We start from the raw sequence: 113185 nt of genomic DNA on the forward strand, positions 1-113185 counted from the left end.
GCAGTTCGTAACCCTCGGCGTACGCGTGCATCAGGCCGTACTCGATGCCGTTGTGGATCATCTTGGCGTAGTGACCGGCCCCGACCGGACCAGCGTGCACGAATCCGTCGGCCCGCTCCCCATCCGGGCGCAGTGCGTCGAAGATGGGCATCGCCCGGGCGACATCGGCGTCCGCACCACCCACCATCAGGCCGTAGCCGTTCTCCAGGCCCCACACACCCCCGGACACGCCGCAGTCCAGGTAACCGATTCCCTTGGCGGACAACAGTTCCGCGTGTGGACCGTCCTCGGTGAAGCGGGAGTTCCCGCCGTCGATCACCAGGTCGCCCGCCTCGAGGACCTCGGCGAGTTCCGTGATCGTCTGACGGGTGATCGGGCCAGACGGCACCATCACCCAGACAACACGCGGAGCGCTGAGCGCCGCGGCCAGACCGGACAGCGACGCCACGTCGGTGACCTCGGGCCGCGGATCGAAACCGATCACCTCGTGGCCTGCACCGCGCAACCGTTCGCGCATGTTGAAGCCCATTTTGCCGAGGCCGACCAGTCCGAGTTGCATCGCTGTCGTTCCCTTCGATTCTTGGACTCGCGGGGGCGCAGCCGTCAGCCGGGGAGACGAACCGGCATCAGGAGGTAGGTGTAGTCGCTGTCGGGTGCCGCGAAGGTGCCGCTGTCGCCGGGGGCCGGCTCCTCCTCGGACGCCGGACGCATCACGGCCGGACGACTCGGGGTGGTGAATCCGAAGGTCACACGATCGCTGTGCAGCGAGTTCAGGCCCTCGGTGAGGTAGGTCGGGTTGAACGCGATGGTCAGTGCCTCACCCTGGAACTGCGCTTCGAGCGCTTCCTCGGCGCGGCCCGCGTCGTCACCGCCTGCGGCGAGCAGCAGTCCGTTCTCGGAGAACTGCATCCGCACCTGGGCGCCGCGCTCGGCGACCAGTGCGACGCGCTTGATCGCGTCGACGAGCGGAGCGACCTCCACCGTCGCGACGGCGGTGTGCTCGGCGGGCAGCAGCTGACGGAACTTCGGGAACTCCGCGTCGAGGAGACGGGTCGTGGTGCGACGACCCTCTCCGACGATGCCGAGCAGGCCCTCCGAGCCGACAGAGGAGCCGGCGCCGAATGCGAGTTCGACGGGCGAAGCCGAGCCTCCACCAAGGGTTTTCGCGGATTCGGAGAGCGTCTTCGCGGGGATGAGGACGGCCGCGCTCGTGTCCGGGTTCGTGGGCGTCCACTCGATCTGACGGACCGCGAGCCGGAAGCGGTCGGTCGCCGCGAGCACCACGTTCGAACCCTCGATCTCGACGCGGATGCCGGTGAGCATGGGAAGCGTGTCGTCCTTGCCTGCCGCCACCGCCACCTGGCTGATCGCCTCGGAGAACAGGTCGACGGGCAGCGAGCCCGTCTGCTGCGGGAGCTCGGGCAGCTGCGGGTAGTCCTCGACCGGCATCGTCGGCAGGGAGAACTTCGCGCTGCCGCAGGTGATGAGCACCCGCGTGCCATCCACAGTCAGATCCACAGGCTTGGCGGGCAACGAGCGCGTGATGTCCGCAAGCAACTTGCCGGAGACGAGTGCGGTGCCCGGATCGGAGACCTCTGCAGCGATCCTCACCTGTGCAGAAACCTCGTAGTCGAAGCCGGAGATCGTCAGCCCCTGGTCGTCGGCGGCGATGAGGACACCACCGAGCACCGGAACCGGCGGCCGGGACGGGAGGCTGCGAGCCACCCACGCGACAGAATCTGCAAAGTCTTCCCGGGCGACCCGAAATTTCATGCTCCCGAGCTCCATCGCTGGGCTGATCCTCTCCGTAGGCACATCGCGTAGCCGCTGCAGTGGCTTCAACAGCGGGCAGAAGCCCACCGTAAGCCCTCCGGCACGAAGTTGAAAGCCGGAGGCGGTCCATGTCGAAGCGTGGCGAGAACAGCCCCGACGGGCTGTGAACGAACACTTTCCACACACCCTGTTTTCAAATGAATATCTTCGAAGAAAACCAAGCAGTAGTAGTAGGTCCTGTGAATTCTGTGCACAACGGCCTGTCGACGCAGGTCGTCGTGTGTGAGCGCATGGGGACTTCGTGGGGATCGAACGGGGATGAATCGGGAGCGGCTGTGGACGCACTCCGAGTTGTTCACGTTCATCCACCGCGCGTCCACAGTTGATCCCCCGTTGTTCCCCGGTTGTCCACATCCGTGTGGGTGGGCCGGTCGGTTCTGTCCCGAGAAACGTCCACATCGGGTGTGGAAACGTCCGGTTTTCCTGTGGAGACGTGTGGATGGTGAATCGTGCACACCCGGTGCGCTGGGCATACGGAAAAGGCGGACCGTCATCGTGGATGACGATCCGCCTTCTGCGCTGTGGACAACCGGTCAGCGTGCGCGCTGCTTGATTCTCGCTGTGAGTTCCTGCACCTGGTCGTAGACCTTGCGTCGTTCCGTCATCTCCTTGCGGATCTTCTTGTCCGCATACATGACGGTGGTGTGATCGCGGCCGAACGTGTTGCCGATCTTCGGCAGGGACAGGTCGGTCAGCTCACGGCACAGGTACATCGCGATCTGGCGGGCCTGGGCCAGCGGACGCGTCTTACCGGGACCGCAGAGGTCCTCGATGGCCAGCCCGAAGTACTCCGAGGTGGCCGCGATGATGGTGGACGCGTCGATCTCGAGCGGACTCGCATCGGGCATCAGATCCCGCAGCACCACCTCGGCGAGGCTGAGGTCCAGTGCCTGCCGGTTCAGCGACGCGAACGCCGTCACACGGATCAGCGCGCCCTCGAGCTCGCGGATGTTGCGGTCGAGTCGGCTCGCGATCAGTTCGAGGACGTCGTGCGGGACGTCGAGGCGGTCCATTCGCGCCTTCTTGCTGAGGATCGCGATCCGCGTCTCCAGCTCGGGAGGCTGGACGTCGGTGATCAGACCCCATTCGAACCGGGTCCGCAGCCGCTCCTCCAGCGTCGCCAGCTGCTTCGGCGGCCGGTCGGACGTGATGACGATCTGCTTGTTCGCGTTGTGCAGTGCCTCGAAGGTGTAGAAGAACTCCTCCTGGATGCCTTCCTTGCCCTCGATGAACTGGATGTCGTCGACGAGGAGCACGTCGGTTTCCCGGTAACGGCGCTTGAACGCGACCTTGCGGTCGTCGCGGAGGCTGTTGATGAAGTCGTTCGTGAACTCTTCGGTCGAGACGTACCGGACCCGGATGCCGGGGAACAGGCGCTGTGAGTAGTGGCCGGCGGCGTGCAGGAGGTGGGTCTTGCCGAGTCCGGACGAGCCCCACACGAAGAGCGGGTTGTAGGCCCGCGCCGGTGCCTCGGCGCAGGCGACCGCGGCGGCGTGGGCGAACCGGTTCGACGCACCGATGACGAAGGTGTCGAAGGTGTACTTCGCATTGAGGCTGTTGCCGTCGGAGGCGGTCGCAGGCGTCGTCGGCGGCTTGGTGAAGTAGGACGGCCAGGACTCGTTGACGCTGGCGATCGCCTCGCCGTCCTCGTCGATCTCGTCGTGCTCGCTCGGATCCGGCTCGAAGAGGTCCGCCTCCCCGATGTTGGGCCTGCGCCGGCGGAACGCCTCGACGCTGACCACACCGGTGTTCGCTGCATCCGACTCGTGTCGGAAGGGGGCGGGCGGTTCCGGGGCGGGGGCGACCGGGATCGGGGCCGGTTCGGGAACGACCGGGGTGAGGGTCTCGTTCGTCGGGGGTGCGACACGCACACCGAGGCCCTCGACGCCTTCGTCGATGTGCCGGTTCAGTGTTTCCAGGATCGGCTCGCGCAGATCACGTTCGATCGCTTCCTGGACGAACGAGGACGGAACCGACAGCAGCGCGAAGCCTTGGGCGAGGGTGAGCGGTCTGACCAACGCCAGCATTGCCTTCTGTGCCTTGCTCAGCGGCTGCCCGGACTTGTCCGCGGTCAGTTCGGCGAGGACATCCACCCAGACTCGCGCCAGGGTGTTCGTTTCCTCGTTCAACGTCGGCCCTCCCGAGTCCGTGCCGCGGTCACTCCGCGCCGATCTGTGATCGGGGGTTGTCCACGCTGGGGATAACTTCCCGCACAAGGCTTCGAATATGCCACCTGATCTGTGTTTCCACACAATTATCCACAAGTGTGGATAAAGGTCCGAGTGCTGGATCCACCGGGAGTCGAGGGTCGTGGGGGTCGGGTGCGCTGCCCTCACCTGCGGCGACGGCTCCGTCGCGGTCGCGAGTGCGGGCGGAATGTGGTTCTGGGCACCACGACGGCTCCGGCGTCGATGCACAATGGTGGCGCAGTGGCAAGGACTCTTGGGAACGTGGCGTGTCGCACGCCGTCGTGGTTTGACCTGACCGCCCGCGCTGCGTAGTCTCGTACAGTCACCTGTTCGAGGTGGCGGTTTCATGCTGACCGCATCGTGCTCCTCCGAGCCTGTGTCGGGTGCATGTCCGTCGCGACCGGTGACCACCGAATTTCAGCTACACAGACTGGCGTCGAACGGCGCCGACGATTTACGAGGAGTGTCGACCGTGGCCAAGGGCAAGCGGACGTTCCAGCCGAACAATCGCCGCCGCGCGCGCGTTCACGGCTTCCGTCTCCGGATGCGGACCCGTGCGGGCCGCTCCATCATCTCTGCGCGCCGCTCCAAGGGCCGCGCGTCCCTCTCCGCCTGATCTACCTGCGCGGGACCCCGGGTGCTGCCTGAGCCGCACCGGTTGCGGCGGCGAGCGGACTTTGCGTCCACTGTCCGTCGTGGTCGACGTGCGGCCCGCCCGGACGTCGTGGTCCATGCCCTGGCGAATGCCCAGGCCGGATCGCTCGTCAGCGACCCGGGTCCGCGTTTCGGTTTGGTTGTGAGTAAGGCTGTCGGGCCGGCGGTGATTCGACATCGAGTCGCACGCCGGCTTCGTCATATCTGCGCGAGCCTCGTCGACGAGGTCTCGGAGGGATCGTTCGTCGTCATCCGCGCCCTCCCCGGTTCGGCAACCGCCACGTCCGACGAGCTCGCACGACAGATGAGGTCCGGGTTGCGCAAGCTGGATCTCATGGCCGTGGGTGAGTCAGGATGACGGACGGCGGCACGGCGATGGCCGATCGACTCGCGGGTGTTCGTCGTGCACCTGCGCGGGTATTGATCTTCTGCATCGAGCTGTACCGCACCTATGTGTCACCGACACGCATGCCGACCTGCAGGTTCACACCGACCTGCAGCGAGTACGCGGTCGACGCGCTGCGTGAGCGAGGCGCCGTCGTCGGAACGATTCTGACGGTCGTGCGACTGCTCAAATGCGGACCCTGGCATCCTGGGGGCTGGGATCCCGTATCCACACGCCGGTCCCACCGACATGGTGGCGCCACCCGGGAGCACGGTGCACGGGACACCGACCAGCAACCCCACGACCTGTTGACCGTGGGCGACAAGAGGAGTACCTAGAGCCGTGCTCGACTTCATCTACTACCCGGTGTCCTGGATCCTCTGGGTCTGGCACAAGGTGTTCGGCTCGTTCCTCGGGGCGGACAACGGTTTCGCCTGGGCGCTGTCGGTGATGTTCCTCGTGTTCACCCTGCGTGCGATCCTGTATGTGCCGTTCGTCAAGCAGGTCCGCACCACCCGCCAGATGCAGGAACTGCAGCCGCAGATCAAGGCGCTGCAGAAGAAGTACTCCAACGACCGTCAGCGGATGGCGTTGGAGATGCAGAAGCTCCAGAAGGAGCACGGCTTCAACCCACTGATGGGCTGCCTGCCGGTCCTGCTGCAGGCGCCGGTGTTCATCGGTCTGTTCCACGTGCTGCGGTCCTTCAACCGCACCGGCGAGGGCTTCGGTCAGCTCGGGATGTCCGTGGAGGAGAACGCGAACACCGCGAACTACGCGTTCTCGGCGGCCGACGTTCAGTCCTTCCTGGACGCGCGCCTGTTCGGTGCCCCGATTGCTGCCGCGATGACGACACCGCAGGCTCAGCTCGCTGCCTACGGTGAACCGATCCCGACGATCTGGACGATCGCCGTCGTCGCCATTCCGCTGATGATCATCGCGTCTGTTGCGACCCACTTCAACTCGCGTGCTTCCGTCGCCCGCCAGAGCGAGGCCGCTGCCGCGAACCCGCAGGCCGCGATCATGAACAAGCTGTCGCTGTGGGTGTTCCCGCTCGGCGTGCTCGTCGGTGGCCCGTTCCTGATGATCGCCATCCTCCTGTACTGGGTGTCGAACAACATCTGGACCTACGCTCAGCAGCACCTCGTGTTCCGTCGGATCGACGCGGAGGAAGAGGAGAAGAAGGCCAAGGCGCTCGAGCGTCGAGCCGAGAATGCTCCCAAGCCGGGTGCCAAGCCGTCCACAGGCAAGAAGGCGAAGGGCGCCGCGCAGAAGGCCGGCGATCCGGACGCCGGCGAATCCGGTGACGCGACCGAGACGTCGAGCAGTGCGCAAGCAGCTCCGGGTGCGAAGCCGAAGCCCGGTGCGAAACCCCAGGGCAATCGCGGGAAGAACACCAAACGCAAGCGGTGACGCGAGTCCGAGGACTTCCGAGCGCGGTTGCGCTCTCCCTTTACAGAGAAGAGAACGACGATGGCGAATGATCCGGATACCGGGCGGGACGGAGTGGACGAGATCGTGGCGGACGTGACAACGGCTGCGCCCGTGGAGGAGCTCGACGAGGAGGACGTGCTCGTCGAAGAGGGTGAGATCGCAGGCGACTACCTCGAGCAGCTGCTCGACGTGCTCGACTTCGACGGCGACATCGACCTCGACGTCGAGGGTGACCGCGCCGTCGTGAGCATCGACGGCGGCGACGACCTCAGCAAGCTCGTGGGCCGCAAGGGTGAGGTTCTCGACGCGCTTCAGGAGCTGACCCGCCTGGCGGTGCAGCAGGCGACGGGCGAGCGCAGCCGACTGATGCTCGACATCGCCGGCTGGCGTGCGGGCCGTCGCGCAGACCTGACCGAGATCGGTCTCGCTGCCGCGAAGCGGGTCCTGGCGTCCGGTGAGCCGGAGTCGCTCTCCCCGATGACCCCGTTCGAGCGCAAGATCGTCCACGACGCGATTGCCGGCGTGGACGGTGTCACGAGCGAGAGCGAGGGCGCTGAGCCGTCGCGCCGCGTGGTCGTGCTGAAGGGCTGATCCGCACGCATTCTCGGAAGGCTCCCGACCCCCGCGGTCGGGAGCCTTCTGCGTTCCACGGTGTCGGGCGTTCGCCTCGAATGTTTCACGTGAATCCGCATCGACCCCGAAGTCGGACCGGCACCGGGCGTACCTCGCTCGAATCGAGGGGCGAGTCGGGGTGCCACCCGCCTCGGAGTGTGGCGACGGGTGACGAGTCCTCCCGGCGGCATGCATCCGGGCGTCCGCAACGAAGGTCGTGCCGCGGTCCCGTCCTCGCACTCCCCTCCCCCACCCGCCGACATCCCGGATCGAGGAGTGTCTCGCGACGACTCCATCGGAGCGGAGGGCTGTACGGTCAGCTTCGCGGCGGCGTGCGACCGACGACCTGTCCGACCTGCCGGACGGGATGCCGGACGAGGGCGATCCGTCGCCATTGGCGTTCGATCGCCGCACGTTGCGGGTGAGGTCCACAGGACGCAATCCGGTATCGGCTTCGGCTCTGTCCAGGAGCCGATACCTCGGGTGATTCGCGAGGCTGCCGGACGGCGATCGACTCGTGGTCGGTCGACGCGACAGGTGTCGGGCGGCGCCTGCGGTCGCATCCGGCGCGGAGTTGCGCCATCGGGCGCTCTGCGTCGTTCGCCGCGTAGGTCCTCCGTGGTGCGACTCCACCCCGTTCGTCGACACCGCGGCGGGCTCGCTGTCGTCATCTGGAGACGAGTGCTCACCAGACGTGGACGACGGGTGCAGAACCACGCCGTTATCGGAGTCTCGCGTCGGACAGGGTGTGCACTCGACGAGCGAGGCCACTCGGGCGGTCGACGACACTTCTTCTTTCGGGGTGTTGCCGGCCGACTCGGCGGAATGGGCCGCCGGACCCGTCGCGGGGCGACGTCCGACCGGTGTCGTCCTGTCCTGGGTGGGAATCATGTTGTTGTACAGCCGAATTCGGTGACCAACTCTGCCGCGCTGAGGCGGGGGTAACCCGAAGGTCTCAGGGTGTGAATTCCTACATGGACACCCTGGGATATTTCGTCACTGTGACGCCGCGGACCGGTTCGAGGGAGGTCGACCGATCGGTGGAACCGACAACGTCGACAACGCACGCCCGCACATGCGTGAAGTGATCCAACGAATCGGCCTTGGGGCGGGTTCTCCACTCGCGACCGGAGTCGAACGGACAGCGACCGGGCCGCGCGGCCGCGTGTTCGTCGTCTCGGAGCGGTGCCCTCGGATCGGCAGACGCCGAGCCCCTCCCCTCCCCCACCGGGGGCCTCCGCCATGAGGGTGCCCGGACCGGATCCGGGCTGAGGGACATGCCCATTCCTCGGCCCGCATTCCGATCGAACCGGGAACGGCTCCCCGTACCGGTTCGGGTGCGTGGGCCGACCGGAGCCACGAAACCGCGGTTTCACGTGAATCCGCGACAGGTCGTTCCGCGCCTCGTGCGCCCCCTGTTGCAGTGTCGGTCGACCCCATCTCGGGGTGACCGCAGGACGGCATCCGCGGGTGACCCTCTGCCGTCGAGTCGGCGAGACGACGGCGATGACCGGACGGTGTGAGTCGCAACGGACGTTCCGTCGATGCGGCGACTGCGATCGTTGGGCTGTCCCCCGCACGGAATTCCCGCGCCCGGCCCGTACAGCACCTCGCGACGCTCGAGCTCGTCGAGACCGCGGCGGGCCGCGCCGACTACGTGCGCGCAGTCGCTGGCCGAGCGGGCGGAACCGCTGCGAGCCGAGCTCCTCACGCGCTGCCGGGAACTGCTCACGTTCCGCTCGAGGGTCCGATGGTGTGCACGGCACGAGCGCGTACCCACCAGTGCGCGCCGGATGTCCCCCGGGTCGCTTCCTCGGCTGGGCGTGCTCCGGGACGGTTGTCCCGTCCGGGTGGAGCATGCGCCCAGGTCGTACTGCCGGATGTCGACACGGGTTGCAGAGGCGGTCGGCCGTGGCTGTGAACGCGGTGAATGTTGCGATGTCGGTTCGCGCCGACCCCTCCCCTCCCCCACCGAAATGCGACTCTGGCGCTCGGCTCCAGCGACCTCTCGGTACGAGTCGGTTCGTCGGGCCGAGATCGTTCCACGTGGAACCGCGCAGTCCTGGTCGCGCAACTCATGTTCATTGCCACTGGCGAAGGAGAGATCGGCGACGTACACGATCTACGGGGTCGCTGCTCGTCGCGCCTGGTCCACCCGACGACGACGCGCGCCGCGTCGGCGGCTTCCCGTTCAGACGTGTCACGCGGCATCGCCCGTCCTCGATGGATCTGGCCTCGAGACTGCGCCGCTACATCGGAGGTCAGCCTGCGTCGGACGCCTCGGCTGCTGAAGCGGCCCGCGCATCAAGCGTCCATGCACCCACTGCGGTGATCGGTTTCGTGTGGATACGATCCGGGGGCCAGAGAGGTGTGAATGCGTTTGACGCCGCCGTCGGTGCTGACGACGGTCGCGAAAGCGCCCTCGATCGAGACCGCCCCGTGGCCGTCCGCCAACACGACTCGACACGGAACGTCCTCCAGCGTCGCCGCGAACTCGGTCATGGTCCCGCGACTGCTGGGGAGGAGGTGTCGCGGTGAGTCGCGTGATCGCGCACAGCGTCACGAGACAGTCGGGACGGTTCGCCATCGCGGACGCCGACCCGAGCGCCCGGTTCGACGCCGCGACGGGACTCGAGTGCGGCGGCCGGTCTCGCAGGCGTCGAAGAACCGGCGCTCTCGTACAGATCTCCGGCCAACCGATCGATACGGGTCGGTTGTGTTCTGTCGTGGTTGATTCACGTGAAACCATGCGGCCTCGTCACGGTGGCTCAACAGGTCTTCTCACTGCAGGCGAGACAGCGCGACCACGCTTCGGTCGCCGCGAGCACACGTCTCACGATCGCCCGTGATCGGCTCCTCAGCGTTTGATCGCCGGGCTGCTGTGTCGTCGTTGCCTCGGCTGGATCCCGGCATCCACCTTCCCGCACAGAGGCGTGGAGTGACTCCTGCGATGTGGCCGGTCGACGATCGATTCGCCAGTCGCGTCCGAGCGGGATGAGGAGATGAGCGCCACTCGCGCGTGAGCGGTCGGAAGCAGACACGCACCACGACGCCCTGCCTGGGTACACCGCGCCCAGGACGATCAGCAGCCGCGCCTGGAGCTGCGCCGCGTCGTCCTGCAGGAGTGGTGCCGGCAGGCTTCCGGCATTCGGGGTCGATAGACGTGCGCCGGCGGAGTTCTGCGCCCTGGCCGCGGCACCGTCCTGTGCGGAGAAGCTTCGGCGACTGGGAGACGCGCCACCATGCCTGGACGCGGTTGTGGGCTGACCCCCCGGCGGGACACTTCGAGAGCTGCCGTGACGCTGCGAACCACTCCCCTCCCCCACCGAGGTCCGCCACGACGAGGCGCTTCCGCGACTCGTGCGACGCGGAACTGTGCGGTGGACCCGGAGGGTGTGTGCGATTGGTACGCGACCGCGGCTGCGCGGGACGAGCTCAGCCGAGGTGATGCCGTACTGCATGCACGTCCCAACCGAAGACACGAAGCGCCGGCGGCGTGCTCGGTCGTTCCCAGTCGATCGACTCCCGACAGTGCTTCACGTGAAACAGTGCGTTGCGAACGGCGATCCCCGGCCGTGCTCGAGGTGGAGTCGGCAGGTGGGCGGCGTCGACCGATGTCCCTGCTTCGAGTCTCACAACGGTTCGAGGTCGGCCGGCCGACGGCGCGCACGTTCTCGACGGCGGATGAGGGTGAGCCCGAACCCCTCCCCTCCCCCACCGCGAGGATGCCCCCGACTTCCGGGTGCAACGTGCTGCGGGCAACCCGCCTGACGGAGCTACCCGTGGGCGGCGAAGATGGCTGCCTTCGGTCGGACCGATAGATCCCCTTGGCGCTGGGACCCGCGCCGGTTCGTCCCCACCTACGTCCCCGTTCGTTCACGTGTCGGATCGGGCGCCGCGGCGTGCCGGACCTCGTCCAGGACTGCACCACCCCGTCGGTCGTCCCGCGAACCGGACCGGCGCATTCTCGAGGATCGGCGCCTCGGGTCGGTACACGGTCGCGGTAGGCGTCCGGGCACTGCCCCAGGGTCGCCGGATGACGATTGGTGTGCCAGTCGAATCCGACTGGGACGAGTAGCAGGTTCCACGTGAAACCGACCCGACGCCGCGGACACGGTCGCGACCGGCGGGGTCCCGAGCGGTTGCCGACACTTGGGGTGTGACATGACGGTCTCGATGTGCGCGTGCCGACCGAACTTGCCGATTGACGTGATCCGGTGAGCATGGATTGCGTGACGGCAGTCGCCGACAGCCGACGCGGCGTGAGGCTGCCGATCGACACGGGCGCGGGTATCCCAACGAGGGTTGCCCACCAACCCGCGGCGCGGCTTCGCTCATGCGCGGTGGAGATCGTCGGCCGTCGATGTCGTATCGGGGTGTGGCACTGCTTCACGTGAAACATCGCGACGGCAGCAGCGCGTGTGGTCGGTCCATCACCCGCTGCCCAGGTGACCGATCCCGCCGGGCTCGTCGTGGACTCGCCAAATCTGTCGGTCCGGCGGGCGGCGAGCGAACCCGCGTGAGGGCTCCGGGCGACGCTCACTCCTGGGGTGCTCCCCGCGCCCTGCGGAAGCGGCCGAATCAGCGCCGCCCGATCCGATCCGATTCGCGCGCCCGAGCGCAGGTGCCCGCGCACCTCTTGCGCTACCACCCTGGTGCCGGCGATTCCGTGATGCTTCACGTGAAACAGGAACAGTCGGTGAATCGACGCATGGTTCGGGGTCTGGCCGTGTTGCCCGCCCAGTGGGCGACGAGGTGAGATCCGAGTCGCGCGGCGACCGAGGCACATCGAGAGCGCTGTCGTGACGCTGCGAACCACTCCCCTCCCCCACCGAGGCTCGCCACGACGAGGCGCCTCCGCGGCCCTATTGCCCGCCATTCGATGTCGGTTCGTGAAGTTCTCATGTCGGGCATCGGAATACGGCCTGTTGGTTTGTGGAATCTCGCGAGTGCGCGGGAAGATGTTTCACGTGGAACCCATCGAGTCCGAAACCCTTCCCGACGCCGCTCAACGTGTCTTCGGGGACCGGCTTCCCCTTGCCTTGAAGTACCACGACTCCCTCGCCACGGACGGTGTCGAGCGTGGACTGATCGGACCGCGGGAGGTCCCGCGACTCTGGGAGCGTCACCTCCTGAACTGCGCCGTGATCGGCGAACTCATCGGAGAGGGCGAGTCGGTCGTCGACGTGGGAAGCGGTGCCGGTCTCCCCGGCATCCCGCTCGCGATCGTGCGCCCGGACCTGCGGATCACGCTGGTCGAACCTCTGCTGCGCCGGTCCGTCTACCTGGCGGAGTTCATCGAATCCGCCGGTCTCGACGTCCGCGTCGTGCGGGGTCGCGCCGAGCAGGCCGGGGTCATCCAGGAGGCCGGGGGCGCGGACGTCGTCACGTCGCGTGCCGTCGCCCCGTTGGAGAAGCTCGCGCGGTGGTCACTGCCGCTGGTCCACACGCACGGCCGCATGTTGGCGATGAAGGGATCCAGCGCCGCCGAGGAGATCGAGCGCGATCGTGCTTCCCTAACCAGGCTGGGGGCTGGCAAGCTTGAGGTCGTCGAGTGCGGCGTCGGGATTCTCCCGACGCCGACGACTGTTGTTCGGGCGGAACGCATTCCGAAGAAATCCCACCGGCGATGACAATCGTGGTTCAGCGGTGATCGAGCCAGTCCAGTGAAGGAGCACTACATGACGGGTGGACCCGAAGCTACCGTTTCACGTGAAACGGACCACAATTCGTCGCGATCCGCCGACTACGTGTCTCCGAACCAGGACGAGCCCGCATCCGGTCCCTACGACGGCATCTCCCTCGAGGACACCCCCATCGGTGCGGCCGCCCAGCGTGCGAGCCAGGTGCTGCACCCGGGGAGTGTGACGCTGCCGAAGCCGGAGCGCCGCCGGATGTTGACGATCGCCAACCAGAAGGGCGGCGTCGGCAAGACCACGACGGCCGTCAACCTGGCGTCGGCACTGGCCGTTCAGGGTCTGACCGTTCTGGTGGTCGATCTCGACCCGCAGGGCAACGCCAGCACGGCACTCGGTGTCCCCCACCACTCCGGGATCCCGTCGAGCTACGAACTGCTGATCGGCGAGGTCACCCCGAAGGAAGCAGTGCAGCAGAGCCCGCACAGCGAGAAGCTGTACTGCATCCCGGCCACCATCGATCTCGCCGGCGCGGAGATCGAGCTCGTGTCCATGGTCGCCAGGGAGAACCGACTCAAGAACGCCCTGTCCGAGGCGTTTCTGACGGAGCTCGGTGTGGACTTCGTCCTCGTCGACTGCCCGCCGTCGCTGGGGTTGCTCACTGTGAACGCGCTGGTGGCGGCCAACGAGGTGCTGATCCCGATTCAGTGCGAGTACTACGCACTGGAGGGCGTCGGTCAGCTCCTGCGCAACATCGAGCTGGTCAAATCCCATCTCAACCCGGAACTGCACGTGTCGACGGTCCTGCTGACCATGTACGACGGGCGCACAAAGCTCGCCGACCAGGTGGCCGAGGAGGTCCGCGGCCACTTCGGAGAGGCCGTCCTGCGTGCGGTGATCCCGCGCAGCGTGAAGGTCTCCGAGGCTCCGGGTTACGGGATGACCGTTCTCGACTACGATCCCGGTTCACGTGGCGCGATGAGCTATCTGGACGCCGGCCGTGAACTCGCTGCTCGTACCGCATCGACCAAAGCGCAGGAGAACTAGTGGCACAGAGAAGCAAGGGCGGTCTCGGACGGGGCCTCGCGGCACTGATTCCGACGGGCCCCGACGCCGGACCCCGGCTCGGGACTGCCGCAGCCGACGTCATCATCGGCAACGTGGTCGCACCGGTGAAGCCGGCAACGGACACGCCGGACACCGCGACCGAACCGGTCCCCTCCCCCACCGATACGGGTGCCGCCGCGGACGCCGACACGAAGGTCGAGCCGGCCACCCCCGCCGACTCCGCACCCTCGACGGATGCCGAGCCTGCGGCCGCATCGAAGCCGAAAGATGCTAAGCCCACAGGTGGGAAGGCTGCGTCCGAGGAGCTGACGCCGGTCGGCGCGTCCTACCGGGAGATTCCGGCGGCCCAGATCCAGCCGAACCCGAAGCAGCCGAGGTCGGTGTTCGACGAGGAGGCGCTGGCGGAACTCGTGCACTCGATCCGTGAGTTCGGGCTGATGCAGCCGATCGTCGTCCGCGCCATCGGACCCGACAGCTACCAGCTGGTGATGGGCGAGCGCCGCTGGCGGGCTTCCCAAGAAGCCGGTCTCACGAGCATCCCGGCGATCGTGCGGGAGACCAACGACGGCGACATGCTGCGCGACGCGCTGCTGGAGAACATCCACCGGGTCCAGCTCAACCCGCTGGAGGAGGCCGCTGCCTACCAGCAGCTGCTGGAAGAGTTCAACGTCACGCACGAGGAGCTGGCGACGCGGATCGGCCGGTCCCGGCCGGTGGTCACGAACATGATCCGATTGCTGAAGCTGCCGATTCCGGTTCAGCGACGGGTGGCGGCCGGTGTCCTCTCCGCGGGGCACGCGCGTGCGCTGCTGTCGCTGGAGGCCGGCGCGGATGCGCAGGAGGTGCTCGCGGCGCGGATTGTGGCCGAGGGCATGTCGGTGCGGGCGACGGAGGAGGCCGTCACGCTCGCGAACAGGGACGGCGGGGACCTCCCCGCTCCCCCGGTCAAGCGCAAGCCGATCCAGATGCCCGGGCTTCAGGACGTCGCGGATCGCTTGTCGGGCGCGTTCGACACCCGAGTGACCGTCAGCCTCGGTAAGCGGAAGGGCAAGATCGTCGTCGAGTTCGGCTCGGTGGACGACCTCCAGCGGATCGTCGAGATGATGGAGTCCCCTGGCGCCTGACCGCCGAGGGAGCCGGTTGCGTCACCGTGACGTAACCGGCCGAAGGGCGAGGCTCCGGCCGTGCACGAACAGGTTCGGGCACACGAGTGATCGGGTTCTGCGCGGCCACCACGGCCGGGCAGAACCTGATCGCCTATCCTTTACCTGAAGATCGGTTGAATGCGTGGGACGCCTCTTCTCGGCGCCCGCGCGCGGTGTCGTGGAGGCGAGTGTCAGGGTGTCGATGCGCATCAGCCCACTCACCCTCGACGGCTTCGATCAACTACCTCGTCACGCCCGCCGCTGCGTCTTCTGGGAGATGGATCCCGACGCACTGCGCGATTCCCGTGTGTACGCGGACCCCGAGTTCGAAAAGGAAGCATGGCTGTCGATGGTCATGCTGGAGTGGGGTTCGTGCGGACAGATCGCCACCCTCGACGGGCGTCCCGCGGGATGCGCCCTGTACTCCCCGCCCGGGAACGTGCCCCGCGCCAAGCTCTTTCCGACGTCTCCCGTCAGCCCGGACGCGGTCCTGCTGACCAACATGCGCCTCGAACCGGTCGCCGAGTTGGACGGTGTGGGGCCGAGCCTGATCCAGGCCGTCGTGGGCGATCTGGTGCGTCGCGGCGTTCGCGCCATCGAGGCGTTCGGCATCGTCCGCGGCCCCGACGAGGACCGTACGGCGGGCAGTTCGCATGTGTGCGGCCCGTCCGAGTGCATGATCGATGCCTCGTTCCTCGAGGACATGGGCTTCGAGGTGGTCGCGGCGCATCAGCGGTTCCCCCGTCTGCGTCTCGAACTCGACCGTGACCTGGGCTGGAAGGCCGATGTCGAATCGGCGTTGGAGCGACTGCTGATGGCGGCCGCCGTCACGGTGCCCGAGAGCACCCACAAGTCGGCCGTGGGTGTGCTCTAGGACGTTTCTCTCCATCCCTTGTCGGCGCGCCCCTGGCGTTCGACGGGGGGATCAGGGGACCACGCCCCGGTCGAGACGCGTGCGCCGCGGTCGGCTCAGGCGCGGTCGGCCTTCGCGAGCTCCTCGGCGAGCAGTTCCTTGAAGGTGAACGTGCCCGTCGGCTGATCGTCCTGACCGAGCAGGTACAGCCGCTTCACCGCGACCAGGATCGCCTCCGCGATGGTGTCGCGGTTGCGCGGGTTGATGAGCGTCTTCACATCGGAATCGTTTGTGAGATAACCGATGTCGATCTGGACCGTGGGCATCGTGGTGAGCCGCAACAGATCCCACGAGCGACCGTGCGAACGGCAGTTCTGAAGTGGTGCGCGAGCGACGATTTCGCGCTGGATGAAGTTCGCGAGCACCTGTCCGATCCGGGACGTCGCGCCGTGGGAGTTGCCGAAGTGGAAGGTGGCGACACCGTTCGCCTGCGGGCTCGAGCTGCTCGCGCAGCGCAACGAGATCATCAGGTCGGCGTCGAACGAATTGGACGTCTCGGCCCGCTGGGCGGTGGACGGATTGCTGTTCGGCGGGTGCGACAGGAACGTCTCCATCCCGGTCGCCGCCATCCGGCCCTCGAGCCGGCTGGCGATGTCCCAGAGGATCTGCGCCTCGGTGATCGGGCCGTGCGGCGTCGGCACGACGGCACCGGTCGCGTCCCCACCGAGATCCGGATCGATGACGATGCGTTTGCCGCTCAGCTGCGGTCCGGAGCGGCGAACCGACTCCTCCTCCGTGATCGCGTGCGGGGACCCACCGGTGACGCGGGTGCCGAGCAGCTCGAGCGACCGCAGGGTCTGCGGACCGCAGATCCCGTCCGAGGCGATCCCGATCTCCCGCTGGAACGAGGACAGCCCCGCGTGGGTCTTGGGTCCGAAGTGACCGTCCACGCGGCTGGAGTAGAAGCCGAGATCCTGCAGCCTGGTCTGCAGCGCCGCGACGTCGTCGCCGAACTGCGGGGCCGAGACCTGGTACGCGAGGGTACGGGCGCCGAGGCGGTAGGACGCCTCCCGCAGCGCGCGATAGGTCGCCGCGCCGACGACACCGTCGACGAGGAGGCCTCGCTGCTGCTGGAAGGCCCGTACCGCGCTGTCGAGATGGTGGTCGAACACCGGGTCCGCGGCAGCCGCCTGCGCACCGCTGCCGGGCTCGCGGTGCGCGGCGGTGACGCCGTCGAGGAGGTAGCCCAGGGCGGAAAGGGTGCTCCGAATCTCGGCGACAGCGGGACCTCGGTCGCCGTGACGGAGTCGATGCATACGAAGGAGCCCTTTCTCGTGCCTGTGCCGCCAACACCCTGGGGGTGATTCTCGCAGAAGCCCCCGGGGAAACAGCAATCCCGAGGGCCGTGGCGACGGTTACAGAACGTCCGAGAGCTCCTTGAGCAGGGCCGCCTTGCCCTTCGCGCCGACGATCTGCTTGACCGGCTTTCCGCCCTGGAACAGGATCATCGTCGGAATCGACATGACCTGGAAGTCGCGCGCCGCCGACGGGTTGGCGTCGATGTCGAGCTTCGCGACGGTCAGCTTCTCGGCGTGGTCACCGGCGATCTCCTCGAGCACCGGCGCGACCATCTTGCACGGACCGCACCAGGTGGCCCAGAAGTCCACGAGCACGGGCTTCTCGGATTCCAGCACGTCCTGCTGGAAGGAGTCGTCGGTGATGTTGATGGTGTTGGCCATGAGTTCTCCTCGGGTGTCGGTTGCGCTCGGGTGTCTGGCGGACGAAGGCCGGTCAGGCCTCGACTGCGACCGGCTCACCGGCGGCGTCGAGCGTGTTGGCGGTGATGTCGCCGCGCTCGGCGAGCCAGCGCTCGGCGTCGATGGCCGCGGAGGCGCCGGTTCCGGCTGCGGTGATCGCCTGACGGTAGGTGTGGTCGACGAGGTCTCCTGCGGCGAACACGCCCTCCACGGACGTGTAGGTGCTCGGCGACTGCACGTGCACGTAGCCGGCCTCGTCGAGATCCACCTGGCCCTTGACCAGTTCGCTGCGCGGATCGTGGCCGATCGCGACGAACATGCCGGTAACGGGCAGGGTCCGCTGCTCACCGGTGACGGTGTCACGGACGACGAGACCGGTGACGCTGGTCTCACCGAGCACCTCGACGGGCTCCGCGTTGGTGACGAAGGTGATCTTCTCGTTCGCCTTCGCGCGCTCGAGCATGATCCGGGACGCGCGGAACTCCTCACGCCGGTGCACCAGGGTGACCGAACGTGCGAAGCGGGTCAGGAAGGTGGCCTCCTCCATCGCGGAGTCGCCGCCGCCGACCACGACGATGTCCTGGTCCTTGAAGAAGAAGCCGTCGCAGGTCGCACACGCGGACACGCCGCGGCCGAGGAGGGTCTCCTCGCCCGGAATGCCCAGGTAACGAGCGGCGGCGCCCATCGCGAGGATGACGGCGTGGGCGTAGTAGGTCTCGCCGTTCGCGACGACCTTCTTCACCGGGCCGGTGACGTCGATCTCGTCGACGTCCTCGGTGCGGATGTCGGCGCCGAAGCGCTTGGCCTGCTCGCGCATCTCGTCCATCAGGTCCGGACCCATGATGCCGGCGCGGAAACCGGGGAAGTTCTCGACCTCGGTGGTGGTCATCAGGGCACCACCGAACTGGGTGCCCTCGAACAGCAGCGGCTCCAGCTCGGCGCGCGAGGCATAGACGGCGGCCGTGTACCCGGCAGGTCCCGAGCCGACGATGATCAGGTCGCGAACGGAGGTCGGAGTAGTCATGGGGCCTTCCCGGTAGTGGACGTCGACTGGCTCAACACCAGACTAGGTTGTGCTGTTCCCGTACCCGGTCCGATGCGCGACCAAGGTCACGTACGGCTCGATCAGTGCGGTGGCACGGGAGCGTACCGCCGCGACGTCCGCGCCCGCTTCGATCTGCCGGGACGCGGCGTGCACGACGGCGTTCACCAGGTCGGCGGTCTCGGCGGCGTCGGGCACGCCGAGCTCGTCGAGCGCGTCCACCAGCGGCGCCTTGAGCTGGTTGTGCATCTCCGCGCTCGCCCTGTTCACCTTCTCGCTCGGCGCGACGGCCGCGATCGCCGACGCGATGGCGTGCTCGCCCTCCGCTACCAGGTCGAGGTTGGCGGTCACGTACGCGAGGATCCGCCGGTCGGGGGCGCCGGCCGCCGCCATCGCCTCGTCCACCCGCGCCGACCAGCGGGGAAACGCGTCCTCGATCAGCGCCTCGAGCAGATGCTGCCGCGACCGGAAGTACTGGTACATGCTGGATCGTGCGAGCCCCGCCCTCGCCGCGACCTCGGCGAACCCGGGGATCTCCGGCTCACCCTCGGCGAGCAGCTCGCGCGCGGCGTCGAGAAGGGCCCGTTGCTGCGCGGCGCGATGCTCGGCCACGGTCGGTGCGGTGATCCGCGGCACGCGTGGTCCCCTTCCCCGGTGCGGCCGGTCCGGGCGGGGCTCAGACGGCGGTGAGGCGACCGTCGGTCATCGTCACGACCCGGTCGCAGTGGTCGAGAACATCGTAATCGTGGGTGACCATGACCGTGGCGGTGCCCGATTGCCGGGTCTCCCGCGCCAGCAGTCGCACGATGTCCTGGCTGCGGGCGCGGTCGAGGGCCGCGGTCGGCTCGTCCACCAGGAGCACCGACGGCCGGGCCATCAGCGCCCGCGCGATCCCGACGCGCTGACGTTCGCCGCCGGACAGTTGGTCTGGGCGCCGGTCCTGCTTGTCTCCGAGCCCGACCGCGTCGAGCAGTTCGAGTGGATCCCGGAAGCGGGACCGGTCCGACCCGGGTGCCGTGCGAGCTACGAGTTCCAGCTGTTCGGCCGCGGTGAGAGCGGCGAGCAGGTTGCCCGACTGGAAGACGAAACCGATGTGGGTCTGCCGGAACCGGGCCAGCCTGCGCGCCGACAGCGCGGAGAGGTCGTGGCCGTCGACGAGAACGGTGCCGGAGTCGGCGTGGCCGAGCCCGCCCGCGACGGCGAGCAGGCTCGACTTGCCCGATCCGGACGGTCCGACGACGGCGACGAACTCGCCCGGGTCACCGTGAGGTGAATGTCGTCGAGCGCGACGACGGTGCCCACGCCGTCTCCGAGGCTCAGATTCACCCCGCGCAGCACCAGACCGGTGTCATCCCGGTCGCTGGACCCTGGTGCGGAAGCTGTTGTGGCGGAGACGTTTCGGTGGTCGGTCATCGGGCACCTCCGAGTGCGGTGAGCGGGTCGACGGACGCGATACGGGCGATGGCGGCGGCGGAGCCGAGCAGGCCCAGCACGATCAGCAGTGCCGACGCGGTCACGACGGACGTCGGGTCGAGGGCGAACGGCACTCCCCCGCCGATCAGCGAGCCGACGCCGGAGCCGACGGCCGCCCCGACCGCGGTCGCCGCCAACAGCAACAGCAGGGCCTGGGCGAGGCCGTCCCGCAGCAGGTAACGGGTGGGGGCGCCGAGCGCCCGCAGCACCGCGATCTCGTGCTTGCGCTGGATGGTCCACACCGTGAAGAACGCGCCGACGACCAGTGCCGAGATCGCGTACAGGAACACCTGGATCAGCGTCATCGTGCTGGTCTCGGCCGAGAACCCGGGCGACGAGGCGAACGACTCCTCGAGTGGCACCGACGACGTACCCGCGGCCGCGTCCCCCGCCGCGAGGTCGAGGTCCGTTCCCGGAAGTACTTGCAGCGCAACGGCAGTGGCTTCGTCGTAGGCCTGTGCGTGTGGGGTGTCGCCGGGCCGGGTTCCGGCGCGGATCTCCTGCCAGGTGCGCAGTGGCACGAACGCGACGTCGACGTGCCCGAAGGTGCGCTGGTCGGAGGTGGCGCCGACCACCCGCAGTGTGGTGCCGATCCGGTCGATGGTGACGGTGTCGCCGATGTTCAGTACATGACATCTCCCTGAGCCCTGTGGGCTTTTCACGACAGTGTGTCGGCAAAGATAGCAACAGTGTGTCGGGAAGATTGCCGAGGGTCCCGAAGTTGTGGTCTCGGACGCGTCCAGGGGCGACAATCGGGCTCGATGAACACCACTTCGGGACGACCCCGCGACCCCCGTATCGCCGCCGCCGTGCTCACCGCCACGCGAGAGCTGTTGCTCGAGGTCGGATTCGACCAGCTCAGCGTGCGGGCCGTCGCAACTCGCGCCGGGGTCAGCAGGGCGGCGATCGGCCGTCGGTGGGAGTCGAAGGCGCAGCTCGTCCTCGACGCGGTACTCGGAGTGGCGCCGGACCTCACGCCGTTCGACGGCGCGGATCGCGAGGGCTGGATTCGATGGGTGGTCACGGGCAGTTCCGAACTGTTCCGTCAGCCGGAGGTCCGGGCGGCGGTGCCGGGCCTGCTCGCGACGCTCCGGGACCACGACGACCTGCGTACCGCGCTGTGGCAGAACTTCGCCGGGCCCGCCGCCGAGCTGCTGCCCGCCGAGGGCGGCGGCCGGGACACCGACATCGACACCGCCCGCGCCCTGCTCGCGCTGGGGGCCGGCGCCGCGATGTTCCTCTCCCTGATCGCACCGTCCGAGGACACCGACGAGATGCGGGCGGCGATTCTCGCCATCCTGCTGCCCGGTGCGGGGGTGACGGACGGCTCCTAGCCGATGTCCGTCCGAGCGAGGGTGTCGGGATTCGTTGCACTGCAGGAGTTTCCGACGACGAGCGCGGTGATCGTGGGTGGGGTCGGGCCGGGGAGCAGCAGCAGCACGCCCGCGGCGCCGTGCAACGTCACCGTCGTCGAGCCGAGAACCGGCGACGCGGCGTCGATTCCGTTCGCGCGCAGGCACGCACCGCGACGGTCCGCATCCGCGTAGGCGCCCGGGTCGGAGTGGCCCACCACGCCGAGCACGGTGGCGGGCGGCAGGTCGTCGCCGAGATCGACCGCGGCCGTCGGCTGGGCGAGCACCGCGCCGTCCGGGCGGGCGTCCTCGACGGAACGCAGGGTCGCGAAACCGACCCCGCCGAGGACCGCGAGCATCGCGGCCGCCGCGGCGAACCCGATCGACAGCCGGCGACGCCGTGCGGAGAGATCCGTGACCGGTGCCGGCATGTCGTCCGCGTCGAGCGCCGCCCTGATCCGGCTCATCACCGGTTCCGGCGCGGCGGGTGCGGGGGCAGGATCGGTTCGCAGCGCCGCGAGGTCACTGCGGACGCGGTCGAACGCCGCCAGCACCGCGCATGCATCCGGATCGGTGGCGACGGCGCTCCGCAGCCGCGCGGCCTCGTCGTCGGGCAGGACGTCGCCGTGCAGATCGGCGAGCAGGTCGGTGGTGAACGGTGGGTGCGGGGCATCCCGTCCGTCGGCGACCATGACACCTCCTCTGCGCTGTTCGCGGACCGATCCGTGCGGTGCGTGGTTCACGTTCACACCCCGCGTCACAGATTTAGACGCCCTGCGCGGCGATTCCGTTCCGCTCGTGTTGTAGATATTTCAGGTGCTGCGCGAGTTTGTTACGCGCCCGCGAGCAGCGGCTCTTCACCGTGCCCTCCGGAACACCCAGCAACCCGGCCGCCTCGGCGACGGTGTACCCCTCGAGATCGACCGTCACGACGGCGGCACGCTGCTCCGGCGGCAGGATCGCGAGTGCCTCCTCCACCGTCAGTGCCGTCTCCCGTTCGGCCATCGCGTCGCGGGTGTCGGCGGGATCGGGACCGTCGTCGTCGAGGAGCGGCACCGTCGGTCGCGCCCGGTTCCGCCGGATCCGGTCGAGGCACGCATTGACCACGATCTTGTGGAGCCAGCTCCGCACCGCGGCGTCCTCACGGAAGTTCGCCGCCGTCCGATGCGCCGACAGCAGCGCCTCCTGCAGCGCGTCCTCGGCATCCTGCACGGTGTAACTCGTTCGCCGCGCCGTCTGCCACAGGTGGTCCTGGTGGCGCGACAGCAACTCGGCAAATGCACGCGGGTCCCCCGCCACGTGCGCCGCCAGGAGCTGAGCATCGGACATGTCAGCTGCGGCGACCCCCCTGTTGATTCGCACGCGCGATGTTAACCGACCACGGGGTTTCCAGTCATTACATGCATTCGCGGCCAGTCCCTGACCCGGCCGCAGCGAGCGCGCTCACGACTCTGGCCACCGCGTCGCCGACGTTCTCGTGCTCCCATACTCGAACCACGGTCCAACCCTCGTGGCGGAGGGCGGCATCGTTCGACCTGTCCCTGGCCACATTGCCCGCGAGTTTGGGGCTCCAGTAGTCGGTGTTCGTCGCGGGTCTCCTTCCGTGTCGAGGGCAGGAATGCCAGAAGCAACCGTCGACGAACACCGCGACCTTGGAACGTGTGAAGGCGATGTCGGGACGCGGGCACCCGGCGATCTCTGGTAGCCGCAGATCCTTGCGGAACCGCAGGCCCCGACGATGCAGGGCCGAGCGCAGCGCAATCTCCGGTAAAGTATCAGTCCGCCTGTTCGCCTGCATGGCCCGCCGCGTGTTCGCATCGGTCACCGACCCATCCTATTAGCCGTCTATGGCCTTTGCGATCTGCACTGCCAGCGCCGATGCCAGCACTGGGGGCACCGCCGACCCCACCATTTTCGCGACGTGAGGCTCGGACTTGGACAGGAAATCGAAGTCGTCCTCGAAGCTCTGCAGCCGGGCCGCCTCGCGCATGGTGATTCCGCGATCCTCGACCGGATGGCCGAAGCACCCGGAGCCGAGATAGTTGCAGCTCTTGGTGATCGTTTTCGCGGGCTGATCCCAGGAGAGCCGACCGTAGCTGTTGTAGTACGCGGACTTCGTCTGCAGGTGGGACGGAAGATCAGCCGAGATCATTCCGGGCCGCATGGCCCGCAAACGTGTCAACACCCGCTCCCCCGGAATCCGGCGAACATGGTTCATCGGCGTTGCCGTGTCGCTGCGCATGGACCATGCATACGCGGACTCGGTCGCCCGGTAGTGGTTCGTGCCGCGTCTCCCGAGCTCCCGCTCAGTTGCGTCGGGTAGGTCCGCGATCGCTTCGCGGACCGTGACAATCGGCATCAGCTGCTCGCCGTCTGCTGCCGGGCCGTGCGAGGCGCTCGGCCACTCGAACGGGTGGACGTCGTTTCGGGTCGCGACCACGAATGCGCGACGCCGCGCCTGTGGAACCCCGAAGTGGGACGCATTCAGGACCCTCCACGACGTGCGATATCCCGACCGCGCTAGCGTTCGTTCGATCTCGGCGACCGTCGCGCCGCCATGCGACGTGACCATCTGGGGTACGTTCTCGATCAGGATGGCCTTCGGGCGCATGACGAGGCCGAAGTCGAGGAAGTAGCGGAAGAGATCGTTACGCGGATCGGTACTGTCCAAGGGATTGCGAACGAACTGCTTGAGGCCGTCCTCGGTGACGATCTCGTGCCTGCGATTCTGGCTGAATCCCTCACACGGAGGCCCACCCGCGAGCAAGTCCAGTTCGCCCTCACGGTCGAGGCCCAGGGGTGCCAGCCTCGCCCCGAGATCCTCCGGCTCGAGTTCCCGTATGTCACCCGGGACGAGGATCGGGTTCGACCCGCTCTTCGCGTGGTTGTGGTGGAACGTCTCGAGCGCGGCGCCATCGATGTCGGTACCGAGTACGACATCGAACCTGCCGGTCCGTGCGAATCCGTGAGACAGTCCGCCGCACCCTGCGAACACATCAGCCATGCGGAACCTCATGCCGTCCCCTCCAAGCAAATCTCGTCTAGATAGTCACTGATCGTCTGCTCCATCAAGCCAGTCGCAGAGGGGAGCATCGGTATTCCACCAACACGTACCGACAACCAACTCCGGTAGAACTGATGCTGCAGGTAGCGCGAGGATTCCTTGCCCGGATACGCGATCAGCCCAGCATGGGACAGACGACGATGCGGGGGCAGCTTCGCCACGATCGCATCGCGGTACCTGTGTATCACGTTGATGTCATCCGCCAGCGGACCCTCGATCGCGTACCGACGCATGTACTCGGGGTCCCGGCCAAGCCGATACTTGGCGTCGATCAAGAGCAGCCGATCCCCGCCCCGAATCTCGATAACCGCATCGGGCCGTTGATTGGTGGTCGGCAATCCCGTGAACAGCCGATTGAACTGGCACGCGACCGTCATCCCGGATTCGTCGGTGAGGATAATCTCGGAGGCCTTCCCCGGCGTCAGCACGAGGTCGGCACCCGCACGCTGCACCGCCGGTTGCGCACGGCGGACGATGATCGGGAATCGAGCTTTGAGTATCTCGACTACTCGGAGGAAGACCCAGTACTCGTACAGGGTCGGGAGGTCCTTCAGCCCGACTGGCCGCGCTTGCTCGAGCGGCTGGAGCGCAAACCGAAGCGAATGAACGCAGCGGAAGGCGGCTTCGTACAGAGGGTCGCGCAGTCGCACCTGGAGATTGGGCAGATCCATCACGGTCGGGATGTGCCGGAGCCTTCGAAGCCATTGATCGACATCGAGGCACAGCGCGATGATCGGGTTGCGCAGATTCGGATCGAGCTTTGTGAACCATTTCGCTGCTGTGATGTTCAAGGCGGTCGCTCGCAAACGCTCGAGTTCCCACTTCAGGTGCCCGTTCACGGGACTCGACTCCGCATCGACAAGCGTCGACACCTGCACGGCCGCTGTCGGGCGCCCGGCTCCGTATGCGCGCTTGCTGACCGGTTTTGCCCTCCTCATTCGGTCCCGTGTGGTGACAGTCTGCTTCGGCTGAATCTGCCGACGGAGACCAGGTAACAGCCGATTCACAGTGGACCGGAGGTCGGTATGGGTCCGCTGGACCATCTGAAGCCATTCGACCTCGGAGGCTTGCGGACTGTCCTTTGTGGCGTCGAATCCTCCCGCGGCGGCACCTGCGGCCGACGCCGTCAACGATGGAGCAAGCGCTTCGAGCGCATTCCGAATCGCGGCGTAGTCATTGCGGTAGTCCAGTTTGGTTGGGAAGCACTCAAGAGTGACGGTCACCGAACCTACGGGGGTGTCCCACCGCCACATGACTTCGCCAACAGCGCCCCGATACCGAATCTGATAATGCTGAAAGCCACGTCTGCTGTATATCTCTCGGGCCGAGTCGGACCGGGGTTCGGTGGTTACCGTCGACGGAACAGGTCCGTCGAGGTACAGCGACACGACCGAGTTCTCACCCAGGATTGGGTGCGGCAGGTCGATGTGGGCGGCCGAGCGCTCGGAAGTGGCCTTCGAGGCACCCACGGAGAGCGAAGCCTCGGCTCCACCGACCGCAATCTCCATTCTGACGAAGGTCGCACCGTTGCTTCCGGGGGGCGGGGCGTCGCCGTGCCGAACCGCGGACAACGTGTAGTCACCCAATCCGATTTCGAGAAGCACGCCCATTCTCACCACGCGCTGAAATAGCCGAGCGAATTGAATTGATGGATCATTGCGAGTACTTTCTCGCAGCTTCGCGGGAACCTGGACAACCGGGCCTTTGCTTGCAGAGAGTCCGTGGACGCATCGTCCGGAACATCGATATCCAGCAGGACCGCCAGTGCGTGGCGAAGCGCTGCCCGGCTCGCCGGTGTCGAACCCTGCCACTTGGGGAGGACAATGCTCCGCAAGCCGATGTCGAGGATCGTGTCCGGGGATAGCACGTCTGTGAGGCCGTGCCGAGTGCCGAGTGCGAGCATCGTGACGAGTGCGTCGCGCTGCCTGTACCCGATTGGGCCGCCGAGGATTCCTCCCACTTCTCCGAGTGGTGACAGGAGCAGCGCTGCGGATTCGATCTCGTCGTTCGAGGCTCCGAGGGCCGTCAGGGAGTGCGGGCGATCGGCCAGTAGGCCGCGAATATGAGGGAGCGCTGGAGGCTCGGGGGCGTTGTTCGGCTCGAGCGGTGCCGGGCTCGCGAACAGATCGACGTGATGTAGGTCGAACACTGCACTCCGGTCGAGGACCTTCGGGCTCAACGCTCGGGTTGTCTCGTCGACGTTGACAGTGCCGATCATGAAAACGTTGTTGTGAATTCGGACCTGGGGCCGCGAAACTCCGAGTGGCGCTGGCGGCAATTGGATGACATCGGATTGGGGCCTTCCCAATTCGTCGAGCTGCCATGACTCGCCGCCGCTGAGAACTTCCGCCAGGTAGTACTCCGGCGACGCCAGGTTCATCTCATCGAGACGGACGAAATGGAGGCGGTCCGGATCGGACTGAGCGGATTGGAGCGCGTTGAGAATCACCCCGGGAACAAAGGTCTGGGAGACCTCGGAGAAGTAGCCGAGGCTGTCCTCGGACGATACCCAGTTCGGCTTGACCTGGATGTCGTGGAAGACGCCATCGAGTGCCTCGGCCACACGGCGCACCAGACTCGACTTTCCGGTGCCGGATGGCCCCGACAGGATCACCCAATTGCGGGACGCGGCAAGCAGTAGGAAGGTCGCGACCTCCTCGACACCGCACACGTAACCCGTCTTGTTCAGGTGGTCCTTGAGTGCGACGATCTCGCTGGCGAGCCCGGTCAGTGACCCCGCTGTGCCTAGGGCAGAGCCAGAAGTCGAGTCAGGATCTGAATTCGCGAGATGTGAACCGGGCCTGCGTAGGACGGGAACCAGGCTGCCCTTGCGCTCTGGAATGACGGACTTGACGCGGTCGACCTCCTCGACGATGCCGTCGCGCCTGGCCTTGCCGACCGCGGCTGGTATCGATCGGGGACCGATACCAGACGGAAGAAGGGGCCGAATGTCGTCACTGGTGAAAGATTCCCGCTCGGCTGCAAGCCTCCAGATGATGTCGACGACAACGTCGGTGCTCGTCTGCCTTGGTTCCGCCATGGTTGAAGATTACCGAGGATCTCAGCGGATCCTTTGAGCAGCACTCGTAGTCGTGTCGACTGTCACGTGCCTACTCAGCTGGTGGCGGTGAACTCGATCTCCTTCACGGCGGACTGATTTCCGCTGGTGTCGGTGCCGAGCTTGGTGATCCACACCAGGACCCGGCCGGTGCTGCCGTCCATCGTCACCGGGATCGTCGTGTCACCGCTCTTGAGCGTTCCGCGTCCGATGACCTGCGTCTGGTCGAGCGTGGGCCGGTCGCTCGGAGCGGACCGGATCTCCACCTCGGTCCCGACACTCGGGGAGGTGATGGTGACCTCGCTCAGCTGCGCCGGATCGTCGAGCGTGACGAGCAGGCCCACCCCGTTCTTGAAGCTGGGGAACTGGTCGAAGTACGCGTCAGTGGTCCATTCCGTCGCCGGGTCGCCGTCGACTGCCAGACCCGCCTGCGTCGGGTTGTCGGCCGAACCCTGCGGGGAGAAGACCGTCGCCTGCGACGCCGTCACCGCCACCGGTGCCGCGGACGCCGCGGAGGTCAGTGCCGCTGCCGCCCCCGTCGTCGGTGCGGCCACCTCGGACGTCAGACCGATGTTCTGCTCGTTGAGAGGCTCGTCGGAACTGTTGCCCGCGAACAGGTTCGCAAGCCACCAGCCGGCGAGCGCGAGGACGATGATCGTCAGCACGCCGAGCGTCACCAGCGCGATCATCATCCGGTTGCCGTTCGCCTTGCCCGGTTCCTCCTCTTCAGGGAGGGAGTGGCCGGTGGAGCCCGCCGGCCGCTGCCCGAGCCGGAGCGCGGGCATCATGTCGGTCTTCTGGTCCACCACCGAGGCCTGGTCGAGGACGTGCTGCACGGTCGCGGCGGTGCGGATGCCGCCGTCGCGCTCGAGCGCACGGACGGCGACCGCGGAGATCTCGAACGGTACCTCCGGCCGCAGCACCCGGGGCTCGACCGGGTTGCCGTCGCCGTCGCGGTCCGCCGGGCGCATCCCGCCGACCGTCGCGGGCTGGGAGTCCGGAGCAGCGACCACGCCGGAGCCGGGGGCCGGTGCGGGCTCGCCCAACGGCCAGCGGGCGGTGATGAGTGCGTAGAGCATCGCTCCCAGGCCGCGGACGTCCGACGGCGCGTCGGCGTCGGCGAGGGTGGCAGGGAAGGCGAGGACCGCGTGTCCGTCGACGGAGATGCGGACCCGGTCGGGATGGTCGATCGACAGAGCGCCGCCACCTCGATGCGCGGCTTCCGCGGCCGAGGCGAGGGCCCGGATCGCACGCGCCGCGCCGACCGGCGACGGGACGGTGTCGGCCATCTCGCGCAGCGAGCGACCCGGCGTCCACTCGGCGACGACGATGCCGCCGGAGCTACCGCGGACCACGTCGAGCACGCGGGCCAGGCCCGGAGAGTTGATGCGGCCCAGGCGCAGGGTGCGCGAGAGCACCGCCTGCGGCCCGGAGGCGTCGGAGTTGTCGAGTCCGGCGCGCTGTTCGGCGTCGACGAAGGTCAGGGCGACCTCGCGGTCGAGCTTGGTGTCGTGCGCCTGCCAGAACTTCAGGCCGCGGGCACCGCCGTGCGGTGCGAGCAGCCGGTAGCGGCCACCGGCCACCGAGGCACCGGCGATCAGCTGCGGTCCACGCGGACCGCTGCGCCGGGCGCCGCTGTCGCCGCCGACGCGCATGGGCGGAAGCTGCGGCGAACCGATCGGGATGACGCCGGTGTCGACGGTGAGATCGCGTTCGGGGCGGACGCGCTTCTCGGCGGGTCGGCCGGATGCCGTGGCACGGGCGGAATCCGCGCGTGCGGAACTGTCGGCTGCGGGGGTGCCCGACGACGCGGAGGATGTGGGTGTGGCCGCCTCCACCGTGGAACTGCCGGTCTGGCCGCCGGCAACGTCTTCGTCGCTCACCCTCGCTCCTTCGTGCAGCTCGCTGGAATTGTCCGTGTTCGGCGCCCCGGCGCGCCGGGCACCAGGGTACGGGAGTTGATCCGCACCGCCGCGTTGTCCCAGAGGACGTCCGATGACGGGAAGCAGTTCGGTGTCCGCCTCGTACATCGCAACGGTGGCGGCGGGCACCGCGGACGACTCGGCCGGAGCCCTGCCGAGCACCCGCCGAACCAGCCGCGTGACCGCGACCGTGCCCGCCACGACCTCGGGCACTCCGGCGAATCGCAGGAGCGCGAAGGTGACGCCGAGCATGATCACCGCGCAGATCCCCACCTGCACGAACGCGCCGGGTCCGCCGAAGCGCTCGCCGAGAGTGTCCACGGCGAGGAGCCGTTCCGCGGCGAGCATCGCGACCCCGCCCGCCAGCGACGCCACCAGCACCAGGGCGACCGTCTTTCCGACGTTCGCCATGCGTAGGGAACCGAGGCTGCGGCGCAGCAGCACCGCGCCGATCACGGCGCCCGCGGTGAAACCCAATCCGTTCGCGACGCCGAGCAGGCTCACGACCTGCTGGTCGTCGGACGCGACGACCGGTGCGAGAAGCGAGAGCGCGATCTTGACGGTCGTGATGCCGAGAATGATCCACGTAGGGGTCCACGCCTGTTCGCGGGCGTAGAAGACCCGCAGGTGGATCAGGACGAGCGCGTACGGGATCAGGGTGAACGCGGACCAGCTGACGGCGTGCCCGAGGCGCTCGGCGTCGGCGCTGCCGAAGTTGCCGTAGCCGAACAGCGCCTGCCCCACCTGCGGGCCGGCGAACGTGAGGAAGGCGACGACCGGGATCAGCGAGACCATCGTCAGACGGGTCGCGACGGACAGGTCGTCCACGACGGCCGGGGTGTCCTCGTCGGCGGCGTTGCGGCTCAGCCGCGGCATGATCGCCGTGAGCACCGTGACGCCGAGAATGCCGTACGGCAGCTGCAGCAGCAGCCACGCCTGCTGGTAGATGACCGGTCCCGCGGCGTCCGCATCCGCTGCGACGCGGGTGCCGATCGCGAATCCGATCTGGCTGATCGCCACGTAGAGGACGATCGCGAGACCCATCCCGGCGAACATCTTCAGCCGGTTGTCGAGGCCCCACAGCGGTCGCAGGTTGATGCCCTGGCGACGGATCGCGGGCAGCAGGGTCACGACCTGCACGACGACGCCGAGGGTGAAACCGCAGCCGAGGACGAGGAGACGGGTGGTGGTGACCTCGTCGCCACCGGGCAGCAGCCAGTAGATGCCGAGCACGACGAGCACGGTGACGTTGTTCAGGACCGGTGCCCACGCACCGGGTTTGAACACCTGCCGGGTGTTCAGCACCGCGGTGAGCAGCGCGGACAGGCCGTAGAACAGGATCGCCGGCAGCAGCAGGTACGCGAAGTTGGTGGCCAACCGGTCGTCGACGAGGCCGTCCTCGGGCAGGAACAGTCGCGTCAGCAGCGGCGCCGCGAGCACCGCGGCGACGGACACCGTGCCGAGGGTGGCGACGGACAGCGTGAACAGGCGCCGGACGAACGCCTCGCCGTGATCGTCGTCCTCCTTTTCGGCCCGGACGAGGACCGGCACGACGATCGCGGTCAGAACCGCGCCGAGCACCAGCTCGGAGATCATGTTCGGCATCGTGCTGGCGACGCTGAACGAGCTCGCCGCGGCCGCACCGAGGGCGGTGAGCAGCAGCACCTGCTTGAGGAAGCCGGTGATCCGGCTGGCCAGGGTCGCGATGGCGATGGACCCGGTCGAGGCGATGAGCCTCGAGTTGGAGTTGGCGTCGTCGTCGGAGTCGTCGTCGACGGTCGCCTGGGGAGCGGTGGACGGATTCGCGGGCTTCGGGACCGGTGGTGCGTGCCGTTGTGGTGCCGTGAGCGGCCGCTCGGCACCCGGCTGTCGGGGCGCGTGCGGCTGGGACGCGGTCGGCGGGGGTACCGGGCCCTGCCCGACCTGTCGCGCCGGGTGCTGTGCACCGGGTTGTGGAGGCCGGGGCTCGGTCGGTTGGGGTGCGGGCCGCGGTGGGTACGGACGCGGCGGCATTCCGCTCTGCGGTCCGGCGGGCCGCGGGGGGTACGGGCGTTGGGGGCGTTGCGGCGGATAGGCAGGCTGCTGCGGCGGTCCCGGTCGCGACGCAGGTCGCGCGGGCGGTTCCTGGCTCTGCCGTGCGGGCGGCTCCTGGCGCTGCCGGGGGTCGTTCGGGTTGCGTTCCCACGGCGCGACGCCCGTCCGGTCGGGCGGCGGCGGGCTGCCGCCCGGTCCTCGCGTGCTGCCCGTCATCGGTCCTCGTATCCTTCGTCCGCTGGGTCCGGCTGACCCCGGAACCGGTGCCAGAGTCGCCGACCCGCCAGCAGCAACAGTAGTGCGCCCGCGCCGCCGGTGATGATCGCCAGCAGCTTGCCGTACGAGTTCGAGCGCACCGACACCGAGGTGGGATCGCCCAGTTCACGACCGTTCGCGGTGGTCAGTGCGACATCGACGACCATCTTGCCGGTTTCGGTGACTTTCGCGGGGACCTGGAGGGCGCGGCTGCCGCGCGGCGGCAGCTGCTGATCCCCGATGTCGGTGATCGTCATGCCGGGCGGTGCCGACAGCCGCAGCTGCACGGTGATCCCGATCGGGAGGTCGTTGCGTGCCACGAACAGCAGTGGGCTCTGCTCGGAGGCGAGGGTGTAGGCGCCGCCCGGAGCGAGGACGGTCACCGAGGCGTACACGCGGTCCAGTGCGTCCCGGACCTCGGCGACACGCTGTTCGGCGGCGAAGGTGGAGTCCGCCAGGTCGGCGAGCCGACGGTCGGAGGTCGTCATCGCCCGCAGCAGGTCCTCCTCGAGCGGGGCGGTGTAGCCGTCCGGGGTGAGCAGCGACTGCGGGTCGTACACCAGTGTCTCGGTCAGGGCGTCGACCTCCGGTGCGATCGCGACCACCCCGTCCACGACTGCGGCGGGCGCGCCGTCCACGACGCCCTGGTCGGGGTAGCGCAGCTCCAGCGGTGTCGGGGACGCCGGCCGGTCCACGAGTTCCGCGAGGGGCTCGGGCGTCGCCAGGCCCGACCCGAGCATCGTCGACGCAGTCGACAGGATCGCGGCGGCCTCGTCGCCGTCGGCGGACCAGTCCTGCGGGGGAACCAGCAGCACCGATCGAGGGTCGGCGTCGGCCATGCGTGCGGCGGTGCTGCGCGTCGTCAGCGCCGTCCACGTCATCGCGCCGAGCGCGTCCTGCAGACGTGCCGCGCGGGAGTCCCCGGTCAGGTCGTAGCGCGCGCCGTCGGGAGTGAACGTCGGCGTCTGCGGGCTCGGCCCGACCGCGGCGAAGGCGGTCGCGGCGGAGCTGTCGAACAGCGTCGCATAGAGCGGCCCGCCGTTGTTGCCGCCGGCGATCGGAACCCGTACGGCGGTGCCGGCGTCCGCGACGGCGTTCTCCGCCAGCAGTGTCGTCGGACCGAGCCCGGTGAGCGTCGCCGCCGCACCGGGTTCGAGGACACCGGAGTCCGGCCAGGTCAGACCTCGCAGCGAGGTGACGCCGAGGACGGTGTCGACGATGTCGGCGGGCGCGGTGAGGGCGCGCGCCGTCAGGGTGGCGTCCCCGACCCGGTTCAGGGCCGTCAGATCTGTCTGCGCGAACGGCACGGCGGTGACGCACATGTCGGCTGCCAGTTGCCGCACCCGGTCGAGCCACTCGGTGGCGGCGGCCTGGCCGGTGCCGTCGCGGGACGGTCCGGTCGGATCGCCCGGATCGTCGACGACGAGATAGCCGCGTGTCATGTTCGCGACGGTCACGAGGAGGTCGGGGTCGACGGCCAGGCACATCGATTCGGCGAGGGTTCTGCCGCGGTCCAGGTCGTCGTCGGTGGCGAACTCGGCGGCGGCGACGAGCTGTTCGAGCCGACCTCCCGCGGCCAACGACGTGGCGAGTTCGTCGTCGACGAGCCGGACCTTGTCGTCGACGGACCCGGGGATCCCGGAGGCGAGTCGTGGGCGGTCCGCGAGCGGCCACATGAGCGTGATCGAGACCGGGTCGGACGTGGACGGCGGAACCGCGGGCGCGTTCGGGTCGGTCGGGTCGGCGGGCACCCCGAGGACCGGCAGCAGGAAGCGGGCGTCGTCCAGCCGTGCGGCGCCGCCGTACTCGGGTGTGCCGTTGACGTTCACGAGCAGCGGGTACACACCGGGCTCGTCGATGTCGAGGGACGCGCCGTCGGTGGACCGCAGGGGCAGCGCCACCGTGAAGCGTGCCGACTGTCCCATCGTGAGTTCGTCGTGGACCTGGGCGAACGGACCGACGACGTCGAACTGGTCCTGGCTGGCGTCGAGGACGGTGCGCAGCTCCTCCGACGAGTCGACGGCGGGGGCGCGTTGCAGCCGGATCTGGACGTCGGTGACGGTGCGGTCGCCGACGTTCGTGACGGTCCCGGTCACGGTGACGGTCGGCGAGCTGGACGTCGTGACGGTCGTCGGGGTGACGGTGTCGACGGACAGTTCCAGGAACTGCCGGGACTGCCCGTCGCGTTGTGCGGACAGGGTGTCACCGGCAGCCTCGCGCGGTGCGGCGACGGCGAGCGTCGGCAGAGCGAGGGGTGCGGCCAGGGTGAACACGGTGAGGGTGGTCGCGGCCAGGCGACGGAGGTTGATCATCCGTTCTCGCGGGCCCCGCTGTGCGTGTCCGGGTCGGCGCCCGCGGTCCCGATCTCCTGGCCGGACGCGATGCGGTCGAGCAGCTCACCCGCGACCTCGGCGAGGCGCCGCTCGTCGGCGTAGGCGAGACGTGAGCCGAGTTCGGTGAGCGGAACCCACGCGACCTCGGTCACCTCGACGTCCTCGTCGGAGAGTTCGCCGCCCTGGAACCGCAACAGGTAGTGGTGGACGGTCTTGTGGATACGCCGGCCCTCGGTGACGAACCAGTAGTCGATGCTGCCGAGGGAGGCGAGTACGGACCCACGGATGCCGGTCTCCTCTGCGACCTCACGGATCGCGGTCTGTTCGGCGGTTTCGCCTTGCTCGATGTGGCCCTTGGGCAGCGACCACAGGAGCCGCCCGCGCCGGTCGGTGCGCCCGATCAGCGCCGCGCACTGCAGTTCACGCGGACCGTCGAGCCCGTCGACGACGAGACCACCTGCCGACGTCTCCCGCACGGTGCGCATGCGCTGGTTCGCGCGTTCGCCGTGCCCACCACGGCGCCGCGGGTTGCGGCGGCTGCGGTTGGCGCGTTCGGCTGGAGACACCCAATCGATACTAGTTGTCTCCTTGCGGCGCCCGTCGAATCCCACTCCGGTGGCCGGTCGGCGCGCGGGAGTGCCCGCATCCAAGTCGGTAAGCTGCACAGTCGTGGTTTCCCCTACTCCCGACGAGGACCGTCGCGCGCGGCTGCTCGCGTCCGCCTCCGTGACACTGCGTGGACTCTCGGACGTCCTGACTCCGCTGGGTGAGCGGTTCGCCGCTGCCGGGCACGAGTTGTACCTGGTCGGTGGCAGTGTGCGGGACGCGGTGCTGGGTCGGCTGGGCACCGACCTCGACTTCACCACCGATGCCCGCCCGGAGCAGGTGCAGGCGCTCCTCAAGGGCTGGGCGGACAACCAGTGGGACACCGGGATCGCGTTCGGGACGATCAGCGCCGCCAAGGACGAGCAGCAGATCGAGATCACCACGTTCCGCACCGACGCCTACGACGGTGTCACCCGCAATCCCGAGGTGCAGTACGGCACGAGCCTCGACGAGGACCTGGTGCGGCGGGACTTCACCGTCAACGCGATGGCGGTGCGCATCGGCCCGGGCGGTGAGCAGGAGTTCGTCGATCCGCTCGGCGGGATGGACGCATTGCTCGCCGGTGTCCTCGACACGCCGGCTGCGCCCGAGATCTCGTTCAACGACGACCCGCTGCGGATGCTCCGCGCAGCCCGGTTCGTGTCGCAGCTCGGGTTCACGTTGGCGCCGCGGGTGCGCGAGGCGATCGTCGCGATGGCGGACCAGATCGACCGGATCACCGCGGAGCGGGTGCACACGGAGCTGGACAAGCTGATTCTCGGCGAGTACCCGAGCGAGGGCATCGACGTCATGTGCGAGACGGGTCTCGCGGACCGGGTGCTGCCGGAGATCCCGGCGATGCGGCTCGAGATCGACGAGCACCACCAGCACAAGGACGTCTACGAGCATTCGCTGACGGTGCTGAGGCAGGCGATCGACCTCGAGGAGGGCGATCCGGATCTGGTGCTGCGCTGGGCAGCGATCCTGCACGACATCGGCAAGCCGGACACCAAGCGCAACGAGCCCGGTGGCGGGGTCAGCTTCCACCATCACGAGGTGGTCGGCGCGAAGATGGTCCGCAAGCGGATGCGGGCGCTGAAGTACTCGAAGCAGATGATCGAGGACGTCTCTCGGCTCGTGTTCCTGCACCTGCGCTTCCACGGGTACGGCGACGGCGCGTGGACCGACTCGGCGGTGCGCCGCTACGTCACCGACGCCGACGAACTGCTGCCCCGGCTGCACAAGCTGGTCCGTGCCGACTGCACGACCCGCAACAAGCGGCGGGCCGCGCGGCTGCGCGCCACCTACGACGACCTGGAGTCGCGGATCGCCCGCATCGCCGAGCAGGAGGACCTGGCGCGGGTGCGTCCGGATCTCGACGGCAACGCGATCATGCAGCTCCTCGGGATCCCCGCCGGTCCGGACGTCGGACGGGCGTGGACCTTCCTGAAGGAACTGCGCCTCGACCGCGGTCCGCTGCCGCGCGAGGAGGCGGAGGCGGCGTTGCTCGAGTGGTGGAACTCGGGCGCCGGCACCGGAAACTGAGCGGCGTCAGCGCAGCGTCGTGTGCATGAGATAGACGTTGTAGCTGTCCCATTCGGACATCGTGAAGTACAGGTCGTTCTCGGTGGACCAGGGGTGGATGAAGCCGCCGTACATGGCCGGGTAGTCGCTGGACCGCACCAGCGGCGCGCCCTTCGTCCACTCGCCCTGCGGGCTCGACGCGTACCGCAGCACGATCGCACCCGCGACGATGTCGAGGTAGCTCATCTGCCACAGCCCGCTGGTCGCGTCGTAGCGGACGGACAGTTCGGCTGCGGTGTCGTACAGGATCGGGGTCGGCCACTTCTCCCCCACCGGAGTCCATTCGCCGTCCACCCAGTACTGGTACGCGGTCTTGTTGAGCACCTGGTCCTTCGGGACGCGGGCAACGGCGACGGTGCCGAGCCGTCCGTTGGGGGTGCCGAACATGTAGACGTGGTCCCCGGCGGGAACCATGCTCGCGACCTGGAAGTTGTTGAGGCCGAACAGGTTTTCCCACAACGCGTGTGGGTCCTTGGTCCAGGTCTGGCCGTCGTCGTCGGAGTATGCGATGCCGCCGTGGTTCGTGTACCAGAGGCCGGGGACGACGCTCCAGCGCCGCACGGACATGTAGCTCATGTACTGCCGGTCACCGAGTGCGAACCCGGACGTCGGGATCGTGGTCGTCTCCCAGTTCTTGATCTTGCGGCTGCTGAGGAGTTCGGCGGCGTGGCAGCGACTGTCCTGGACCATCGAGTCGATGGTGAGTCCGTCGGACAGGTCGCGATCGGCGCTGTACCCCAAGACATTCGACCGCCAGTCCTCCCCGTTGGCGCCCGGCGGCGTCCAGTCGGAGCCGAAGGTGTCGCCGAACGCGATCGCCACCTGTCCGGGTTTCGTCTCCCACGTGATGCCGAGGTCGGTGCCGTTCACCTGCCAGCGCTTGTCGGTGCGGTTGATCGACCCCGGACCGGTCAGCTGGGCCACGAGGCGTGTGGTGCCCACGTCCGGAGTGCTCGGCGCAGCCGCCTGCGGCGCGGACTCGACGGGTGGTGACACCGGCGCGGGCGCCGGGGGAACCTCTTGTGGCGGACCGGGAATCGGGATCGGGATCGGTTCGATGTCAGGGGTGATGGAGAACCGTGGCACCGAGGAGCCGTTCGAGCCGAGCGACGAGCCGAAGGACGAACCGGACGACGAGGGCCCGGACGACTCCGAGCCGGACGAGCCGTCTCCGTCCGGAGGTTCGGGAGCCGGGTCGGTGAGGTCCGGGCAGGGGTCGGCGCAGGGGTCGGAGGGCAGTGGTTCCTGCGGCACGCGGGTCTGGTCGGGTGCGGGATCGGGTAGCGGCACCGTGACGATCTGTGGCCACGGATAGCGGATGTCGATGTTCCCCGGTAGGGCGGGCCCGGCGCCGGCGGCAGAGGACGGGTCGAAGCCCGTTTCGCCACACGCGTTCACGGGGTCGCTCGGTGCGGCGGTGGCGGACGGGGCGATGGCGAACGACGTGACGGCCAGCAGGAGCGTGCACAGCGGTGCGCCGATCCTGCGGTGCATGCTGTCCCCCATCTCCGTGCGGCCGACGCCGATGCCGGTCCCCGAAATCTAGCAGTGCTGCGCCGACCTTTCTCGGAACGTCGACCGGTCGAACGACCCTCGACCGGTGGGAACCGGAACGGCCCGGCGTGCGTCCAAGCCCGTATGGACCTGGTGGAGTATGTGTTCGGAACCGGGGACGGCGACCCGTCGGTGTGGTTCACGCCTGCCGACTTCGACCTGGGCGCGCCGGGTGGCCTGGATGCGGTGGCGCTGGACTTCGATGGCGACGGCTGGCGCGACGACGCCCTGTGGGACGGTGACGGCGACGGTCGCGCCGAGATGTCGGTGCTCGACGTCGATTCCGCGGACGCCCGCTGGTTCACCGACCCGGAGGGTCGGGGCACGTGGGCGGTCGAGGTACCTGGGCCGTTCGCGGAAGCGGCGACGGCCCCCGAGGTGATCCCACCCGAACCGCGGGCCGCTCCGGCACCATCCGAGACCGTCGACTTCTCCGGTGACGGCACCGCCGACGACACCGCCGTGGATCTCGACGGTGACGGTGCACCGGACGTGGTGGTGGTCCGGCGGGGCGCCGTCGCCGAACTCCTCGTCGACAGCGACGAGAACGGAACGATGGACGTGCGACTCGTCGACACGGACGGCGACGGGCGGGTCGATTCGGTGGCGGACTCGGTTGTGGACCGGCCGTGGTGACGTGCTCGTCACCCCATGGTGTTCACCGTCGGGTGTTCGCCGCGACCGCGATCAGGCCGACGGCGTAGGCGCCGGCACCGGCGAACACGAGGCCGGGACTGTGGCCGTCGGGTGCGACCACGGTCGCGGCGGCGGCGATCGCGGCCAGGAACGCGATGTTGAAGACGGCGTCCTGGAGCGCGAACACCTGTCCGCGTCGCGCGTCGTCGATGTCGATCTGCATGGCTGCGTCGCCGGTGAGCTTGACGGTCTGGCCGGCGAGCCCGAGCAGGAAGGCACCGACGAGCAGGGAGCCCTGGGTGAGCGCCGCGATGAACGTGGCCTGGACGAGCAACGCCACACCGAGGCCGAGGAGGACGGTGCGGGTGCGGCCCAGGCGCGGGATGAGCAGTGGTGTGGCGACGGCGGCGAGCAGCATTCCCGCGGCGGTCGCGCCGACGGCGACACCGAATCCGGCGAGCCCTCCGGGCAGTCCGTCACCGGTGTGCGGGTCCCGTAGCAGCAGCACCATCACGAGGGTGTCGATGCCGAAGACGATGCGGTGCACACCGATTCCGATCATCGCCGTGGTGACGCCCGGGGCCTGCCACACCGCGACTGCGCCGGTGCGGAGGCCGGCCGCGACTGCTCGAACGGCGGCGGACCCGGTGGGTCCGCCGGTGGTGTCGCCCGGGCCGAGTCGGTGCGGGGCGAAGCCTGCGGCGGCCGCCGCCCCGACGACGGACGCAACGGACGCGACCGCGACGGTGATTCCCGAGCTGCGGTCGCCGGCGCCGAGGACGGCGATGAGGGTGACGGCAGCGCCCGCCCCTGCCGCGGAGATTCCCGACCCGACCGTGGCGAGCACGGAATTCGTTGACACCAACCATGATTCGCGTACCACGTGCGGAAGCGAGGCGGACACCCCGGCGAGGACGAACCGGCTGACGCCGACGGCGGTCAGGGCGAGGATCAGGACGGGGGCGTTGGGGGCGCCGCCGATCAGGCAGGCGGCTGCCGCGAGCAGCAGGCTGCCGCGCAACAGGTTCGCCCACATCAGGACGGCGCGGCGGTCCCAGCGGTCGAGCAGGGCGCCGGCGAAGGGGCCGATCACCGAATAGGGCAGCAGCAGGACCGCGAAGCCCGCGGCTATGGCGAGTGGGTCGGTGTGCCGTTCGGGGTTGAAGAGGATCGCACCCCCGAGCGCGGCCTGGAACATGCCGTCGCCGAACTGGCTGGCGAACCGGACGGTGACGAGCCGTCCGAGGCCGGGTGTCGCGCGGATCGCGGCGCGCAGTCGGTCGAGGACACCGCCCGGGTCGTCCGGTCCGGTGTCGCCCGGCGCGTCATCGCTGCCCACCGCCGGACCCTACCGCGGTGCGGGTGGCGTTCCGGTCGCGCCACCAGGCGACGGAAGCGGCCGCGGCCTCGGGCAGGGGTGTCGGCGTGAGGTCCAGCAGGTGCTCGCTGCGAGTGGAGTCGAGGACGAAGGGGCGCTCGAACTGGTACAGCATCTCGGCCAGCTCCCTGGTCGGGCCGTGCACGGTCGCGAGCGCGCGCAGTGACCAAACCGGTAGCGTCCCCACCTTCGGATCGGTGATGCCCGCGGCGTCGGCGTGCGCCTGCACGAGCTGCCTCTGGGTAGGTGCCGGCCCGGTCGGCGCGTGCAGCACCGAGTTCCACACCGCCGGCCGGTCGGCGGCGGCGATCATCGCCGCGGCCAGATCGGGGACGTAGGTGAACGAGTGCGGCTGGTCGAGCGAGCCCATCACCCGGATCCGGCGGCCGGCGAGCAGGGTCGCGACCAGTCGTTCCCCGCCGTGTGCGGTGATCACCTGCGGTCCGAAGAAGTCCGATGCGGCGACGCTGACGGTGGGCGTGGCGGAGCGTTCGCGGGCCCGCAGGAGGTCTGCGCGGACCCCGAGCTTGCCCGTGGTCGCGGTCCGCGGGGTCGCCTCGGTGATGGGGCCGTCCACGGGGCCGTACGAGTACAGGCTCTCGGGGAAGACGACGACCGCTCCCGCTCGGCCGGCGGCGTCCAGGACCGCGGCCTCGGTGGCGGGCAGCTCGCGTCGCCACGCGGCCGCGGAGTAGGCGGAGCCGTGGGTGCAGTGGAACACCGCCGCGGCCCCGTCGAGGTGCGGGTCGAGTGCACACGGCGTGGAGACGTCGACGCGGCGGCGTTCGATCGCGGGGTGCTCGGGTCCGGAACCGGAGCGGGTGAGCAGGCGGACGCGGTCGCCGCGGTCGGCGAGCTGGGTCGCGACGGTCCATCCGACGGGACCGGCGCCCGTGACGACGTAGTGGTTCGACATGGGGTTCTCCTTCTCCAAATAAGTTCGAGAGCAGTGCTCTCATTTCGAGAATGGACCCCGCGTCCGCGTCTGTCAAGAGCAGTGCTCTCTAAAGTTGACAGTGCTCGCGGGACGGGCGAGGCTGGGCGGGTGACCGGAACCCCGCGCCAGCGAGCGCGCGAGCAGACCATCGCCGACATCACCCGAATCGGCCGCGAGCACCTCGGGCGCGACGGCGCCGCGGCGTTGTCGCTGCGCGCGGTTGCGCGCGACCTCGGAGTCGTGTCCTCCGCGGTGTACCGGTACGTCGCCAGCCGTGACGACCTGCTCACGCTGCTGGTCGTCGAGTGCTACACCGAGCTCGGCGACGCGGTCGACGAGGCGATCGCGGCCGTCGACGGCGTGGGCACCGCGGGCGGCGCGGACCCGGTCGCCAGGTTCCGCGCCCTGGGGCATGCGGTACGTGACTGGGCGCTGCGGGAACCGGCCGGCTACACCCTGTTGTTCGGCAGCCCGGTGCCCGGCTATCACGCGCCTGCGGAGCGGACCACCGGACCCGGCACCCGCGTCGTCGTCGCGCTCGTCGGCATCGTCGAGGCGGCCCACCGAGCCGGGCGACTACGGGTGACGACGGCGTCGCTCACGGCGGGTGATCCGGAGACACCGCTCCACGCGGACGTGGCACGTATCCGGGAGGAACTGGACCTCACGCTCCCCGACGAGGCGGTGATGCGCGGAGTTCTGGTGTGGGCGTCGCTGTTCGGGGCTGTCGGATTCGAGGTCTTCGATCAGTACGGTGCCGGCACCTTCGCCGACCCGCGGGCCCTGTTCGACCACCACCTCACCGTGCTGGCGGAGACACTCGGGCTGTGACCATGCGTCCCGCCGCGCCCGTGTCGGTCCCGCGGAAAGCACGCACCGGCAACCACGGTGCAATGATTGTCCGGTGGAACCCGCTGACGAACCCGACGACCGGACGGCCTCGACGGAACGGGCAGTGCGGCCGGGCAGTCTGCTGGTCTCGGCCACCGCGATGACGGACCCGTCGTTCCGGCGCACGGTCGTCTACGTCATCGAGCACAACGACGGTGGGAGTCTCGGGGTCGTCCTGAACCGGGCCAGCGAGACCGCGGTTCACACGGTGCTACCGCAGTGGGCACCGCTGTGTGCCCGCCCGCAGGCACTGTTCATCGGCGGCCCGGTGAAGCTCGACTCGGCCCTGTGCCTCGCGACGGTCCGGACCGGTGCCCGCATCGACGGTGTCCCCGGGCTGCGTCGCGTCGACGGTCGCGTGGTGATGGTCGACCTCGACTGCGACCCTGAGCAGGTGGGTCCGCACCTCGAGGGGGTCCGGGTGTTCGCCGGGTACTCGGGGTGGACGATGGGCCAGCTCGACGGCGAGTTGCAGCGCGACGACTGGATCGTGCTCTCGGCGCTGCCGTCGGACGTGATCGGTCCGCCGCGCGCCGACCTGTGGGCGCAGGTCCTTCGCCGCCAGCCGCTGCCGCTGGCTCTGCTCGCGTCGCATCCGCTGGACGTCGAGCGCAACTGACCTGCGTTTACGGCAGATGCGTGCCGATCCGACACCGTCCCGATAACGTGGGCTGCGGGGAGGTCTCGAATGCCACAGGATCGAGCGGAACGCATGCGCGTTCTGTACGAGCAGCACGCCGCCGAGCTGTGGCGATACGCGATGCAGTTGACCGGGGACCGGGTACGGGCCGAATCGGTGGTCGAGGGGACGCTGACGAGGGCCGTCGAGCGGCCCAGGTTGCTGGAACAGAGCGAAGGCGCGGTGCGGGCGAAGCTGTTCGGTACCGCGCGGGATCTCGCCGGACGCGGAGCCGAGCACGACGCCGAGAACGGCACTGACGGCGAGATTCCGCTGTCGGTCCCATTGCGTGACGACGCCGCGGGCGATCCACCGCCGACCCTGCTGCCCCGTCTCCTCGACCGCACCGACACCCGACGTCGCCGGATCCGCACCGCGCTCGCCGTGGTCGTCGTCGCGGCTGCTGCGGCACTCGTTGCGTTCGCGATCACTCTCATTCCGGTGACGCCCGCGGGGCCGTCGCCGGACATGCCGCAGGGGCCGTCGGCACCGGTGACGGACCAGCCGATGCAGCCGGTCGTGCAGTACCCGATCACCGGTGAGGTGTCGGTGGTCGACGAGGGTGGCAGCGCCCGGATCGACGTCGTCGCCCACTACCAGCCGCCGCCTGGTGGCGGTTACGGGACCGAGCAGGCGACCTATGCGCTGGTCGTCACGGATCACACGGGCACCCCCAGCACCGTTGCCAGCTGGACGGCCGCGGCCGGTGAGACGGTCACACCGTCCGGGTCGACGGACCTCCCGATGCTCTGGGTGGAGCGGGTCGACATCCGCTCGGTGACCACCGACCAGGTGCTGCTGACCGCCACGTTCTGAGTCGCCGACTCCCAGCAGTGGGCGCACTGTCACATCGTGCGCAGTGGACGCGCACGATGTGACATTCGGACCGTCCGGCTCAGGCGCGGTGAAGCGGGCGGGACGCGTCGGCGAGGGCGTTGAGCGCACCGGCCATCTCGGTGGCGCGGTCGGTCGTGATCGTGAGGCGCTGCCCGTTCGCGGCCTCGAACACCAGCGCCGGACCGGTCTCGGTGACGACACCGTAGTTGCCGCGACCGTTGACCCGCAGACCCCAGCCGCCCCAGTCCTTGAAGGGCGCCACCTCGGTTACCGATGCGCCGGCGAGTTCGTCGACGCCGTAGCCGATCGCACACATCCCCATGTTGTAGACCCGCAGCCCGGACTCGTCGAGGACCACGCGGAACCGCAGCAGTCCGACGACGAGCACGCAGACCGGGAGGAACACCGCGAGCAGCCACCAGGACCCGGCGAGGCGGCACACCCCGACGGTGACCACCGCCGCGATCCCGAGCAGGACCGCGGTGGTGCCGGTGCCGAGACCGGCGTTCGTGACGATCGGCAGGTCGATCGGCCCCCTGGGCAGTTTCGCGGCGGGACGTTCGTCGGCGGCACGGCGTTCGCGGTGGTCGCGCAGCAGGGACGCGCCGAGCACTCCCACCGCACCGCCGACGAGGACACCCACCGCGATCGGCGTCGTCGACATGTCGGCGTCTGCGGGGGCTGCGAGGTCGAGGTGCGCGGACATCAGTCCGAACCACAGGGCCAGCATGAGCCCGGTGACGGACGAGCCGACGATCAGCATGGTGCGCCGCATCACCAGCAGGGCCTGCGCCAGCGCGGCGACGGCGCTGCATCCTCCGCCGACGAGGACGATGACCAGCACGAACGTCCATGCGGTCGACGAGGTGGAGGCGAAACCGTCGGCGATTCCACCACTGAAGTGCGTGGCGAGGGTGTCGGGCAGGCGCGACGACCAGAGCTGCCCGGTGACGAGCACGGCGACGGCAGCCAGAACCGGTACGAGCAGGCCGAACACGACGCCGGCGGGGTCGAACGTCCGCGATTCGCTCATGGCAGCCGATTCAACCAGCCGACGACGCGGGGTCGGGCGACGAGGGCACGGCGACGGACTCGGGGCGGCGGGCGTACCGCTGGGCGAGCGCCGCGCAGACCATCAGCTGGATCTGATGGAAGACCATCAGCGGCAGCACGATCAGACCGATCGGCTGGCCCGCGAACAGCACCGCCGCCATCGGAAGGCCGGTGGCGAGGCTCTTCTTCGAGCCGCAGAACACGATCACGATCCGGTCGGGAAGGGAGAAGCCGAGTGCGCGACCCGCGAAGACGGTCGTACCCATCACGAGCGCGAGGACGAGGCAGCACACCAGGACGAGCGCTGCGATGTCCCTCGCCGCCAGTCCGTCCCACGCGTGCTCCACCATGCCTGCACTGAACGCGGCGTACACGACGAGCAGGATCGAGCCCCGATCGACGAACTTCGTCGGCTCCGCGTACTTCTGCATGATCCCGGCGACCCGCGGCCGGATCAGCTGGCCGACGGCGAACGGGATCAGCAACTGGACGACGATGTCCACGATCGACGCGGCGTCGACGTGGACGTCGCCGGTGGTGTTCATCAGCAGGATCACCAGTACCGGGGTCACGAACACGCCGAGCAGGTTGGAAGCCGACGCGCTGACGATCGCGCCCGCGACATTGCCGCGGGCGATCGACGTGAACGCGATCGAGGACTGCACGGTCGACGGGACGAGGCACATGTACAGCACACCGGTGTAGAGCTCTTCGGTGAGCACGGACGGCACCAGGATGCGCAACGCCAGTCCGATCAGTGGAAACAGCACGAATGTCGCTGCGAACACCACGGAATGCAGCCGCCAGTGCTTCAGCCCCTCGAGTGCCTCTCGGGGGTGGAGGCGGGCGCCGTACAGCACGAACAGGAGGGCGATGGCGATTTTCGTGGCCCGGTCGAGCACGGTCGCGCCGGTGCCGGACGCGGGGAAGAGACTGGCTGCGACGGCCACGACGATGATCGACAGGACGAATCCGTCGATGTGGAACCTGGTCGAGAACTTCACCCGATCACGGTAGGACGACCACTAGCCATCGGCGAAGCCGATGAGATCGTTTATTTGCATCGTGAATCGTGATAAATCTTGGGGATGCTCGATCCGGTACTCCTACGCTCCTTCGTCGCCGTCGATCGTGAGGGCGGCTTCACCGCGGCGGCGGCTCGGCTCGGCCTGCGTCAGTCCACGGTCAGCGGGCACGTCGCCCGGCTGGAGAAGGCCGTCGGCCGGGAACTGCTGCGTCGGGACACCCGGAACGTCGAGGTGACCGCAGACGGCGCCGCGATGCTCGGTTTCGCGCGGACGATCCTCGACACGACGCAGCAGGCCGAGCAGTACTTCGCGGAGTCCGACCTGTCCGGACTGCTGCGGTTCGGCGTGTCCGACGACCTCGTCGCGGCTGGATTCCCGGAAATCCTGCTCGAGTTCCGGCGGAGCCATCCACGTATCGATCTGGAACTGACCGTCGGGCTCAGCGAGATCCTGGGCGCGAAGGTCGCGGCCGGCGAACTCGACCTCGCATTCGGGATGCGTCGCCCGGGTGAACGTCACGGCGAGCTCGTGTGGCGTGATCGGCTGGTGTGGGCAGGCCCCCGGGAGGGGGCGATCGCGCCGTCCGGGGCCGGACCGATCCCCTTGGTGACCTATCCCCCGCCATCCATCACGCGGCGCGCCGCGATGGAGGCGTTGGAGAGTGCGGGACTGGTGTGGCGGACCACCTGCGTCACCGACAGTCTGCTGGGTCTGCGAGCTGCGGTGCTCGGCGGTCTCGGCTACATCGTGCACGCCGAGTCGCTGCTACCGGACGGGCTCGTCCCCTTGGCCCCTCACATGCTTCCCGATCCGGGCGACGCCGATTTCGTCGTGATGCGCCGACCGCGGCCGGCGACCGGACCGGAGGCTGCGCTGACCGTGCTCCTCGTCGCGAACGAGAGCCGCCTGCGTCACGGTTGACGAGACGCTCAGTGCGGCAGGCAGGCGCCCTTGAGGGAGCAGGCCCCGCAGGACGACGTCCCGCAGTCGGCAGCGGCGGCCGCGTCCGCAGGCGACTCGGTGGCGCATGCCGAGGTGGTGGCGGCTTCGGGCTCGGCGACGTCGGGCGCGCTGCCGCAGCCGCAGGCATCCCCGCATCCGGCGGGCGCAGCTGCGGCCGCCGCGCGGGCGCCCGCGGTACCGCCGTAGCCGGCCGCCACGAGGGCGACGACCACGGCCAGTGCGGCGACCGCGAGGCCGCCGCCCGTACCGAGGGTGAGCGCACCGACACCGCCGATGACCAGCAGCAACGCGGACACGGCCACGGTCGGCCCGGCGATCCGGTTGGCGAGGCGGAAGGACTCCTCGGAGGCCAGCGTCTGCGGGGTGCGAACACCCGCCCAGCGGTTACGCGGAAGGCGTCCGGTCATTGCGGCGGCCGCGACACCTCCGACGACGACGGCGACGGCGAACAGCACACTTGCAACGATGAACACGAACACCAGGGTACGGAAGGGGCCGTCCGGGGGTGCTCCGAGGGTGAACCTCTAGGCTGGTGTCGGGTGACCCTGCCCGAAATCCGGGTACGGCGACCGTGTATCCGAAGCCCCCAGCGCAGAGAAGACAGCGAACCAGTGACCGAGTCAGTGCAGCAGCAAGGCGGCGACGCGACCCCCCAGCACCGTTACACCGCGGACCTCGCGGGCCGAATCGAGGCTCGCTGGCAGGACCTGTGGCGGGAGCGGGGCACGTTCAACGCGCCGAACCCGGTCGGCGACCTCGCCGGTGAGCTGCCCGCGGACAAGCTGTTCGTCCAGGACATGTTCCCGTACCCGTCGGGTGCGGGTCTGCACGTCGGCCACCCGCTCGGCTACATCGCGACGGACGTCTTCGCCCGGTTCCACCGGATGAACGGCCACAACGTGCTGCACACCCTCGGTTACGACGCGTTCGGTCTGCCGGCCGAGCAGTACGCGGTGCAGACGGGAACGCACCCGCGCACCACCACCGAGGCGAACATCGCGAACATGAAGCGGCAGCTCCGCCGGCTCGGCCTGGGGCATGACGAGCGCCGCAGCGTCGCCACCACGGACGTCGACTTCTACCACTGGACGCAGTGGATCTTCCTGCAGATCTACAACGCCTGGTACGACACCGATCTGAACCGCGCGCGGCCCGTCTCCGAGCTCGAGGCCGAGTTCGCCTCCGGTGCCCGCACCCCCGCCGACGGTCGCGCCTGGTCGGAGCTCTCGGTCGCCGACAAGCACGCCGAGATCGATTCGTACCGCCTTGTCTACCAGTCGGATTCGATGGTCAACTGGTGCCCGGGGCTGGGTACCGTGCTCGCCAACGAGGAGGTCACCGCCGACGGCCGGTCCGAGCGCGGCAACTTCCCCGTCTTCCGGAAGCACCTGCGTCAGTGGATGATGCGGATCACCGCGTACTCCGACCGTCTCACCGACGACCTCGAGTACCTGGACTGGCCGGAGAAGGTCAAGTCCATGCAGCGCAACTGGATCGGGCGCAGCCACGGCGCGCGCGTCAAGTTCGCCGCGCACCGCGAAGGCTCGACGAACGAGGGCGGCACCGCCGCCGCGGCGGAGCACGACATCGAGGTGTTCACGACCCGCGCGGACACCCTGTTCGGCGCCACCTACGTGGCCCTCGCCCCCGAGCACGAGCTGGTCGACCAGCTGGTCGCCGACGCCTACCCGGAGGGCGTGGACCCGCGTTGGACCGGTGGCGCCGCGTCGCCGCGCGAGGCCGTCACCGCGTACCGCGCCGCGATCGCCGCGAAGTCGGACCTGGAGCGGCAGGAGAGCAAGGAGAAGACCGGCGTCTTCCTCGGCTCCTACGCCGTGAATCCGGTCAACGGCAACAAGGTTCCGGTGTTCATCGCCGACTACGTGCTCACCGGCTACGGCACCGGCGCCGTGATGGCGGTGCCCGGCCACGACCACCGCGACTGGGAGTTCGCCACCGAGCTGGGCCTGCCGATCCTGGAGGTCATCTCGGGCGGCGACATCACCGAGGGCGCCTACGCCGGTGACGGTCCGCTGGTGAACTCCGGTTTCCTGGACGGGCTGCCCGTGGACGAGGCCAAGAAGGCCGTCATCGCGCACCTCGAGGCGGACGGACGTGGCGTCGGCACCATCCAGTACAAGCTGCGGGACTGGCTGTTCGCCCGTCAGCGCTACTGGGGTGAGCCGTTCCCCGTCGTCTACGACGAGCAGGGTCTCGCGCACGCACTCCCGGAATCGGCTCTGCCCGTGGAGCTTCCGGAGGTCGAGGACTACGCACCCGTGTCCTTCGACCCGGACGACGCGAACTCCGAGCCGTCCCCGCCGCTGGCGAAGGCGTCCGACTGGGTGAACGTCGAGCTGGACCTCGGTGACGGGCTGAAGAACTACCACCGCGACACCAACGTGATGCCGCAGTGGGCGGGCAGCTCCTGGTACCAGCTGCGCTACATCGACCCGACCAACCAGGATGCGTTCTGCGCGAAGGAGAACGAGCAGTACTGGATGGGTCCGCGTCCGGACGTCCACGGCCCGAACGATCCGGGTGGTCTGGATCTGTACGTCGGCGGCGTCGAGCACGCGGTGCTGCACCTGCTGTACTCGCGGTTCTGGCACAAGGTGCTCTTCGACCTCGGGCACGTCAGCTCGTCGGAGCCGTACCGCCGCCTGTACAACCAGGGCTACATCCAGGCGTTCGCCTACACCGACAGCCGCGGCGTGTACGTGCCCGCGGCGGACGTCGTCGAGGAGGACGGCAAGTTCTTCTACGAGGGCGCCGAGGTCAAGCGTGAGTACGGCAAGATGGGCAAGTCCCTGAAGAACGCCGTTGCGCCGGACGAGATCTGCGACGACTACGGCGCCGACACCCTGCGCGTGTACGAGATGTCGATGGGCCCGCTGGACACCTCGCGGCCGTGGGCCACGAAGGACGTCGTCGGTGCGCAGCGCTTCCTCCAGCGTGCGTGGCGCGTCGCCGTCGACGAGGAGACCGGAGCCGTCCGAGTCACCGACGCCGAGCCGACCGAGGAGACGTTGCGGGCGCTGAACAAGGCGATCGACGGCGTTACCGCGGACTACACGGCGCTGCGCGACAACACCGCGATCGCGAAGCTGATCGAGTTCACCAACCACCTCACGAAGGCGTACCCGGAGGGCGCGCCGCGCGCGGCGGTCGAGCCGCTGGTGCTGATGCTGGCACCGGTCGCGCCGCACGTCGCGGAGGAGCTGTGGTCGCGGCTCGGGCACGAGGCGTCGCTGGCACACGGCCCGTTCCCGACGGCGGACGAGAAGTGGCTGGTGGAGGATTCGGTCGAGTACCCGATCCAGGTCAACGGCAAGGTCCGCAGCCGCGTCACCGTCGCGGCGGATGCGAAGCCCGACGTCATCGAGGCCGCGGCCCTCGCGGACGAGAAGATCGTCGCCTTCCTGGAGGGAAATGCCCCCCGCAAGGTCATCGTCGTCCCTGGCAAGATGGTCAACATCGTCAAGTAGGCGCTTCGCACCTGTGCGTGCTTTCGGTAGTCAGAGCTACCAAAAGCACGCACAGGTGGCGCAGTCGCCTTGTACTCTCCGGACTGAAACGTGTTCTAGATCCGGGAGGACTGTCATGGCACCGTCACGCGAGAGCGTCCAGGCCACCATCGAGTCGTACGTGAAGTTCGTCGCGTCGGGCACAGTGGACGACGTGCTGTCCCTGTACGCAGCGGGCGCCACCGTGGAGGATCCGGTGGGCACCGACCCGCGGATCACCGAGGCCGCGATCCGCGAGTTCTACGGCATCATCGAGCCGCTGGAGCAGACCGCCGAGCTCGGCGTCGTCAAGATCGCCGCCGACCACGCCGCGTTCAACTTCACCCTCACCACCCACATGGGTGAGCAGAAGATCGACATCTCCGTCATCGACGTCATGACATTCGACGACGACGCCAAGATCACCAGCATGAAGGCGATCTGGGGTCCGGAGGACATGGTCACCCGCTGACCCCGTTCGGACGGCCGCGGTCCTGCCCATCAGGGCAGGGGTGCGGCCGTTCCTTTGCCCGGCGCGCCGTGACGCCGCCGGACCTAGCGTCGAATCATGCTGGATCCGCTCGCGACCTGCCCGCCCGGACGTTGGACACACGGTGACGTCGAGGTGATGAGAACTCTTGTACCGCAAGGGGAGATGCTCACCTCCCTGCGATCACGGAGGGGGTTGACCGTCACCCACCGTCTCCGCCCGTCCGAACTCTCGGACCGGCTGGCGACGCGAGTCGTCGACGAAGTGGATCTGCGGACCCGCGAGGACTTCGAAGCCGTGATCGTCGGTCTCGTCCGATCGACGGTGGCCGACCCGATGACGGCGTGGACGCTGTACTACCGGAACTCCTTGCGTGACCTTCTCGCCGGTGACGCCCCGTTCGCGTCGGTGCACGAGTACGGAGCGGAGCTCGTCGTGGGCGAGAACGTCCTGGACCTGGGGTCGTGCTTCGGGTTCTTCGCGCTGCGGCTCGCGCTAGCCGGTCACCGGGTGACCGCGAGTGACATCTGCGACGGGACGATGGCATTGCTGTCGTCCGTGGCCGGGGAACTCGAGGTGCCGCTCCGGACGCTCGCCTGCGACGCGGCCGACGTGCCGCTGCCCGACGATTCAGTGGACACCGTGACCGCGATCCACCTACTCGAGCACGTCGACGCCGACCTCGGGGCCCGCATCGTCGCCGAGGCCGTCCGGATCGCCCGGCGCAGGGTGGTGATCGCCGTGCCCTTCGAGGACGAACCGACCGCCTGTCACGGCCACGTCCGCACATTCGACGCCGACGACTTGCGCCGTCTCGGCGCAGCGACCGGTCACCCGTTCACGGTCTCCGACCATCACGGCGGTTGGCTCGTCGTCGACACCTCGGGTGACGCGGAGCGTGCGCGGTGAGGATTCCGGTGTGGGTCGGCGGCTCGCTCGTAGTGGTGCTGTCCGTGGCGGACGCGGTCGTCGAACTTCAGGCTCGTGCGGTGGCTGCAGCGACGCGCGCCGTGATCCGGGGGATGGACCGGTAGTTCGTCGGTGATCGGACGCGGCCGGCCCGACCTCAGAGGAGTCCCCGTTTGCTGGCCTCGTAGACGGCCTCGGCGCGGCGGGTGACGCCGAGTTTGCGCATCAGGTTGCTGACGTGGAACTTGACGGTGGTGGCGGAGATGAACAGCCTCTCGCCGATCCCGTTGTTGGACAATCCTTTCGCGAGCAGGCCGAGGACCTCGATCTCGCGGTCGGTGAGCTTCTCGGACTGTACGCCGGTCCGTCCGAGACTCTGAACGACGGTGGCGGCGGTGCGGGAGTCGAAGGCGCTCTCCCCCTGCGCGACGGCGCGGATGGCGCGCACCAGCTCGGTGGTGTCGACGTCCTTGACGACGTACCCGCGCGCGCCGTGCTGCACGGCCTCGAGAACCAGTCGTTCGTCGAGGAAGGTGGTCAGGACCAGCAGGCCCATCCCGGGGTGGGCCGCGGACAGGCTGCGGCAGAGCGCCAGCCCCTCGTAGTCCGATCCGGCTCCGAGCTTGAGGTCGATCACCACGACGTCGGGTTCGAGGCGGGCAGCGGCCGCCTCGGCGTCGGTGCGGGTGTCGGCCTCGCCCACGACCTGGAGGTCGGCCTCGCGGTCGAGCACGGAGCGCAGACCCTGCCGCAGGATTGCGTGATCGTCGACCAGCACGATCCGGACCTGCCGGGTGCTGTCGGCAGGGCGGGGTCGATGGGTGGCGGGAGCGGGCATCAGGGGGCCTCCGTTGGTGGGACCGACACATTCGGTGCCGTTGGTGGAGCCGACACGCGCGGTGCCGTCGGTAGCGTGACGGCGATGCGGACGCCGCCGATCCGGGCGCGGCGGACGGCGAAGTCGCCGCCGAGTTCTCGGGCGCGGCTGGCCATGTTCGCCAGCCCGCGGTGGTGTCCGTCCGAGTCGTTCGCGACCGCGTCACGGAGCGCGGCGCGGATGCGGACCGGGTCCCCGGTCCCGTCGTCGTCGACGGCCAGTCCCACCTCGTTCTCCCGATAGGTGAGTCGCAGGACGGCCCGTGACGCACGCGCGTGCACGGTCGTGTTGAAGAGTGCCTCGCCGGCGATGCGCAGCAGCGCGTGCCCGACGTCGCCGCTCAACTCCACGGGCGTTCCCTCGACCCGTACCTGCACGGCCAGATCCGTGGGCATCGCGACGATTCCGAGCTGCCGCAGCATCTCGGGCAGCGGCGCGGTCTCGGACCACGGAGTGTTGTTGAGGGTGAAGATCGCGGTCCGCAGTTGCTCGACGGCGCGCCGGGTCATCTCCTTCGCGAGGCCGAGCCGTTCGGCCCGTTCGTCGCCGGGGATGTCGCCCAGTGACACCTCGATCTGCATGCCCGCGGACAGGACCGCCTGGGTGACGCTGTCGTGTAGTTCGCGGGCGATGCGCCTGCGGTCGTCGTCGAGGATCTGCTGCCGGTGTGCGGCGTCCAGCTGACGTTGTGTCGCAAGGAGTTCCGCGTTGCGCACCGCCAGGTCGGAGGCGGTTCGGTGGGCCTGTGCCGACGCGTGTTCGGCCCGTTGCAGTGCGACGGTGCCGCGTTGGTAGAGCGCCGAGTTCTGCAGCGCTACGGCAGTCTGGCTGGCGAGGATGTTGAGCACGGAGGCGTCGGTGGCGTCGAGGGTGCGGTCGGGGTCGGTCCACGCGGCGATCGCGCCGACCACGCCCCCGTCGAGGATCAGTGGGACGTGCACGTGATGGTTCTCGAACTCGATCACGCTGCCGTGGTCACCGGATCCGGTGCGAATGGTCTCGAGGCACTCGAGTACGTCGTCGGGCAGTGGGGGTCCGGTGACGTCGTCGACCAGGAACGGGATGGCGTCCGGTCCGAGCACCAGACGGCGTGGCCCGGAGTCGTGGAGGGCGCCGTCGGTGAGGGCGAACACCACCCATCGTGCGTCGAGATGGGCACGGGCCGCCTCCGCGACCGCACACACCAGGGTCTCCGGACCCTCGACGGTGCGGACCAGGGCGCGGGAGATCAGGTCGAGGGCGTGCACCACCCGTTCGAGGCGTTCGGCGGCGCCCCGGTACTGCGTCCAGTAGCTGCCCTTCCCCGAGCGGAGTCCGGTCAGTACCGCGAGATCCGGCGAGACGTCCCGGCCCGCGGTCACCACGACTCCGAACGATGAATCACAGTGCCGCCCGGTACAGCTCGACCATCTGTCGGTGGCTCGCGGTGCGCGGGTTGGTGGACATGCACGCATCCCGCAACGCGAATCGGGCCAGCCGGTCCAGGTCCTGCTCGCGGACGCCGAGCGCGCCGAGACCTGGAGGTACCCCCACCTCGCGGGCGAGTTGCTCGACCCGATCCGCGACCGCGAGTGCCGCCTCTTCCGGGGTGCCGCGGTGCTCGTCGAGTCCGAGGCTTCGGGCGATGTCCACGAAGGGTCCTGCGTCGGTGGACGCGTTGAACCGGATGACGTGCGGGAGCAGGATGCCGTTGATCACCCCGTGCGGGAGGTCGAGCAGGCCGCCGACCTGGTGGCTCATCGCGTGGGCGGCGCCGAGGATCGCGTTCGTGAATGCCAGGCCCGCTTCGAGGCTGGCCTGCGCCATCGCCGTGCGCGCGTCCATCCCGTACGGGTCCTCGATCGTCCGTGCCAGGTTGTCGGTGACCATCCCGACCGCTCGCAACGCGTGGTGGTCGGTCAGCGGGTTGTGTGCGAGGGAGACGAAGGCCTCGATGCCGTGGGTGAGCGCATCGAGACCCGTTGCCGCATTGAGCCACTCGGGCATCGTGGTGAGCAGGCGCGGATCGATGACGGTGACGTCGGGGACGAGACTGCGGCCGATGATGGTGATCTTGGTGCCGCGCCGGGTGTCGGTGACGATGCAGAACTGGGAGACGTCGGCGCCGGTTCCGGAGGTGGTCGGGATCATCACCAGCGGCGGAATCGGTGCCGTCGCACGGTCCACTCCCTCGTAGTCGAGGATGTCACCGCCGTTCGAGGCGAGCACGGCGACGCCCTTGGTGGCGTCGATGACGGATCCACCGCCGAGCGCGATCAGCACGTCGCAGTCGTTCTCCCGGTAACGCTGGTAGCCGTTCGCGATCTCGTGGTCCTTCGGGTTCGGGGTCAGGTCGTGCCAGACGGTTGCGGTCAGGCCACAATCACGCAGGCAGCCGAGGAACTCGTCCACCCAACCGGCCTCGATCAGGCCGCCGTCGGTGACGAGCATCGGACGGGCTGCACCGAGCCGGGCGGCCGCGTGGGCAGCTTCCTGCAGCGAACCGAGACCGAAGACGATCTCGGGTGCATGGAACTTCACCGTCCGGGGGACCTCGCGCCGGGCGTCGGGCCGCCCGGTCACGCGCTGGTGGGTATGTGCGACAGACACCGGCGACGCTCTTTCATCCGACACTGTGACTCAGCTAACAGTTTCACAGTACCGGCCGGCGCGGCGTGCCCCCACGCACCTCCGGGCAGGTCGGTACCTACCCGATCGGGTAGGTACCCGGCTCGGATCAGGAGAGGGCGTCCGCCAGCTCCCCCGCCCTGGCGACCAGCTGCTCGGTGTCCCGCGCGGTGATCACGTCGTCGCAGACGTCCGCGTACTCGCCCATCGCGCAGGAGGCCTGGTCCCAGTACCGGCGGGCCTCCGGCGTCACCCACGCCAGCCGGTGCACCCGCCGCCGCAGGACGGCCAGCCGGTCGGCGCGCGGCGGCAGGCCGTTGCAGCGGGCGTCACCGACGACCAACACCGAGGTTCGCGAGTCCAGCAGGTGTCCATGACCTGCCAGCATCCCGTCGATCACCCGGCCGTAGTCGCTGGACGCCTCCAGGTCGATCCGTGGATCGGCGAGGACCGCGGCGAGGGCGTCGTCGCCGCCGGCGCGGAGCAGGACGTCGGTGACGTCGACGGGTTCGTCGACGAACGCGACCACCCGGCAGCGCGTCGCCTGCCGGTGCATCGCCTGTGCCAGTCGCAAGGAGAACGCCGTGACCGGGCGCACCGACAGCGACACGTCCGCGAGGATCAGCAGCCGGGTGCGGTCGGGCCGGGGCGCACGGACGACGAGGTGGAACGGCACCCCGTCGGTGCGCAGGCTCGAGCGGACCGTGCGCCGCATGTCGAGGCGGCCTGCGGCGTGCTCGCGGGGGCGGGGCCTGGCCGGGCCCCGCATACGGCGCAGGATCTCGTGGCAGGCCCGGGTGACGTCCGCGTGCGGATCGCCCCCGCGCTGATCGAGGTCGGGGGTCTCCCCGGCCACCGGGCTGTCCGCAAGGGCCGCGACGAACGCCTCCACCGCCTCGGCGAGCCGGTTCAGCTGTGCGGCGGTGAGAGATTCCACCTCCTCGCCGCCGTAGGCACGGCTCGGGTCGTACGCGTCCAGCCAGGCGAGGATCGACGCCGGGTCGTCCCACGACAGCGACCCAACGGTCACCGCGCTCGTCGAGGTCGCCAGGTCGCCCACGACGTGGGTGCCGGCCCGATCGACGTCGACGGTGTAGGTGACACCGCGCCGCCCGGAGTCCGCGCCGGTGTCGACGGACAATTCGGCGTCGGACGAGGTCATGCTCACGTCGTCGTCGTCCTTGTGCGGGTTGAAGCCCTTCTCTGCTTCGGGGGTGTCGAAGTGGTCGCCCACCTCGGCTGCGCGTTCGTTGTACTCGGCGTAGCGGGCGGTCTCGCTGTTGTCGCCCACCTCCAGCGCAGTCGGCAGGCCCTCGGCGAATTCGGTTCGCGCCGGACCGAGCTCGCGACCCGCAGCGGTCGTCGCCGCGCCGAAGAACAGGTCGAAGGCGCGGTCGAATCCGGCCTGTTCGTGGCCGTACTTGGCGCAGACCGCTCGCAGTGCGGCCCTGGTGACGCCCGCGTCGCGGGCCCCGACGAGACCCAGCACCCGCCGGACCTCGATCACCTCGGCAGGTGACGCCGCGACTCCGTTGCGCCGCAGCGCTTTCCCAAATACCGCGGACAGGACGTCGAGTACCTGCGACTCGGGGAGGCGGGCGGTGCGCGCTACCACGGTCATCCCCGTGCCGACCGGGCAGAACCCACGCCGCCGTCACGGGCAGCGCCCCCGGCTCGCCCCCCGTGGCCACGGAACACGGCGGTGGTCGTGTTCGCGGGGCGGGACGCGACGGTGACCCGCTCGGCCGGTGCCGGGGGTGCGGAGGTGGGGGTGAGTGCGTTCCCGGACAGCTGCACGCGGGCGAGATCGACGTCGCTGGTGTACTTCAGCAGCGCGGCGAGCAGGATGTCGCGGATCCCCTCGAGGCCGGAGGCGGCACCGGTGCCGCGGAGGACGACGGCGGCGCGGGCGGCGTCGATCACCTCGGCGATCGAGGGACTCTTGCGCAGCGGCAGGTCTCGCAGCGTCCGGGCCAGCTCCACCACGTCGGCGGCCACCGCGGGCTCGACCTCAGGCGCGCGGGCGGTCACGATGTCGCGTTCCCGTTCCGGGGTCGGGTAGTCGAGGTGGTAGTGCAGGCAGCGGCGCTTGAGAGCGGGCGACAGTTCCCGAGTGTCGTTGGACGTCAGGATCACCCACGGCGCGGACCGGGCGGTGAAGGTGCCGACCTCGGGGATCGTGACCTGCTTCTCGGCCAGGACCTCGAGCAGCAGCGCCTCCATCGCCTCCTCGGTCCGGTCCACCTCGTCGACGAGCAGGACGACCGGTTCCGGAGAGAGGATCGCCTCGAGCAGGGGGCGGACGGCGAGGAAGGTCTCCGAGTACAACCCGAAGTCCTGTGCCGCGAGGAACGTCGACGCCTCGGCAAGGTCGTCGAACCCGGCCATCTGCTCGCCGATCCGGTCCCGAAGCATCTGCACGTGCAGGAGCTGTTTGGCGTAGTCCCACTCGTAGAGCGCGCGGTTGTCGTCGAGACCCTCGTAGCACTGCAGCCGCACCAGTTTTCGACCTGACACCTCGGCGAGCGATTTCGCGAGCTCGGTCTTGCCGACGCCGGCCGGTCCCTCGAGGAGCAGTGGCCGGTCGAGCGCGGTCGCGAGATGGACGACGACGGAGAAGGTGTCGTCGGCGATGTAGCCCACCGCGCGGAGGGCCTCCGACAGCTCGGAGCCGTCGTCGAACCGGACCTCGGTCGGGGCGGTGGTGAGGGGTGCGGTCATGGTGCGGATTCCGTCCTCTCCGGCTGGATGAATGCTGGTGGACACGCCCGGGGCGGAGCGGGCAGGGGGTGCTTCCGCCCCGGGCGCGGGCTCGTGGGGTCAGTACGCGTTGTTGATGGCGTGGTCGACGACGGGGATCATCGACTCCACCGTCACCTCGCGCGGGTTGCCTGGGGTGCACCAGTCACCCTGGATGTGCTCCGAGATCGCGCGGACGGACTTCTCGTCGCCGCGGATCACGTCGCCGCGACCCTCGTACTTCTTGGTGTTCATCTGGTTCTTCTCGTACGAGTCGGTGCGCACCTGACCGAAGTTGTCGGGGATGCCGACGTCCTTGGCGAGTCGGATCGCCGCCTCCACCGCGGCGTCCGCGGCCTGCACCGTGGTGAGGTTGCGGGTGTCGACGCCGAGTGCGCCGGCGAGCTGCGCGTACCGCTCGTACCGGGACGGCAGGTTGTACTCCCACACGCGGGGCAGGGCGATCGCGTTGTTGAGACCGTGATGGCTGTCGAAGAACGCGCTCACCGCGTGCGAGATGGAGTGCACGATGCCGAGACCGCCGGAGTTGAACGCCTGCCCGGCGATGTACTGCGCGTTCATCATTCCCTCGCGCGCCTTCAGGTTTCGCGGTTCGAACACCGCCTCCCGCAGGTTCTTCGCGACGAGCTCCACCGAGTACAGCGCATTGCCGAGGGACGGTGCGAAGTCCAGTCGGGACACGAACGGCTCACTGCCGTGCGCGAGCACGTCGAAACCGCAGTACGCCGTGAAGTGCTGGGGGCAGGTGTAGTACAGCAGCGGGTCGTCGATCGCGAGGGTCACGATGGTCGCCTCGTCGAAACCCACCCACTTGTGCGGGTTGTTCATGTCCGAGGTGTCGGTGATGACGTACGCCCAGGAGGTCTCGGAACCCGTTCCCGCCGTGGTGGACACGGCGATGTGCGGCGGATTCTCCTTGTTGGTGGACTTGGCGAATCCCTCGAATTCGTTGATGTTGCGGCCGTCGTGGGCGATGACCACTCGGGCGCCCTTCGCGGCGTCGTGGCTTGAGCCACCGCCGATGGAGATGATGCTGTCGCACTTCTCCTTCTGGTACAGCGCCGCGGCCTCCATGACGTTGTAGTCCTTCGGGTTGGACTCCACCTTGTCGTAGAGCACCACCTCGACGCCCTGGTACTCGATCTTGCCGACGAGCTCCTCGATGATCCCCGAGCCGCGCAGACCGGTGGTCATCAGCAGGGTTCGCTTGAACCCCAGGTTCTTCGCCTCGACCCCGATGATGTCGTGGGCGCCGACACCCATCAGTGCCCGCGGGAACGGATGGAACTCCTTGATGGGGAAGTCCCAGATCTGGTTGAGCTCGATAGCCATCGCAGTCTCCTCGTGTCCGGTGCGCGTGATGTGACGCGCGTCTCACAACGAGGACTCTCGTGCCGGTGATCGTGGCCACGGAAGAGCTGCCGACGGGAACTACCCGTCCGATCACGGCGAACCGTCCGATCGGGCAGGGCGGAGGCCGAGCCGGCCGGAGGGCTCGGGCGCGTGGCTGCAGGGGGCATCGCATCCGGACCGTGTGGCCGGACGGAGGAACCGCCGGCGCCTCGGGTCAGGCGGCGCGGGCGAAGGTGGCCCAGGCGCGGGCCACGATCGATCCGCCGGGTTCGGCGGCGGTGACGACGACGTCGACCCGCGGCTCGCCGTCGGCGGTGTACTCCTGCACCACCTCGCCGGTGCAGGCGAGGTTTGCGGCAGGGACCGGCGACAGGAGGCGGGTGCGGAATCGGCGGACCGACTCGGCGCCGAGCCAGCCGGTGGCGTAGTCGGCAAGCACGCCGACGGCCTCGGTGTCGTCACCGGACCCCTGGATCCAGGCGTCCGCGATCAGCAGTCCGTCGGCGTCCCGGTACTCGGTGAGCCGGTCGTTCTCGCCGTCGCGCACGGTGACGGCCAGCAGGTCGCCCGCGCGTGGGGGCGTGCGGAAGAAGCGGCAGTCCCGTTCGGGTGTGACGCCGCCCTGGCCGGCGAGATCGTCGGTGCCGCAGAGGTAGGTCGGCGGGACTACGGGCCGCTGCTCGCGGTACGCCCGGTGCGAGCACCCGGTGGCGTCCGCGAAGGCGCGGATGCGGTCACCGTCCACGACGAATCGTTGCGCCTGCAGTGTGTCCATGACGTTCCTCCCGGTAGGTGTCCGACGGTATGCCCGGTCGTGTGGGCGGCACCCGGCGATTCCCACCCATCGGGAAACCGCAGGCTCCCGATGGGTGGGAATTCGGTGTCCGGTCGCGCGGACCGTCCGGTAGATCGGAATCGAACAGTCCCGGAGAACCGACGGGGCGTATCCTGGACGACCGAAAGGTACTGCGATGGCGAGGAATTCGGACGACGTGCGGCCCCGGAGCGAGGCTGGGATCGACCACTGGGATCACGAGGCCGACGTGGTCGTCGCGGGATTCGGTGTGGCCGGTGCCGCGGCGGCGGTGGCGGCCGCGCAAGCGGGTGCCGAGGTGCTCGTCCTCGAGCGGACCGGTGGTTGGGGCGGTGCCGCGGCGATGTCCGGTGGCTTCATCTACATGGGCGGCGGCACCCCGCTGCAGAAGGCATGCGGCTTCGACGACACCGTCGACGCGATGAAGGCGTTCATGAAGGCCGCGCTCGGTCCGGGCGTCGACGAGGCGAAGATCGACGCCTACTGCGAGGGCAGCGTCGATCACTACCACTGGCTCGTCGACGAGATCGGCGTGCCGTTCAAGGAGTCGTTCTGGGGCGAGCCGGGCTGGGAGCCGCCGGGCGACGACGGACTGCAGTACACGGGTGGCGAGAACGCGGCCCCGTTCAACGCGACCATCCCGCCCGCGCCGCGCGGGCACGTTCCGCAGATGTCGGACAAGCGAACCGGGGAGCAGGGCGGCGGCTACATGCTCATGAAGCCGCTCACCGACACGGCTGCCGCGCTCGGCGTGCGCGCCGAGTACGACATGCGGGTGCAGACGCTGGTCACCGACGAGGCTGGTCGTGTCGTCGGCCTCATCGCGAAGCACTTCGGCAAGGACGTCACGATCCGCGCTCGCCGCGGCGTCGTCCTCGCCACCGGAAGCTTCGCCTACAACGAGACGATGGTCGAGTCGTACGCGCCGCGACTGAAGGGCCGTCCGGCGGCGTCCATCGAGGAGCACGACGGCCGCGCGATCCGGATGGCGCAGGCGCTCGGTGCCGACCTCGCCCACATGGACGCCACCGAGGTCGCGTTCTTCTGCGACCCGCAACTCTTCGTCCGCGGCATCCTGGTCAACGGTCGCGGGCAGAGGTACGTCAACGAGGACACCTACCCGGGCCGGGTCGGCCAGGCGACGCTGATCGAGAACCAGAACCAGGCGTTCCTCGTCATCGACGAGGCCGCGTACGAGGAGGGATTGTCCCGCCCGACGTCGAGTCCGCAGCTGCGGCACCAGCCGAAGTGGGTCGCGGAGACGGTGGAGGAACTGGAAGCCGAGATGGGCCTGCCGGCCGGTGCCCTGCAGGCCACCGTCGACGTCTACAACCGGCACGCGGTCCACGGCGAGGACCCGATGTTCGGGAAGAAGCCCGAATGGGTCAAGCCGATCGGCTCCCCCGTCGCGGCGATGGACCTGCGCGGCATGACCGGCGGTTTCACCCTCGGCGGCCTGCGCACCAGCGTCGACTCCGAGGTGCTGCACGTCTCCGGTGAAGCGATCCCCGGCCTGTACGCGGCAGGCCGGTGCACCGCGGGCGTGTGCGCGGGTGGGTACGCGAGCGGCGCGTCGCTCGGCGACGGCAGCTTCTTCGGCCGCCGGGCGGGACGGAGTGCCGCCGCCGACTGAGGGACCTTCCCGGCCGGGGTATGACGAGGCCCCGGCCGGGGTACGGGTTCTGTCGACCACCGATCACCGGATTGAACGCTCCGGCAGGGAGGACGACTGATGGCGCACGTACCCGGAACCGAGACCCACCCCTTCGAGACCCTGGGGACGCTTCGTCCGAACTTCGTCGGCTCGCTGGCATCGGTGTGTGCGGCCGTTGTCGGCGTCCTTGCCGCCGTGACGGTCGGCTCACTTCCGATCGCGCTGCTCGTGGCGGCGGGGACGGCAGCCTGCATCGTGCTCGCGGGGCTCGCCATCTGAAGACTGCCCGTGCACGCCCGGTATATTGATTCGTTACACTAGGAGATTCGCGGAGCGGCCGTGAGCTGAGCATTGAAGTCGATGGGAGTCCGGTATGTCCCAGCGCAGTGCGGCGCAGCTCGCGTGAACAACTCCGGGCCGGGAGCGTACGACCAGGTCACCGTGCTCCTCATCGAGGATGATCCCGGGGATGCCCTCCTTGTCGAGGAAATGGCCCACGACGCGATGACGGGCATCGAACTGGTGTGGACGAAGTCGCTCGAACAGGCGCGCGGGTACCTGGGCGGCTCGACGCCCGACTGCATCCTCCTCGATCTGCACCTTCCCGATGCTCGCGGTCTCGATGCGCTCGCCGCTCTGCGTCGTTCGGCGGGTGATGCACCCATCGTCGTGATGACCGGACTCGCGGAGGATCGCACCGGCCTCGCCGCGGTCGCCGCAGGCGCACAGGACTACCTGGTCAAGGGCAGGGTCGACGCCGACCTGTTCAACCGCTCGGTGCGGTACGCGATCGAACGGACACGCGCGGAGGCCCATGCGGCGGCGTTGCGCGCGAGCGAGCGGCGATCCCAGGAGAACGCGCGCCTCGAGCGGGGCCTGCTGCCGGTACCGCTGCTGCGGAGCACGAGCGTCGACGTCGTCGCCCGTTACCGTCCCAGTCGCACGCACGGACTCCTCGGCGGTGACTTCTACGACGTCGTCGAGACCGAGGACGGTGCGGTCCACATCGTGATCGGCGATATCTGCGGCCACGGCCCGGACGAAGCCGCGCTCGGTGTCAGTCTCCGAATCGCGTGGCGTACCACGGTTCTCGGTGGCCTCGTCGGTGAGGAGGCGATGCGGACGCTCGAAGAGGTCTTGGTGGCGGAGCGACCGCAGTCGCACATTTTCGCCACGGTGACCACAGTGGTCCTCCTTCCCGACCGGGCCTCGATGCGAGTGTTGCGCGCCGGGCACCCCGGGATGCTCCTGCGCAGCCCCGACGGTGTCCGCTGGCTCGAGGTACCCGGTGGGCCGGCTCTCGGATTGCGACGAACGCGAGGAAACTGGACCGTCCACGAGCAGGCCATCGATGACCGGACCGCGATCGTGCTGTTCACCGACGGGCTGTTCGAAGCTCCGATCGGGGCGGGTGAACGACTCGGCGAGGAGCGGCTCCTGGCCTTCGCTCAGGCCTGCACATCGGCGGAAGCCGACGATTTCGTCGACGCCGCAATCGGGCACGTCGAGGACCTTGCCACCGACCACGGCGGGTTGACGGACGACATAGCGGTCGTGCACGTGCAGTGGGCGAAGAACGGAGAGCAGCGGTGACGGTGGAAGCCCAGGACAGCCGCAGGATGTCCGTTCAAGGGTGGTTCACCGCGATTCTCGCGGTACTCCTCGTACTGATCGCCATCGGCGGCGTGACCGCGGCGATCCTGCTCGTCCGAACCGAGCGGATCACCGACGAACTGGTCGAGGAGCTCCTGCCGGCGCGGGCGACGGCGTACCGGCTGCAGTCGTCGTTCCTCAATCAGGAGACCGGCCTGCGCGGGTACGCGGCGACCGGTGACGACGCGTTCCTCGCTCCGTACAACGGCGGGGTGGAACTGCAGCGAAATTCGTCCGATCAACTCCGTGCCCTGATCGGTGACCGGCCCGCACTGCTCGCCGACGTCGACGCGATCGACGAGGCTGCGGAGGAGTGGCGGACGGTCTTCGGCGGTCCGGTCCTGGGAACGTCCGGCGATGCCACCCGGCCGCTCGACCCCGCCGTGTACGACCTCGGTCGGGTGGCGTTCGACGACCTCCGAAGCATGTTCGCAACCCAGGATCGACATCTCGAGGAGGCCCGGGCGGCGGCCCAGCAGGATCTGGTCCAGGCGCGGCAGTTGCGGGTGCTGGTGCTCGGCGCGGTGTTCGCAGTGTTGTTGGTTGCGTGCGTGGGGTTCGCGGTACTGATCCGGATGGCGGTGATCAACCCCGTTCAGCGCCTTGCCCGTTCGTCACGCGAAGTGGTCGAGGGCAATTTCGACAGGACGGTCGATGCCGGCTCCGGTCCGGCCGACATCCAGGCGCTCGCCAGCGACATCGAGGCGATGCGGCGCCGGATCGTCACCGAACTGGAGGTCGTCCGGGAACGGCAGACCCAGCTCGAGGACCAGACGCGGCTGCTCGACGCGCAGACGGTCGAACTGCGGCGCTCCAACGCAGAACTCGAACAGTTCGCCTACGTGACCTCGCACGACCTCCAGGAGCCACTGCGGAAGGTGGCATCTTTCTGCCAGTTGCTGGAGAAGCGCTACGGTGACGTCCTCGACGACCGCGGGCGCCAGTACATCGACTTCGCGGTGGACGGCGCGAAGCGGATGCAGGTGCTGATCAACGACCTGCTCGCGTTCTCTCGGGTGGGCCGTGTCAACGACGGCTTCCAGCAGCTCTCCCTTGACCAGGGACTGGACCGCGCCCTGACGAATCTCGCGACGGCCGTGGAGGAAGCGGGCGCCCGGATCGTCCGGCCGGACGCCCTTCCCGAGATCGTCGGCGACCCGACACTCATCGCGATGTTGTGGCAGAACCTGATCGGCAATGCGATCAAGTTCACCCGGCCCGGGGAGACTCCCATCGTCTCCATCACGGCGCACGCCGAGGGTGAGGAGTGGTCGATCTGCGTGCAGGACAACGGGATCGGCATCAGTCAGGAGTTCGCGGAGAAGGTTTTCGTGATCTTCCAGCGACTGCACGCGCGGGACGAGTATTCCGGCACCGGGATCGGATTGTCGCTGTGCAAGAAGATCGTCGAGTACCACGGCGGACGGATCTGGCTCGACACCACCTACGTGGACGGCGCGCGATTCTGCTTCACCTTCCCGATGACGCCCCGCACCGACGACGTGTCCGCGAACACCACGAACCAGAGCGAAGGAATCGAAGTATGAATCCCATCGGCAACCCGATCGACATCCTGCTCGTCGAGGATGATCCCGGCGACGAACTGATGACCAGAGAGGCGTTCGAGTTCAACAAGGTCGGCAACACCCTCCACGTCGCGCGTGACGGCGAGGAGGCACTCGACTTCCTCTACCGGCGAGGCCCGCACGAAGGTGCCGTCCGACCCGATCTCATCCTCCTCGACCTGAATCTGCCCAAGTACGACGGGCGTCAGGTTCTCGAAACCATCAAGCAGGACGCCGATCTCGCGGACATCCCGGTGGTGATCCTCACGACCTCCGGTGCTGAGGAGGACATCGTGCGCAGCTACAAGCTGCACGCCAACGCGTACGTCACCAAGCCCGTCGACCTCGATCAGTTCATCGCGGCCGTCCGCCAGATCGACGACTTCTTCGTGCAATTCGTCCGCCTGCCGAGCCGGCCGGGCGGATTCAGCGCCTGATCGGACGGCTCGGTCAGCCGCCGAGCTCGGAACGGATGTGGGCGAAGGTCTTCGACAGCAACCGCGAGACGTGGACCTGCGATATCCCGATCGCGCGGGCGATCTCGGACTGCGACTTCTCCTCGAAGAACCGCATCACCACGATGCGCTTCTCACGCTCGGGCAGCTGGGAGAGGATCGGCTGCAGCGCCAGCCATGTCTCGCGCTTCTCGAGGTCGTCGTTGTCAGAGGCCAGCGTGTCGGCCAGAGTCGCGCCCGCGTCGCCGTCACGGGAGACGGGCGTGTCCAGTGACTGTGTGTTGTAGGTACCAGACGCAGCGACGGCCTCGATGATCTCGTCGGTGCCGACCCCGAGTTCGGCGGCGAGTTCGGGTGCGGTCGGAGACCGGCCGAGGCGCTGTGTGAGGGTCTCCGTCGCCGCGGTGATGGAGAGTGTGAGGTCCTTGAGCCTGCGAGGAACGCGCATCGCCCACGCATGGTCCCGGAAGTGACGACGCAGTTCGCCGGTGATCGTCGGGACGGCGAACGCGAGGAAGTTGCTGCCGTGGCTCGGGTCGAACCGGGTGACCGCCTGGAGCAGTCCGACGCTCGCAACCTGCTCTAGGTCGTCCGTCTCGATGCCACGTCCGGCGAAGCGGCGAGCCAGATTCCGTGCCAGCGGAAGCATCTCGGAGACGATCCGGTCGCGGAGCTCGGCTGCGCGCTCGCTCGTGGAATCGCACGACGCAAGCTCGTCGAACAGGATGTCAGTCTCGGTGACGACCCGGGGTTCGGGGGAGGTGGTACCGGCATCCACGGCTCACGCCGGCTTTCGCGTGCACACGGTGACCGTCGACTCGTTCGCTCGGCCGGATTCCGTCGGGTGCTGGGAGATGGAGACCGAATCGGCCAGTGCGCTGAGCATGCGCCATTCGATGCTGCCTCGCTCGGGTTCCCAACTGGAGACGGTCAGTGCGCTCAGGCTGGTCTCCAGGGTGTCGTTCACCTGCTCGTAGCGGCAGGTGAGCGCGCTGTTCTCGGCGGCCGCCGACATCAGCAGCGTGCCGATCTGGTCGACGGCCAGCTTGAGGTCCGCCGCCTGGTCGAGGGTGCAGTTGTTGCGCATCGCCACCGCTTCGGTGAGCAGACGCAGGATCGGCAGCTGCTCGTGGCGGGCGGGCAGGGACAACGTGACGGCCGACTCGCCGGCGGTCTCGCCGAGGGGCTGGGACGAACTGGGTGTGGGCTGCATCGGGTTCCTCGTGCTGCTGTATCGGTGGAGAGAGCGGAAGTGGTGCCGAAGGTCAGGTCGTGGATGGGATGGTCCACTCGAGGACGGCGGTCGTGCCGTCGGGGCCGGGGTCGAGTTCGAAATGATCGCTGCATGCACGCATCAGCGTGATCCCCCGACCGCGCCGAAGGGCGGGATCCGGATCGCCGCACTTCCACGCGCCGCGGTCCGTGACCGTGACCGTGAAAAGGCCATCTGCCGCAACGGCCCGCACATCGAAGGTTCCGGCGGTCCGGTCGGGATACGCGTGCTCGACGGCATTGGCCATGGCCTCGTAGGCGGCGAGAGCGACGTCGTGAACTCGATCACTCGGGAGGGTTGTGGATGCCGCGAACTCCGCGAGGCCGCGGCGGGCAGCGGCGAGCTCCGACAGTGCCGCGGGAACGGAGGTGAGCGACCATCGGCCACCGGCAGTGACCGGGGGTGTCTCTGTCCGTCCCGCGAACTGCTCGGTCACGTCGTCCCCGCCGTTCACACCGTGGCCAGTGCCGCTTCGACGGAGGGGAACACCTCGAGCGACTCCATCAGGCCGGTCAGCTCGAGCGGCCGCAGCGTTGCAGGGCCCTGGGCGACGACGAGCAAGCGGCCACTGCGGTCGGTGTCATCACTGCATCGGGCCAGGACCGCGAGTCCTGCCGACGCCAAGAACGTCACCCCTGCCATATCCACCACCAGGGCCGTGGATCGATCGCGCGCCGACGCCGACTCGATCGCCGACTGGAACGCGGGCGCAGTGAGTACGTCGATCTCGCCGCGGAAGCGGACGACGGCAATCCCGTCGGTGATCTCCACCTCGTAGGGCAGGTCGGGTGTCGTGGATGGTTCCTGATTCTCCATGGGCGGAAATATACGGTCGTCGCTCATGCCGCCAGACCCGCTGCCCTGGTGTTGCCGGGACGGACCGCCGTTGCCGTGCCGGACGTACCGATTCCGTCCGCGACCGTGCCGAAGTAGTTCACCCCGCACCACGCGTACATGCTCTTCACACATGCGAGTCGAATCACGTTTCTCGACAACATTGGCATTGCGAGGCTCTCCAATTCCCAGCTCGACGACAGCGTCATGCCTGTTGATACCCGGATCGAGCCGATCCATACCTGCCGATCGAAAATCGGGATCTGCCTGCGAAGACGAGCGCGCAGGTATGAAGCCGGGATCGGCTGGGTACGAGCTCCCCGAACGGTGCGCACACCGAGCCGCCCGACAGGACCGAGGACGACGACAATGAGTGAAACCGCCATCGGCAACAACCCGGCAGTGGACGCCGGCAGCCCGGTCACGGTGAACCCCACCGCACCGACCGCCTCCGAGACCGCCGCCGCGGACCGGGCATACGTGCACGCAGCCCGCGCCGCCCTCCTGAGCGACTGACGGAAGTCCCGCGAGCCGACCACGGGATCGGCACCGACCAGTATCGTCGTGACCACTGGCCGGGATCCGCCCTGGCGCGGAACAGGTGGGTGCATAACCTGTTGGGGTCAGCTTCTTCAGGAGGAATCACATGAGTGCGGAACCCACTCTCGCCGAACATGCCGAGTTGTCCGGCCCCGACGCCGCGACCCTGCGCCAGGTGATGGGGCACTTCTGCACCGGCGTCGCCGTCATCACGGCGCACGACGGAGAACGCCCGCACGGGTTCACGTGCCAGTCCGTGGTCTCGCTCTCCCTGGAGCCGCCGTTCGTCTCCTTCTGCCCGACCAAGAAGTCGACGAGCTGGCCGCTGCTGCGCGAGGCCCGCCACCTGTGCATCAACGTCCTCGCGCACGACCAGAAGGCGATCGCGTCCGGATTCGCCGTCAGCGGCGCCGACAAGTTCGCCGGTGTCTCCTGGTCCCCCGCCGCCAACGGCGCCCCCGCCATCGACGGCACCCTGGCCCGCATCGACGCGACCGTCGAGGTCGAGCACGACGCCGGTGACCACACCATCGTCATCGCCCGCATCACCGACCTCACCGCCGACGTCGACCGCGAACCGCTGCTCTTCTTCAAGGGCGGCTTCGGCGACTTCAACGCTCACTGACGTTCGCGAGCGACTTCAACGCTCACTGACGGTTCCCCTTCCGGACTCAGCGGGACGTCGACACGACCGACGTCCCGCTGGGCGGGAGGCGCGGAGCCCGCGGGTCTGGATGGAACTACCGTCACGCGGCATGTCATCCCAGAGCACCGACCTCCGCACCGACGCGATCCGCGACACCGTGACGCGCTACCTCGACGCGATCGCGAACGGGACGTCCGCCGACATCGTCGCCCTGTACGCCGACGACGCGACACTCGAGGATCCCGTCGGCACCGAGCCCAAGGTCGGCCGGGACCAGATCGCCGCGTTCTACGCCGCGCTGGACAACGTCCGCAACACCACGGAACTGCTGACGGTGCGTGTCGCGGGTAACGTCGCGGCGTTCCACTTCCGGGTCGTCACCGAGACCGGAGACAGGACGGTCACGATCGAGCCGATCGACGTCATGACATTCGACGACCAGGCACGCATCACCAGCATGCGCGCGATCTGGTCGCCGGCGGATGTGGCTGTGGGCCAGTAGATCCGGGCTCAACGAGGGAGGAGATCGGCGGCGATCGCGGTGAGTTCCGTCGCCGGTCCGTCCTTGGGATAGAGACCGCCGAGCACGAGCTATCGGGCCGACGAGTGCCCGCAGTCGGCGGCGGAGCTCCTCCTTGTGATCGACACAGCGCGCCCGAATCCCGTTGGTGTAGAAGAGTTCGGCCGCGACATCGACCAACTTCTCGGCCAGCGCCGGACCGCGCAACTGTCCCGATGCCTCGACCATCGCGCCCCTTCCTAGGATGCAGTGACGACAGCCGCCTTGCCGAAGCCGCGACGATCGGTCACCCACGCCTGCGCTTCCGCGGCCCGCGCGAGGGCGAACTCGGCCCCGACCACCACTCGCAGGCGTCCGGCATCGACGTGCTCGGCCACCGCGAGCAGAGCCTGCGGGTCGGGTTCGACGAGGCAGGAGATCGCGTGGACACCCCGCTCCGATGCGTGTGCCTCGTACTTCGGAATCGACCACGCGGTCGCGAGGGCGATCGAGCCGCCCGGTGTGATCAGGTCGAACAGGGTTCGTCCGAAACGGCCACCGACCAGGTCGATCGCCGCGTCCACCGGCCGGATCGCGGCGACCGCCTCCGCGTCGGCGTAGTCGACGCATGCGTCCGCACCGAGCTCGTACAGCAGTGCGTGGTCGTGTGGGCGGGCCAGTGCGACGACCGCGGCACCGCGGGCGACCGCCAACTGGACGACCAGGTGCCCGACACCGCCGGAGGATCCGCTCACCAGGACTCGATGTCCGCGCTCGACGCGCGCGGCGTCGAGCATCTGGACCGCCGTCAGCGCCGCCATGGGCAGGCAGGCCGCCTCGGTGAACGAGACGGACGACGGCATGCGCGCGACGTGATGGGTGGGAACGGTCATGAACTCCGCATATGTTCCTGCCGGGTACGGGAACCAGGCGAGGCCGAAGAGAGGCTCGCCGACGGCGTACCGGGTGACGCCGTAGCCGACCGCGTCGACCACACCGGCGACATCCCATCCCGGGATGTAGGGAAGCTGCATCGACTGTTCGTATCCGGCGTTCTGTCCGGTGTGCATGTCGATGGGATTGACGCTGGTCGCCTTGACCGCTATCCGAACCTCGCCGGCCGCCGGTTCGGGGCGAGGGACCGTCGTGATCCGTAGCGGTGATCCCCAGTCCTCGTGTCGCGCAGCGGTCATCGTGGCCGTGCTGTCACGGCGAGCTCCGACGATCATCGGACCGGAACCAGGGTGGACGCCTCGACACCGCACTGGCGCGCGACTCCGGCGACGTCGAAGCTCTCGTCGCTGACGCGTCCGTCCTCGAACCGGAACAACATGAACACAGGGACCGTCGTGTCGCTGTTCATCCGTTCCGCCCCCGATTCCGTATCAAAAGACAGATCTGTCTCTTTCTAGATCGCGTCAATCGCCTCGCCCCGCCTCGGTCTCCGCTGCGCGTGTCGCCCGGTCAGGCCTCGGACGGCCGTGGTGCGGCCGGGAACAGGGCGAAACTCCGTGCACGCGCGCGGTTCCGTGTGCGGGCCAGGAGATGCTCGCTGCCGTTCGAGGCGACCAGATCCAGGCCGTCGGGCAGGCGCCGGGCGAGCCGGTTCACCTGTCGGCTGGGTCGCTCGTCGCGCATGCCGACCAGGATCGCCGCGGCGCGGTAGCGGTCCGCCGCACGCAGCAACGACCGGACCGGATCGCCCGGTTCCTCCACCGCTGCGACCAGGTTCAGGCCGGCCTCGCGGGCCGCGGCACGGCCGAGCTCGAGTGCCAGCTGCGAGTCGGTGGCATCGTCGAGCAGGTGCGCCTCGCCCTTGAGGACGTCCACCGCGTCCGGGTGTCGCTCCCACGGCGCTCTGCCCCACGGGCTGACGGCGCAGACCAGCACCACTCCTCCGGTGATCGAACAGATCCGCGGCGCGGCCTCGATCAGTCGGAGTGACGCGTCCGAGCCGTTGCAGCCCAGCACGACGGTTCCGGCGTACGACGATGCACCGTCGGGTTTCGAAAGCCACAGGTCTCGGGTGAAAGCGCTGTCGCCGATCATCGACCGTCCTCCTGGTTGGAGATCTCGGGACTCACACCTGAGACTTACATATGTTTTTGAAGTACGCAAGAATGTTTTAGAAGTGACTGCTTCGTGAAGTGATCCGACGGGTAGGCTGACGACATGTCGAGACGTAGCTACGAGCAGTTCTGCGGTCTCTCGCGTGCGCTCGACGTGGTCGGCGAACGGTGGACGCTCCTCGTCGTCCGGGAACTCATGTCGGGCCCGAAGCGGTACTCGGACCTCGCGGAGTCACTCCGGGGAATCGGAACCAGCCTGTTGGCGACCCGCCTGAAGCAGCTCGAGGCCGACGGCGTCGTGGAACGCCGCTACCTCCGCCCGCCCGCCGCGTCCACCGTCTACGAACTGACCGAGACCGGTCAGGAGCTCGCGGATGCACTGGTGCCCCTGGCGCTGTGGGGCGCGCGGCACCACACCGCGCAGGACCGCGAGCCCACGCAGCGGTTCCAGGCGGAATGGACCCTGCAGTTCCTCGTGCGCATGCTCGACGTGGAAGCGCTGGGCGCCGGCCGCAGCACCTACGAGTTCAGGGTCGACGACAGCGTGGCGAGTCTGTCGATCGCCGACGGGGCCTCCGAGGTCCGGGCGGGACGGGCCACCGGAGACCCCGACGCCGTCGTCGTCACGGACGCTTCGACGATGGCCGCGATCGCCGGCGGTCGCATCGGCGTCGTCGAGGCACTGGAGCGCGGTCTCGTCGAGATCGAGGGAGACACAACACATCTGGGAGAGCTGTTCGTCCTGGTTCAGGCACGACTTGACAGCGCGCACCGACGGCCCGGGCCGGTCGTGGCGGCAGATCGGGCGCACTGACGCGAACCGGCCGTGGTTCGGCTCAGAGCAGCCCGGTCAGCTGGCGCGAGCCGTCGTGCAGGAACCCCAACTGCTCCGGGTCGGTGTCTGACACGCGCAGCGGCGAGCCCTGCAGGCACAGCCCGCCCACGACCTCGGCCGCGTGGTTGCGGACCGGGACCGCCAGGGCCGAGCGCCCGAGCCGGCACTCCTGGTTCTCGAACGCGTGCCCGTCCCGCTGGGTCCGAACGAGTTCGGCCCGAAGGACTTCGGGGTCGCAGACCGTGTGATCGGTGAGCCGACGCAGCTCGAGCCCGACGCCGAGGGCGGGATTGTGCGCGAGCATCAGCTTCCCGAGCGCATTGGCGTGAAGGTTCTTCGCCAGCAACCCGATCCCGACGATCTCGTGATCCGGGTCCTGGTCGACGAACCGGAGCCGGCCACCGGTGAACGACGCGACGTGCAGCCCGAATCGGGTGTGACTGCGCAGAGTCTCGACGGTCTCGTGCAACGACGCGGCCGTGTCGGTGGCGGCTGCGGCGCGGGACAGTTCCGCGGTGCGCCTGCCCAGCGCGAATCCGGACAGGTCGGGGACCCGCACCAGGAATCCCTCGGCGACGAGCAGATTGAGCATCCGGTAGGCCGTCGTGGGTGGGACACCGGCGAACCGGGCGATCTCCTTCGCCGTGGTCCCCGGCCCGAGTTGCGCGACCGCTTCGAGCATCCCGAGCGCCTTGCGGACGGCGCGGGGCTGCTGCCCGGTGAATCCCGCGGGTGAATCGACCTCCACGCGTGAGGTCATGCCCCGTACCCCGGGCCGGAGTCGGCGGTCACCAACCGGGGTCGGCCGGCGTCGTCGAGGACCAGCGCCGCGGAACCGGGAAGCAGGTCCGCGGTCTCGACGCTGTCGAACGCTCCCATGGTGGTCAGGGAATGGGGGCGGGTGCGTTTCAGTGCCGCTGCCCAGACCGTGCCGGAGGCGCCGATGAACAGTACGGCCGCGGGCAGCACCCACTGGCCCTCGGCGATGCCGTCGACGACGAGGTACCCGAGCAGTCCGGTGCCCGCGGCGGCCATCCCCGCGGCGACCGCGGTGGTGGATGGCGAGTCCTCCCCGATCCGGCGCAGGAACCGCAGGCACGATACGGCGAGCAGCGTGTACGCGATGACGAGGGCGACCTCGACGAACCCGTCGTACGCGGTCGAGTCCCCGACGAAGTACCGGATGTGGAACCACGCACCCGCCAGTGCGGCGAGCAGGAAGGTCGCGACGGCGACGTACGGGGTGCGCAGCCGGGGATGCACCCGGGACAACGGCCGCGGCGCGGTCCCCTCGACACCCATCGCCAACAGGAGGCGTGACCCGGCCTGAGCGCACCCGAGGGTGCACGCGAGCCACGAGCAGGTGACGCCGATCTTCACGGCCAGCACCATCGGCAGGCTGACGCCGGAGGCGGTGCCGTCGAAGTAGGCGGCCACGACTGCGTCCGCGCGCCCGGTCAGCGCGGCCCAGGCGGCGAACACGAACACCGCCCCGCACACGACGGGCGTGACCAGGACGGCGCGGGAGACGGTGGTGAGTGGACGGCGGGCCTCGGCACCGAAGAACGCGGCGCTCTCGAAGCCGGCCATGCTGAGGACGACGATCAGCGCGAGAACCGGCAGGGTGCTCGGCGATGCAGGCGTGGTGGGAGTCCCCGTCGTCTGTGGACCGGCGACCATCAGGATGCAGATCAGGGCGAGCGAGCAGACCTCGACGACGAGGATCGCCCGTGTCGCGAAGCGGACGCCGCGGACCGCGATCACGGCGACGACGCAGGCGACGACCGCCGCCGTCGCGGTCATGAGCCCGGCCCCCGATGCCGGAACGTCCAGTGCGGCAGCGATTCCGAGCAGGCTCACGGCGGAGTTCGCGAGTACCGAGATCGAGATCCCGAGATAGCCGAGGAGCAGGGCCGCGCCCACCGTGAGGGTGGCCCGCCGGGGAAGACCGTGGAATGCGAAGCTGTAGAGCGATCCCGCGGCGGCGAGTCGCCGCGTGAACTGGGTGACGCAGAAGGCGACGGCGACGACCACCGCGGTGGTGCCGATGATCGCGGCGAGACCGACGAGCCCGGGACGGGCCGAGATCATCCAGGCCGCGATGTAGATCATCCCGGTCGCCGGAGCGATCGTCGAGAGCGACTGCCCGATCAGGTCCACCTGGGACAGCTGGCGCCGCCCCAGTGCCCGCAGCGGGGAGAAGACCGGCTGCGCCGGGGGTGGTGCGGTGCGTGCTCGTGCGATCGCGGCGCCGAGCGCACCACCGCTCCGCGGCCGTCTGCCGCCCGATCCGTTGCCGACCACGTCGGTACCTCTTCTCGATCACGGGCCGACCATCGTGCGGCCGGTCACCCTCGCCGAACGCTAGACGCCCCGTGTTTCCATCGGGTTTCCCGCCGTGACGAGATCCCGGCGCGAGACGCATCGCTCACTGGCGCAGTCGGTTTCGGTCCTGTTACCGCCGTGTCGACTATGTAACCCCCAAGTGGAAATCGACGTCCGCCGGCCGCGACGGGGGACCGCATCGCGGCGGACCCGGATACCGGCGACCGGCGTAGGGCACCGGCTCTGACCAGCGGAGGAGCGAGGGGAACGGGGGGTCGTCCGTTTCCACTCGCGACGTACGCGGATGTTGCTCGGGCGCAGCGAAACCGCCGCATACGCCGACCACCATTTGTCTCGACGAGAGAGAGGACGTGATCGATGTTCTGGGTGGTGGTGGCGTCGATTCTCGGCGGAACGCTTCTGCTCGCGGGTGTCCCGAAGCTCGGCGACCGCGACGGACTGCTGACGGTGGTCAAGGGGTACCGGTTGCTGCCGGCGCCCGCGGAACGGACGGTGGCGGCGACGCTGCCGTTCGTCGAGGTCGTGATCGGGGTGCTGCTGATCGCCGGTCTCGGCGGACGGTGGACCGCGGCGGCGGCCACGGTGCTGTTCACCGGGTTCCTGACCGGGCTGACGGTCAATCTGGCCCGGGGACGGCGCGACCTCGACTGCGGGTGCTTCGCCTTCGGCACCGGGCACGAAGTGCCGCAGATCGGCTGGTTCCACGCGGGCCGGGCGGGACTGTTCGCGGTCGCCTCCGCCGCGCTGACCGCCGTACCTGCGCCGGACGTGACGCCGGTGGGACGGCTGGTCGGCGTCGCGGGCGGGCTGTTGCTCCTGCTGGCCGTGGTCGTGGTCGCGCAGATCCGGGCCGTGGTCCACCTGGGTCGCCGGCCGGTCGACGACTACCTGACGTCCGCGTCGATCAGGCTCCGGGCCGCCGACGCGGTGTCGAAGTACGACACCCCGGTGATCGATCTCCACAACCTTCCACGACAGACGGGACAAGTTCGATGACAACATTCTTGGTGGCAGCAGTCGTCGTGTTGACGGTGGCGGTGGCGCTGCTGTTCCTGATGACCCTGGCACTCGCACGGGAGATCGGTCGAGTCCAGGTGCGGCTGGGTCCGCTGGGTGCGCGGATGATGGACACCGGCCCGAAGGTCGCGCAGGCCGGCCCGTCGTTCGCAGGGCTCGAGGACCACCTCGGTCGTTCCGTGCGGGTCGGTGGTCACCGTGACAAGCCGCAGCTGCTGATGTTCACCGCGCCGAGCTGCAGCACCTGCAAGAGCCTGCTTCCCGGACTGCGCGCCATGGCCCGCGCCGAGTCCGATCTCGACGTCGTCATCATCTCGGACGGAACTCCGCAGGAGCATCGGGAGTTCCTGGCGGGCAGCAACATCGGAGCCGAACTCAGCTACGTCGACGCCCGCGACGTCGGCATCGCCTATCAGGTCGGCACCACACCGTACGGGGTGATCCTCGACGAGCACGGCAAGATCGCCGGCAAGGGCCTGTGCAACCACATGGCCCAGGTCGAGAGCCTGCTCAACGCCCTCGAGTCCGGCACCCCGTCCCTCCAGCACCTGCACGCGCAGGCGAAGTCGGCGTGAGCCGGAGAGAAGGAGACACGTCCATGGAAGACCATGACATGACCGAGAACAGGTATCCGGTCGACGAGGACACGGTCAAGGAACAGGCCGCGTGGATGGCGGGCAAGGGCGGCACGTTCATGAGCCGCACGGGGCGCACCCTGTCCGAACGGGTGTCGCGCCGCTCGATGCTCAGCCGCGTCGGACGCTGGACGATGGGCGTTTCCGGTGTGGCCCTGATCAGTTCGCTTCCCGTGACGCGCAGCGCGATGGCGCAGGAAGCTCCCGCGCCCGCTCCCGAAGCGCCGGAGCCGCTGGTGCCGGTGTACGACGGGAAGGATCCCGCCGAGTGCGAGTACTGGCGCTGGTGCAACATGGACGGCACCTCGTGCGCCGCCTGCAACGGTGGCGGTGTCACGACGTGCGCGCCCGGTTCCAAGCCCGGTGCCGAGTTCTGGGTGGGCTGCTGCACCAACCCGGACACCGGAAAGACCTATCTCATCGCGTATTACGACTGCTGTGGTGCACCCTCGTGCTCGAACGCGTTCTGTGGTGAACCGGACATGCAGGCGGTCATGTACAACCCGGTGTCGGGCAGCTACGACCAGGAGATCATCTGGTGCGTCTCCGACGAGTCCCAGGCCTACACGTGCACGATGGCCCCGATCATCGGTGAGGACTGCCAGACCCGTCCGGCCGAGCGCCCGAAGGTCGGTGCCGGAGCATGAACCACTCACGTACCAGTCGTCTCTCCCGTTCCGCAGCGGTCGCGGTCCCCCTCGTCGCGACCCTCGCCGTGGCCGGGTGCAGTTCCTCCGACGACAGCGCCGCCGGCGAGGTCACGTACCCGACGGTCCCGTTCACCGCACCCGGTGAGGGGATCTCCCTCGGGCACGACGACCAGGAGATCGGCGACACCATCCCGGAGCCGGTGCACGTCGGGGAGATAGACCCGATCAAGTCCACCGATCTCCTCGTCGTCGCAGGTGGTTTCGGCAAGCTCGAGCTGGGTGTCAACGCCCTCGACCCGGCGACCGGTGTCGCGGGTAGCAGATTCGTGGTGGGCCCGGGAATCTGGGATCCGGTCATCCACGGGTTCGTCGGCGAATCCTCCAGCGACCCGGCGGTTCTCGCCGCCGAGGTGTGGCGCCCCCGCGGATCCCGTGGGGCCGCCACCTTCGCCGTCAGCACCTACTCGGGCAACCTCCTCGAACCGTCGGAGGCGTTGCTTCCCGACTACGCCCGTGTGCACTCGCGGCCCGGCTCGAATGCCGTCACCTCCGACGGCAAGTACTTCGTGACCTGGGACGACGGGCTCTACGGCGTCCGGGTGGTCGATCTGGAGGCGAAGAAGGAGAGCGGCGCCGTCCAGATCATCGGGTGCGGTCCCTTCACCTGGCTCGACGGGCACGAGCTCTACAGCGTCTGCGAGGAGACCCGGGAGCTGATCCAGATCTCCATCGACGACTCAGGCGTCCCGTCGGAGACGAAACGGACGAAGGTGCTTCCCGAGGACTTCGTCAGTGCCCGCAAGGTCACGTGGGCGGCGGACGCGAAGAAGGCGCTGCTCGTCAGCGAGAACGGCGACGTCTTCGTCTTCGATTTCTCCAACGGCCTGCCCACCGAGACCGTCGCCCCGATCGGCAACGCAGGGCAGGACGGCGGACGCTTCTCGGAGAACGTCATCGACAACACGGGCACCCGCCTCGCGATCGAGTACACGGACAGCGCGATCCACCCGGACTCGGCCCGCGGCGGAAGCGTCGTGAAACTCGAACTGCACGACGCGGTCACGTTCGCGCCCGTCAGGACGCTCGATCTCGCCTACCTCGGGCTGACGGGGATCGACAGCACGGCGTTCTCGGTCGACGGGAAGACCCTGTACGTGCTCGGTGACGGGCCCGAGGTGGACGGGGAGACCGCGAAGACGATCGTCGGTGTCAACGCGGCGACCGGTGACAAGGTCAGTTCCGTCGAGGTCACCGGCACTGTCGACGACGCGGGAACGCTGCTCACCCCGCAGGTGCTGGAATGACGCGCCGTGGGCCCGTCCTCGACCGCCGCGGCTTCTTGCGGCTGGGCTCCCTCGGAGCGCTCGGAATCGGGGCCCTCGGGATGGGTACCACGGCATGTGGATTCGTCGAGGCGGCGGATTCCACGCCGCCGCACTACATCACCCCCACCGATCCCGAGATCGCCGCGGCGGAGGAGGCCCGCGGCTGGAACGGTCGCCTCGCGGCGTTCGCGCTGACGGCGGCGCCCGCCACCGTCGACCTCGGTGGCCGGTTCGTCGACACCTGGTCCTACGGCGGGAAGGCGGTGGCCCCCGAACTGCGGGTCACCGCCGGGGACCGGATGCAGGTCGCGGTCCGCAACGAACTGCCCGCCGACACGACGGTGCACTGGCACGGCATCCGCATCCGCAACGACATGGACGGTGCCGCACCCGCCACGCAGGCGCCGATCGGTCCCGGCACCGACTTCGGCTACGAGTTCGTCGTCCCGGACCCCGGCACCCACTGGTACCACTCGCACAGTGGACTGCAGGCCGACCGTGGCCTGTTCGGTGCCCTCGTCGTCGAGGACCCGAACGACGCGTCCGGAGCGGACGTCGACGCCGTCCTGGTCCTCGACGACTGGGTCGACGGACTCGGCACCACACCCGACGCCGTTCTCATGGCGCTGAATCCGGAGATCAGCGGTGGCCACGCCGGGCACGGCGGCGGCGCGGCGCCGATGGTGCACACCGCCGACTCCCTCGGTGTCGCACAGTCGTTCGTCGCCGGCGGGCACGGGTCGTCAGAGCCGCTGGGCGGGATGACCCAGCACATCGGGTACCCGTTGCACCTGATCAACGGGCGCCCGCCGAACGACCCGGAGGTGGTGACCGCGGCGCCGGGTGCCCGGGTCCGGTTGCGAATCGTCAACGCGGCGGCCGAGACTCCGTACCGTGTCGCGGTCGCGGGCCACGAGCTGACCGTGATCGCGGCCGACGGATTCGACGTCGTGCCGACCACCACCGACACCCTGATCGTCGGGATGGCGCAGCGCTACGACGTGCTCGTCACCCTGAGATCGGGTGCGTGGCCGGTGGTCGCGAAGGTCGAGGGTCGAGACGGGTACGCGTCGACGGTCCTGCGGTCGACCGACGCCGCCCCGCTCCCGAACCCGGACGTCGGGGGCGCCGTTCCGGAACTCTCCGGGCGGCTGCTGCCCGAGAGCGCGCTGCGGCCCGCCGAGGCCGTACGGCTCGACACCCGGTCGCCCGACCGGGACTACCGCGTCGAGCTGATCCAGGCCGGCGACCGGTACGTCTGGGGCATGGCCGGGCGGGACGCCGGAAAGCTGGTCATGCGTCAGGGTGAGCGGATCCGCATCACGATGGCGAACACCACCACGATGTGGCATCCGATGCACACCCACGGCCACACCTTCGCCGTCCCCGACTACGGCGGGCTCCGGCGCGACACCGTCAACGTCCTGCCCGGCACCGAACTCGCCGTCGAGTTCGACGCCGACAACCCGGGTGAGTGGATGTTCCACTGCCACAACGCCTATCACTTCGAAGCCGGGATGACCGCGAACCTGCGGTACATCCGTTGAGAGGACCCCCGATGAAGAAACTGCTCCCCCTGGTCGCGGCACTGGCCGCGGCCGCAAGCCTGACCGCGTGCGGGTCGGCCGACGCGGGCACCGAGCCCGCGGTGGTGATCGACGTGAAGAACATGTCGTACTCCCCCGCGTCCGTGACGATCGAGGCCGGGCAGACCGTGCAGTGGCGGTTCGACGACAACGGCCTCCCGCACGACGTCTCGGGTGACGGCGAACTCGACGGAGTCCTGCAGAGCGAACTGCTCACCGAGGGCACCTACGAATACACCTTCGAGGATCCCGGGACCTACACGTACCACTGCACGCCCCACCCGATGATGGTCGGCACGGTGATCGTGCAGTAGTGCGCCACAACGTGATCGGAAGGAGGTTCGCGCTTTCCGTCGTCGCAGCCGGCCTGCTCGCCGGGTGTTCGGCCGACGTCCGGCCGGACGCGGTGATCGAGATCAGCAACGTGCAGTTCGGGCCGGCGGACGTCACCGTCCCTGTCGGCGGGACCGTCGAGTGGAGATTCGACGACGGTGGCGTCCTGCACCACGTCGCATCGGAGCCCCGCCTGGGAGTGGACGGCGAATTCGACAGCGGCATAACCGGTGTCGGAACGTTCCGGCACACCTTCGACCGCGCGGGAACCTACGTCTACACGTGCTCGGTGCACAGGTACATGACGGGCACCGTCACGGTCGAGTGAGAACTCGACTTCAGCAACGACCTTGGAGGTAATCGATGACAACCGTCCTCAATCACGGGCCGATCGAGACCGATCTGCCCGACATCCGGCCCGCACTCGGCGACGCGGTCGCGGCGCCCGCCCGCCTCGGCCTGATCGCCACCGCCGGTGCCGTCGGCGCCGGTGTCGCCACCCTGGCGAACCCGGCGACCTCGACCGCACTGACCGCTGCCGTCGTCGGCGCCGGGCTGGTGACGTCGCTCGCCGCGAACTGGTCCACGTGCGGGATGTCCGTCGCGGGTGTCGTCGCCGCACCGAAGCAGCCCGGGCGCAAGGGCACCTCGACGCCGGTCCGCCGGCTGGCCTGGCACGCACTCGGTTCGGTGACGACGGGCGCCGTCACCGGCGCCGCGCTCGGCGCACTCGGATCGCTGGTGTCCGGTCACCTGTCGGTGACCTGGATGCTGTTCGGGTGGGCGCTGTTTGCGCTGGCGTACGGACTGCACGAGCTCGGTGTCCTGACGATGCCCGCGCCGATGCGGCGGCAGCAGTTGCCGCGGCACCTGCGCAGGACGATGGAACCGTGGAAGGTGTCGCTGCTGTTCGGCGCCATCATCGGTCCGGGCTTCCTCATCTTCATCCGGTCCAGCGCCTACTATCTGCTGGTTCTGGGTGTGCTGGCCGTCGGCTCCCCCGCCCTCGGTGCTGCGATGTTCACGGTGGTCTCGCTCGGCCGGTGCATGCCGAGCCTCGCCGCGATCGTCCACACCCGCCGCGGGGGCTCGATGCCGGGCTTCCTGTCGGTGATGTGTGTCGTCGACCGTCGGGTGCAGTCCGTGACCGGCGCCGCGCTCGTGGCGCTCGCCGCCTTCGCCGCCGTCGCCCTGGTCTGACCGGGGCACTCGCTGGGTGGGCGCAATGTCACATCGTGCGCATCGAACGCACACACTGTGACATTGCGCCCACAGCGCGTCAGGTCCGCGGCGGGCGCACGAGGCGAAATTTCTCCCACTCAGTGGCAATTACGGTTCCACTGGTAACGGAATTGTCCTAGGCTCGGTCCACCCCGAGACCGAAGGATCTTCACGTGACCCACCCCGACGTGCTGGCGCCCGCGAAGCTGGGCCCGATCACCCTGCGCAATCGCATCATCAAGTCGGCGACGTTCGAGGGCCGGACACCGAACGCCCTGGTCACCGACGATCTGATCGACTTCCATCGGCAGGTGGCCGTCGGCGGCGTCGGCATGACGACGGTCGCCTACTGCGCCGTCGCGCCGGAGGGTCGCACCGAGTACGGACAACTGTGGATGCGGCCCGACGTGGTGCCGGGTCTGCGTCGCCTCACGGACGCCATCCACGCCGAGGGCGCCGCGGTGTCGGCGCAGATCGGGCACGCCGGCCCCGTCGCGAACGCCAAGTCCAACGGGCACACCGCGCTGGCGCCCTCGACGTCGTTCAACCCGATGAGCATGAAGGTGACGAAGGCCGCGACCCTCGGCGACATCGAGCGGATCACCGCCGCGCACGCCGACGCCGCACGGTTCGCGATCGAGGGCGGATTCGACGCCGTCGAGATCCACTTCGGCCACAACTACTTCGCCAGCTCGTTCCTGAGCCGGAAGACCAACCACCGCAACGACTCCTATGGCGGGTCGCTGGAGAACCGGGCGCGCATCGTCCTCGAGACCGCACGTGCCGTGCGGGAAGCGGTCGGGGACCGGATCGCGGTCCTCGCCAAGCTGAACATCGACGACGGCGTCCCCGGCGGATTCTGGGTGGACGAGGCGATCCAGGTCGCGCAGTGGCTGGAGGCCGACGGCAGCCTCGACGCGCTGGAGCTGACGATGGGCAGTTCCCTGCTGAACCCGATGTACCTCTTCCGCGGTGACGCACCGGTGCACGAGTTCGCGAAGGCGATGGAGCAGCCGCTCGTCCGGATGGGCGTCAAGATGGTCGGCAAGCAGTTCATCCGGAAGTACCCGTACGAGCCGCTGTTCATGCTCGAGTCCGCTCGTCAGATCCGGGCCGCCGTCGCGATGCCGCTGGTGTTGCTCGGCGGCGTCACGGACAAGGAGGGCATGGACACGGCGATGGCGGAGGGTTTCGAGTTCGTCGCGATGGCCCGTGCGCTGCTGCGGGAGCCCGATCTGATCAACCGGATCGTGGCCGACGAGAAGACCCGGTCGCTGTGCATCCACTGCAACAAGTGCATGCCCACGATCTTCACGCGTGCACGCTGCGTCCTGGTGGAGCGTCAGTAGCCGGATCCTTGTGCCTCTGATCCGAGGCACAGTGGACCGTGAATGAAGCGAAGAAGAGCTCCGCAAAGCTATGCTTGAAAAACAAGGCATAGGAGCGGCGATGGCCCGTGCACGTAGGAGCAGCCCCACACGAACCTCACCTATGCCTGAAATTGCACGCATAGGTGAGGCATTCGCTCGCCGTCGAGTCGAGCTCCGTTTGACGCAGCAGGCGGTCGCGGACCTGGCCGGGGTTTCGCGCTCGAGCGTGCAGTCGCTCGAGTACGGGACCGGCTCGACCAAGCTGGCCTCGGTTGTCGAAATCGCCGAGGTCCTCGGACTCGCCCTCGAGCCCATGTCGGCGGCCGATGCCGAGGCCCGACGATGACCGTCGACCTCCGCGGTGTCGAGGCCGCCGACGTCTATCTCGACGGCACCGTGGTCGCGGCGCTCACCCGCACTGAAACCGACGACATCGTGTTCGAGTACCTGCCCGACCGCCCCGTTGCCGGACCACGGATCCGTGACGACTCGGTCTCGTGGTCGCTCCTCGCGGACGGGAGCTATCCGCTGCTGACGTCGGGCGGGGCGGTACCGCCGTACTTCGCCGGATTGCTGCCGGAGGGGGTGCGCCTGGGAGCGGTGCTGACGTCGACGAAGACCTCGGTCGACGACCACCTCACGCTCCTGCTTGCGGTTGGTGCGGATGCGGTGGGCAATGTGCGGGTTGTGCCTGCGGGCACCGCGCCCCCGGACCCGGTCCCCATGTTCTCCCCCGGCGACGGCACCGACCTTCGTCAGGTGTTCGAGCGACTGGCCGGCTCGGTCGATGCCGATCCGGTCGCGCTCGCCGGGGTCCAGCCGAAGGTCAGTGCCGCGATGTGGTCGGTTCCCACGCGAACGCCCGCCGGCCCGGCGATTCTCAAACTGACCCCTCCGACCGGATTTCCTCGCCTGTCGGAGAACGAGCATTTCTTCATGCGGATGGCTGCTGCGTGCGGCCTCCGGGTCCCCGAGACCCGGCTCATCCGTGACGCCGAAGGCAGGAGCGGGCTGCTAGTCGCTCGATTCGATCGCCGCGGCAGTACCCGGATCGCACAAGAGGACGCCTGCCAGGTCGCCGGTCTCTACCCCGCCTCGAAGTACCGGCTCAAGACCGAATCGGTCATCGTGTCCCTCTCCGACGCCTGCGCTCGAGGCGGCGGATCACGGGTGGCCGCGATGCTGGAGTTGCTGCGGACCGTGGTCTTCTCCTGGTTGATCGGCAACGGTGACCTGCACGGGAAGAACCTCTCGATCCATGCACCCGACGGGATGTGGGAGCCGACTCCCGCCTACGACCTGCTGTCCACGCAGCCGTACACCGCTTGGCGGGATCCGATGGCGCTGACCCTCTACGGGCGCGGAAACCGTTTGCGTCGAGAGCACTTCGTCGACGCCGGGATTCGGCTCGGGGTTCGGGAGCGGGCGTTGACCCGGATGATCGATGCTGTTGCCGACGCGGCCGAGTCCTGGGCAGATCGATGTGGGGAGATCGGGTTCCCGGACCGCGAGACAGATCGTCTCGCCGCCCTCCTGCGGGAGCGCACCGCCTCCCTGAGGTGAGCGGTCAGCGGGGGTTCGGGCGCAGCACGATCTCGGTGGGGTGCGCGTCCCGGGGGGTCTCGACGGCGTTGCGCACCGCCCACGCGACGGTTCCGGGGGTGAGGAATCCGTCCGGGTCGTAGTCGTCGCCCTCGGCTTCGACGATGGCGCGCTGCATGTCGGTGTCGATGCGCCCCGGGTGGATCGAGGTGACCCGCAGCGAGGGCTCCTCGGCGCGGAGGGCGTCGGCGAACGCCCGCAGCGCGAACTTGCTCGCCGCGTAGGCGCTCCAGCCGGGGTTCGATCGTAGCCCCGCACCCGAATTGATCAGCACCACATGGGCGTTGGTATCCCGGAGCCGCGGCAGCAGCAGACGGGTCAGTTCCACCACGGCGAGGACGTTGGCCTCGTACATGTGCCGCCACGCGGCGATCGGGGTGTCGGCGATCGTTCCGACCTCGGCGACGCCCGCGTTGTGCACCAGGACGTCGAGTCGGTCGATGTGGGCGACCGCCTCCGCCAGGGCGTCGTGGTCGGTGAGGTCGACGGGCCAGGCCCGGGCGGATCCCAGTTCCTTCGTGATCGTGCGGACGGACTCCGGTGTCCGGCCGCCGAGCAACAGGTCGTGGGTCGGGGCCAGTTCACGGGCGATGGCGGCGCCGAGACCGCGTCCGGCCCCGGTGATCAGTGCTGTGGGACGCATGGGTCGACCCTATGCCCCCGGCCTAGGCGGTGAGGCTGGCGGTGAAGGTCAACCGATCCCCGCGGTACAGGGACCGCCGCTGCTCGATGGGAACGTCGTTCTGGTCGTAGGACACGCGGTTGAGCAGGAACATCGGGGTGCGGGCGTCCACCGTGAGCAGGGCCGCCTCGCGAGCGTCGGGCAGGGTGGTCTCGATGACCTCCGTGGTGCGTGCGAATTCGATGCCGCGGGCGCGGATCTCGGCGTACAGCGACGACCGGTGATCGAAGTTCGTGGCGAGTCCGGGATACCGGTCCGCGGGCAGGCGGGTGGTCTCGAGCCCGACCCGGGTGTCGTCGGTGGTGAGGACGCGCTCGAGTTCCAGGACCGGCGACCCGACGGGGATCGCGAGCTGCTGCGCGAGTTCGTCGTCGGCGACCAGGTCGGTCCATCCGACGAGGATGCGGCCGGCGGTACGACCGCGGGCGAGTGCGTCCTCGGTGTACGAGCCGATCATGAGCGGCTGCACGACCTTGGGTCGACCGACGACGGTGGTGCGGCCACGTCGTTCGACCCGGCCGGCCACGAGAAGTTCGCGGAGTGCCTGTCGGACGGTCTCCCGGGCCACCAGGTGTCGCTCGGCGAGCTCCCGCTCGGACGGGACGGGGTCGCCGGGGGCGAGTCCGTCCAGGTTCTTCTCGATCTGTGCGCGCACGACCTGATGCTTGAGCACCCGGGGTTCGGCGGCCGCTGTCATGTGCCCGAGCCTAGCAGCCGACGGTCTATACCAAGATGCCCGCTGCTGTTCAGCTGCTGTTCAACCCGTGTCCGAATCGTGGTCTATACCAAGCCGCAAGGTGATCCGCGACGCCGGGAAGCCCGGCCTCCTGCGACAGTTTCCCGATCCGAAGGATGGCAGCAGTGACAGGCACAGCCCTGGCAGTACTCGACATGGCAGGAACCACGGTCACCGACGACGGCCTCGTCGTCCGGGCCTTCGACGAGGCCGCGACCGCCGTCGGTCTCCCCGTCGAAGGACCCGAACGGGACGAGGCCCGCACCTACGTCCTCGACACGATGGGGCAATCGAAGATCGAGGTGTTCACCGCGCTGTTCGGCACCCCCGAGCGTGCCGAACAGGCCAACATCGCCTTCGAGAAGGCCTACGAGGAGTTCGTCGACGGGGGCATCTCCCCGGTGCCCGGCGCCACCGACGCGATCGCCGAACTGCGTTCGGCGGGCGTGAAGGTCGCGCTGACCACCGGATTCAGCCGCTCGACCCAGCAGCGGATCCTCGCCACCCTCGGCTGGGAGGACATCGCCGATCTCGTCCTCTGTCCCGCCGATGCGGGCCGCGGACGCCCCTTCCCCGACATGATCCTCACCGCGCTGATGCGCACCGGCGGTGTCGACGTCGCGAACGTCGCGGTCCTCGGCGACACCTCCAGCGACATCGTCTCCGGTCTGCGAGCCGGTGCCTCCGTCGTCGCCGGCGTCCTCACCGGAGCCCACGACGAGCCCACACTCCGCGCCGCGGGCGCCACCCACGTACTCGGTTCCGTCGCCGAGTTCCCGCAGTTGATCCTCCCCGCCTGACTCGACACATCCGAAGGACCTCTCCCCCATGAAGATTCGCCACCGCCGTACCGGCACCGCGCTCGTCGCTGGGTTCGCCGGGCTCGCTCTGACGCTCTCGGCCTGCTCCGGATCCGACTCCGCCGAGGCCGCCACCACCGAGCAGGGCTTCCCCGAGACCATCACCCTCGCCGCGATTCCGGCCGAGAACTCCACCGATCTCAAGGCCAGCTACGACCCGGTCATCAAGCTGATCGAGCAGGAGACCGGATCGACCGTCGACTTCGTGCAGGCGTCCGACTACGCCGGCGTCGTCGAGGGCATGATCGCGGGCAACGTGGACCTCGCCTTCTTCGGTCCGTTCGCCTACGTCGTCGCCGGCATCAACGGTGCCGACCTCACCCCGCTCGGCGCGGTGATCAAGGCCGAGGGTGCCCAGCCCGGCTACCAGTCCTACGGACTTGCCAAGTCGGACAACGCTTCCGTGAACGGACTCGCCGACTTTGCAGGCAAGAAGGTCTGTTTCGTCGATCCCAGTTCCACCTCCGGGTTCCTCTACCCGAGCGCAGGCCTGATCGAGACCGGGGTCGTGAAGTCCGGTTCCGAGGCCGACATCTCCGCGGCGATGACGCCGATCTACGCCGGCGGCCACGACGCGTCCGCACTTGCCATCGCCGCCGGCGACTGCGACGCCGGTTTCGCGTTCGACACCATGGTCGACAAGACCATGATCGAGAAGGGCGACCTGGAGCCCGGACAGCTCAAGACCGTGTGGAAGTCCGAGATGATCGCCGGCTCCGTCTTCGCCGCGAACAACACCCTCGGTGCCGACAACGTTGCGAAGCTCAAGTCCGTCTTCGAGGAGAAGCTCAACGCCGACAGCCTCGAGGCGGCCGGGTTCTGCACCGGTGACGACTGCCGCATCACCGACGAGCGTGCCTGGGGTGTCGTCGCCGCGTCCGACTCCGACTACGACGGTGTCCGCCACGTGTGCGAGGTCACCGGCTCCGAGAAGTGCAAGGGCTGATCCCGTGAACGCGCCCGGACCCCATCCTCCCGTCGCCGGCGACGACATCGTCGCCTCCCTGCGCGGCGTCACCAAGACCTTCGGCGACGCCGTCGCGCTCGACGACGTGAGCCTCGACATCCACCGCAGTGAACTGGTCGTGCTGCTCGGCCTGTCGGGATCTGGAAAGTCGACGCTGCTGCGCTGCGTCAACGGACTGAACCCGGTGACGTCCGGCGGAATCGTCGTGAACGGGGTCCGGGTCGACGGCGCGTCCGCTCGCCAACTGCGCACCCTGCGCAGGGACGTCGGATTCGTCTTCCAGCACTTCAACCTGGTGGGCCGGCTCAGCTGCCTCGAGAACGTCCTCGTCGGCGGTCTCGGACGGTTGACGATCCCCCGCTACGGCGCACTGACCTACCCGAAGGCGATGCGCAGACAGGCGCTCGACCACCTCGACCGGGTCGGACTGGCCGACTTCGCCGAGCGGCGTGCGGACACACTGTCCGGCGGGCAACAGCAGCGGGTCGCGATCGCACGCACGCTGATGCAGCAGCCGAGCATCGTCCTCGCGGACGAGCCCGTGGCCTCGCTCGACCCCGAGAACGCCGGGATCGTCATGGACCTGCTGTTCCGGGTGTGCATCGAGGAGAAGCTCACCGTCGTGTGCACCCTGCACCAGGTCGACCTCGCGCTCGGCTGGGCGCACCGGCTGGTCGGGCTGCGCAACGGCGTCAAGGTGATGGACCGACCCGCCGTCGGGATCTCCCGCGACGAGGTCATGGACATCTACCAGCGGGTGGACCCGGAGACGTCCGACGCGTCCGCGAGGTCGTTGTGAGCCTGCTCCTCACCAGCCGTCCCGGCGGTTCCGCCGCCGGGACGGGCCGGCCCCGCGCGCCGCGGCGGGGTCTGCTGCCCGCGCTGTCCCTGGCGGCGGTGGTCGCCACGCTCGTGTCGGCGTGGTCGATCGAGTTCGCACCCGGCACCCTGCTCGAGGGACTCGACGACGTCGCCAACCTGATCGAACGGATGCTTCCGCCCGAGGTGTCCGATCCCGGCCGGATCGGCGTGCTCGCGCTCGAGACACTGCTGATGGCGGTCCTCGGGACCGTGCTCGCCGCGGCGGCCTCGATTCCGCTGGCGTTCCTCGCAGCTCGCAACACCACGCCGCATCCGGCCGTGTACGCCGTGGCGCGCGCGATCATCACCTTCTGTCGCGCGATGCCGGATCTGCTGTTCGCGGTGCTGTTCGTGCGGGCGCTCGGAATCGGCGTCCTGCCGGGCATTCTCGCCATCGCGCTGCACTCGATCGGCATGCTCGGCAAGCTGTTCGCCGACGCGATCGAGGAGTCGGACGCCGGGCCGCGCGAGGCCGTTCGGGCGGCCGGGGCCGGGTGGTTCCGGGAGATGACCAATGCGGTCGTCCCGCAGGTCGTCCCGTCCTGGATCGGCACCTTCGTGTACCGCATCGACATCAACCTGCGGATGTCCGTCGTGCTCGGATTCGTCGGTGCGGGCGGCATCGGATTCGCCCTGCAAGACGCCCTGCGCGGACTCGTCTACCCGCGCGCCCTCGGCATCGTGTGCATCATCCTCGTGATGATCGCGGTGATGGAGGTCCTCGCGATCGTGGTGCGGCGCATGCTGCTCACCCCGGGGAATTCGAACCCCCGTCGGGAACGACTGGGACGCATCGCGTTCTCGGTGCTGATCGGTGCCACGACGGTCGCCGCGTTGTGGGTGCTCGAGATCGACCCGTTGTCGCTGCTGACCTGGGTGGGCCCGTCCCTCGAGATCTTCACGCGGATGATCCCGCCCGACTTCGACGCCCTCGGCAGCGACCTGTTCACTGCCGCCGGGGAGACCGTCGCGATCGGTGTCGTGTCCACCGCGATCGGCGCCGTCCTGTCGATTCCGGTCGCGATCCTCGCCGCCCGCAACGTCACCCCCCATCCGGTCGTGTTCTGGCTCGCCCGCGGATGGATTCTCGTGGTCCGCGCCGTCCCCGAACTGATCCTCGCGGTGGTGTTCGTGGCCGCTCTCGGTCTCGGACCCGTCGCGGGCACCTGCGCCCTCGCGATCGGCTCGATCGGATTCCTCGCGAAACTTGTCGCCGACGCGATCGAGGAGATCGACCCGGGTCCGCTCGAGGCGGTGCGTGCGGTCGGCGGCGGCTGGTGGAAGACCCTGTTCGCTGCCGTCCTGCCACAGGCCATGCCCTCCGTCGTGGGGTCCACGCTCTACCTGCTCGACGTCAACATCCGTACTTCGACGGTGCTCGGCGTCGTCGGCGCGGGAGGTGTCGGCTTCCTGCTCTTCGAATCGATCCGCACCCTGAACTTCGACGTCGCGGGCGCGATCGTGATCGTCATCTTCGTCATCGTCTACGCCATTGAGAGGTTGTCCGGGTGGATTCGCTCGCAACTCGTCTGAGCCGCACCGCCGTCTGGACCGGCGACGGCGTCGAACTCCGCGACGTCGAGGTCCCCGCGCTCGCGGACGGTGATCTCCTCGTCAGGGTCCGGCTCGCCACGATCTGTGGCAGCGACCTGCACACCGTCACCGGCCGACGATCCGCCGCCTGCCCGTCCGTCCTCGGTCACGAGGCGGTCGGCGTGGTCGAGGCGGTCGGCGGCGACAGCGCCGACGTGTCGGTCGGTGACCGGATCGTCTGGTCCGTCACCGTCGCCTGCGGCCGGTGCGAGCGGTGCCGAGCCGGCCGCACTGCCAAGTGTGAGCTGGTCCGCAAGGTCGGGCACGAGCCGTTCGAGGGTGACTGGGCGCTGTCCGGTTCCTACGCCGAGCACATCGTGCTGCCCGCGGGGACGGCGGTCGTACGGGTCCCGGACACGGTCGCGGACGCGGTCGCGGCGCCTGCCGCCTGTGCGACCGCAACCGTGATGGCGACCCTCGAGGCCGCGGGACCGCTGCTGCGCAGGCGTGTGCTGATCTGCGGTGCCGGGATGCTCGGTGTGACCGCCGCCGCAGCGTGTGCGGAAGCGGGCGCCCGAGTGCGGATCGCGGATCTGTACCCCTCACGGGTGGATGTCGCGCATCGGTTCGGCGGGGTCGGTGACGCAGGCGGAACCGTCGACGTCGTCCTCGACTTCTCGGGTTCGGCGGAGGCGATCGCGCAGGGCCTGGCGCGGCTCGACATCGGTGGGGTGCTGGTGCTGGCGGGCTCCGTGGCACCGGGGCCCGCGCTGGCCGTCGACCCCGAGGCGGTCGTGCGCCGGCACCTGACGATCACCGGGGTCCACAACTACGAGCCGCGGCACCTCCAGCAGGCCGTCGACTTCCTGGCACGAACCGGCGCGGTGTTCCCCTGGGCGGACGTCGTTTCCCCGCCGGTCGAGCTCGACGAACTGCACCATGTCCTCGCCGTCCCTCCGACCGGGATGCTCCGCTCCTCCGTGGCGCCCTGATCCGGTCGCCGACTCGCCCTCGCCAATCCCGACCGACCGTTCCCGTCGGAGTACCCTGAACTGCGCAATCGTCCATTCGATCGGTTTCCGACATGCGGGCTCGGTACAACGTCAGCTACATTCTGGTTACGACACTTGATGCCGTGCGGGGCGCGGCACGCTCCGATCCGGAGTGATGCACCGGGCCCCGGGCGACAAGGAAGGAAGTCGCGACACATGGGATCTGGCAAGGACTCGGCGGAATCCGACAAGGCGTCGGCCGCAGGCAAGGGGCCCGGCAAGCAGAGCGGTGGATCCGGCAAGGCGGAAGCCACGCCGCTCGCCGTCGGCGACACGGTGGTCACCAAGGTCGACCCGGCCACCGGTGAGGGCGAGCAGACGGACGGGTCGGGCGTGATCGTCGACGACTTCGGCGACAACCTCGCCGCGGACGACGCCGACTACGGTCGCAGCTGGGCGCTCGCCAAGCGGTGGGCTATCAAGCTGGACGACGGGCGGCTCGTGTTCCGCAGTTCCGACGAGGTGTCCCGCTCCGGCTGAGCCGACGGGCTCACACGATCCCGGCGGGCGGAAGGTCCGGCCGGGTCGCACAATTGTGGGCATGTCCGACCCCGGCTTCACCCCCACCCAGCTCGCGGCACGGGCCGCCTACCTCCTTCGCGGCAACGACCTGGGAACGATGACGAGTGCGGCGCCCCGGCTGTATCCGCACATGTGGAGTTGGGATGCGGCCTTCGTCGCCGTGGGACTGGCCCCTCTGAGCGTCGAGCGCGCCGTCGTGGAACTCGACACGCTGCTGTCCGCGCAGTGGAAGAACGGGATGATCCCGCACATCGTGTTCGCGAACGGGGTCGACGGCTACTTCCCCGGTCCCGACCGATGGGCGTGCACGACGCTCGCCGCCCACTCCCCCGGAGTCCACACCTCCGGGATCACCCAGCCTCCCGTGCACGCCATCGCCGTGCAACGCATCCTCGACCACTCCCGCAGGCACGGCCGCAGCACTCGCGCCGTCGCCGAGGAGTTCCTCGACCGCCGCTGGCCCGACCTGATGCGCTGGCATCGCTGGCTCGCGCACGCCCGCGACCCGAAGGAGGTCGGCCGGGTGACGCTCTATCACGGCTGGGAGTCCGGGATGGACAACTCGCCGCGCTGGGATTCGCCGTACGCCAACGTGATTCCCGGGTCGGTGCCCGTCTATCTGCGCGCCGACACCGTCGTCGTCTCGGACCCGACGCAACGTCCCAGCGACGCGGAGTACGACCGTTACCTGTGGCTCCTGGAGGAGATGAAACGGGTCCGCTACGACGACGCGGACCTGGTGGACGCCATGAGTTTCGCGGTCGAGGACGTCTTCGTGAGCGCCATCTTCGCCCTCTCGTGCGACGTGCTCGCGACCATCGGCGAGGAGCACTCCGCCCCGAAGGCCGACGTGCGGGACCTGCACCTGTGGGCGCAGCGGTTCCGGGACGGTGTCGTGGCGACAACGCATCCGCGTTCGGGTGCCGCCCGCGACTTCGATCTGCGCACGGGGCGCTGGATCGGTACGGACACGCTCGCGATGTTCGCGCCCCTGCTGTGCGGCGGACTGCCTCGTGACGTCGAGCGGGCGCTGTTGCGGACCTTCGAGGGTCCGCGTTTCTGCGGCCACCCGGACCTGCGGTACGGGGTGCCGCCGTCGACGTCGCCGGTGTCCGGCGACTTCCGCCCCCGCGAGTACTGGCGGGGACCGGTGTGGCCCGTGATGACGTGGCTGTTCTCGTGGGTGTTCGCCCGGCGCGGGTGGGCCGAGCGGGCCCGGCACCTGCGTGCCGAGGGGTTGCGGCAGGCCGGCGACGGCAGCTTCGCCGAGTACTACGAGCCGTTCACCGGCGAGCCTCTCGGCAGCATGCAGCAGTCGTGGACTGCGGCGGCGGTGCTGGACTGGCTCGGATAGCCGAACGGTCGCCGCGCGGGGTGACGCCGGGTCGAACGATTGATAACGATCGGCGCGAACCGGTTCACGGCGGAGGGATGTCGTTTTAGTCTCGGCCGATGACGTCAGGACGCCGCGGTCGTATCCGAACTGTCATCCGCCTCGCGCCGGTGCTGCTCGCGGCGGCGCTCGCCGTTGCCGTTCCCGGCGCGGCGAACGCGCAGATCAACGGTCCGGACGTGGCGTCCTGGCAGCACCCGGGCGGTGCGCCCATCGACTGGTTTGCCGTCCGCGCGTCGGGTCACGAGTTCGCCATGGTGAAGGCCACCGAAGGTCTGAACTACGTCAACCCTTATTTCGTGCAGGACGCGATCGGGATGCGCGCGGCGGGCATCGCCCGCGGCGCCTACCACTATGCGGACCCGCGGCAGTCGCCGGAGGCGCAGGCCGCGTTCTTCGCGTCCACGGCGTTTCCGCTGGTCGCCGGTGGTCTGCCGCCGGTCCTCGACATGGAGCATTCGGCTGGGCTGCCGCCCGCGGCGCTCATCGACTGGACGCGCCGCTACCTGAATTCGGTACAGGCGCTGACCGGTCGGCAGCCGATCATCTACACCTATCCGAACTTCTGGCGCACGGCGATGGCGAACACCACCGAGTTCTCCCACTACCCGCTGTGGATCGCCGACTACAACGGCCGGAACGCCCCGGGCCCGCTGCCCGGCGGCTGGACGCGCTGGACGTTCTGGCAGTACACCGACTCCGGTCGCATCCCCGGTGTGAATGCCGCCATCGACCTGAACCACTACGGCGGCGGACTCGGCGATCTGCACATGTTCGGGAACCCCTTCGGGTCCTAGGCGGCTCCGCCACCTGTGCGCGGTTTTGGTAGTTGGAGCTACCAAAACCGCGCACAGGTGCGTGGCGTCTACGGGGTGACGATCGGGAAGGACGGATCGAACTCGTCGAGCACGGAGGCGAGCGTCGCCAGTGCCTGCGCGTCGCCTGCGAGGGTGACAGCACCGGACTCGGCCAGCTTCGTCGCGTCGCCGGGCTGCAACAGGACCCCGGTCAGCGCGGCCTTCGGCCCCGACACCGTCAGTTGCGTGTCTCGGGACGCGCCGCGGCGGGCACCCAGGGTGCCGCGCCGGATCCACGTGGTCCAGGTCTCGGCCCGGTCGACGAACTCGAAGTCGATGCGCAGGTCGACGTCGGCGGCTTTCGGGCCGTCGATGTGCACGGCCACGAAGTCGAAGAGGATGTCGATCGGCATGCCGAGAATGGTGTCCTGGCTGGCGGTGGTGAACGGCATCGGCTTGATTCCCTCGCGCAATTCCAGTGCGGCACTGAGGAAGATTCCGCGCCACTGCGGGCCCTCCGCCTGGTAGCCCATCTGTTCGTAGGCATCCGCCTGCAGCTCTCGCGCCGCCGTGTTGTCCGGCTGCGCGAAGACCAGCTTGTGCAGGATCTCCACGGCCCACCGGTAGTCGGCGTCCTCGATTGCGCGTCTGCCCTCGGCGAGAATGCTGTCGGCTCCGGCGAACTCGACGAACCGCTTCGCGGACTCGGCCGGCGGATGCGGGTGCAGCGACACCGGATCGCCGTCCCACATCCCGAGTTCCTTGGTGTAGACCGCGCGCACGTCGTGGTGCAGTGTGCCGTGGTACCCGCGATTGGCCCAGTTGCGGGCGAGTTCCTCGGGCAGTTCGACGACCTCGGCGGCCTCCAGCGGGGTGTACCCCTTGTTCGCCAGGCGCAGTGCCTGGTCGTGGATGTACTTGTAGGTGTCGCGCTGCGATTCGATGAACGCGGTGATGTTCTCGTTGCCCCACACCGGCCAGGTGTGCGGGCCGTAGTGCACCTCGGCGGCGTCGCCCCACCGCTCCAGGGTCTCGTCCAGGTAGCGGGCGAAGTTGCGGGCGTCGCGGGTGCGGGCGCCGCGCAGGGTCTGGATGTTGTGCAGCGAGTGGTTGGCGTTCTCCGCGCACGTCAACGCGGCCAGCTGTGGAATCCAGATATGCATCTCCTCCGGCGCCTCGGTGTCCGGCGCGTAGAGGAACTCGAACTCCACGCCCGCGACCTCGCGCCGGGTTCCGGTCTCGGTGATCAGGTCGGTCGGCGAGATGTAGGAGACCTCAGGACCCGAGGTGCTCGCGATGCCGATACCGCAGGTGACGAAGCCCCGCGGCCCGGACTCGAGGAGACCACCGAATGCGTAGGCGGCGCGACGGGCCATGGCGTTGCCCGCCACAACGTTCTCCCCTATCGCGTACTTGTCGAACTGGTGGCCTGGCGCGATGATCGGCACCTTGCCCGAGGCGACGTCCTCGGCGTCGACCACCCCCTTGACCCCGCCGTAGTGGTCGATGTGGGTGTGCGTGTAGATCACCGCCGCCACCGGCTTGTCGCTCACGTGCTCGCGGATCAGCGCCATGCCCTGGCGGGCGGACTCGACGCCCGCCATGCAGTCGACGACGATCAGCCCGTCGTCGCCTTCGACGACCGTCAGGTTCGCGATGTCGTTGTTGCGTACCTGGTACAGACCCTTGGTGACCTCGAACAGGCCGCCGTGCCGGATCAGCTGGGACTGCCGCCACAGGCTCGGCTCCACGGAATCGGGGGCGGGTGTGTCGTCGCCGATGTAGTCGAAGTCGTGCGGATCGAAGATCGCGTGGCCGTCCGCACCGGTGACGTTGCCGGGCAGTTCGGCGATCAGCCCCCGTCGAGAATCGGCGAAGTCCCGCCGGTCCGCCATGTCGTACCTGTCCACTGCCGCCCGGTTCGCGGCGGCAGTCGCAGCACTCGGATTCTTGGGGGAATTGCACATCGGGCGCTCCTCGCAAGGGTGTCGGGTGTGACCCCATCGTCATTCCCAGCCGCCGGCTTCGCTTCACCTCGATCGGATGAAGAGGAAACAATCACGTCGACGACGACCCGACGGCGGCGGCGCAGCGCCACGTCGGCGAGGAGCCGCGAACAGGCCGGTGCTTGAGCGTCACGGGCATGCCCTGGTAGAAGGAGTCGACTGGAGGAGCGAACCGACGAGAGTCCGATCGGCAGAACGCCGTGGAGCTCTCGCCCACGTCGACGAGGGAGGCCGTCATGCCCGACACCGTTCGATCCGAAACCGTGGACGGAATCACCACGATCACCCTGGACCGGCCCGACAGGCGCAACGCCGTGGACGGCCCGACGGCATCCGAACTGCGTTGTGCATTCGAAGATTTCGAGTCCGACGCCGACGCACGGGTCGCGGTGCTGTGGGGCGCGGGCGGCAACTTCTGTGCCGGTGCGGATCTCTCGGCGGTGGGCGACCCGGCCCGTCGCAACGAACTCGATCCCGACGGCGGTGGCTCGGGACCGATGGGACCGACCCGGATGGCGCTGAGCAAGCCACTCGTGGCGGCGGTCAGCGGCTACGCGGTGGCCGGGGGTCTGGAGCTGGCACTGCTCGCCGACCTGCGGGTGGTCGAGGAGTCCGCGACGTTCGGCGTCTTCTGCCGCCGCTGGGGTGTGCCGCTGATCGACGGCGGGACGGTCCGGCTGCCGCGGATCGTCGGACAGGGCCGCGCGTTGGACATGATCCTGACGGGACGCGCCGTCGACGCCGCCGAGGCACTGGCGATGGGCCTGGCCAACCGGGTCGTTCCCGACGGCGAGGCCCTGCCGCAGGCGCAGCGACTCGCCCGCGAGATCGCGGCGTTCCCTCAGGTGTGCATGCTCACCGATCGCGCGTCGGCGTACCGGTCGTTCGATCTGCCGCTCGCCGACGCGATCCGGGCCGAGGGCCGGGAAGGGGTGCCCGCCGTGCTCGCGGAGGGCATCGCCGGTGCCGCGCGGTTCGACGGCGGTGCGGGCAGGCACGGCCTGCCGGCCGACGGGTGACGCCGTCTGATCCGCCGAGGCGTCAGCGGCCTGGTCTCACAGCACCTCCGACAGGAACGCCTGCAGTCGCTCGGTCTGCGGGTTCTCGAACAGCGCCTCGGGTTCGCCGGTCTCGACGACCACGCCCCCGTCCATGAACACCACGGTGTCGGCGACGCTGCGGGAGAAGCCCATCTCGTGGGTCACGACGATCATCGACATGCCGGCGGAGGCGAGATCCGCCATCAGCGCGAGCACACCCTTGACGAGTTCCGGGTCGAGAGCGGAGGTGGCCTCGTCGAAGAACATGATCTCCGGCTTCATCGCCAGTGCCCGCGCGATCGCGACCCGCTGCTGCTGCCCGCCGGACAGGTTCCCGGGCCGCGAGTCCGCCTTGGCGCGCAGACCCACCTGATCGAGGTGGTCGAGGGCGAGCTCGCGGGCCTCCTCTTTGGACAGGCCCTTGAGTTTGCGGGGGCCGAGCGCGACGTTGTCGACGACGGTCCGGTGCGGGAACAGGTTGAACTGCTGGAACACCATGCCGATTCGCTGGCGCAGCTCGTCCGGGTCGTCGGAGAGCACGGAGCGGCCGTCGAGCAGGATGTCGCCGGCGTCCGGTTCGTGCAGGCGGTTCAGCACCCGCAGCAGTGTCGACTTGCCGGACCCGGACGGGCCGATGACCGAGGTGGTGGTGCCTGCGGCGACGTGGATGTCGACGCCGCGCAGGATCTTGTTGCGGCCGAACGCCTTGTGCAGTCCGGTCCCGGTGAGGGTGCCCGACTCGGTTGCGGTGGTGTCGGTCATGGCCTAGCCCCTCTCCACGACGATGGCCTGCTCGAGGTCGTCGAGCGTGCCGGAGGTGTCGGCCTTCCCGGTACGCAGCCGCCGGTCGATGTAGTTGACGAGATGCGTGAGCGGGATCGTCAGCGCCAGGTAGAACAGGCCCGCCGCGACGAGCGGGGACAGGTTGCCGGTCTGCGCGTTCAGGTCGCGGCCGACGGCGAAGAGTTCGCGCTGACTGGCGAGCAGGCCGAGGAAGTAGATCAGCGACGAGTCCTTGATGAGCGAGATGAACTGGTTCATCAACGCGGGCAGCACCCGCCGCACGCCCTGCGGGATCACCACCAGCGTCATCGCCCGGCGGTAGCCGAAGCCGATGGCGCGGGCCGCCTCCATCTGCCCCGGTTCCACGCTCTGGATGCCGGAGCGGAAGATCTCGCCGATGTACGCGGCCGCCAGCAGCGCCAGCGCCGCGGCACCGAGCCAGTACGGGTTGTTGCCGGTGACGCCGCTGACGACGGGCCCGACCCCGAGTCCGACGAGCAGGATGATCACCACGGCGGGCAGCCCGCGGAAGATGTCCGTGTAGACGCGGGCCGGCCACCGCAGCCAACGGGTGCGGGAGATGCCTGCGACGGCCAGCAGCATGCCGAGGACGGTTCCGACGATGCCCGACGTGACGGCCAGGATGATCGTGTTCGGCAGGCCGGTGGTGAACAGGTCGGGGATCGCCTGCCGGTACAGCTCCCAGTTGAAGAACGTGTCCCGCAACTGTTGGAGGGTCGACTTCGGGGCCACCTGTTCCGTCGACGTCCCCGCGCCCTGTTCGGCGGCCAGCGCGGCGAAGTCGGGCAGCTCCGGCTCCGGTGCCGCCTTCGAGCCGGGCTTCCAGCCGGGCGGCAGCTCCCGCGGCACCCATTCGGTGTACAGCTCCGACCAGGTGCCGTCCGCGATCACGGCGTCGAGGCCGGAGTTCAGCGCGTCGGTCAGCCGCTGGTTGCCGAGTGGCACGGCCCAGCCGACGAAGTTGTTGAGGCTGAAGGTGTTCTGCACGATCGACGTGTTGTCGCCCGGCTGGATCGCGCCCTCGGCCTGCTGCGACGGCGCCACCCACGCGTCGATCTGCCCGGTCTTCAGGTTCGCGTACGCGGTGTTGTAGTCCGGGAACTTCACCGGGTCGAGCTTCAGTGTGTTGACGACGTAGTCGTCCTGCACGGTTCCCTGCACCACGCCGATCCGGGTGCCGGAGTTCAGGTCCGAGAACGACTGCACCGGGCCGCCGTTCGGTGCGACGAGAGAGAAGTAGCCGAAGTCGTAGCCGTTGGTGAAGCCGACGGTCTTGCGGCGCTCGTCGGTGGTGGTGATCGACGAGGACCCGACGTCGAAGCGCCCGTTCGCGACCTGGGAGAGCAGTCCGGCGAATTCGGTTCCGGAGAACTGGATCTGCAGTCCGAGTTTCTCGGCGATCGCCTTCAGCAGTTCGTTGTCGAAGCCGGTGAAGGTTCCGGCAGAGTTCACGCAGATGCTCGGCGGCGCGTCGGACAGCGTGCCGACGCTCAGGACGCCGGGCGTGATCAGTCCGAGCGAACCGACGTCGATCTGGTCGAGGGGGACGGTCGTCGGGGTGGTGTAGCGGTCCTCACCGGCTTGCGCCGCGGCGGCGTCGAGGTTCGTGGGCGCCGCCGCGGCGGCACCGACACCCGGCGGGGAGCACAGGTCGGTGGTCGTGCTCTCGCCGTCGCTGCCGCAGGCGGTGGCGGTGACGGCCAGCAGAAGTGCCAGCACCGCGAGGATCCACACCCTGACCGATCGTGATCGGGTCATTCCGGAAGCCTAACGGCGTGGCGCGCAGAAGGGCGGATCGACGCCCGATTCGCAGGCCGAGACGATGTCGGCCGGGCTCTCGATCAGATGGTCGAGGCGCGGGCGCGGCAACTCGCGCGCTGCAGGCCGGCGCGTTCCATGAGCAGGCTGGCCGGACACCATCCGACCGCCGAGTAGAAGATCAGGTTCGCGCCGACGAAACCGGTGAGGATCAGCCACCACGGCGAGACGGCGGCGGCGAGCCCGACACTGATCAGGATCATGACGCCGGCCACGAGGGGCACGACGCGTTCGACGGTCCAGCCCTGGCGGCAGGGGGCGGTCACATGCAGGTTCTCGTCTCGGGCGGGGCGGGTGGTCATCGGCCGAGAATCCGGTCGAGCAGTCCCCGCTTGGCGGTGTCGCGAGCGCAGGTGCAGCGCTGCGATGCGGGGACGGCGCTCATCACACTGTCGACGTGCGCGCCGCAGCCGGCCCACGTGGTCTTCTTGCAGGTCGAACAGGGGACGGGGCGGCACATGGGGTTCTCCTCGGGTCGGTGCAACTGCCGCCGAATATACCCAAGGGGGTATACACTCGGGAGGTGTGAACCGTCACACGAGCACGGAGTGAGTTGCTCAGGCGAGGCCGGCGAGCGGCTGCGCGTAGTGCTCGTCCCGCCAGCGCACCGCCTCGGTGAGCGTGGACAGGTCGTAGTCCGGTCCACCGGCGCCGACGGTGAACAGTGTCACCCCTGCGTCGACGAAGGCCTGTGCCTCCGTCTCCCCCGGCCACGCCACCGACCTTTCGATGTGGTGCGGGTCGCGGCCCACGTTCTCGCAGTGGCCGGCCAGCACCGTCGACTTGTGTGCCAGGGCGTCGAGGTCGGCGAAGCTGTGCCAGACGTCCGCGTACTCGGCGACGAGCCGTAGCGTCTTCCGCTCGCCGCCGCCGCCAATGAGGATCGGGATGTGCCGGGTCGGCGCCGGATTGAGCTTGTCGAGGCGGGCGCGGATGCGGGCAAGGTTGCCGCCCAGCAGCTTCAGCCTGCTGCCCGCGGTACCGAACTCGTATCCGTACTCGTCGTAGTCCTTCTCGAACCAGCCGCCGCCGATGCCGAGGATCAGCCGGCCGCCGCTGATGTGGTCGACCGTGCGTGCCATGTCCGCCAACAGGTCCGGGTTGCGGTAGCCGCCACCGGTGACGAGGGCACCGATCTCCACCCGTTCGGTCTGCTCGGCCCACGCGCCGAGCATCGTCCAGCACTCGAAGTGGGCGCCGTCGGAATCGCCCGTCAGTGGATAGAAATGGTCCCAGTTGAACACGATGTCGACGCCGAGGTCCTCGGCGCGCAGCACCGCGTCCCGGATCAGGCCGTAGTCGGGGGCGTGCTGCGGCTGGAGTTGGACGCCCACGCGGACGGAACGGGTCATGGATGACTCCTCGGATCGGCGGGAGTGGTCTCCCTCACTGTGCCGCAGGGTCGGGACCCGGACAACCTGTCCCGATGTTCAGTCGCGTTTCCCTCCGGGTTACCCGGAGGGCGATTGTCCGTACAACTTCCGAATCGACAGTTGTCGGCATGACGCTGCAGCGATATCGCCTCATTGCAGACGAGTTGGAGGCGGAGATCGACCGGATGGCCCCGGGTGCGCGTCTCGACAGTGAGCACACGCTCATGCGCAGGTTCGAGGTCAGCCGGTCGGCCGCGCGGGCCGCCGTGCAGGAGTTGGAGCGGCGGCTGCGGGTCCGGCGGGTGCGGGGCGCGGGCACGTTCGTGGCCAACCGCATCGACTACGTGATCTCCCGCGACCGGCCGCCGTCCTGGCATCGGACGGTGCGGGACGCCGGTGCCCGGCCCAGGGCGGTCGTGCTCGACATCACCAAGGATCGGCTGCCCGCCGAGCCCGCGCTGCGGTTGGGCCTGCCGGTGGGTACGCCTGCGCATCGGATGTTGCGCATGTCGTACATCGACGACCTGGTTTCGGGCACCAACATCGAGTGGATCGATGCGGATGTGGTGCCGGAGTTCACGGATGCGATGCGCGTCGAGGAGTCGCTCGGCGAGGTGCTGCGTCAGGTCGGCCACGTGTGTGCGGTGCGGTCGTGGTGCCGGGTGGCGTCGGACGTCCCGCCGCCGGACATTCGTGAGCGGCTGGAGCTGGCGACAGGTGTGCCCGCCTGGATCGTCGAGAGCGTCAGTCGCGACAGCGTCAGCGGTCGTCCCCTTTTCCACAGCGTCGGCTGGATGCGCGGCGACGCCGTCCGGGTGGTCATGGAAATCGGGTCGACGCAATCGGATACGGCCTATTCGGCCTCACCCACACTCGGTTCGAAAACGAAAGAGGTTGCCTCGTCATGACTTCACCCCCCCTCACGCGGGATCGCGCCGCCGAGTTGCTGGCGCGTGCCGCGGCGGACGATCTGGTCGCGCTCGCAGACGAGTGCCTGACCGACGGAGCCGAGTTGACGGTCCTGTCCGGACCGGAGGTCGGCACCATCGCGGCGCAGGTGCGTGAGCCGATCGCCCACGACAGGTTTCTGCTCGGTGACGTGCTCGCGTGCCGTGCCGAGGTCAGCTTGAACGGGCAGCGCGGCTGGGCCGTGCGACTCGGAGACAACAGGATCGCGACGCTGGCCGCGGCGGTGTGCGATGCCGAACTGGCCGCCGACCGGCCCGGCTCCCAGCGAGTACTGGACCTGTGTGCCCGGGTGGCGGGCGAGCACGCGACCGCCGACCGGGACGAGTGGGCCGCGTTGGCGCCCACCGTCGTTCGATTCGAGGAGCTCACCTGATGATCACCGATACCGCTGCGGTGCGCGGCGCCGCATTGGATGCCGTTGCCGCGCAACGCGTGTACCGGTCTGCGCTGGAGGCGCTGTCGCGTCCCGGCACGGTGCACCCACTGCCGCCGTCCGGGTATCCGGCCGCGCTGCTTCCCGTGCTCGCACTCGCCGATCTCGACACCGGAACACACCTGGTGGACCTGCCCGGCGACGCCTGGGAACCGATCGTCGAGGTCGCCACCGGTGCGCCTGTCGTCGAGGTGCACGCCGCGCGGTACGTGACGGTGCTCGATCCGGCCGCCGCGGCCGACGCGGTCGCGCACGCTCACCCGGGTTCGGCGGCGAGCCCGGAGTCGGGCGCGACCGTGGTGATCGCGGTGGAGTCCGTGGTCGGCGGAGACCCGGTCCTGCTCACCGGCCCCGGGGTCGCGGGCGAACTCCTGTTCGCCCCGCGCGGTGTCGATCCGGCGATCTGGACGATCCGCGAAGGCCGGGTCGCCGACTTCCCGGCAGGCATCGACCTGCTGTTCGTCGACCCCGACGGCGGCATCGTCGGCGTCCCCCGAACCACCACTGCCACAACGACGACGAGGTAACTGAGATGGGATATTCCGGAGCGCGCGGCGGACTCGACGCGATCCTCGCCGCGGAGGACCTGGTGCGCGGTGCCCGCGACCACGTGTCCGCACCGTGGCTGACGACGAAGCAGGTCACCGGCCGGATGCGGCTGGCCGTGGACCGGGTGATGGGTGAGGGCAGCCTGTACCACGAGGACACCGCCGCGGACGCGCTGCGCCAGGCCGAAGGTGACGTCATCGAGGCGACGCACCTGGTGCGGGCGCACCAGTCGACGATGCCGCGGCTGGCGATGAGCGAACCGATCGACCCCGACGAGATGGTGGTGTTGCGCCGGATCGTGCCCGCACACCGCACGCCGGACGGGCCGCAGTTGCTCGGCCGCACCAGCGATTACACGGGCCGGATGCTCGACCGCGCTCAGCAGCCTGCCGCTCGGGTCGTCGACGACTCGGTGGCGCACACACCGGAGCGGGCCGACACCGACCGGCGGCCGCGCCGCTTCTCGGAGTGGCTGCGCGACCGCGACCTGCTGGTCGACAACCGCCCCGCCGCGGGCGCGGAGCCCGCGGCGCCGTTCGACCTGTCGCGGCACCCCGCGCGGCCCCCGGCGCCGCGATCCGCGGTCCTGGCGAGCATGGCCCGCGCGGAGACGGGTGCGCTGATCGGCACCTGGTACCGCTCCATCCGCGGCACCGAGGGCAACATCCACGAGGTCACCCTCGGCGAGGTGCGGCACGGCCGGCTCCCGCTCCGCGTCGTTCACCCGCACACCGGGAACCCCGTCGTGGTCGGCGAGATCCGGGCCTCCGAGTGCGAGGCGATCGAGGACCTCGACGGACCGGACGAGGACCGCAGCCGCTTCGACGTCGGGTACGGCCTGTGCTTCGGGCACAACGAGCGCAAGGCCATCGCGATGGCGAACCTGGACATCGCGTGCCGCCGATTCGGTGACCGGGACGGTCTCGAGCAGGTGCTGCTGCTCACCACCGACGGTCTCGACTCCTGCGGTTTCCTCGAGCACCTCAAGCTCCCGCACTACGTCACCTTCCGCTCGATGATGGACCGCAAGCGGGCGGTCCGGGGAGTGGACGGTCAGCTCGACGAGATCGCCGAGCGCACAGCCGAACCCATTGGAAGGACCTGCTGATGAGCATCGCGACCACCGCGATCCCCGATCCGACCGTCGCGGACGTGCTCCGCGCCATCGAGGCCGGCGAGGACCGCCGCGGCATCCTCGACGAGGGGTCCAAGCGTGAGATCCGGCGCGCCACCCTGTCCGCCGTGTGCGTCCCCGGCTACCAGGTGCCGTTCGGCTCCCGGGAGATGCCCGTCGCTCGCGGCTGGGGGTCGGGCGGCCTCCAGATCACCCTCGGCCTGCTCGGCGGCGAGGACGTCGTCAAGGTGATCGACCAGGGCGACGACGACGGCGTCAACGCCACCAACCTGCGGCGCCTGATCGTCGACAGCGAGCGCTGCGAGCAGACCCAGGACACCCGCGAGTCGTCGGTCGTGCAGAGCCGGCACCGGATCCCCGAGGAGCCGATGCTCGACGGCCAGACCCTCGTTCTGCAGGTTCCGGTGGCGGAACCGCTGCGCGGAGTGCAGAAGTCCGTGAGTGAATGCGCTCGCATGCACGCCGAGGCCGACTACTCGATGATGTGGGTCAGCCTGTACGAGGACCTGGTCCGCAACGGCGTCATCACCAAGACCACCGGGTACCCCGTCCTCGTCGGCGGTCGCTACGTCATGGCGACCACCCCGATTCCGCGCTGGGACGTTCCGCGGCTGGACGATTCACCGCACCTGACGTTGTTCGGCGCGGGTCGCGAGAAGCGGATCTACGCCGTCCCGCCGTACACCACGGTCACCCCACTGACCTTCGACGACGTGCCGTTCGAGGTGGAGAGTGACGCTGAAGCAGCGTGTGCCCGTTGTGGATCCACCGACACCTTTCTCGTGGAGGCGCCGGGCGGCCGCAAGGCGTGCAGCGACATCGAGTGGTGCACCCGCACCCTCGACGGCGACGTCGACGCCGAGACGCACCGCGCGGCGGCGCCGATGCAGTTCCTGCCCGATCCCACGCGGCGTGTCCGCCGCGTCACGACCCGCAGCCGGGCCGCTGCGGCCGAGCCCAGGCCGGTGCCCGCGACGCCGGACGGCTGGACCCTCGCCGCGCGCGGCATCGGCAAGGTGCACGGTCCGGGCGGCGCGGACGCCGTTCCCGGTACCGGACCGACGGCGGGCACCGCGATCAGCCCGCTGACCGGTGCCGTCGTGGCGGCCTGGGACGTCGGGTTCGACGTCGCACCGGGCGAGGCCCTCGGTCTGATCGGTGAGTCCGGCTCCGGGAAGTCGACGGTGCTGCGCTGCCTGGTCGGCGAGGAACGGGCGACCACGGGCGAGATGTTCCTCACCACCGTCGAGGACGGCAGGCGCAACATCTTCGAGCTCGACGACGCGCAGCGCCGGGCGCTGCGGGTGGACACCATCGGTCTGGTGCACCAGAACCCGACCGACGGGCTCACGATGAAGGTGTCGGCGGGCGGCAACATCGCCGAGCGGCTCACCGCCGCGGGATGGCGCAACTACCACGAGATCCGGGACCGGGCCGCATACCTCCTCGAGCAGGTCGAGGTGCCGCTGGACCGCATGGACGATCCCGTCCAGACCTTCTCCGGCGGCATGCGTCAGCGCGTCCAGATCGCGAAGGCCCTCGCCACCGATCCACGCGTCCTGCTCCTCGACGAGCCGACCACCGGGCTCGACGCGTCCGTCGCCGCGGGCGTCCTCGACCTGCTGCGCAAGCTGCTCGCCGAGCGTGACACCGCCGCCGTGGTCGTGAGTCACGACTTCGCGGTCATCGAAGCGCTCACCGACCGCAGCCTGGTGATGAACGTCGGCCGGGTGGTCGAGTCCGGACTCACCGACCAGCTGTTCCAAGATCCCCACCACCCCTACACCCAGCGGCTCGTCGCCGCGGCCCGAAGGTGAGTGCACGATGACGAAGAACGTTCTCTCGGTACGAAATCTACGAAAGACCTTCACCCTGCACACGATCGACGGGCGCACCGTCACCTCGCTGCACGGCGTCGACCTCGACGTCGCGGAAGGTGAGCACGTCGCGCTCGCCGGACCCAGCGGCGCGGGCAAGTCCAGCCTGCTCCGCTGCGTGCACCGCAGCTACCTCCCCGACTCGGGGATGGTGACCCTCGGCACGGAGAACGGCCCCGTCGATCTGACGGCACTGCCGGACCGCGACATGGCTCGGCTGCGGGGACGCGAACTCGGCTACGTCTCACAGTTCCTGTCGGCGCCGCCGCGCACCGGCCCGATGGAGGTGGTGGCCGCCGCCGGCCGTCGCCGCGGCATGAGCCGGGCCGATGCCCGGGACGCGGCCGCCGACGCCCTCCAGCGCCTCGCGCTCGACGAGGCGCTGTGGGACGTCGACTGCAGCGTCCTCTCCGGTGGTGAACGCCAGCGCGTGAACATCGCTGCGGGAACGGTCAATCCGCCGCGTTTGCTGCTGCTCGACGAGCCGGTCTCGGCACTCGATCCTGCGAACCGCGAGCGGGCACTCGATCTCATCGCGTCGCTGTCCGCGCAGGGCGTGGCGGTGCTCGCGGTGTTCCACGACCTCGAAGCGATGCACCGCCTCGCATCCCGGGTGGTCCGGTTCGAGGAGGGCCGGATCGCCGCCGAGGGTACGGCCGCCGAGGTGCTGGGAGCGGTGGCATGAGCGCGCCGACACCGGTCCGGCAGCCGACCTGGTCGCTCGGTCGCGCACCCGCCGACTACGTCCTCGGGCACGTCCGCGCAGTCCTCCCCGGCGGCGTCGTCGACGACGCCAGGGTCGTCGTCCGGGACGGCCGCATCGCCGAGGTCGGGCCCGCCCGTCCGGGTGTCGCGGTCGACGTCGACGGCGACGGACTGTTCTGCCTCCCCGGCCTGGTGGACGTCCACTCGGACGGGCTCGAGAAGGAGCGTTTGCCCCGGCCGGGTGCCGAACTGCCGTGGCTGTTCTCGATGATGTCGTTCGAGGGCAAGCTCCGCGCGGCGGGCATCACCACCGTCTTCCACGGCGCGTCCTTCTCGGACCGCGAAACCGCCGCCAGTCAGCGCAGTGTGCATGTGGCGCAGCAGATGTGCGACGCCATCGAGGAGTGGAACGCCCGGCCCGACGCGGGACAGTTGGTCGATCACCGCGTCCTGCACCGGCTCGACGTGCGTTCCGCCAAAGGTCTCGCGGCGATGCGCGGGCACCTCGATGCGAAGGTCGCGGTCGGTGCGTACGACACCGAGGTGCCCGCGGTGATCTCGCACGAGGACCACACGCCCGGCATCGGCCAGTACGCCGACCGCACCTTCTTCGAACGCTATGTAGCCGAGACCAGGGGCATCTCGATGGAGGACGCCCGGCTGCACGTCGACGGCGTGATCCGCACCAGGGAGGACAGCCTGCCCGTGCGGGAGGAGGCGATGGATTGGCTCGCCGCGCGGGCCGGTCAGGGCGTCGCCCGGATTTTCGGGCACGACCCGGAGTCCGCGGTCGAGATCGCCGACCTGGCGCGCCGCGGGGGCGCGGTGGCGGAGTTCCCGACCACCGAGGAGGCGGCCCGCGAGGCCCGGTCGCGCGGCATGTCGATCGTCATGGGCGGACCGAACATCCTGCGCGGCGGGTCGCACTCGGGCAACGTGTCGGCGGAGCAGCTGGCAGGTCTGGGCCTGGTCACCGCACTGGCCTCCGACTATCTGCCGTCATCGCTGCTGGGTGCGGCGTTTGCGCTGGCCGAGCGCGACATCATGCCGCTGCACGACGCGGTCGCGCTGGTCACCAGCGGACCCGCGACCGCGGTCGGCCTGGTCGACCGGGGGACCCTCGAACCGGGCCAGCGCGCCGATCTGGCACTGGTGGCGCTGGAACACGGCTGCCCGGTGGTCAGGTCCGTGGTCCGCGCGGGCTGAGCCGTCCCGACTCCGGCGAACAACTCGGCTGATCCGCCGGTGTCCGTTTTGCCGCGGTTCATTCGGGGTTGCCGTCCCATTCGCCGGGGGCGGCAACCCTGTTTCCGGTCGCGCGAACACCGCCGTCTCGCGGACCACAGCGACTTCCCGCGAACCGATCGACCCGTCCCGGGCGCGTTCGCGGACACAACCAAGGAGACAACAGACATGGGATTCACGATCCAGCGCTCGTTCGGAGTGGCCGCGCTCGCCGCGACCACCCTGGTTCTCGCCGCGTGCGGTTCGAGTGCAGCCGAGGACACCGCGACCGCGGACTCGGGTTCCGGTGATACCCAGACCCTGGTGTTCGCCTCGATTCCGTCCGAGGAGTCGCAGAGCCTCCAGCAGGAGTACCAGCTCATCGCCGAGGTGATCGAGAAGGAGACCGGCAACAAGGTCGAGTTCCAGAACGCCACCGACTACGCCGCCGTCATCGAGGCGCAGCGCGCGGGCAAGGTCCAGATCGCGGCCTACGGCCCGTTCTCGTATGTCACCGCGAAGGACACCGGCGTGGAGACCACCCCCATCGCGTCCCTGGTCGACGCGCCCGACGAGACGCCGGGCTACCAGTCCTACGCCATCGTCAAGTCCGGATCGCCGATCCGCTCGCTCGCCGACTACCGCGGCAAGACGATCTGCTTCGTCGACCCCGGCTCCACCTCCGGGTACCTCTACCCGAGCGCCGGCCTCGAAGAGGCGGGTATCGATCCCGCCACCGACGTCACCCCGGTGTTCGCCGGCGGCCACGACGCGTCGGTCCTCGCGGTGATGAGCGGCCAGTGCGACGCCGGCTTCGCGTACGACTCCATGGTCGACCAGACGATGGTCTCGAAGGGCCAGATCAAGCCCGGCGACCTCGACGTGCTGTGGAAGTCGGAGACGATCGCCGGTTCGCCGGTTGCGATCAGCGACTCGCTGTCGCCCGAGCTGCGGGAGCAGATCACCTCGATCTTCCAGACGATCCTGAACCGACCCGCCCTCGTCGAGAAGGGCTACTGCACGGACGAGGCGTCCTGCAAGCTGCCCGAGAACACCGACTTCGGCTACGTCGCCGTCGACGACGCCAGCTTCGACGGTGTGCGGAAGGTCTGCGAGATCACGCAGGCCGAGGCCTGCAAGTCCTAGTCCGGCCACACCACCTCTCAGGGAGACAGTCATGACCGACACCGACAACGGGTCGCTCGCCCATTCGATCGACCGCATCGTCACCCCGTCCATTCGACTCACCGAGGTGGTGAAGGACTTCGGTCCGCAGGTTCGCGCGCTCGACGGTGTCTCGCTGTCGGTGTACCCGAGTGAGGTGGTGACGCTGCTCGGATTGTCGGGCAGCGGCAAGTCCACCCTCCTGCGCCTGCTCGACGGCCTGCACCTCCCCAGCAGCGGGTCGGTGTCGGTCCTGGGCACCGACGTGGGCGCGGCGCGTGGACGCGAACTGCGTGCCCTGCGTCGGCAGGTGGGTTTCGTGTTCCAGCAGTTCCATCTCGTCGGTTCCATGTCCGCGCTGGAGAACGTCTGCACCGGGGCCCTCGGATCTCTCCGAGGGCCCCGGTTCGGTCTGCCCACCTATCCCCGCACGGTCAGGCTGGCCGCGATGGAGCAACTCGACCGGGTCGGGTTGGCGGACAAAGCCTTCCAGCGTGCCGACACGCTGTCCGGTGGGCAGCAACAGCGCGTCGCGGTGGCACGTGCACTCGTCCAGAAGCCGCGGATCCTGCTTGCCGACGAGCCGGTGGCGTCCCTCGACCCGGAATCGTCGGCGCAGGTCATGGAACTGATCTCCCGGGTCGCCGCAGAGGACAGTCTCACGGTGCTGTGCAGCCTGCACCAGGTGGAGCTCGCGCTCACCTGGGGTCACCGGCTCGTGGGTCTGCGCGGCGGCAAGGTCGTTCTCGACAAAGCCGTTTCCGCTATCGACCGGAGCCAGACCATGTCGATCTACAGCTCCGTCGCGGCCGCACCCGCACCGCAGTTGGTGTGAGCCGGTGTCCGTTCTGACCACTCCCCGACCGACCGGCGCGCCGCAGCGGACACTGCAGCGACCGTCGCCGTCCGGCATCGCGGTCGCCGTCGTCCTCCTCGGGTGGCTGGTGCTGTCGATCTGGTCCGTTGCCGCGCTGAAGATCAACCTCGCGACCTTCGCGGACAGCATCGGCAACGCGACCGACTTCCTGGCCCGCATCTTCCCCCTCGACTTCCCGCCGCTCGGCGAGATCCTCGAGATGACCGGCCAGACCCTCGCGATCGTGACGTGCGCGACGGTGCTGTCCGTGGTGCTCAGCTTCGGGGTCGCATTGCTCGCCGCCCGCAACACCACCCCGGGGACCCCGCTGCGCTGGTGGGCGCGCGCCGTCATCGTCGTCACCCGGGCGATTCCCGAGCTGGTGCTCGCGATCCTGTTCCTACGGATGTTCGGGCTGGGCGGTCTCGCAGGCATTCTCGCGATGGGAATCCACTCGATCGGCATGGTCGGCAAGATGTACGCCGACGCGATCGAGGACACCGACGGCGGCCCCCGGGACGCGTTGCGGTCCGCGGGCGCCACCTGGTGGCAGCAGATCAGCGGCGCCGTCGTCCCGCAGGCGATGCCCGCGTTCGTCGCGACCGCGTTGCACCGGTTCGACATCAACCTCCGCGCCTCGGTGATCCTCGGCTACGTCGGTGTCGCCGGCATCGGCATGGAGCTGTCGTTGGCGATGCGCACCCTCGACTACCAGCGGGGCATGGCGCTCGCGCTGTTCGTGGTGGTGCTGTGCATCGCGGTCGAACTGCTCTCCGGCGCACTGCGTTCCGCGCTCCTCGGGCGGGGCTCCGACCGCAAGCCGTGGTGGCGCCGCATCGGCCGCTCCACCTGGGTGACCGACGGCCCTGCCCTGCCCGCCCCCGACGTCCGCAGGCCCGACGGGTCGTACCGTATCTCCCCGCCGTGGACGCCGAAGCGGATCCGCACCACCGTCTACACCACGCTCGCCGTGGTCGCGCTGTGCGTGTCGGTGCTCGCATCCGGGATCGACTTCTCCCGGATGACCGACGGCCTCGGCACCACCGGCACCACCCTCGCGCTGTTCTTCCCGCCCGGCACCGGCGGCATCTGGGACGAGCTCGTGAAAGAACTCGTGGTGACCGTGCAGATCGCGTTGGCGGCAACGTTCATCGGCCTGCTGATCGCGGTCCCCGTCGGCATCCTCGCCGCGCGTAACGTCGCACCCAATCCCGGTGTCGCGCGCTTCTTCCGGATCACCATCGTCGTGATCCGTGGCATCCCTGACCTCATCATCGCGATCGTCTTCATCGTCATCACCGGGCTCGGCGCGACCGCCGGTGCGCTCGCGTTGTCCCTCGGAGCGGTCGGACTGCTCAGCAAGCTCATCGCCGACTCCCTCGAGGAGACCGACATCCGGGTGCAGCAGGCCGTCACGGCGAGCGGTGCGACGCGCGGCCAGACGTTCGTCGCCTCGACACTGCGGCAGTCGGCCCCCGCGCTCGTCGCGCACCTCTTCTACCAACTGGACGTCAACATCCGCGCCGCAACACTTCTCGGTGTCGTCGGTGCGGGCGGTATCGGCTTCTACCTGATGAACGCGGCGCGCGTCATGCAGTTCGACGTCGTCACCACGATCGTGCTCATGGTGTTCGTCGTCGTCATGGCGGTCGAAGGCGTCGCCATGTGGATGCGCCGCGCGATGTCCTGACCCACCCCCCAATCGAGAGTGAACATCACCGTGACCCTGTCCGAAACCACAACGACGCAGGCGCATCCGGCACTGACAGCCGCCGCGGACGCCGCGATCGCCGCCTACCGCAACGCTGTCGCCACGTACTCGCGTGACCAGCTTCGCGCCATCGAGATGGACGGCGCGGACGGCACCCCCACCATGTTCGTCGACGTCGTCGTCGAGGACGCCATCATCACAGCGGCCACCGCGGCCGGCGTCAACGTCCTGTCCGAGGAGCGTGGCTGGATCGACGTCGGGTCGTCGGTGACCCTCGTGGTCGATCCGGTGGACGGGTCTGCGAACGCTGCGGCGGGTGTCCCGCTGTCCTGCTTCAGCGCCGCCGTCGTCGTGGACGGCGAGTTCACCGAGGCGCTCACCTGCTGGCTGCACACCGACCAGCGGTGGTGGGCATCCCGCGACCATTCTCCGTACCGCACCAGCGGGTGCCGCCGGGTCGGCGACGCCGCCGTGTCGATCCTGCGCCCGCACACCCGCAACTGGGATGCCTGGGAGCGCGTCGCGCGGAAGGCCACCCGGGTCCGCATCCTCAGCTGCAGCACCCTCGACGCGGCGTTCGTCGCCGATGGGTCGGTGGACGCCTTCCTCGACGCCGGGAGCGACACCCACCGGCTCATGGACATCGCCGCCGCCGTCGTCCAGGTGACGGCGTCCGGCGGCGTCGTCCTCGATGCCTACGGCCGTCCGATCGAGTTCGACACAGACCTCACCCGACGCTGGAGCGGCATCGTCGCCGCCACCCCCGAGCTCGGCGAGGAGTTGCGCGCACTCGTGACCGGGTGAGTCGTGTCGGTCGAGTACAGCGATCCCCGGGTTTGCGTCGCGGCGATCGCAACCGTCGACGGCGGTTCACCGCTCGCGGGACAGTTGCCGGGCCTGCCGACACCGAACCCCGAGGAGCCGCGATGACCGCCGTCCACGACCCGACCGCCGCACGCGACACCGATGCGGCCCTGCTGGCGGGCCGGTACGGCTCGGTACCGGGTACGACACCCGAGGTCACCGACGTGATCCGGCAGCAACTCGCGCACCGGTCGGTGCGTTCGTTCCGCACCGACCCGGTGTCCGACGCGGCGGTCGAGGCCGTGGTCGCCGCTGCCCAGTCGGCCCCGACGTCGTCGAACCTGCAGACGTGGAGCGTCGTCGTGGTCCGCGACCCCGACCTCAAGGACCGTCTCGCCGCACTGTCCGGTGACCAGGAGTTCATCCGGCAGGCGCCGGTGTTCCTGGTGTGGCTGGTGGACTTCGCCCGCATCGCACAGCTTGCGGACCGCCGCGGTCACGGACTCGAGGGCGCCGACTACGTGGAGTCGGCGCTCGTCGGGTTCGTCGACGTGTCCCTGGCCGCGCAGAACGCGTCGCTGGCCGCCGAATCACTCGGGCTGGGAACGGTGTTCGTCGGAGCGGCCCGCAACAACCCCGAAGAGCTCGCCGCCGAGCTCCGGTTGCCCGGTCGGGTGGTCGCGGCCTTCGGACTGGCCGTCGGGTATCCGGCCGAATCGGACACCTCGCGTGTCAAGCCGCGACTGCCGCAGGTGGCGGTCGTCCACCACGACCGCTACCAGGAGCACACGCAGCTGCCCGCGGTGGACGAGTACGAGCGGACGATCGGGGCGTTCTACGAGGGAGAAGGGCTCGCGCACAGTTGGATCGAACGCGTGCTCGCCCGCTTCGGGACGGTCGCCGGACTGAACGGTCGCGACCGTATCGGCGAGGCACTGCGGAACCGGGGATTCGACCTCCGCTGATCAGACGCCGGTCGAAAGCTGCTGGGAAGGAATGTGTTCCGCGTCGGTCCCCTTCCACAGATCGGCGAAGTGATGGCGGTTGTGCGGGCCGAGCACGTGCAGGATGACGAAGCGGGGAACGGCGGGCACCAGGTGGACGACGTAGTCGGACGACTCCTCGTCGAGGCCGTCGAGCATCCAGACGCCTTCCCTGGCCAGTTCGGGCAGCGACAGCGGCTTGATGTTGTAATTCTCGTCCCACGCGGTCCATTCGGCTTCGGTGATGCTCGCGGAGACGAGCGGCATCATCTCGCGTTCCTCCCGCTCCAAGTGGGGCAGCAGCACCTCCGAGATGCCGTCCAGCGCCGAGACCAGCTGCTCCTGGGAGTCGGGCGTCCCCTCGCGGAAGGCGTGGGCGGCGTCCTGGAAGGCGGTGATGGCGGGTTCGATGCGGTGGTGGTCCTCGTTCATCCGCGCGACCATCGGCGCGGAGTCGGGGTTGTGGTCCACCACCTGCGGGTACAGCGCGGAGTCCTCCGACTCGTGGTGGTGGTGCAGGAGCTCCATCAGCCAGAGCACGTGGTCGGCGAGTTCGACGCGGTGGTCGTCCGGTACCGGCCCCGCCGCGAGAACGACGTGGAGCCGCAGCAGGTCGCGCCGGAGTGCGGAATGGATGATGCCCATCACGCGCGTGTCGGCGGGGTTGTCGTCGTCGGGTTTCATGA

General features: G+C 69.1%; 108 protein-coding genes and 3 pseudogenes (1 of these 111 running past the window's edge). 60 read left to right on the forward strand and 51 right to left on the reverse strand.

Annotation, left to right across the window (positions count from 1 at the left end):
• The 3 genes and pseudogenes from gnd to dnaA all read right to left on the reverse strand — a co-directional run.
• Positions 1 to 607, reverse strand: partial view of a phosphogluconate dehydrogenase (NAD(+)-dependent, decarboxylating) gene (gene gnd / locus ACFSJG_RS08950; RefSeq protein ID WP_378485261.1) — the 5' portion only. The gene continues 341 nt to the left of window position 1, outside the view; the window shows 607 of its 948 coding nt (coding positions 1-607); its start codon is at positions 605 to 607; its stop codon lies beyond the left edge, outside the window.
• Complete coding sequence (dnaN, locus tag ACFSJG_RS08955; protein WP_378484849.1) at positions 604 to 1788, reverse strand: DNA polymerase III subunit beta; 1185 nt, start codon at positions 1786 to 1788, stop codon at positions 604 to 606. The genes gnd and dnaN overlap by 4 nt, the downstream gene beginning before the upstream one ends.
• Before the next feature lie 578 nt (positions 1789 to 2366).
• A pseudogene (dnaA, locus tag ACFSJG_RS08960) lies at positions 2367 to 3809 on the reverse strand (chromosomal replication initiator protein DnaA); the annotation flags it as partial.
• Between the two features lie 685 nt (positions 3810 to 4494).
• Here dnaA and rpmH point away from each other — a divergent pair.
• From rpmH to ACFSJG_RS09005, 9 genes are all read left to right on the forward strand, one after another.
• Positions 4495 to 4638: a 50S ribosomal protein L34 gene (gene rpmH, locus ACFSJG_RS08965; RefSeq protein WP_378484851.1), complete on the forward strand. Its 144-nt coding sequence runs from the start codon at positions 4495 to 4497 to the stop codon at positions 4636 to 4638.
• Between the two features lie 21 nt (positions 4639 to 4659).
• Positions 4660 to 5034, forward strand: coding sequence for a ribonuclease P protein component (gene rnpA, locus ACFSJG_RS08970; RefSeq protein WP_378484852.1), 375 nt, complete (start codon positions 4660 to 4662; stop codon positions 5032 to 5034).
• Positions 5031 to 5399, forward strand: a complete 369-nt coding sequence (yidD, locus tag ACFSJG_RS08975) for a membrane protein insertion efficiency factor YidD (protein ID WP_378484853.1) — start codon at positions 5031 to 5033, stop codon at positions 5397 to 5399. The genes rnpA and yidD overlap by 4 nt, the downstream gene beginning before the upstream one ends.
• A 4-nt stretch (positions 5400 to 5403) precedes the next feature.
• The gene (gene yidC, locus ACFSJG_RS08980; RefSeq protein ID WP_378484854.1) at positions 5404 to 6471 is read left to right on the forward strand and encodes a membrane protein insertase YidC; all 1068 of its coding nucleotides are present in this window, start codon (positions 5404 to 5406) and stop codon (positions 6469 to 6471) included.
• Between the two features lie 60 nt (positions 6472 to 6531).
• Positions 6532 to 7083, forward strand: a complete 552-nt coding sequence (locus tag ACFSJG_RS08985) for a Jag family protein (RefSeq protein WP_378484855.1) — start codon at positions 6532 to 6534, stop codon at positions 7081 to 7083.
• Positions 7084 to 12065: 4982 nt separating this feature from the next.
• The gene (gene rsmG, locus ACFSJG_RS08990; protein ID WP_378485262.1) at positions 12066 to 12737 is read left to right on the forward strand and encodes a 16S rRNA (guanine(527)-N(7))-methyltransferase RsmG; all 672 of its coding nucleotides are present in this window, start codon (positions 12066 to 12068) and stop codon (positions 12735 to 12737) included.
• 48 nt (positions 12738 to 12785) lie between these two features.
• Positions 12786 to 13787 (forward strand): ParA family protein, encoded by a 1002-nt coding sequence (locus ACFSJG_RS08995; RefSeq protein WP_378484856.1) that lies wholly within the window; start codon positions 12786 to 12788, stop codon positions 13785 to 13787.
• Complete coding sequence (locus tag ACFSJG_RS09000) at positions 13787 to 14932, forward strand: ParB/RepB/Spo0J family partition protein (RefSeq protein ID WP_378484857.1); 1146 nt, start codon at positions 13787 to 13789, stop codon at positions 14930 to 14932. The genes ACFSJG_RS08995 and ACFSJG_RS09000 overlap by 1 nt, the downstream gene beginning before the upstream one ends.
• 217 nt (positions 14933 to 15149) lie before the next feature.
• Positions 15150 to 15827, forward strand: a complete 678-nt coding sequence (locus ACFSJG_RS09005) for a GNAT family N-acetyltransferase (protein WP_378485263.1) — start codon at positions 15150 to 15152, stop codon at positions 15825 to 15827.
• A 95-nt stretch (positions 15828 to 15922) separates the two neighbouring features.
• Here ACFSJG_RS09005 and ACFSJG_RS09010 read toward each other — a convergent pair whose 3' ends face one another.
• From ACFSJG_RS09010 to ACFSJG_RS09035, 6 genes and pseudogenes are all read right to left on the reverse strand, one after another.
• Positions 15923 to 17122, reverse strand: a complete 1200-nt coding sequence (locus ACFSJG_RS09010; protein WP_378484858.1) for an N-acetylmuramoyl-L-alanine amidase — start codon at positions 17120 to 17122, stop codon at positions 15923 to 15925.
• A gap of 99 nt (positions 17123 to 17221) precedes the next feature.
• Entirely contained in the window at positions 17222 to 17545 is a 324-nt protein-coding gene (gene trxA / locus ACFSJG_RS09015; RefSeq protein WP_007537507.1) for a thioredoxin, read from the reverse strand.
• 52 nt (positions 17546 to 17597) lie between these two features.
• A complete protein-coding gene (gene trxB / locus ACFSJG_RS09020; protein ID WP_378484859.1) occupies positions 17598 to 18587 on the reverse strand; it encodes a thioredoxin-disulfide reductase in 990 nt (329 codons plus the stop codon).
• Between the two features lie 42 nt (positions 18588 to 18629).
• On the reverse strand, positions 18630 to 19241 hold the full coding sequence (locus tag ACFSJG_RS09025) for a TetR/AcrR family transcriptional regulator (protein WP_378484860.1): 612 nt from the start codon (positions 19239 to 19241) through the stop codon (positions 18630 to 18632).
• Between the two features lie 40 nt (positions 19242 to 19281).
• Positions 19282 to 20018: pseudogene (locus ACFSJG_RS09030) on the reverse strand (ABC transporter ATP-binding protein).
• Positions 20015 to 20704, reverse strand: a pseudogene (locus ACFSJG_RS09035) (FtsX-like permease family protein); the annotation flags it as partial. The pseudogenes ACFSJG_RS09035 and ACFSJG_RS09030, both read right to left, overlap by 4 nt.
• A 135-nt stretch (positions 20705 to 20839) precedes the next feature.
• Between ACFSJG_RS09035 and ACFSJG_RS09040 the strand changes: the two are divergent.
• Positions 20840 to 21412, forward strand: coding sequence for a TetR/AcrR family transcriptional regulator (locus ACFSJG_RS09040; RefSeq protein WP_378484861.1), 573 nt, complete (start codon positions 20840 to 20842; stop codon positions 21410 to 21412).
• On the opposite strand, the gene ACFSJG_RS09045 is transcribed toward ACFSJG_RS09040, so the two are convergent.
• The 9 genes from ACFSJG_RS09045 to ACFSJG_RS09085 all read right to left on the reverse strand — a co-directional run bounded on the left by ACFSJG_RS09045 (position 21409) and on the right by ACFSJG_RS09085 (position 34707).
• Positions 21409 to 22122: a hypothetical protein gene (locus ACFSJG_RS09045; protein WP_378484862.1), complete on the reverse strand. Its 714-nt coding sequence runs from the start codon at positions 22120 to 22122 to the stop codon at positions 21409 to 21411. The genes ACFSJG_RS09040 and ACFSJG_RS09045 overlap by 4 nt on opposite strands.
• A 73-nt stretch (positions 22123 to 22195) precedes the next feature.
• The gene (gene sigM / locus ACFSJG_RS09050; RefSeq protein WP_378484863.1) at positions 22196 to 22792 is read right to left on the reverse strand and encodes an RNA polymerase sigma factor SigM; all 597 of its coding nucleotides are present in this window, start codon (positions 22790 to 22792) and stop codon (positions 22196 to 22198) included.
• Positions 22793 to 22826: 34 nt separating this feature from the next.
• Positions 22827 to 23255 carry a very short patch repair endonuclease gene (locus tag ACFSJG_RS09055; protein WP_378484864.1) on the reverse strand — a complete coding sequence of 143 codons (429 nt, stop codon included), beginning with the start codon at positions 23253 to 23255 and terminating at the stop codon, positions 22827 to 22829.
• A gap of 12 nt (positions 23256 to 23267) precedes the next feature.
• Complete coding sequence (locus ACFSJG_RS09060) at positions 23268 to 24434, reverse strand: DNA cytosine methyltransferase (RefSeq protein WP_378484865.1); 1167 nt, start codon at positions 24432 to 24434, stop codon at positions 23268 to 23270.
• A gap of 8 nt (positions 24435 to 24442) precedes the next feature.
• Positions 24443 to 26104, reverse strand: a complete 1662-nt coding sequence (locus ACFSJG_RS09065) for a DUF2357 domain-containing protein (RefSeq protein ID WP_378484866.1) — start codon at positions 26102 to 26104, stop codon at positions 24443 to 24445.
• A gap of 2 nt (positions 26105 to 26106) precedes the next feature.
• Positions 26107 to 27534, reverse strand: coding sequence for an McrB family protein (locus ACFSJG_RS09070; RefSeq protein ID WP_378484867.1), 1428 nt, complete (start codon positions 27532 to 27534; stop codon positions 26107 to 26109).
• Positions 27535 to 27608: 74 nt separating this feature from the next.
• Positions 27609 to 31724, reverse strand: coding sequence for a murein biosynthesis integral membrane protein MurJ (gene murJ / locus ACFSJG_RS09075; protein ID WP_378484868.1), 4116 nt, complete (start codon positions 31722 to 31724; stop codon positions 27609 to 27611).
• Positions 31721 to 34075: a DUF6049 family protein gene (locus ACFSJG_RS09080; protein WP_378484869.1), complete on the reverse strand. Its 2355-nt coding sequence runs from the start codon at positions 34073 to 34075 to the stop codon at positions 31721 to 31723. The genes murJ and ACFSJG_RS09080 overlap by 4 nt, the downstream gene beginning before the upstream one ends.
• Entirely contained in the window at positions 34072 to 34707 is a 636-nt protein-coding gene (locus tag ACFSJG_RS09085; protein ID WP_378485264.1) for an NUDIX hydrolase, read from the reverse strand. Before ACFSJG_RS09085 ends, ACFSJG_RS09080 begins: the two co-directional genes overlap by 4 nt.
• Positions 34708 to 34765: 58 nt before the next feature.
• On the opposite strand from ACFSJG_RS09085, the gene ACFSJG_RS09090 reads away from it, so the two are divergent.
• Positions 34766 to 36226, forward strand: coding sequence for a CCA tRNA nucleotidyltransferase (locus ACFSJG_RS09090; RefSeq protein WP_378484870.1), 1461 nt, complete (start codon positions 34766 to 34768; stop codon positions 36224 to 36226).
• Positions 36227 to 36232: 6 nt separating this feature from the next.
• On the opposite strand, the gene ACFSJG_RS09095 is transcribed toward ACFSJG_RS09090, so the two are convergent.
• Complete coding sequence (locus ACFSJG_RS09095) at positions 36233 to 37759, reverse strand: DUF4185 domain-containing protein (RefSeq protein WP_378484871.1); 1527 nt, start codon at positions 37757 to 37759, stop codon at positions 36233 to 36235.
• Between the two features lie 144 nt (positions 37760 to 37903).
• Between ACFSJG_RS09095 and ACFSJG_RS09100 the strand changes: the two genes are divergently transcribed.
• Positions 37904 to 38455 carry a hypothetical protein gene (locus ACFSJG_RS09100; RefSeq protein ID WP_378484872.1) on the forward strand — a complete coding sequence of 184 codons (552 nt, stop codon included), beginning with the start codon at positions 37904 to 37906 and terminating at the stop codon, positions 38453 to 38455.
• 22 nt (positions 38456 to 38477) lie between these two features.
• On the opposite strand, the gene ACFSJG_RS09105 is transcribed toward ACFSJG_RS09100, so the two are convergent.
• Both ACFSJG_RS09105 and ACFSJG_RS09110 read right to left on the reverse strand, forming a co-directional pair.
• Positions 38478 to 39731 (reverse strand): MFS transporter, encoded by a 1254-nt coding sequence (locus ACFSJG_RS09105; RefSeq protein ID WP_378485265.1) that lies wholly within the window; start codon positions 39729 to 39731, stop codon positions 38478 to 38480.
• A gap of 49 nt (positions 39732 to 39780) precedes the next feature.
• Positions 39781 to 40749 carry an NAD-dependent epimerase/dehydratase family protein gene (locus ACFSJG_RS09110; protein ID WP_378484873.1) on the reverse strand — a complete coding sequence of 323 codons (969 nt, stop codon included), beginning with the start codon at positions 40747 to 40749 and terminating at the stop codon, positions 39781 to 39783.
• 129 nt (positions 40750 to 40878) lie between these two features.
• Between ACFSJG_RS09110 and ACFSJG_RS09115 the strand changes: the two genes are divergently transcribed.
• The 3 genes from ACFSJG_RS09115 (at position 40879) to ACFSJG_RS09125 (ending at position 43156) form a co-directional block, all read left to right on the forward strand.
• Positions 40879 to 41601 carry a TetR/AcrR family transcriptional regulator gene (locus ACFSJG_RS09115; protein ID WP_378484874.1) on the forward strand — a complete coding sequence of 241 codons (723 nt, stop codon included), beginning with the start codon at positions 40879 to 40881 and terminating at the stop codon, positions 41599 to 41601.
• 73 nt (positions 41602 to 41674) lie between these two features.
• A complete protein-coding gene (locus tag ACFSJG_RS09120; RefSeq protein ID WP_378484875.1) occupies positions 41675 to 42280 on the forward strand; it encodes a YqgE/AlgH family protein in 606 nt (201 codons plus the stop codon).
• Between the two features lie 93 nt (positions 42281 to 42373).
• The gene (locus ACFSJG_RS09125; protein ID WP_378484876.1) at positions 42374 to 43156 is read left to right on the forward strand and encodes a sigma-70 family RNA polymerase sigma factor; all 783 of its coding nucleotides are present in this window, start codon (positions 42374 to 42376) and stop codon (positions 43154 to 43156) included.
• 79 nt (positions 43157 to 43235) lie between these two features.
• On the opposite strand, the gene ACFSJG_RS09130 is transcribed toward ACFSJG_RS09125, so the two are convergent.
• Both ACFSJG_RS09130 and ACFSJG_RS09135 read right to left on the reverse strand, forming a co-directional pair.
• Entirely contained in the window at positions 43236 to 44210 is a 975-nt protein-coding gene (locus ACFSJG_RS09130; RefSeq protein ID WP_378484877.1) for a DUF1648 domain-containing protein, read from the reverse strand.
• A gap of 10 nt (positions 44211 to 44220) precedes the next feature.
• Positions 44221 to 45234 carry a bile acid:sodium symporter family protein gene (locus ACFSJG_RS09135; protein ID WP_378484878.1) on the reverse strand — a complete coding sequence of 338 codons (1014 nt, stop codon included), beginning with the start codon at positions 45232 to 45234 and terminating at the stop codon, positions 44221 to 44223.
• A 78-nt stretch (positions 45235 to 45312) separates the two neighbouring features.
• On the opposite strand from ACFSJG_RS09135, the gene ACFSJG_RS09140 reads away from it, so the two are divergent.
• Positions 45313 to 46179 carry a LysR family transcriptional regulator gene (locus ACFSJG_RS09140; protein ID WP_378484879.1) on the forward strand — a complete coding sequence of 289 codons (867 nt, stop codon included), beginning with the start codon at positions 45313 to 45315 and terminating at the stop codon, positions 46177 to 46179.
• Positions 46180 to 46187: 8 nt separating this feature from the next.
• On the opposite strand, the gene ACFSJG_RS09145 is transcribed toward ACFSJG_RS09140, so the two are convergent.
• Positions 46188 to 46694, reverse strand: a complete 507-nt coding sequence (locus ACFSJG_RS09145) for an SdpI family protein (protein ID WP_378484880.1) — start codon at positions 46692 to 46694, stop codon at positions 46188 to 46190.
• Positions 46695 to 46832: 138 nt separating this feature from the next.
• On the opposite strand from ACFSJG_RS09145, the gene leuS reads away from it, so the two are divergent.
• The 3 genes from leuS (at position 46833) to mftM (ending at position 51126) form a co-directional block, all read left to right on the forward strand.
• On the forward strand, positions 46833 to 49709 hold the full coding sequence (gene leuS, locus ACFSJG_RS09150) for a leucine--tRNA ligase (RefSeq protein ID WP_378484881.1): 2877 nt from the start codon (positions 46833 to 46835) through the stop codon (positions 49707 to 49709).
• Positions 49710 to 49824: 115 nt separating this feature from the next.
• Positions 49825 to 50199, forward strand: a complete 375-nt coding sequence (locus ACFSJG_RS09155; protein ID WP_378484882.1) for a nuclear transport factor 2 family protein — start codon at positions 49825 to 49827, stop codon at positions 50197 to 50199.
• Positions 50200 to 50295: 96 nt separating this feature from the next.
• Entirely contained in the window at positions 50296 to 51126 is an 831-nt protein-coding gene (gene mftM, locus ACFSJG_RS09160; RefSeq protein WP_378484883.1) for a mycofactocin oligosaccharide methyltransferase MftM, read from the forward strand.
• A 157-nt stretch (positions 51127 to 51283) separates the two neighbouring features.
• On the opposite strand, the gene ACFSJG_RS09165 is transcribed toward mftM, so the two are convergent.
• The 7 genes from ACFSJG_RS09165 to ACFSJG_RS09195 form a co-directional block, all read right to left on the reverse strand.
• Positions 51284 to 51964 carry a MadR family response regulator transcription factor gene (locus tag ACFSJG_RS09165; protein ID WP_378484884.1) on the reverse strand — a complete coding sequence of 227 codons (681 nt, stop codon included), beginning with the start codon at positions 51962 to 51964 and terminating at the stop codon, positions 51284 to 51286.
• Positions 51964 to 53364, reverse strand: a complete 1401-nt coding sequence (locus ACFSJG_RS09170) for a MadS family sensor histidine kinase (protein ID WP_378484885.1) — start codon at positions 53362 to 53364, stop codon at positions 51964 to 51966. The genes ACFSJG_RS09165 and ACFSJG_RS09170 overlap by 1 nt, the downstream gene beginning before the upstream one ends.
• A gap of 19 nt (positions 53365 to 53383) precedes the next feature.
• Positions 53384 to 54565 (reverse strand): iron-containing alcohol dehydrogenase, encoded by a 1182-nt coding sequence (locus ACFSJG_RS09175; protein WP_378484886.1) that lies wholly within the window; start codon positions 54563 to 54565, stop codon positions 53384 to 53386.
• Between the two features lie 154 nt (positions 54566 to 54719).
• Positions 54720 to 56231, reverse strand: a complete 1512-nt coding sequence (gene madC / locus ACFSJG_RS09180) for a MadC family VWA domain-containing protein (protein ID WP_378484887.1) — start codon at positions 56229 to 56231, stop codon at positions 54720 to 54722.
• Complete coding sequence (locus ACFSJG_RS09185) at positions 56228 to 57331, reverse strand: MadB family AAA-type ATPase (RefSeq protein WP_378484888.1); 1104 nt, start codon at positions 57329 to 57331, stop codon at positions 56228 to 56230. The genes madC and ACFSJG_RS09185 overlap by 4 nt, the downstream gene beginning before the upstream one ends.
• 99 nt (positions 57332 to 57430) lie before the next feature.
• Positions 57431 to 58702, reverse strand: coding sequence for an NDMA-dependent methanol dehydrogenase (gene mdo / locus ACFSJG_RS09190; RefSeq protein WP_378484889.1), 1272 nt, complete (start codon positions 58700 to 58702; stop codon positions 57431 to 57433).
• Between the two features lie 235 nt (positions 58703 to 58937).
• Entirely contained in the window at positions 58938 to 59498 is a 561-nt protein-coding gene (locus ACFSJG_RS09195) for a hotdog family protein (RefSeq protein ID WP_378484890.1), read from the reverse strand.
• 196 nt (positions 59499 to 59694) lie between these two features.
• Here ACFSJG_RS09195 and ACFSJG_RS09200 point away from each other — a divergent pair, with 196 nt between their 5' ends.
• The 5 genes from ACFSJG_RS09200 (at position 59695) to ACFSJG_RS09220 (ending at position 64846) form a co-directional block, all read left to right on the forward strand.
• Positions 59695 to 61170 (forward strand): FAD-dependent oxidoreductase, encoded by a 1476-nt coding sequence (locus ACFSJG_RS09200; protein WP_378484891.1) that lies wholly within the window; start codon positions 59695 to 59697, stop codon positions 61168 to 61170.
• A 99-nt stretch (positions 61171 to 61269) separates the two neighbouring features.
• Positions 61270 to 61470, forward strand: coding sequence for a hypothetical protein (locus ACFSJG_RS09205; protein WP_378484892.1), 201 nt, complete (start codon positions 61270 to 61272; stop codon positions 61468 to 61470).
• Between the two features lie 123 nt (positions 61471 to 61593).
• The gene (locus ACFSJG_RS09210; RefSeq protein WP_378484893.1) at positions 61594 to 62784 is read left to right on the forward strand and encodes a PP2C family protein-serine/threonine phosphatase; all 1191 of its coding nucleotides are present in this window, start codon (positions 61594 to 61596) and stop codon (positions 62782 to 62784) included.
• A gap of 26 nt (positions 62785 to 62810) precedes the next feature.
• Complete coding sequence (locus ACFSJG_RS09215) at positions 62811 to 64391, forward strand: sensor histidine kinase (RefSeq protein WP_378484894.1); 1581 nt, start codon at positions 62811 to 62813, stop codon at positions 64389 to 64391.
• Positions 64388 to 64846, forward strand: a complete 459-nt coding sequence (locus ACFSJG_RS09220; RefSeq protein ID WP_378484895.1) for a response regulator — start codon at positions 64388 to 64390, stop codon at positions 64844 to 64846. Before ACFSJG_RS09215 ends, ACFSJG_RS09220 begins: the two co-directional genes overlap by 4 nt.
• A gap of 13 nt (positions 64847 to 64859) precedes the next feature.
• Here the strand turns inward: ACFSJG_RS09220 and ACFSJG_RS09225 are convergent, their stop codons facing one another.
• From ACFSJG_RS09225 to ACFSJG_RS09245, 5 genes are read right to left on the reverse strand one after another with little or no spacing between them, the layout of a single operon-like run.
• Positions 64860 to 65642: a SigB/SigF/SigG family RNA polymerase sigma factor gene (locus ACFSJG_RS09225; RefSeq protein WP_378484896.1), complete on the reverse strand. Its 783-nt coding sequence runs from the start codon at positions 65640 to 65642 to the stop codon at positions 64860 to 64862.
• 3 nt (positions 65643 to 65645) lie between these two features.
• Entirely contained in the window at positions 65646 to 66077 is a 432-nt protein-coding gene (locus ACFSJG_RS09230; RefSeq protein ID WP_378484897.1) for an ATP-binding protein, read from the reverse strand.
• Between the two features lie 52 nt (positions 66078 to 66129).
• Positions 66130 to 66573 carry an ATP-binding protein gene (locus ACFSJG_RS09235; protein WP_378484898.1) on the reverse strand — a complete coding sequence of 148 codons (444 nt, stop codon included), beginning with the start codon at positions 66571 to 66573 and terminating at the stop codon, positions 66130 to 66132.
• Positions 66574 to 66587: 14 nt separating this feature from the next.
• Positions 66588 to 66953: an STAS domain-containing protein gene (locus ACFSJG_RS09240; RefSeq protein ID WP_378484899.1), complete on the reverse strand. Its 366-nt coding sequence runs from the start codon at positions 66951 to 66953 to the stop codon at positions 66588 to 66590.
• Positions 66954 to 66976: 23 nt separating this feature from the next.
• Positions 66977 to 67102 (reverse strand): hypothetical protein, encoded by a 126-nt coding sequence (locus ACFSJG_RS09245; protein ID WP_378484900.1) that lies wholly within the window; start codon positions 67100 to 67102, stop codon positions 66977 to 66979.
• A gap of 238 nt (positions 67103 to 67340) precedes the next feature.
• Between ACFSJG_RS09245 and ACFSJG_RS09250 the strand changes: the two genes are divergently transcribed.
• The 3 genes from ACFSJG_RS09250 (at position 67341) to ACFSJG_RS09260 (ending at position 68659) form a co-directional block, all read left to right on the forward strand.
• Entirely contained in the window at positions 67341 to 67487 is a 147-nt protein-coding gene (locus tag ACFSJG_RS09250) for a hypothetical protein (RefSeq protein ID WP_378484901.1), read from the forward strand.
• A gap of 130 nt (positions 67488 to 67617) precedes the next feature.
• On the forward strand, positions 67618 to 68136 hold the full coding sequence (locus tag ACFSJG_RS09255) for a flavin reductase family protein (protein WP_378484902.1): 519 nt from the start codon (positions 67618 to 67620) through the stop codon (positions 68134 to 68136).
• A gap of 130 nt (positions 68137 to 68266) precedes the next feature.
• On the forward strand, positions 68267 to 68659 hold the full coding sequence (locus tag ACFSJG_RS09260) for a nuclear transport factor 2 family protein (RefSeq protein WP_378484903.1): 393 nt from the start codon (positions 68267 to 68269) through the stop codon (positions 68657 to 68659).
• Between the two features lie 257 nt (positions 68660 to 68916).
• Here ACFSJG_RS09260 and ACFSJG_RS09265 read toward each other — a convergent pair whose 3' ends face one another.
• The 3 genes from ACFSJG_RS09265 to ACFSJG_RS09275 all read right to left on the reverse strand — a co-directional run bounded on the left by ACFSJG_RS09265 (position 68917) and on the right by ACFSJG_RS09275 (position 70705).
• Entirely contained in the window at positions 68917 to 69849 is a 933-nt protein-coding gene (locus ACFSJG_RS09265) for an NADP-dependent oxidoreductase (protein WP_378484904.1), read from the reverse strand.
• A gap of 32 nt (positions 69850 to 69881) precedes the next feature.
• The gene (locus ACFSJG_RS09270; protein ID WP_378484905.1) at positions 69882 to 70019 is read right to left on the reverse strand and encodes a hypothetical protein; all 138 of its coding nucleotides are present in this window, start codon (positions 70017 to 70019) and stop codon (positions 69882 to 69884) included.
• 101 nt (positions 70020 to 70120) lie between these two features.
• Complete coding sequence (locus ACFSJG_RS09275) at positions 70121 to 70705, reverse strand: universal stress protein (RefSeq protein WP_378484906.1); 585 nt, start codon at positions 70703 to 70705, stop codon at positions 70121 to 70123.
• A gap of 123 nt (positions 70706 to 70828) precedes the next feature.
• Here ACFSJG_RS09275 and ACFSJG_RS09280 point away from each other — a divergent pair, with 123 nt between their 5' ends.
• Positions 70829 to 71539 carry a winged helix-turn-helix transcriptional regulator gene (locus ACFSJG_RS09280; protein WP_378484907.1) on the forward strand — a complete coding sequence of 237 codons (711 nt, stop codon included), beginning with the start codon at positions 70829 to 70831 and terminating at the stop codon, positions 71537 to 71539.
• A 22-nt stretch (positions 71540 to 71561) separates the two neighbouring features.
• Here ACFSJG_RS09280 and ACFSJG_RS09285 read toward each other — a convergent pair whose 3' ends face one another.
• Positions 71562 to 72320: an IclR family transcriptional regulator gene (locus ACFSJG_RS09285; RefSeq protein WP_378484908.1), complete on the reverse strand. Its 759-nt coding sequence runs from the start codon at positions 72318 to 72320 to the stop codon at positions 71562 to 71564.
• Complete coding sequence (locus tag ACFSJG_RS09290) at positions 72317 to 73864, reverse strand: APC family permease (protein WP_378484909.1); 1548 nt, start codon at positions 73862 to 73864, stop codon at positions 72317 to 72319. Before ACFSJG_RS09290 ends, ACFSJG_RS09285 begins: the two co-directional genes overlap by 4 nt.
• A gap of 399 nt (positions 73865 to 74263) precedes the next feature.
• On the opposite strand from ACFSJG_RS09290, the gene ACFSJG_RS09295 reads away from it, so the two are divergent.
• The 11 genes from ACFSJG_RS09295 to ACFSJG_RS09345 all read left to right on the forward strand — a co-directional run bounded on the left by ACFSJG_RS09295 (position 74264) and on the right by ACFSJG_RS09345 (position 83606).
• A complete protein-coding gene (locus ACFSJG_RS09295) occupies positions 74264 to 74902 on the forward strand; it encodes a MauE/DoxX family redox-associated membrane protein (RefSeq protein WP_378484910.1) in 639 nt (212 codons plus the stop codon).
• Positions 74899 to 75498 carry a redoxin domain-containing protein gene (locus tag ACFSJG_RS09300; protein WP_378484911.1) on the forward strand — a complete coding sequence of 200 codons (600 nt, stop codon included), beginning with the start codon at positions 74899 to 74901 and terminating at the stop codon, positions 75496 to 75498. Before ACFSJG_RS09295 ends, ACFSJG_RS09300 begins: the two co-directional genes overlap by 4 nt.
• 23 nt (positions 75499 to 75521) lie before the next feature.
• Entirely contained in the window at positions 75522 to 76205 is a 684-nt protein-coding gene (locus ACFSJG_RS09305) for a methylamine dehydrogenase light chain (RefSeq protein WP_378484912.1), read from the forward strand.
• Complete coding sequence (locus ACFSJG_RS09310) at positions 76202 to 77512, forward strand: hypothetical protein (RefSeq protein ID WP_378484913.1); 1311 nt, start codon at positions 76202 to 76204, stop codon at positions 77510 to 77512. The genes ACFSJG_RS09305 and ACFSJG_RS09310 overlap by 4 nt, the downstream gene beginning before the upstream one ends.
• Positions 77509 to 79080: a multicopper oxidase family protein gene (locus ACFSJG_RS09315; RefSeq protein WP_378484914.1), complete on the forward strand. Its 1572-nt coding sequence runs from the start codon at positions 77509 to 77511 to the stop codon at positions 79078 to 79080. Before ACFSJG_RS09310 ends, ACFSJG_RS09315 begins: the two co-directional genes overlap by 4 nt.
• Positions 79081 to 79091: 11 nt before the next feature.
• On the forward strand, positions 79092 to 79433 hold the full coding sequence (locus tag ACFSJG_RS09320) for a cupredoxin domain-containing protein (RefSeq protein ID WP_378484915.1): 342 nt from the start codon (positions 79092 to 79094) through the stop codon (positions 79431 to 79433).
• Positions 79433 to 79780 (forward strand): cupredoxin domain-containing protein, encoded by a 348-nt coding sequence (locus tag ACFSJG_RS09325; protein ID WP_378484916.1) that lies wholly within the window; start codon positions 79433 to 79435, stop codon positions 79778 to 79780. Before ACFSJG_RS09320 ends, ACFSJG_RS09325 begins: the two co-directional genes overlap by 1 nt.
• A 35-nt stretch (positions 79781 to 79815) precedes the next feature.
• A complete protein-coding gene (locus tag ACFSJG_RS09330; protein ID WP_378484917.1) occupies positions 79816 to 80652 on the forward strand; it encodes a methylamine utilization protein in 837 nt (278 codons plus the stop codon).
• A gap of 194 nt (positions 80653 to 80846) precedes the next feature.
• Positions 80847 to 82022: an NADH:flavin oxidoreductase gene (locus ACFSJG_RS09335; RefSeq protein ID WP_378484918.1), complete on the forward strand. Its 1176-nt coding sequence runs from the start codon at positions 80847 to 80849 to the stop codon at positions 82020 to 82022.
• 142 nt (positions 82023 to 82164) lie between these two features.
• The gene (locus tag ACFSJG_RS09340; RefSeq protein WP_378484919.1) at positions 82165 to 82389 is read left to right on the forward strand and encodes a helix-turn-helix transcriptional regulator; all 225 of its coding nucleotides are present in this window, start codon (positions 82165 to 82167) and stop codon (positions 82387 to 82389) included.
• Positions 82386 to 83606, forward strand: coding sequence for a type II toxin-antitoxin system HipA family toxin (locus ACFSJG_RS09345; protein ID WP_378484920.1), 1221 nt, complete (start codon positions 82386 to 82388; stop codon positions 83604 to 83606). Before ACFSJG_RS09340 ends, ACFSJG_RS09345 begins: the two co-directional genes overlap by 4 nt.
• Before the next feature lie 4 nt (positions 83607 to 83610).
• Here the strand turns inward: ACFSJG_RS09345 and ACFSJG_RS09350 are convergent, their stop codons facing one another.
• Entirely contained in the window at positions 83611 to 84288 is a 678-nt protein-coding gene (locus ACFSJG_RS09350) for an SDR family oxidoreductase (protein ID WP_378484921.1), read from the reverse strand.
• A 22-nt stretch (positions 84289 to 84310) separates the two neighbouring features.
• Complete coding sequence (locus ACFSJG_RS09355) at positions 84311 to 85024, reverse strand: GntR family transcriptional regulator (protein WP_378484922.1); 714 nt, start codon at positions 85022 to 85024, stop codon at positions 84311 to 84313.
• A gap of 164 nt (positions 85025 to 85188) precedes the next feature.
• Here ACFSJG_RS09355 and ACFSJG_RS09360 point away from each other — a divergent pair, with 164 nt between their 5' ends.
• The 8 genes from ACFSJG_RS09360 to ACFSJG_RS09395 all read left to right on the forward strand — a co-directional run bounded on the left by ACFSJG_RS09360 (position 85189) and on the right by ACFSJG_RS09395 (position 93048).
• The gene (locus ACFSJG_RS09360; protein WP_378484923.1) at positions 85189 to 85863 is read left to right on the forward strand and encodes a phosphonatase-like hydrolase; all 675 of its coding nucleotides are present in this window, start codon (positions 85189 to 85191) and stop codon (positions 85861 to 85863) included.
• Positions 85864 to 85891: 28 nt separating this feature from the next.
• Positions 85892 to 86869 (forward strand): phosphate/phosphite/phosphonate ABC transporter substrate-binding protein, encoded by a 978-nt coding sequence (locus ACFSJG_RS09365; protein ID WP_378484924.1) that lies wholly within the window; start codon positions 85892 to 85894, stop codon positions 86867 to 86869.
• Positions 86870 to 86873: 4 nt separating this feature from the next.
• Positions 86874 to 87689, forward strand: coding sequence for a phosphonate ABC transporter ATP-binding protein (phnC, locus tag ACFSJG_RS09370; RefSeq protein ID WP_378484925.1), 816 nt, complete (start codon positions 86874 to 86876; stop codon positions 87687 to 87689).
• On the forward strand, positions 87686 to 89284 hold the full coding sequence (gene phnE / locus ACFSJG_RS09375; protein WP_378484926.1) for a phosphonate ABC transporter, permease protein PhnE: 1599 nt from the start codon (positions 87686 to 87688) through the stop codon (positions 89282 to 89284). The genes phnC (ACFSJG_RS09370) and phnE (ACFSJG_RS09375) overlap by 4 nt, the downstream gene beginning before the upstream one ends.
• Positions 89260 to 90276, forward strand: a complete 1017-nt coding sequence (locus ACFSJG_RS09380; protein WP_378484927.1) for a zinc-binding dehydrogenase — start codon at positions 89260 to 89262, stop codon at positions 90274 to 90276. Before phnE (ACFSJG_RS09375) ends, ACFSJG_RS09380 begins: the two co-directional genes overlap by 25 nt.
• Before the next feature lie 216 nt (positions 90277 to 90492).
• Entirely contained in the window at positions 90493 to 90816 is a 324-nt protein-coding gene (locus ACFSJG_RS09385; RefSeq protein WP_378484928.1) for a hypothetical protein, read from the forward strand.
• A gap of 61 nt (positions 90817 to 90877) precedes the next feature.
• Entirely contained in the window at positions 90878 to 92212 is a 1335-nt protein-coding gene (gene ggh / locus ACFSJG_RS09390; protein WP_378484929.1) for a glucosylglycerate hydrolase, read from the forward strand.
• Between the two features lie 98 nt (positions 92213 to 92310).
• Positions 92311 to 93048, forward strand: coding sequence for a glycoside hydrolase family 25 protein (locus ACFSJG_RS09395; protein ID WP_378484930.1), 738 nt, complete (start codon positions 92311 to 92313; stop codon positions 93046 to 93048).
• A 68-nt stretch (positions 93049 to 93116) separates the two neighbouring features.
• On the opposite strand, the gene ACFSJG_RS09400 is transcribed toward ACFSJG_RS09395, so the two are convergent.
• On the reverse strand, positions 93117 to 95015 hold the full coding sequence (locus ACFSJG_RS09400; RefSeq protein ID WP_378484931.1) for an alkyl/aryl-sulfatase: 1899 nt from the start codon (positions 95013 to 95015) through the stop codon (positions 93117 to 93119).
• A gap of 91 nt (positions 95016 to 95106) precedes the next feature.
• A complete protein-coding gene (locus tag ACFSJG_RS09405) occupies positions 95107 to 95292 on the reverse strand; it encodes a hypothetical protein (protein ID WP_378484932.1) in 186 nt (61 codons plus the stop codon).
• On the opposite strand from ACFSJG_RS09405, the gene ACFSJG_RS09410 reads away from it, so the two are divergent.
• Complete coding sequence (locus ACFSJG_RS09410) at positions 95291 to 96073, forward strand: crotonase/enoyl-CoA hydratase family protein (protein WP_378484933.1); 783 nt, start codon at positions 95291 to 95293, stop codon at positions 96071 to 96073. The genes ACFSJG_RS09405 and ACFSJG_RS09410 overlap by 2 nt on opposite strands.
• A gap of 36 nt (positions 96074 to 96109) precedes the next feature.
• Here ACFSJG_RS09410 and ACFSJG_RS09415 read toward each other — a convergent pair whose 3' ends face one another.
• The 5 genes from ACFSJG_RS09415 to ACFSJG_RS09435 all read right to left on the reverse strand — a co-directional run bounded on the left by ACFSJG_RS09415 (position 96110) and on the right by ACFSJG_RS09435 (position 100068).
• A complete protein-coding gene (locus ACFSJG_RS09415) occupies positions 96110 to 96856 on the reverse strand; it encodes an amino acid ABC transporter ATP-binding protein (protein ID WP_378484934.1) in 747 nt (248 codons plus the stop codon).
• 3 nt (positions 96857 to 96859) lie between these two features.
• The gene (locus tag ACFSJG_RS09420) at positions 96860 to 98656 is read right to left on the reverse strand and encodes an ABC transporter substrate-binding protein/permease (protein WP_378484935.1); all 1797 of its coding nucleotides are present in this window, start codon (positions 98654 to 98656) and stop codon (positions 96860 to 96862) included.
• An 83-nt stretch (positions 98657 to 98739) separates the two neighbouring features.
• The gene (locus ACFSJG_RS09425; protein ID WP_378484936.1) at positions 98740 to 99018 is read right to left on the reverse strand and encodes a YgaP family membrane protein; all 279 of its coding nucleotides are present in this window, start codon (positions 99016 to 99018) and stop codon (positions 98740 to 98742) included.
• The gene (locus ACFSJG_RS09430) at positions 99015 to 99176 is read right to left on the reverse strand and encodes a hypothetical protein (RefSeq protein WP_378484937.1); all 162 of its coding nucleotides are present in this window, start codon (positions 99174 to 99176) and stop codon (positions 99015 to 99017) included. The genes ACFSJG_RS09425 and ACFSJG_RS09430 overlap by 4 nt, the downstream gene beginning before the upstream one ends.
• A gap of 97 nt (positions 99177 to 99273) precedes the next feature.
• Positions 99274 to 100068 carry an LLM class F420-dependent oxidoreductase gene (locus ACFSJG_RS09435; protein WP_378484938.1) on the reverse strand — a complete coding sequence of 265 codons (795 nt, stop codon included), beginning with the start codon at positions 100066 to 100068 and terminating at the stop codon, positions 99274 to 99276.
• Positions 100069 to 100217: 149 nt separating this feature from the next.
• Between ACFSJG_RS09435 and ACFSJG_RS09440 the strand changes: the two genes are divergently transcribed.
• The 12 genes from ACFSJG_RS09440 (at position 100218) to ACFSJG_RS09495 (ending at position 112481) form a co-directional block, all read left to right on the forward strand.
• Entirely contained in the window at positions 100218 to 100997 is a 780-nt protein-coding gene (locus ACFSJG_RS09440) for a GntR family transcriptional regulator (protein ID WP_378484939.1), read from the forward strand.
• Positions 100994 to 101431, forward strand: a complete 438-nt coding sequence (locus ACFSJG_RS09445) for a phosphonate C-P lyase system protein PhnG (RefSeq protein ID WP_378484940.1) — start codon at positions 100994 to 100996, stop codon at positions 101429 to 101431. The genes ACFSJG_RS09440 and ACFSJG_RS09445 overlap by 4 nt, the downstream gene beginning before the upstream one ends.
• Positions 101431 to 102018 carry a phosphonate C-P lyase system protein PhnH gene (gene phnH / locus ACFSJG_RS09450; protein WP_378484941.1) on the forward strand — a complete coding sequence of 196 codons (588 nt, stop codon included), beginning with the start codon at positions 101431 to 101433 and terminating at the stop codon, positions 102016 to 102018. Before ACFSJG_RS09445 ends, phnH begins: the two co-directional genes overlap by 1 nt.
• 5 nt (positions 102019 to 102023) lie before the next feature.
• Complete coding sequence (locus tag ACFSJG_RS09455; protein WP_378484942.1) at positions 102024 to 103148, forward strand: carbon-phosphorus lyase complex subunit PhnI; 1125 nt, start codon at positions 102024 to 102026, stop codon at positions 103146 to 103148.
• Positions 103148 to 104992: an alpha-D-ribose 1-methylphosphonate 5-phosphate C-P-lyase PhnJ gene (locus tag ACFSJG_RS09460; RefSeq protein WP_378484943.1), complete on the forward strand. Its 1845-nt coding sequence runs from the start codon at positions 103148 to 103150 to the stop codon at positions 104990 to 104992. The genes ACFSJG_RS09455 and ACFSJG_RS09460 overlap by 1 nt, the downstream gene beginning before the upstream one ends.
• Before the next feature lie 7 nt (positions 104993 to 104999).
• On the forward strand, positions 105000 to 105737 hold the full coding sequence (locus ACFSJG_RS09465; RefSeq protein WP_378484944.1) for an ATP-binding cassette domain-containing protein: 738 nt from the start codon (positions 105000 to 105002) through the stop codon (positions 105735 to 105737).
• The gene (locus ACFSJG_RS09470; protein WP_378484945.1) at positions 105734 to 106963 is read left to right on the forward strand and encodes an alpha-D-ribose 1-methylphosphonate 5-triphosphate diphosphatase; all 1230 of its coding nucleotides are present in this window, start codon (positions 105734 to 105736) and stop codon (positions 106961 to 106963) included. The genes ACFSJG_RS09465 and ACFSJG_RS09470 overlap by 4 nt, the downstream gene beginning before the upstream one ends.
• Before the next feature lie 207 nt (positions 106964 to 107170).
• On the forward strand, positions 107171 to 108127 hold the full coding sequence (locus ACFSJG_RS09475) for a phosphate/phosphite/phosphonate ABC transporter substrate-binding protein (protein WP_378484946.1): 957 nt from the start codon (positions 107171 to 107173) through the stop codon (positions 108125 to 108127).
• A 31-nt stretch (positions 108128 to 108158) separates the two neighbouring features.
• A complete protein-coding gene (phnC, locus tag ACFSJG_RS09480; protein ID WP_378484947.1) occupies positions 108159 to 108980 on the forward strand; it encodes a phosphonate ABC transporter ATP-binding protein in 822 nt (273 codons plus the stop codon).
• A gap of 13 nt (positions 108981 to 108993) precedes the next feature.
• Positions 108994 to 110691 carry a phosphonate ABC transporter, permease protein PhnE gene (gene phnE, locus ACFSJG_RS09485; protein ID WP_378485266.1) on the forward strand — a complete coding sequence of 566 codons (1698 nt, stop codon included), beginning with the start codon at positions 108994 to 108996 and terminating at the stop codon, positions 110689 to 110691.
• A 30-nt stretch (positions 110692 to 110721) separates the two neighbouring features.
• A complete protein-coding gene (locus tag ACFSJG_RS09490; RefSeq protein ID WP_378484948.1) occupies positions 110722 to 111516 on the forward strand; it encodes an inositol monophosphatase family protein in 795 nt (264 codons plus the stop codon).
• Between the two features lie 122 nt (positions 111517 to 111638).
• On the forward strand, positions 111639 to 112481 hold the full coding sequence (locus ACFSJG_RS09495; RefSeq protein ID WP_378484949.1) for an NADPH-dependent oxidoreductase: 843 nt from the start codon (positions 111639 to 111641) through the stop codon (positions 112479 to 112481).
• Here the strand turns inward: ACFSJG_RS09495 and ACFSJG_RS09500 are convergent, their stop codons facing one another.
• Entirely contained in the window at positions 112482 to 113183 is a 702-nt protein-coding gene (locus ACFSJG_RS09500; protein ID WP_378484950.1) for a hemerythrin domain-containing protein, read from the reverse strand.
• Positions 113184 to 113185 lie beyond the last annotated feature (2 nt).

The organism is Rhodococcus gannanensis, assembly GCF_042681175.1.
Classification (GTDB): domain Bacteria; phylum Actinomycetota; class Actinomycetes; order Mycobacteriales; family Mycobacteriaceae; genus Rhodococcus_G; species Rhodococcus_G gannanensis.

What these genes read in the sequence shown, in the direction of transcription:
- dnaN (WP_378484849.1), bottom strand. Translation starts at nt 1,788, where the DNA reads ATGGAGCTCGGGAGCATGAAATTTCGGGTCGCCCGGGAAGACTTTGCA.
- yidD (WP_378484853.1), top strand. Translation starts at nt 5,031, where the DNA reads ATGACGGACGGCGGCACGGCGATGGCCGATCGACTCGCGGGTGTTCGT.
- ACFSJG_RS08985 (WP_378484855.1), top strand. Translation starts at nt 6,532, where the DNA reads ATGGCGAATGATCCGGATACCGGGCGGGACGGAGTGGACGAGATCGTG.
- rsmG (WP_378485262.1), top strand. Translation starts at nt 12,066, where the DNA reads ATGTTTCACGTGGAACCCATCGAGTCCGAAACCCTTCCCGACGCCGCT.
- ACFSJG_RS08995 (WP_378484856.1), top strand. Translation starts at nt 12,786, where the DNA reads ATGACGGGTGGACCCGAAGCTACCGTTTCACGTGAAACGGACCACAAT.
- ACFSJG_RS09010 (WP_378484858.1), bottom strand. Translation starts at nt 17,122, where the DNA reads ATGCATCGACTCCGTCACGGCGACCGAGGTCCCGCTGTCGCCGAGATT.
- trxA (WP_007537507.1), bottom strand. Translation starts at nt 17,545, where the DNA reads ATGGCCAACACCATCAACATCACCGACGACTCCTTCCAGCAGGACGTG.
- trxB (WP_378484859.1), bottom strand. Translation starts at nt 18,587, where the DNA reads ATGACTACTCCGACCTCCGTTCGCGACCTGATCATCGTCGGCTCGGGA.
- ACFSJG_RS09040 (WP_378484861.1), top strand. Translation starts at nt 20,840, where the DNA reads ATGAACACCACTTCGGGACGACCCCGCGACCCCCGTATCGCCGCCGCC.
- ACFSJG_RS09045 (WP_378484862.1), bottom strand. Translation starts at nt 22,122, where the DNA reads ATGGTCGCCGACGGACGGGATGCCCCGCACCCACCGTTCACCACCGAC.
- ACFSJG_RS09060 (WP_378484865.1), bottom strand. Translation starts at nt 24,434, where the DNA reads ATGGCTGATGTGTTCGCAGGGTGCGGCGGACTGTCTCACGGATTCGCA.
- ACFSJG_RS09065 (WP_378484866.1), bottom strand. Translation starts at nt 26,104, where the DNA reads ATGGGCGTGCTTCTCGAAATCGGATTGGGTGACTACACGTTGTCCGCG.
- ACFSJG_RS09070 (WP_378484867.1), bottom strand. Translation starts at nt 27,534, where the DNA reads ATGGCGGAACCAAGGCAGACGAGCACCGACGTTGTCGTCGACATCATC.
- murJ (WP_378484868.1), bottom strand. Translation starts at nt 31,724, where the DNA reads ATGACGGGCAGCACGCGAGGACCGGGCGGCAGCCCGCCGCCGCCCGAC.
- ACFSJG_RS09080 (WP_378484869.1), bottom strand. Translation starts at nt 34,075, where the DNA reads ATGATCAACCTCCGTCGCCTGGCCGCGACCACCCTCACCGTGTTCACC.
- ACFSJG_RS09095 (WP_378484871.1), bottom strand. Translation starts at nt 37,759, where the DNA reads ATGCACCGCAGGATCGGCGCACCGCTGTGCACGCTCCTGCTGGCCGTC.
- ACFSJG_RS09100 (WP_378484872.1), top strand. Translation starts at nt 37,904, where the DNA reads ATGGACCTGGTGGAGTATGTGTTCGGAACCGGGGACGGCGACCCGTCG.
- ACFSJG_RS09110 (WP_378484873.1), bottom strand. Translation starts at nt 40,749, where the DNA reads ATGTCGAACCACTACGTCGTCACGGGCGCCGGTCCCGTCGGATGGACC.
- ACFSJG_RS09125 (WP_378484876.1), top strand. Translation starts at nt 42,374, where the DNA reads ATGCGCGTTCTGTACGAGCAGCACGCCGCCGAGCTGTGGCGATACGCG.
- ACFSJG_RS09130 (WP_378484877.1), bottom strand. Translation starts at nt 44,210, where the DNA reads ATGAGCGAATCGCGGACGTTCGACCCCGCCGGCGTCGTGTTCGGCCTG.
- ACFSJG_RS09155 (WP_378484882.1), top strand. Translation starts at nt 49,825, where the DNA reads ATGGCACCGTCACGCGAGAGCGTCCAGGCCACCATCGAGTCGTACGTG.
- mftM (WP_378484883.1), top strand. Translation starts at nt 50,296, where the DNA reads ATGCTGGATCCGCTCGCGACCTGCCCGCCCGGACGTTGGACACACGGT.
- ACFSJG_RS09165 (WP_378484884.1), bottom strand. Translation starts at nt 51,964, where the DNA reads ATGCCCGCTCCCGCCACCCATCGACCCCGCCCTGCCGACAGCACCCGG.
- madC (WP_378484887.1), bottom strand. Translation starts at nt 56,231, where the DNA reads ATGACCGTGGTAGCGCGCACCGCCCGCCTCCCCGAGTCGCAGGTACTC.
- ACFSJG_RS09185 (WP_378484888.1), bottom strand. Translation starts at nt 57,331, where the DNA reads ATGACCGCACCCCTCACCACCGCCCCGACCGAGGTCCGGTTCGACGAC.
- mdo (WP_378484889.1), bottom strand. Translation starts at nt 58,702, where the DNA reads ATGGCTATCGAGCTCAACCAGATCTGGGACTTCCCCATCAAGGAGTTC.
- ACFSJG_RS09195 (WP_378484890.1), bottom strand. Translation starts at nt 59,498, where the DNA reads ATGGACACACTGCAGGCGCAACGATTCGTCGTGGACGGTGACCGCATC.
- ACFSJG_RS09200 (WP_378484891.1), top strand. Translation starts at nt 59,695, where the DNA reads ATGGCGAGGAATTCGGACGACGTGCGGCCCCGGAGCGAGGCTGGGATC.
- ACFSJG_RS09205 (WP_378484892.1), top strand. Translation starts at nt 61,270, where the DNA reads ATGGCGCACGTACCCGGAACCGAGACCCACCCCTTCGAGACCCTGGGG.
- ACFSJG_RS09215 (WP_378484894.1), top strand. Translation starts at nt 62,811, where the DNA reads ATGTCCGTTCAAGGGTGGTTCACCGCGATTCTCGCGGTACTCCTCGTA.
- ACFSJG_RS09220 (WP_378484895.1), top strand. Translation starts at nt 64,388, where the DNA reads ATGAATCCCATCGGCAACCCGATCGACATCCTGCTCGTCGAGGATGAT.
- ACFSJG_RS09230 (WP_378484897.1), bottom strand. Translation starts at nt 66,077, where the DNA reads ATGCAGCCCACACCCAGTTCGTCCCAGCCCCTCGGCGAGACCGCCGGC.
- ACFSJG_RS09240 (WP_378484899.1), bottom strand. Translation starts at nt 66,953, where the DNA reads ATGGAGAATCAGGAACCATCCACGACACCCGACCTGCCCTACGAGGTG.
- ACFSJG_RS09250 (WP_378484901.1), top strand. Translation starts at nt 67,341, where the DNA reads ATGAGTGAAACCGCCATCGGCAACAACCCGGCAGTGGACGCCGGCAGC.
- ACFSJG_RS09255 (WP_378484902.1), top strand. Translation starts at nt 67,618, where the DNA reads ATGAGTGCGGAACCCACTCTCGCCGAACATGCCGAGTTGTCCGGCCCC.
- ACFSJG_RS09260 (WP_378484903.1), top strand. Translation starts at nt 68,267, where the DNA reads ATGTCATCCCAGAGCACCGACCTCCGCACCGACGCGATCCGCGACACC.
- ACFSJG_RS09265 (WP_378484904.1), bottom strand. Translation starts at nt 69,849, where the DNA reads ATGACCGCTGCGCGACACGAGGACTGGGGATCACCGCTACGGATCACG.
- ACFSJG_RS09270 (WP_378484905.1), bottom strand. Translation starts at nt 70,019, where the DNA reads ATGAACAGCGACACGACGGTCCCTGTGTTCATGTTGTTCCGGTTCGAG.
- ACFSJG_RS09275 (WP_378484906.1), bottom strand. Translation starts at nt 70,705, where the DNA reads ATGATCGGCGACAGCGCTTTCACCCGAGACCTGTGGCTTTCGAAACCC.
- ACFSJG_RS09280 (WP_378484907.1), top strand. Translation starts at nt 70,829, where the DNA reads ATGTCGAGACGTAGCTACGAGCAGTTCTGCGGTCTCTCGCGTGCGCTC.
- ACFSJG_RS09285 (WP_378484908.1), bottom strand. Translation starts at nt 72,320, where the DNA reads ATGACCTCACGCGTGGAGGTCGATTCACCCGCGGGATTCACCGGGCAG.
- ACFSJG_RS09295 (WP_378484910.1), top strand. Translation starts at nt 74,264, where the DNA reads ATGTTCTGGGTGGTGGTGGCGTCGATTCTCGGCGGAACGCTTCTGCTC.
- ACFSJG_RS09300 (WP_378484911.1), top strand. Translation starts at nt 74,899, where the DNA reads ATGACAACATTCTTGGTGGCAGCAGTCGTCGTGTTGACGGTGGCGGTG.
- ACFSJG_RS09305 (WP_378484912.1), top strand. Translation starts at nt 75,522, where the DNA reads ATGGAAGACCATGACATGACCGAGAACAGGTATCCGGTCGACGAGGAC.
- ACFSJG_RS09310 (WP_378484913.1), top strand. Translation starts at nt 76,202, where the DNA reads ATGAACCACTCACGTACCAGTCGTCTCTCCCGTTCCGCAGCGGTCGCG.
- ACFSJG_RS09315 (WP_378484914.1), top strand. Translation starts at nt 77,509, where the DNA reads ATGACGCGCCGTGGGCCCGTCCTCGACCGCCGCGGCTTCTTGCGGCTG.
- ACFSJG_RS09320 (WP_378484915.1), top strand. Translation starts at nt 79,092, where the DNA reads ATGAAGAAACTGCTCCCCCTGGTCGCGGCACTGGCCGCGGCCGCAAGC.
- ACFSJG_RS09330 (WP_378484917.1), top strand. Translation starts at nt 79,816, where the DNA reads ATGACAACCGTCCTCAATCACGGGCCGATCGAGACCGATCTGCCCGAC.
- ACFSJG_RS09340 (WP_378484919.1), top strand. Translation starts at nt 82,165, where the DNA reads ATGCCTGAAATTGCACGCATAGGTGAGGCATTCGCTCGCCGTCGAGTC.
- ACFSJG_RS09345 (WP_378484920.1), top strand. Translation starts at nt 82,386, where the DNA reads ATGACCGTCGACCTCCGCGGTGTCGAGGCCGCCGACGTCTATCTCGAC.
- ACFSJG_RS09350 (WP_378484921.1), bottom strand. Translation starts at nt 84,288, where the DNA reads ATGCGTCCCACAGCACTGATCACCGGGGCCGGACGCGGTCTCGGCGCC.
- ACFSJG_RS09355 (WP_378484922.1), bottom strand. Translation starts at nt 85,024, where the DNA reads ATGACAGCGGCCGCCGAACCCCGGGTGCTCAAGCATCAGGTCGTGCGC.
- ACFSJG_RS09365 (WP_378484924.1), top strand. Translation starts at nt 85,892, where the DNA reads ATGAAGATTCGCCACCGCCGTACCGGCACCGCGCTCGTCGCTGGGTTC.
- ACFSJG_RS09385 (WP_378484928.1), top strand. Translation starts at nt 90,493, where the DNA reads ATGGGATCTGGCAAGGACTCGGCGGAATCCGACAAGGCGTCGGCCGCA.
- ggh (WP_378484929.1), top strand. Translation starts at nt 90,878, where the DNA reads ATGTCCGACCCCGGCTTCACCCCCACCCAGCTCGCGGCACGGGCCGCC.
- ACFSJG_RS09395 (WP_378484930.1), top strand. Translation starts at nt 92,311, where the DNA reads ATGACGTCAGGACGCCGCGGTCGTATCCGAACTGTCATCCGCCTCGCG.
- ACFSJG_RS09400 (WP_378484931.1), bottom strand. Translation starts at nt 95,015, where the DNA reads ATGTGCAATTCCCCCAAGAATCCGAGTGCTGCGACTGCCGCCGCGAAC.
- ACFSJG_RS09410 (WP_378484933.1), top strand. Translation starts at nt 95,291, where the DNA reads ATGCCCGACACCGTTCGATCCGAAACCGTGGACGGAATCACCACGATC.
- ACFSJG_RS09405 (WP_378484932.1), bottom strand. Translation starts at nt 95,292, where the DNA reads ATGACGGCCTCCCTCGTCGACGTGGGCGAGAGCTCCACGGCGTTCTGC.
- ACFSJG_RS09415 (WP_378484934.1), bottom strand. Translation starts at nt 96,856, where the DNA reads ATGACCGACACCACCGCAACCGAGTCGGGCACCCTCACCGGGACCGGA.
- ACFSJG_RS09420 (WP_378484935.1), bottom strand. Translation starts at nt 98,656, where the DNA reads ATGACCCGATCACGATCGGTCAGGGTGTGGATCCTCGCGGTGCTGGCA.
- ACFSJG_RS09425 (WP_378484936.1), bottom strand. Translation starts at nt 99,018, where the DNA reads ATGACCACCCGCCCCGCCCGAGACGAGAACCTGCATGTGACCGCCCCC.
- ACFSJG_RS09430 (WP_378484937.1), bottom strand. Translation starts at nt 99,176, where the DNA reads ATGTGCCGCCCCGTCCCCTGTTCGACCTGCAAGAAGACCACGTGGGCC.
- ACFSJG_RS09435 (WP_378484938.1), bottom strand. Translation starts at nt 100,068, where the DNA reads ATGACCCGTTCCGTCCGCGTGGGCGTCCAACTCCAGCCGCAGCACGCC.
- ACFSJG_RS09440 (WP_378484939.1), top strand. Translation starts at nt 100,218, where the DNA reads ATGACGCTGCAGCGATATCGCCTCATTGCAGACGAGTTGGAGGCGGAG.
- ACFSJG_RS09445 (WP_378484940.1), top strand. Translation starts at nt 100,994, where the DNA reads ATGACTTCACCCCCCCTCACGCGGGATCGCGCCGCCGAGTTGCTGGCG.
- phnH (WP_378484941.1), top strand. Translation starts at nt 101,431, where the DNA reads ATGATCACCGATACCGCTGCGGTGCGCGGCGCCGCATTGGATGCCGTT.
- ACFSJG_RS09455 (WP_378484942.1), top strand. Translation starts at nt 102,024, where the DNA reads ATGGGATATTCCGGAGCGCGCGGCGGACTCGACGCGATCCTCGCCGCG.
- ACFSJG_RS09460 (WP_378484943.1), top strand. Translation starts at nt 103,148, where the DNA reads ATGAGCATCGCGACCACCGCGATCCCCGATCCGACCGTCGCGGACGTG.
- ACFSJG_RS09465 (WP_378484944.1), top strand. Translation starts at nt 105,000, where the DNA reads ATGACGAAGAACGTTCTCTCGGTACGAAATCTACGAAAGACCTTCACC.
- ACFSJG_RS09470 (WP_378484945.1), top strand. Translation starts at nt 105,734, where the DNA reads ATGAGCGCGCCGACACCGGTCCGGCAGCCGACCTGGTCGCTCGGTCGC.
- ACFSJG_RS09475 (WP_378484946.1), top strand. Translation starts at nt 107,171, where the DNA reads ATGGGATTCACGATCCAGCGCTCGTTCGGAGTGGCCGCGCTCGCCGCG.
- phnC (WP_378484947.1), top strand. Translation starts at nt 108,159, where the DNA reads ATGACCGACACCGACAACGGGTCGCTCGCCCATTCGATCGACCGCATC.
- ACFSJG_RS09495 (WP_378484949.1), top strand. Translation starts at nt 111,639, where the DNA reads ATGACCGCCGTCCACGACCCGACCGCCGCACGCGACACCGATGCGGCC.
- ACFSJG_RS09500 (WP_378484950.1), bottom strand. Translation starts at nt 113,183, where the DNA reads ATGAAACCCGACGACGACAACCCCGCCGACACGCGCGTGATGGGCATC.